The 115343-nt window shown below is 62.0% G+C and carries 105 protein-coding genes and 1 other RNA gene (2 of these 106 running past the window's edge); 48 read left to right on the top strand and 58 right to left on the bottom strand.

The features are described 5' to 3' along the window. Positions 1-404, top strand: partial view of a ferredoxin--NADP reductase gene (locus C5L13_RS04775; RefSeq protein WP_105382137.1) — the 3' end only. Its footprint begins 409 nt before the window's first position; the window shows 404 of its 813 coding nt (coding positions 410-813); its start codon lies off the left edge, out of view; its stop codon occupies positions 402-404. Positions 405-540: 136 nt separating this feature from the next. Here the strand turns inward: C5L13_RS04775 and C5L13_RS04780 are convergent, their stop codons facing one another. The 3 genes from C5L13_RS04780 to C5L13_RS04790 form a co-directional block, all read right to left on the bottom strand. Further along, positions 541-939 carry a hypothetical protein gene (locus C5L13_RS04780; RefSeq protein WP_105382138.1) on the bottom strand — a complete coding sequence of 133 codons (399 nt, stop codon included), beginning with the start codon at positions 937-939 and terminating at the stop codon, positions 541-543. 730 nt (positions 940-1669) lie between these two features. Next, positions 1670-2134 carry a DUF3828 domain-containing protein gene (locus C5L13_RS04785; protein WP_105382139.1) on the bottom strand — a complete coding sequence of 155 codons (465 nt, stop codon included), beginning with the start codon at positions 2132-2134 and terminating at the stop codon, positions 1670-1672. Between the two features lie 319 nt (positions 2135-2453). Next, positions 2454-3518 (bottom strand): GTP pyrophosphokinase, encoded by a 1065-nt coding sequence (locus tag C5L13_RS04790; protein WP_105382140.1) that lies wholly within the window; start codon positions 3516-3518, stop codon positions 2454-2456. A gap of 214 nt (positions 3519-3732) precedes the next feature. Here C5L13_RS04790 and C5L13_RS04795 point away from each other — a divergent pair, with 214 nt between their 5' ends. Further along, positions 3733-4044 (top strand): putative quinol monooxygenase, encoded by a 312-nt coding sequence (locus tag C5L13_RS04795; RefSeq protein WP_105382141.1) that lies wholly within the window; start codon positions 3733-3735, stop codon positions 4042-4044. A gap of 150 nt (positions 4045-4194) precedes the next feature. On the opposite strand, the gene uvrB is transcribed toward C5L13_RS04795, so the two are convergent. From uvrB to C5L13_RS04820, 5 genes are all read right to left on the bottom strand, one after another. Continuing rightward, positions 4195-7305 carry an excinuclease ABC subunit UvrB gene (gene uvrB / locus C5L13_RS04800; protein WP_105382142.1) on the bottom strand — a complete coding sequence of 1037 codons (3111 nt, stop codon included), beginning with the start codon at positions 7303-7305 and terminating at the stop codon, positions 4195-4197. An 82-nt stretch (positions 7306-7387) separates the two neighbouring features. Then, positions 7388-9382 (bottom strand): putative bifunctional diguanylate cyclase/phosphodiesterase, encoded by a 1995-nt coding sequence (locus C5L13_RS04805; RefSeq protein ID WP_105382143.1) that lies wholly within the window; start codon positions 9380-9382, stop codon positions 7388-7390. Between the two features lie 236 nt (positions 9383-9618). Beyond that, positions 9619-9894 (bottom strand): hypothetical protein, encoded by a 276-nt coding sequence (locus tag C5L13_RS28650; RefSeq protein ID WP_158693386.1) that lies wholly within the window; start codon positions 9892-9894, stop codon positions 9619-9621. A gap of 307 nt (positions 9895-10201) precedes the next feature. After that, on the bottom strand, positions 10202-10405 hold the full coding sequence (locus tag C5L13_RS04815) for a hypothetical protein (RefSeq protein WP_105382145.1): 204 nt from the start codon (positions 10403-10405) through the stop codon (positions 10202-10204). Between the two features lie 36 nt (positions 10406-10441). Continuing rightward, on the bottom strand, positions 10442-11299 hold the full coding sequence (locus tag C5L13_RS04820) for a hypothetical protein (protein ID WP_158693387.1): 858 nt from the start codon (positions 11297-11299) through the stop codon (positions 10442-10444). 217 nt (positions 11300-11516) lie between these two features. On the opposite strand from C5L13_RS04820, the gene C5L13_RS04825 reads away from it, so the two are divergent. Both C5L13_RS04825 and C5L13_RS04830 read left to right on the top strand, forming a co-directional pair. After that, positions 11517-12983: a DUF1800 domain-containing protein gene (locus C5L13_RS04825; protein ID WP_105382147.1), complete on the top strand. Its 1467-nt coding sequence runs from the start codon at positions 11517-11519 to the stop codon at positions 12981-12983. Between the two features lie 2 nt (positions 12984-12985). Beyond that, positions 12986-14164: a DUF1501 domain-containing protein gene (locus C5L13_RS04830; RefSeq protein ID WP_105382148.1), complete on the top strand. Its 1179-nt coding sequence runs from the start codon at positions 12986-12988 to the stop codon at positions 14162-14164. Here C5L13_RS04830 and C5L13_RS04835 read toward each other — a convergent pair. The 3 genes from C5L13_RS04835 to C5L13_RS04845 are packed head-to-tail and all read right to left on the bottom strand — an operon-like array spanning position 14161 to position 15648. Beyond that, the gene (locus C5L13_RS04835; protein ID WP_105382149.1) at positions 14161-14655 is read right to left on the bottom strand and encodes a GNAT family N-acetyltransferase; all 495 of its coding nucleotides are present in this window, start codon (positions 14653-14655) and stop codon (positions 14161-14163) included. The two genes, C5L13_RS04830 and C5L13_RS04835, sit on opposite strands and share 4 nt — an antisense overlap. Positions 14656-14667: 12 nt before the next feature. Further along, on the bottom strand, positions 14668-15255 hold the full coding sequence (locus tag C5L13_RS04840; protein WP_105382150.1) for a hypothetical protein: 588 nt from the start codon (positions 15253-15255) through the stop codon (positions 14668-14670). A gap of 3 nt (positions 15256-15258) precedes the next feature. Beyond that, a complete protein-coding gene (locus C5L13_RS04845) occupies positions 15259-15648 on the bottom strand; it encodes an acyl-CoA thioesterase (protein ID WP_105382151.1) in 390 nt (129 codons plus the stop codon). Positions 15649-15845: 197 nt separating this feature from the next. Here C5L13_RS04845 and C5L13_RS04850 point away from each other — a divergent pair, with 197 nt between their 5' ends. Next, complete coding sequence (locus C5L13_RS04850) at positions 15846-17678, top strand: methyl-accepting chemotaxis protein (protein WP_105382611.1); 1833 nt, start codon at positions 15846-15848, stop codon at positions 17676-17678. Positions 17679-17780: 102 nt separating this feature from the next. Here C5L13_RS04850 and C5L13_RS04855 read toward each other — a convergent pair whose 3' ends face one another. Further along, positions 17781-18209, bottom strand: a complete 429-nt coding sequence (locus tag C5L13_RS04855; protein ID WP_105382152.1) for a DUF1801 domain-containing protein — start codon at positions 18207-18209, stop codon at positions 17781-17783. After that, positions 18206-19066, bottom strand: a complete 861-nt coding sequence (locus C5L13_RS04860) for an AraC family transcriptional regulator (protein ID WP_245423250.1) — start codon at positions 19064-19066, stop codon at positions 18206-18208. Before C5L13_RS04860 ends, C5L13_RS04855 begins: the two co-directional genes overlap by 4 nt. A gap of 237 nt (positions 19067-19303) precedes the next feature. Here C5L13_RS04860 and C5L13_RS04865 point away from each other — a divergent pair, with 237 nt between their 5' ends. The 6 genes from C5L13_RS04865 (at position 19304) to C5L13_RS04890 (ending at position 24554) form a co-directional block, all read left to right on the top strand. Further along, positions 19304-20737, top strand: a complete 1434-nt coding sequence (locus tag C5L13_RS04865; protein ID WP_105382153.1) for an extensin-like domain-containing protein — start codon at positions 19304-19306, stop codon at positions 20735-20737. A gap of 8 nt (positions 20738-20745) precedes the next feature. After that, complete coding sequence (locus C5L13_RS04870; RefSeq protein WP_105382154.1) at positions 20746-21069, top strand: MmcQ/YjbR family DNA-binding protein; 324 nt, start codon at positions 20746-20748, stop codon at positions 21067-21069. A gap of 341 nt (positions 21070-21410) precedes the next feature. Next, positions 21411-21671 carry a hypothetical protein gene (locus C5L13_RS04875; protein ID WP_105382155.1) on the top strand — a complete coding sequence of 87 codons (261 nt, stop codon included), beginning with the start codon at positions 21411-21413 and terminating at the stop codon, positions 21669-21671. 96 nt (positions 21672-21767) lie between these two features. Further along, positions 21768-22418 carry a glutathione S-transferase family protein gene (locus tag C5L13_RS04880; protein ID WP_105382156.1) on the top strand — a complete coding sequence of 217 codons (651 nt, stop codon included), beginning with the start codon at positions 21768-21770 and terminating at the stop codon, positions 22416-22418. A 451-nt stretch (positions 22419-22869) separates the two neighbouring features. Beyond that, the gene (locus C5L13_RS04885) at positions 22870-23796 is read left to right on the top strand and encodes an ABC transporter ATP-binding protein (RefSeq protein ID WP_105382613.1); all 927 of its coding nucleotides are present in this window, start codon (positions 22870-22872) and stop codon (positions 23794-23796) included. Next, on the top strand, positions 23793-24554 hold the full coding sequence (locus C5L13_RS04890) for an ABC transporter permease (protein WP_105382157.1): 762 nt from the start codon (positions 23793-23795) through the stop codon (positions 24552-24554). Before C5L13_RS04885 ends, C5L13_RS04890 begins: the two co-directional genes overlap by 4 nt. A gap of 24 nt (positions 24555-24578) precedes the next feature. Here C5L13_RS04890 and C5L13_RS04895 read toward each other — a convergent pair whose 3' ends face one another. Beyond that, the gene (locus C5L13_RS04895; RefSeq protein ID WP_105382158.1) at positions 24579-25796 is read right to left on the bottom strand and encodes an MFS transporter; all 1218 of its coding nucleotides are present in this window, start codon (positions 25794-25796) and stop codon (positions 24579-24581) included. Positions 25797-25932: 136 nt separating this feature from the next. Between C5L13_RS04895 and C5L13_RS04900 the strand changes: the two genes are divergently transcribed. After that, the gene (locus tag C5L13_RS04900) at positions 25933-26919 is read left to right on the top strand and encodes an AraC family transcriptional regulator (RefSeq protein WP_105382614.1); all 987 of its coding nucleotides are present in this window, start codon (positions 25933-25935) and stop codon (positions 26917-26919) included. Between the two features lie 78 nt (positions 26920-26997). On the opposite strand, the gene C5L13_RS04905 is transcribed toward C5L13_RS04900, so the two are convergent. The 4 genes from C5L13_RS04905 to C5L13_RS04920 all read right to left on the bottom strand — a co-directional run bounded on the left by C5L13_RS04905 (position 26998) and on the right by C5L13_RS04920 (position 30214). Then, entirely contained in the window at positions 26998-28269 is a 1272-nt protein-coding gene (locus tag C5L13_RS04905) for a D-alanyl-D-alanine carboxypeptidase family protein (protein ID WP_105382159.1), read from the bottom strand. A gap of 226 nt (positions 28270-28495) precedes the next feature. Beyond that, on the bottom strand, positions 28496-29200 hold the full coding sequence (locus tag C5L13_RS04910; RefSeq protein ID WP_105382160.1) for a TIGR02281 family clan AA aspartic protease: 705 nt from the start codon (positions 29198-29200) through the stop codon (positions 28496-28498). Further along, positions 29197-29418 carry a DUF1289 domain-containing protein gene (locus C5L13_RS04915; protein ID WP_105382161.1) on the bottom strand — a complete coding sequence of 74 codons (222 nt, stop codon included), beginning with the start codon at positions 29416-29418 and terminating at the stop codon, positions 29197-29199. The genes C5L13_RS04910 and C5L13_RS04915 overlap by 4 nt, the downstream gene beginning before the upstream one ends. A gap of 19 nt (positions 29419-29437) precedes the next feature. After that, complete coding sequence (locus tag C5L13_RS04920) at positions 29438-30214, bottom strand: adenosylcobinamide-GDP ribazoletransferase (RefSeq protein ID WP_105382615.1); 777 nt, start codon at positions 30212-30214, stop codon at positions 29438-29440. A gap of 98 nt (positions 30215-30312) precedes the next feature. Here C5L13_RS04920 and cobT point away from each other — a divergent pair, with 98 nt between their 5' ends. Continuing rightward, a complete protein-coding gene (gene cobT / locus C5L13_RS04925) occupies positions 30313-31332 on the top strand; it encodes a nicotinate-nucleotide--dimethylbenzimidazole phosphoribosyltransferase (RefSeq protein ID WP_105382162.1) in 1020 nt (339 codons plus the stop codon). 5 nt (positions 31333-31337) lie between these two features. Then, positions 31338-31730, top strand: coding sequence for a diacylglycerol kinase (locus tag C5L13_RS04930; RefSeq protein ID WP_105382163.1), 393 nt, complete (start codon positions 31338-31340; stop codon positions 31728-31730). An 84-nt stretch (positions 31731-31814) separates the two neighbouring features. Here C5L13_RS04930 and C5L13_RS04935 read toward each other — a convergent pair whose 3' ends face one another. Further along, the gene (locus C5L13_RS04935; protein WP_105382164.1) at positions 31815-33350 is read right to left on the bottom strand and encodes a sensor histidine kinase; all 1536 of its coding nucleotides are present in this window, start codon (positions 33348-33350) and stop codon (positions 31815-31817) included. A 136-nt stretch (positions 33351-33486) separates the two neighbouring features. On the opposite strand from C5L13_RS04935, the gene C5L13_RS04940 reads away from it, so the two are divergent. The 5 genes from C5L13_RS04940 (at position 33487) to C5L13_RS04960 (ending at position 36522) form a co-directional block, all read left to right on the top strand. After that, on the top strand, positions 33487-34062 hold the full coding sequence (locus C5L13_RS04940; protein WP_245423251.1) for a thermonuclease family protein: 576 nt from the start codon (positions 33487-33489) through the stop codon (positions 34060-34062). After that, positions 34049-34684 (top strand): uracil-DNA glycosylase family protein, encoded by a 636-nt coding sequence (locus tag C5L13_RS04945; RefSeq protein ID WP_105382166.1) that lies wholly within the window; start codon positions 34049-34051, stop codon positions 34682-34684. The genes C5L13_RS04940 and C5L13_RS04945 overlap by 14 nt, the downstream gene beginning before the upstream one ends. 65 nt (positions 34685-34749) lie before the next feature. Then, entirely contained in the window at positions 34750-35238 is a 489-nt protein-coding gene (locus tag C5L13_RS04950; protein WP_007771498.1) for an Lrp/AsnC family transcriptional regulator, read from the top strand. A gap of 100 nt (positions 35239-35338) precedes the next feature. Then, on the top strand, positions 35339-35755 hold the full coding sequence (locus C5L13_RS04955; RefSeq protein ID WP_105382167.1) for an ester cyclase: 417 nt from the start codon (positions 35339-35341) through the stop codon (positions 35753-35755). After that, positions 35752-36522: a helix-turn-helix transcriptional regulator gene (locus tag C5L13_RS04960; protein WP_105382168.1), complete on the top strand. Its 771-nt coding sequence runs from the start codon at positions 35752-35754 to the stop codon at positions 36520-36522. The genes C5L13_RS04955 and C5L13_RS04960 overlap by 4 nt, the downstream gene beginning before the upstream one ends. On the opposite strand, the gene C5L13_RS04965 is transcribed toward C5L13_RS04960, so the two are convergent. The 3 genes from C5L13_RS04965 to C5L13_RS04975 form a co-directional block, all read right to left on the bottom strand. Then, positions 36519-37208, bottom strand: coding sequence for a DNA alkylation repair protein (locus C5L13_RS04965; RefSeq protein ID WP_105382169.1), 690 nt, complete (start codon positions 37206-37208; stop codon positions 36519-36521). The two genes, C5L13_RS04960 and C5L13_RS04965, sit on opposite strands and share 4 nt — an antisense overlap. Positions 37209-37218: 10 nt before the next feature. Continuing rightward, a complete protein-coding gene (locus C5L13_RS04970; protein WP_407070409.1) occupies positions 37219-38136 on the bottom strand; it encodes an NAD(P)-dependent oxidoreductase in 918 nt (305 codons plus the stop codon). A 79-nt stretch (positions 38137-38215) separates the two neighbouring features. Further along, positions 38216-38488, bottom strand: a complete 273-nt coding sequence (locus C5L13_RS04975) for a helix-turn-helix transcriptional regulator (RefSeq protein WP_105382171.1) — start codon at positions 38486-38488, stop codon at positions 38216-38218. A gap of 77 nt (positions 38489-38565) precedes the next feature. Here C5L13_RS04975 and C5L13_RS04980 point away from each other — a divergent pair, with 77 nt between their 5' ends. After that, a complete protein-coding gene (locus tag C5L13_RS04980; RefSeq protein WP_105382172.1) occupies positions 38566-40518 on the top strand; it encodes a cation:proton antiporter domain-containing protein in 1953 nt (650 codons plus the stop codon). Positions 40519-40524: 6 nt separating this feature from the next. Here C5L13_RS04980 and C5L13_RS04985 read toward each other — a convergent pair whose 3' ends face one another. The 4 genes from C5L13_RS04985 to C5L13_RS05000 are packed head-to-tail and all read right to left on the bottom strand — an operon-like array spanning position 40525 to position 42868. Continuing rightward, positions 40525-41055 (bottom strand): GNAT family N-acetyltransferase, encoded by a 531-nt coding sequence (locus C5L13_RS04985; protein ID WP_105382173.1) that lies wholly within the window; start codon positions 41053-41055, stop codon positions 40525-40527. A 7-nt stretch (positions 41056-41062) separates the two neighbouring features. Beyond that, positions 41063-41473, bottom strand: a complete 411-nt coding sequence (locus tag C5L13_RS04990; protein ID WP_105382174.1) for a CopD family protein — start codon at positions 41471-41473, stop codon at positions 41063-41065. A 5-nt stretch (positions 41474-41478) separates the two neighbouring features. Then, the gene (locus C5L13_RS04995; protein WP_105382175.1) at positions 41479-42033 is read right to left on the bottom strand and encodes a DinB family protein; all 555 of its coding nucleotides are present in this window, start codon (positions 42031-42033) and stop codon (positions 41479-41481) included. A 25-nt stretch (positions 42034-42058) separates the two neighbouring features. After that, positions 42059-42868, bottom strand: a complete 810-nt coding sequence (locus C5L13_RS05000) for a methyltransferase (protein WP_105382176.1) — start codon at positions 42866-42868, stop codon at positions 42059-42061. A gap of 132 nt (positions 42869-43000) precedes the next feature. On the opposite strand from C5L13_RS05000, the gene C5L13_RS05005 reads away from it, so the two are divergent. Continuing rightward, the gene (locus C5L13_RS05005) at positions 43001-43723 is read left to right on the top strand and encodes a DUF2270 domain-containing protein (RefSeq protein ID WP_105382177.1); all 723 of its coding nucleotides are present in this window, start codon (positions 43001-43003) and stop codon (positions 43721-43723) included. 9 nt (positions 43724-43732) lie between these two features. On the opposite strand, the gene C5L13_RS05010 is transcribed toward C5L13_RS05005, so the two are convergent. The 4 genes from C5L13_RS05010 to C5L13_RS05025 all read right to left on the bottom strand — a co-directional run bounded on the left by C5L13_RS05010 (position 43733) and on the right by C5L13_RS05025 (position 46673). After that, complete coding sequence (locus C5L13_RS05010; RefSeq protein ID WP_105382178.1) at positions 43733-43996, bottom strand: usg protein; 264 nt, start codon at positions 43994-43996, stop codon at positions 43733-43735. Between the two features lie 153 nt (positions 43997-44149). Further along, the gene (locus tag C5L13_RS05015; RefSeq protein ID WP_105382179.1) at positions 44150-44980 is read right to left on the bottom strand and encodes an ABC transporter permease; all 831 of its coding nucleotides are present in this window, start codon (positions 44978-44980) and stop codon (positions 44150-44152) included. Beyond that, positions 44977-45759 carry an ABC transporter permease gene (locus C5L13_RS05020; protein WP_105382180.1) on the bottom strand — a complete coding sequence of 261 codons (783 nt, stop codon included), beginning with the start codon at positions 45757-45759 and terminating at the stop codon, positions 44977-44979. Before C5L13_RS05020 ends, C5L13_RS05015 begins: the two co-directional genes overlap by 4 nt. Positions 45760-45890: 131 nt before the next feature. Next, positions 45891-46673 (bottom strand): ABC transporter substrate-binding protein, encoded by a 783-nt coding sequence (locus C5L13_RS05025; protein ID WP_105382181.1) that lies wholly within the window; start codon positions 46671-46673, stop codon positions 45891-45893. A 299-nt stretch (positions 46674-46972) separates the two neighbouring features. Between C5L13_RS05025 and C5L13_RS05030 the strand changes: the two genes are divergently transcribed. Then, positions 46973-49189, top strand: coding sequence for an OmpA family protein (locus C5L13_RS05030; protein ID WP_105382616.1), 2217 nt, complete (start codon positions 46973-46975; stop codon positions 49187-49189). 48 nt (positions 49190-49237) lie between these two features. Here the strand turns inward: C5L13_RS05030 and mobB are convergent, their stop codons facing one another. Genes mobB through C5L13_RS05050 form a run of 4 tightly spaced genes read right to left on the bottom strand, consistent with a single transcriptional unit; the run spans position 49238 to position 52539 of the window. After that, the gene (mobB, locus tag C5L13_RS05035; RefSeq protein WP_105382182.1) at positions 49238-49753 is read right to left on the bottom strand and encodes a molybdopterin-guanine dinucleotide biosynthesis protein B; all 516 of its coding nucleotides are present in this window, start codon (positions 49751-49753) and stop codon (positions 49238-49240) included. Continuing rightward, entirely contained in the window at positions 49750-50376 is a 627-nt protein-coding gene (mobA, locus tag C5L13_RS05040; protein ID WP_105382183.1) for a molybdenum cofactor guanylyltransferase MobA, read from the bottom strand. The genes mobB and mobA overlap by 4 nt, the downstream gene beginning before the upstream one ends. Next, a complete protein-coding gene (locus C5L13_RS05045) occupies positions 50373-51602 on the bottom strand; it encodes a multidrug effflux MFS transporter (protein WP_105382184.1) in 1230 nt (409 codons plus the stop codon). Before C5L13_RS05045 ends, mobA begins: the two co-directional genes overlap by 4 nt. Before the next feature lie 31 nt (positions 51603-51633). After that, a complete protein-coding gene (locus C5L13_RS05050; RefSeq protein ID WP_105382185.1) occupies positions 51634-52539 on the bottom strand; it encodes a DMT family transporter in 906 nt (301 codons plus the stop codon). 283 nt (positions 52540-52822) lie between these two features. On the opposite strand from C5L13_RS05050, the gene C5L13_RS05055 reads away from it, so the two are divergent. Next, positions 52823-55387 (top strand): methyl-accepting chemotaxis protein, encoded by a 2565-nt coding sequence (locus C5L13_RS05055; protein WP_105382186.1) that lies wholly within the window; start codon positions 52823-52825, stop codon positions 55385-55387. Positions 55388-55471: 84 nt separating this feature from the next. Here the strand turns inward: C5L13_RS05055 and moaA are convergent, their stop codons facing one another. Beyond that, complete coding sequence (moaA, locus tag C5L13_RS05060; RefSeq protein ID WP_407070410.1) at positions 55472-56461, bottom strand: GTP 3',8-cyclase MoaA; 990 nt, start codon at positions 56459-56461, stop codon at positions 55472-55474. A gap of 219 nt (positions 56462-56680) precedes the next feature. Here moaA and C5L13_RS05065 point away from each other — a divergent pair, with 219 nt between their 5' ends. Next, positions 56681-57055 (top strand): gamma-butyrobetaine hydroxylase-like domain-containing protein, encoded by a 375-nt coding sequence (locus C5L13_RS05065; protein ID WP_105382188.1) that lies wholly within the window; start codon positions 56681-56683, stop codon positions 57053-57055. A 7-nt stretch (positions 57056-57062) separates the two neighbouring features. Here the strand turns inward: C5L13_RS05065 and C5L13_RS05070 are convergent, their stop codons facing one another. Then, on the bottom strand, positions 57063-57539 hold the full coding sequence (locus C5L13_RS05070; protein ID WP_105382189.1) for a MarR family winged helix-turn-helix transcriptional regulator: 477 nt from the start codon (positions 57537-57539) through the stop codon (positions 57063-57065). A gap of 47 nt (positions 57540-57586) precedes the next feature. Between C5L13_RS05070 and C5L13_RS05075 the strand changes: the two genes are divergently transcribed. Then, positions 57587-58513: an alpha/beta fold hydrolase gene (locus C5L13_RS05075; protein ID WP_105382190.1), complete on the top strand. Its 927-nt coding sequence runs from the start codon at positions 57587-57589 to the stop codon at positions 58511-58513. 67 nt (positions 58514-58580) lie between these two features. Next, complete coding sequence (locus C5L13_RS05080; RefSeq protein WP_105382191.1) at positions 58581-59189, top strand: pyridoxamine 5'-phosphate oxidase family protein; 609 nt, start codon at positions 58581-58583, stop codon at positions 59187-59189. Positions 59190-59210: 21 nt separating this feature from the next. Here C5L13_RS05080 and C5L13_RS05085 read toward each other — a convergent pair whose 3' ends face one another. Together C5L13_RS05085 and fumC are read right to left on the bottom strand one after the other, a co-directional pair. Continuing rightward, complete coding sequence (locus tag C5L13_RS05085) at positions 59211-60281, bottom strand: GGDEF domain-containing protein (protein ID WP_105382192.1); 1071 nt, start codon at positions 60279-60281, stop codon at positions 59211-59213. A 288-nt stretch (positions 60282-60569) separates the two neighbouring features. Further along, positions 60570-61961 carry a class II fumarate hydratase gene (gene fumC / locus C5L13_RS05090; RefSeq protein ID WP_105382193.1) on the bottom strand — a complete coding sequence of 464 codons (1392 nt, stop codon included), beginning with the start codon at positions 61959-61961 and terminating at the stop codon, positions 60570-60572. A 381-nt stretch (positions 61962-62342) separates the two neighbouring features. Between fumC and C5L13_RS05095 the strand changes: the two genes are divergently transcribed. Continuing rightward, positions 62343-64277: a L,D-transpeptidase family protein gene (locus C5L13_RS05095; RefSeq protein WP_105382194.1), complete on the top strand. Its 1935-nt coding sequence runs from the start codon at positions 62343-62345 to the stop codon at positions 64275-64277. Between the two features lie 47 nt (positions 64278-64324). Here the strand turns inward: C5L13_RS05095 and C5L13_RS05100 are convergent, their stop codons facing one another. Then, complete coding sequence (locus C5L13_RS05100; protein WP_105382195.1) at positions 64325-65038, bottom strand: HAD family hydrolase; 714 nt, start codon at positions 65036-65038, stop codon at positions 64325-64327. Positions 65039-65218: 180 nt separating this feature from the next. Between C5L13_RS05100 and rpiA the strand changes: the two genes are divergently transcribed. The 6 genes from rpiA (at position 65219) to C5L13_RS05130 (ending at position 72228) form a co-directional block, all read left to right on the top strand. Beyond that, the gene (gene rpiA, locus C5L13_RS05105; protein WP_105382196.1) at positions 65219-65914 is read left to right on the top strand and encodes a ribose-5-phosphate isomerase RpiA; all 696 of its coding nucleotides are present in this window, start codon (positions 65219-65221) and stop codon (positions 65912-65914) included. Between the two features lie 18 nt (positions 65915-65932). Continuing rightward, a complete protein-coding gene (locus C5L13_RS05110) occupies positions 65933-66637 on the top strand; it encodes a DUF2059 domain-containing protein (protein WP_105382197.1) in 705 nt (234 codons plus the stop codon). Between the two features lie 109 nt (positions 66638-66746). Next, complete coding sequence (gene gor / locus C5L13_RS05115; RefSeq protein ID WP_105382617.1) at positions 66747-68135, top strand: glutathione-disulfide reductase; 1389 nt, start codon at positions 66747-66749, stop codon at positions 68133-68135. Positions 68136-68336: 201 nt separating this feature from the next. After that, positions 68337-69710: a class II 3-deoxy-7-phosphoheptulonate synthase gene (locus C5L13_RS05120; protein WP_105382198.1), complete on the top strand. Its 1374-nt coding sequence runs from the start codon at positions 68337-68339 to the stop codon at positions 69708-69710. Between the two features lie 202 nt (positions 69711-69912). Beyond that, positions 69913-70539, top strand: a complete 627-nt coding sequence (locus C5L13_RS05125; protein WP_105382199.1) for a cysteine hydrolase family protein — start codon at positions 69913-69915, stop codon at positions 70537-70539. Between the two features lie 309 nt (positions 70540-70848). Beyond that, the gene (locus C5L13_RS05130; RefSeq protein WP_245423252.1) at positions 70849-72228 is read left to right on the top strand and encodes a DUF2778 domain-containing protein; all 1380 of its coding nucleotides are present in this window, start codon (positions 70849-70851) and stop codon (positions 72226-72228) included. Between the two features lie 171 nt (positions 72229-72399). Here the strand turns inward: C5L13_RS05130 and C5L13_RS05135 are convergent, their stop codons facing one another. Further along, positions 72400-73545: an amidohydrolase gene (locus tag C5L13_RS05135; RefSeq protein WP_105382200.1), complete on the bottom strand. Its 1146-nt coding sequence runs from the start codon at positions 73543-73545 to the stop codon at positions 72400-72402. 115 nt (positions 73546-73660) lie between these two features. On the opposite strand from C5L13_RS05135, the gene C5L13_RS05140 reads away from it, so the two are divergent. Beyond that, entirely contained in the window at positions 73661-74527 is an 867-nt protein-coding gene (locus C5L13_RS05140; RefSeq protein ID WP_105382201.1) for an NmrA family NAD(P)-binding protein, read from the top strand. 697 nt (positions 74528-75224) lie between these two features. On the opposite strand, the gene C5L13_RS05145 is transcribed toward C5L13_RS05140, so the two are convergent. Next, positions 75225-77705, bottom strand: a complete 2481-nt coding sequence (locus tag C5L13_RS05145) for an ATP-dependent helicase (protein WP_105382202.1) — start codon at positions 77703-77705, stop codon at positions 75225-75227. Positions 77706-77982: 277 nt separating this feature from the next. Between C5L13_RS05145 and C5L13_RS05150 the strand changes: the two genes are divergently transcribed. The 4 genes from C5L13_RS05150 (at position 77983) to C5L13_RS05165 (ending at position 88436) form a co-directional block, all read left to right on the top strand. Further along, positions 77983-79206: an efflux RND transporter periplasmic adaptor subunit gene (locus tag C5L13_RS05150; RefSeq protein ID WP_105382203.1), complete on the top strand. Its 1224-nt coding sequence runs from the start codon at positions 77983-77985 to the stop codon at positions 79204-79206. Continuing rightward, a complete protein-coding gene (locus C5L13_RS05155; protein ID WP_245423254.1) occupies positions 79203-82433 on the top strand; it encodes an efflux RND transporter permease subunit in 3231 nt (1076 codons plus the stop codon). Before C5L13_RS05150 ends, C5L13_RS05155 begins: the two co-directional genes overlap by 4 nt. Before the next feature lie 823 nt (positions 82434-83256). After that, positions 83257-84672, top strand: coding sequence for an FAD-binding oxidoreductase (locus C5L13_RS05160; protein WP_105382204.1), 1416 nt, complete (start codon positions 83257-83259; stop codon positions 84670-84672). A gap of 74 nt (positions 84673-84746) precedes the next feature. After that, positions 84747-88436 (top strand): AsmA family protein, encoded by a 3690-nt coding sequence (locus C5L13_RS05165; protein WP_105382205.1) that lies wholly within the window; start codon positions 84747-84749, stop codon positions 88434-88436. A 72-nt stretch (positions 88437-88508) separates the two neighbouring features. On the opposite strand, the gene C5L13_RS05170 is transcribed toward C5L13_RS05165, so the two are convergent. The 10 genes from C5L13_RS05170 to C5L13_RS05215 all read right to left on the bottom strand — a co-directional run bounded on the left by C5L13_RS05170 (position 88509) and on the right by C5L13_RS05215 (position 94560). Beyond that, the gene (locus C5L13_RS05170) at positions 88509-88724 is read right to left on the bottom strand and encodes a ribbon-helix-helix domain-containing protein (protein WP_105382206.1); all 216 of its coding nucleotides are present in this window, start codon (positions 88722-88724) and stop codon (positions 88509-88511) included. A 112-nt stretch (positions 88725-88836) separates the two neighbouring features. After that, positions 88837-89034, bottom strand: a complete 198-nt coding sequence (locus tag C5L13_RS05175) for a DUF4169 family protein (protein ID WP_105382207.1) — start codon at positions 89032-89034, stop codon at positions 88837-88839. A 16-nt stretch (positions 89035-89050) separates the two neighbouring features. After that, entirely contained in the window at positions 89051-89569 is a 519-nt protein-coding gene (locus tag C5L13_RS05180) for an SspB family protein (RefSeq protein ID WP_105382208.1), read from the bottom strand. Positions 89570-89690: 121 nt separating this feature from the next. Beyond that, positions 89691-90072: a transfer-messenger RNA gene (gene ssrA, locus C5L13_RS05185) on the bottom strand. Between the two features lie 155 nt (positions 90073-90227). Further along, a complete protein-coding gene (locus tag C5L13_RS05190) occupies positions 90228-90512 on the bottom strand; it encodes a copper-binding protein (protein WP_105382209.1) in 285 nt (94 codons plus the stop codon). A gap of 20 nt (positions 90513-90532) precedes the next feature. Beyond that, a complete protein-coding gene (locus C5L13_RS05195; protein WP_105382210.1) occupies positions 90533-91009 on the bottom strand; it encodes a cupredoxin domain-containing protein in 477 nt (158 codons plus the stop codon). 33 nt (positions 91010-91042) lie between these two features. Beyond that, positions 91043-92404, bottom strand: coding sequence for a multicopper oxidase family protein (locus C5L13_RS05200; protein WP_105382211.1), 1362 nt, complete (start codon positions 92402-92404; stop codon positions 91043-91045). A 14-nt stretch (positions 92405-92418) separates the two neighbouring features. Next, positions 92419-93879 (bottom strand): TolC family protein, encoded by a 1461-nt coding sequence (locus tag C5L13_RS05205; RefSeq protein ID WP_105382212.1) that lies wholly within the window; start codon positions 93877-93879, stop codon positions 92419-92421. After that, on the bottom strand, positions 93879-94100 hold the full coding sequence (locus tag C5L13_RS05210) for a hypothetical protein (RefSeq protein WP_105382213.1): 222 nt from the start codon (positions 94098-94100) through the stop codon (positions 93879-93881). Before C5L13_RS05210 ends, C5L13_RS05205 begins: the two co-directional genes overlap by 1 nt. A gap of 88 nt (positions 94101-94188) precedes the next feature. Next, positions 94189-94560, bottom strand: coding sequence for a hypothetical protein (locus C5L13_RS05215; protein WP_245423255.1), 372 nt, complete (start codon positions 94558-94560; stop codon positions 94189-94191). Positions 94561-94938: 378 nt separating this feature from the next. On the opposite strand from C5L13_RS05215, the gene C5L13_RS05220 reads away from it, so the two are divergent. From C5L13_RS05220 to thyA, 3 genes are all read left to right on the top strand, one after another. Next, a complete protein-coding gene (locus C5L13_RS05220) occupies positions 94939-95358 on the top strand; it encodes a DUF305 domain-containing protein (protein WP_105382215.1) in 420 nt (139 codons plus the stop codon). A gap of 211 nt (positions 95359-95569) precedes the next feature. Further along, positions 95570-96463 (top strand): NAD-dependent epimerase/dehydratase family protein, encoded by an 894-nt coding sequence (locus C5L13_RS05225; RefSeq protein ID WP_105382216.1) that lies wholly within the window; start codon positions 95570-95572, stop codon positions 96461-96463. Positions 96464-96621: 158 nt separating this feature from the next. Next, positions 96622-97539: a thymidylate synthase gene (thyA, locus tag C5L13_RS05230; protein ID WP_105382217.1), complete on the top strand. Its 918-nt coding sequence runs from the start codon at positions 96622-96624 to the stop codon at positions 97537-97539. A gap of 50 nt (positions 97540-97589) precedes the next feature. On the opposite strand, the gene C5L13_RS05235 is transcribed toward thyA, so the two are convergent. The 4 genes from C5L13_RS05235 to C5L13_RS05250 all read right to left on the bottom strand — a co-directional run bounded on the left by C5L13_RS05235 (position 97590) and on the right by C5L13_RS05250 (position 104489). Further along, positions 97590-98069 carry an NUDIX domain-containing protein gene (locus C5L13_RS05235; RefSeq protein ID WP_105382218.1) on the bottom strand — a complete coding sequence of 160 codons (480 nt, stop codon included), beginning with the start codon at positions 98067-98069 and terminating at the stop codon, positions 97590-97592. A gap of 28 nt (positions 98070-98097) precedes the next feature. After that, positions 98098-100764, bottom strand: a complete 2667-nt coding sequence (locus C5L13_RS05240; protein WP_105382219.1) for a cation-translocating P-type ATPase — start codon at positions 100762-100764, stop codon at positions 98098-98100. Between the two features lie 120 nt (positions 100765-100884). After that, positions 100885-103269 (bottom strand): phosphoketolase family protein, encoded by a 2385-nt coding sequence (locus C5L13_RS05245; RefSeq protein WP_105382220.1) that lies wholly within the window; start codon positions 103267-103269, stop codon positions 100885-100887. A gap of 23 nt (positions 103270-103292) precedes the next feature. After that, positions 103293-104489 carry an acetate/propionate family kinase gene (locus tag C5L13_RS05250; RefSeq protein ID WP_105382221.1) on the bottom strand — a complete coding sequence of 399 codons (1197 nt, stop codon included), beginning with the start codon at positions 104487-104489 and terminating at the stop codon, positions 103293-103295. A 414-nt stretch (positions 104490-104903) separates the two neighbouring features. Between C5L13_RS05250 and C5L13_RS05255 the strand changes: the two genes are divergently transcribed. The 5 genes from C5L13_RS05255 to C5L13_RS05275 all read left to right on the top strand — a co-directional run bounded on the left by C5L13_RS05255 (position 104904) and on the right by C5L13_RS05275 (position 110104). Continuing rightward, positions 104904-105353: a hypothetical protein gene (locus C5L13_RS05255; protein WP_158693388.1), complete on the top strand. Its 450-nt coding sequence runs from the start codon at positions 104904-104906 to the stop codon at positions 105351-105353. A gap of 189 nt (positions 105354-105542) precedes the next feature. Then, positions 105543-106073, top strand: coding sequence for a dihydrofolate reductase (locus C5L13_RS05260; RefSeq protein ID WP_105382223.1), 531 nt, complete (start codon positions 105543-105545; stop codon positions 106071-106073). A gap of 136 nt (positions 106074-106209) precedes the next feature. Beyond that, positions 106210-107310, top strand: coding sequence for an FtsH protease activity modulator HflK (gene hflK / locus C5L13_RS05265; protein ID WP_105382224.1), 1101 nt, complete (start codon positions 106210-106212; stop codon positions 107308-107310). Next, positions 107307-108245: a protease modulator HflC gene (hflC, locus tag C5L13_RS05270; RefSeq protein WP_105382225.1), complete on the top strand. Its 939-nt coding sequence runs from the start codon at positions 107307-107309 to the stop codon at positions 108243-108245. Before hflK ends, hflC begins: the two co-directional genes overlap by 4 nt. A 227-nt stretch (positions 108246-108472) precedes the next feature. Continuing rightward, on the top strand, positions 108473-110104 hold the full coding sequence (locus C5L13_RS05275; RefSeq protein WP_105382226.1) for a Do family serine endopeptidase: 1632 nt from the start codon (positions 108473-108475) through the stop codon (positions 110102-110104). A gap of 4 nt (positions 110105-110108) precedes the next feature. Here C5L13_RS05275 and C5L13_RS05280 read toward each other — a convergent pair whose 3' ends face one another. Then, positions 110109-110702 carry a GNAT family N-acetyltransferase gene (locus tag C5L13_RS05280; protein ID WP_105382227.1) on the bottom strand — a complete coding sequence of 198 codons (594 nt, stop codon included), beginning with the start codon at positions 110700-110702 and terminating at the stop codon, positions 110109-110111. Next, positions 110699-111589 (bottom strand): phosphoserine phosphatase SerB, encoded by an 891-nt coding sequence (gene serB, locus C5L13_RS05285; protein WP_105382228.1) that lies wholly within the window; start codon positions 111587-111589, stop codon positions 110699-110701. The genes C5L13_RS05280 and serB overlap by 4 nt, the downstream gene beginning before the upstream one ends. Here serB and miaA point away from each other — a divergent pair, their 5' ends adjacent. Then, a complete protein-coding gene (gene miaA, locus C5L13_RS05290; protein WP_105382229.1) occupies positions 111590-112480 on the top strand; it encodes a tRNA (adenosine(37)-N6)-dimethylallyltransferase MiaA in 891 nt (296 codons plus the stop codon). Here the strand turns inward: miaA and C5L13_RS05295 are convergent, their stop codons facing one another. Continuing rightward, complete coding sequence (locus tag C5L13_RS05295; protein ID WP_105382230.1) at positions 112481-114574, bottom strand: ATP-binding protein; 2094 nt, start codon at positions 114572-114574, stop codon at positions 112481-112483. It abuts the gene before it with no gap. A gap of 395 nt (positions 114575-114969) precedes the next feature. Here C5L13_RS05295 and C5L13_RS05300 point away from each other — a divergent pair, with 395 nt between their 5' ends. Continuing rightward, on the top strand, positions 114970-115343 hold the start of the coding sequence (locus tag C5L13_RS05300; RefSeq protein ID WP_105382231.1) for an acetolactate synthase 3 large subunit. Its footprint extends 1420 nt past the window's final position; 374 of the gene's 1794 nt are visible here — the first part of the coding sequence; its start codon is at positions 114970-114972; its stop codon lies off the right edge, out of view.

The raw sequence follows: 115343 nt of genomic DNA on the forward strand, positions 1-115343 counted from the left end.
CGAGCCTCATCCGCGACCCCGAGACCTACGAAAAGTTCGACGAGGTGATCCTCACCCATACCTGCCGCGAGGTGGCCGAGCTGAAATACGGCTTCGACCTCGTGGAGGAGATCCGCAACCACGAATTCCTCTCGGAGATCGTCGGGACCAAGCTCAAGCATTACCCGACCGTCACCCGCGAGGACTTTTCCCATACGGGCCGCATCACCGACCTGATGGAGAACGGCAAGCTGTTCGCCGACCTCGGCGTGCCGCCGCTCGACCCGCAAACCGACCGCGGCATGATCTGCGGTTCGTCGGAGATGCTGAAGGACACCAAGGCCCTGCTCGAAAAGGCAGGGCTGACCGAAGGCGCCAACAGCAAACCCGCCGAATTCGTCATCGAACGGGCTTTCGTGGGGTGAGGAACGGTCGGGCGCAGCCCGAGCAATCGATCCAGTGAATCGATTGCAGTGACGAACGCCCTGAGCCCTAGCGAAGGGCCGGGGGGCGGGTCGTCATACGCGACCCCCTACGCCCTTTCCACCTCTTCGACATCGTCTATTGCCTGCCCTCCGCCGGCGGCAGCTTCTTCTCCCGCCTGCGCCTCGCCGCATCCCAGATCTCGGATGTCCAGCGATTGGGCGACATGCGGGCGATCTCGATCGCCACGTCGTCGAGCATTCGCTGCTCACCGTGACGGGCCTCGAAAAGATAGCTGTCGGAGCCGAGAAAGCTTTGCGCGAGACGCGCCCAGTCATAAATCGCATCGAACACCTCGCGCTGCTCGGCGGAGAGGTTCTGCAGGCAGCAGGGTTCGTTGTCGGACTTGAAATGCCAGTGGCAGCTATTCCGGCGGCGGCAGTCGCGCTGGCGGCAGACCATATGGGGCAGGGCGAGCATTTCGGCGGTGCGGGCGGCGAGCCAGGTATCGATGCGGCGCGGCTTGTCTTTGGACATGGTAATCCCTTGGCGATCCTCGGGTCTCACTTCGTTCGCCCGAGAAGGACGATTGTTGCTTCTAGTCATCCTCGGGTTAAACCCGAGGACGAGGATCGGACGGGGCGCTGGGAGCTGCCTCTTATGTTTAGTTTATAGGTGACACCTCTCAGCGCCCCGTTCGGCGGTTTTTATCCGCGACTGCGGTCCCTCTGCCTTGGCCTTTCGCGATGGTGTTCGTCTGGCTCCTGATACCCGTCCGGATCCTCGGGTTTAACCCGAGGACCAACCGGCAAGGGCAACCAGAAACCGCCGCCGGACTTTCCGCTTGAGGCGGACGGACTTCAAAGAGCCCGGCGAAACCATCCTTCGGGCCACCCTGTGTGCCGCACAGGCACATCCGGCGCGCGCTTTCGGGCATCAAGAGACGAGGGCCGGTCCGCAACCCTTCATCTCTCCCCGTGTCGCCGGAGGGAGACCATTTTCCGCGGACCCCTGATGCAAGGACTTACGTCGTTTCCTGGCACCCGGCGCCGGTCCCGCCTCGCCGGAACGCCTTCCGGTGTATCCGATGCGGGACGGGGTAAGTGTAGGCATGGGGTGAGGGGGCGGGGATGAAAAATAAAGCGTCCACGGCCGCCCGATCCCGGGAGGGCATGGGAAATCATCGGCTTAGTGGAAGATTTTGGTGCCGGAGTTTCCGGCGCGGGGGATCGTTCGTCCCCGCAGCGGAAACGAGGCTTCGACCGCTCTATTGCTCCAGAAGCTCGCGCAGGCTCCAGGGATACTCGCCCTCCTGGTTGGCGATGTCGTCCACTTTCCAGCCGCCCTGTTCGCGCACCAGCGTGTAATAGAGCGTCACGGCCTCGCTGCCGTTCCGGAACGAGACTTCCAGCTCGGCCCGGTCATCCATGATGATCGGCGGGCTGAGGCTGACGTTTTTCGCCTCGCCGTCCTGACCTGATATCACCGGATCGAAATCCACCGCCCCGACCTCGCCCTCCGGCGTTGCCTCGCGGTCCGCCTGGAACAGCCGGTTCAGCCCGTGGGAGAAGAAGGGGCTATAGGGCGAGGGCGCGTCCTCGGCGCTTTCGGCAGTGTCATGGGCATAAAGCGCCTTGACCAGCGCCTGCGGCGTTTTGAAGGTCTCGGCGCTGGCGGAAAGGGCGGAGAGGGCAAGCAGGGTGAAGGCGAGGATGACGGCTGGCAGGCGCATGGTGTGGTTTTCCCGAGCTGCGATGGGAGATGGTTACGCGAGGATTCGGCGAAAGGATAGGGGGAGGATCGAGAGGCGCGGGTTGGACGGATGTCGCCGGAGGGAGACCATCTTCCGCGGATCCGAATGCAGGGACTTGCGTCGTTCCTTGCATCCGGCGCCGGCCCCGCCGAAACAGAGCTCTATATCCGCGCACTAGTGACGGCTTAAATGGTGCAGATAAACTTTTGCCGGACTACGTCAACGTACCCGGCGGTTATTCAGCATGGAGCGTTGAGCCCATGTAGAACTGCCAGACCATTTAGCAAACGTTGGTTGCTTAAAAGTTGTGCTCCTCGTCATCCTCCATGTCGTATTTTTCTGCTTCAGCGTAAGTTAATATAGCGTCATAATTCTCTGGGGTGGAGAAGTATTTATATATTTCATATTCCTCTTCGGATGAATCTGGATCATAAAGTGTCCAATTAACTCGAATCTCTTCTTTTAACTTTTTAATATCTTTTATAATTAACCAACCTCTGATTAACCCATATATATTTGTGTAGTAGGCAAGCTCTTTGCTTTTTTTTGCATAGTTTTCAGGTATTATTTTAATAATGTCGGCTATCTTTGTTGCGCCGAAGGCCTTAAGCTCGTCAATTAAGTTTTGGAAATGGGTTTCGTCCTTTATTGTTTCTAACGGATAATCATTACTTCTTGCCCAATCTTCGATAAAGTTCCTGAGGGTTATGGAATTTATCTCTAAGTCTAAATTGCCAATGCGGTAATCTTCTATTACTTCCGCTGTATAGGCGTCGATTTCTCTTGAAATGTCGCTAAAGCCTTTGTCGGCGATTTCTAACAGACCGGCGTGAAGATACAATCGTCGCTGAATATCTTTTGGGAGCACAGATCTAAATTTATAGGATCTGTCATGAGCCAGCTCTGCCCAAGCATGCTGCAGCACTGTACGGATTTGAAATTCAAATTTCAAATCGCACAGACCCTCGAATTCTGGAAGTTCCGCGCGCTTGGGTCCCAAATCACATACGAAGTGAACCGAACGATAACCGACCTGATCGGAGGATAAGCCATCGTCTTTATTACTGCTATTTTTCATATCAACATTGAAAGATTGATTTATGATGTCAGAGACATTCTGAATCTCTGACTCGATGAAAACAATTATTCTAATGCCGGAAATATCAGTCACCTGGGATTGCGGATCTTTGTATTTCTTTCGCTTGACCTTCTCGTGAATACTGTTTGCATCTTTAGTACGTCCAGAAATGGACAGGTACTCAACGCCACGCGTTTCCAGCAGGCTTTTTGCTATGGATAATATAGATTCAGTTAGTCGCACATGCTTCGGAAGGCACTCCTCAATCCATGCGTCGATATCCATAACCTACCCCGTTTCCGATTCCTACCTTCAAGCTTGTCAGCAATAGGCATGGTTCGTAAAGCATTTGGGTAGCAAGCCCAGCTTAAAATCCGTAGCTCACCGTCGTCCGCAAGTTCCCGTTGCGCGGTTCGACCTTTGAGAGTCGCGTTAGACGTCTTGCCTCCGTCTACCACCCGCTCCACCTTTCTCCCGGTCAACCCCAGGGAGCACCGCCATGAAAATCATAATCGGGTTCTTCACCACCAAGCCCGGGAAGCGGGCGGAATATCTGGAGGCGGCGCGGGAGCATCTGGAGAAGAGCCGGCTCGATCCGGACTGTTTCTACATCGAGCTCGTGCCCATGCCTGATAATCCGGACAAGCTGCTGCTTGCCGAAGCCTTTACCAGCGAGGAGGCGCATCGGCGTCATGAGGATACCGACCATATGCGCGCGCTCTGGGCGGTCGGTCCGACACTGCTCTCGCATGTGGTGATCGACAACGTGATCTCGGCCGAGGTGCAGCATACCGACGAAAGGTTCGAGTGAGGGCAGGGACGTCGTCGCCCCCTGCCGGCATCTTAGCCGGCCCTTCGCTTTGGCTCAGGGCGTTCGTCGCTCGAAACGATTCACTGGATCGTTTCGTCGGCTGCGCCGAACACGTCTCACCCCCGCAGGCGGGGAGAAGAGACTTGGCGGTTACCGTCCCGGCCGGCCGGTCTTGCCCTTGGTGCGGCTCTTGCGCTTCTGCTCGCCGGGGTCTTCGTAGGAACCTGCGCCGACCTTGCCGCGGACGAGCGGACGCACGCCGTCGTCGCGCTCCGGCTGGCCTTCGAGCAGGGGCGAGAAGCGCTTGCCGGGTTCGTCGGCCGGCTTCGGCGGCAGCTTGCCTTCTTCTGACCCCTGTCGCGCCTCCGGCGCTCCACGCCTCTTGTCGACCGGCTTTTCCGTGCGGCCGACGGTCATTTCGTCGAGCGTGTTCTTGCGGAAGAGGGATGCTTTCGCAGGTTCGGCGATGTCGCGGCCCATGTCGTCGAGGGTGGGTTTGGCGAAGAGGGAGGTGCGGTCTCCCGATCTCCCCCCTCGAGGGGGAGATGCCCCGGCAGGGGCAGAGGGGGGTATCGCCGTGGGGTCGGAGGGTGAGGCACCCCCCTCTGGGCTGCCGCCCATCTCCCCCTCAAGGGGGGAGATCGACTCGCGGCGGCCTCTTGCTCCGCCTTTGCCGCCTTCCTGGCTGCGTGCCTCGTCCCGCGCAATCGGATCGTCCATGACCGAAAGCTCGGCGGCCTTGAGGCGTTTGATTTCGTCGCGCAGGCGCGCGGCTTTTTCGAAGTCGAGGTCGGCGGCGGCGTCGCGCATCGATTTTTCGAGCGCGTTGAGATGGGCCTGCAGGTTGTTGCCGACCAGATGGCCGCCATCGGCAAAGCCCTTGCCGGAGACGCCGGAAATGTCGGCGCGGACGTGGTCGCGCTCGTAGACGGAATCGAGGATGTCGGAAATCTTCGCCTTCACCGATTCCGGCGTGATGCCGTTGGCCTCGTTGTAGGTCATCTGCTTTTCGCGGCGGCGCGAGGTCTCGTCCATCGCCCGCTGCATCGAGCCGGTCACCTTGTCGGCATAGAGGATGACCTTGCCGTCGACGTTTCGCGCGGCGCGGCCGATCGTCTGGATGAGCGAGGTTTCGGAGCGCAGGAAGCCTTCCTTGTCGGCGTCGAGAATGGCGACGAAGCCGCATTCGGGAATGTCGAGGCCTTCGCGCAAGAGGTTGATGCCGACAAGCACGTCGAAGGCGCCGAGGCGCAGATCCCGGATGATCTCGATGCGCTCCAGCGTGTCGATGTCGGAATGCATGTAGCGGACGCGCACGCCCTGTTCGTGCAGGTATTCGGTGAGGTCTTCCGCCATGCGCTTGGTGAGCACGGTGCAGAGCGTGCGATACCCCTTGGCGGCGGTCTCGCGGATCTCGCCGAGCACGTCGTCCACCTGGCTGCGGGCCGGGCGGACCTCGACGGGCGGATCGATGAGGCCGGTCGGGCGGATCACCTGTTCGGCGAAGACGCCGCCGGCCTGCTCCATCTCCCAGCCGCCGGGGGTGGCGGAGACGGCGACGGTCGGCGGGCGCATCGCGTCCCATTCCTCGAAGCGCAGCGGCCGGTTGTCCATGCAGGACGGCAGGCGGAAACCGTATTCGGCAAGCGTCGCCTTGCGGCGGAAGTCGCCGCGATACATGCCGCCGATCTGCGGGATGGTGACATGGCTTTCGTCGATGAAGATCAACGCATTGTCCGGGATGTATTCGAACAGCGTCGGCGGCGGCTCGCCGGGGCGGCGGCCGGTGAGGTAGCGCGAGTAGTTCTCGATGCCGGCGCAGGAGCCGGTCGCCTCCATCATCTCGACGTCGTAGCGGGTGCGCTGTTCCAGCCGCTGGGCTTCGAGCAGGCGGCCGGCGGCTTCCAGCTCGGCGAGCCGGTGCTTCAGCTCCTCCTTGATCGACTTGATCGCGGCGTTGAGGGTGGGGCGCGGGGTGACGTAGTGCGAATTGGCGTAGATTTTTACCGATTTCAGGTCACCGGTCTTCTGGCCGGTGAGCGGGTCGAATTCGGTGATCGCGTCGATCTCGTCGCCGAACATCGAGATGCGCCAGGCCGCATCCTCCAGGTGGGCCGGGAAGATCTCGATCGTATCACCGCGGACGCGGAACGAGCCGCGCTGGAAATCCATGTCGCGGCGCTTGTATTGCTGGGCGACCAGGTCGGCGAGTAACTGGCGCTGGTCGAGCCGGTCGCCGACCGACATCTGGAAGGTCATCGCCGTATAGGTCTCGACCGAACCGATACCGTAGATGCAGGAGACCGAGGCGACGATGATGCAGTCGTCGCGCTCCAGGATGGCGCGGGTGGCGGCGTGGCGCATCCGGTCGATCTGTTCGTTGATCGACGATTCCTTCTCGATATAGGTGTCGGAGCGGGGCACATAGGCCTCCGGCTGGTAGTAGTCGTAATAGGAGACGAAATATTCCACCGCATTGTCGGGGAAGAAGTTCTTGAACTCCGAATAGAGCTGGGCTGCGAGCGTCTTGTTGGGCGCGAGGATGACGGCGGGGCGCTGGGTCTCCTCGATCACCTTGGCCATGGTGAAGGTCTTGCCCGAACCGGTGACGCCGAGCAGCACCTGGCTGCGCTCGCCCGACGATATGCCCTCGACGAGATCGCGGATGGCGGTCGGCTGGTCGCCGGCGGGCTGGTATTCGGAGGTCATCCGGATGGCGATGCCGCCCTCCGACTTTTCCGGCCGCGCCGGTCGGTGCGGCGTCCACATCTTGCCGTCCTTGAACAGCGGATTGCCGCTCTCGATCAGCTTCGACAGCGCCTCCACCGTGGCGGTGACGGCGCCCGGCGCCAAAGATGACGCCATATTCTTGGCCTCTTCGAGCGACACGTCGAGGCCGGCGACCGGGTTGAGGCCGGCTCTGGCCCGGGTCTTCGGATCCGACGAGGCGCCGATCGACACGCCGCGGGCGGTCTTCGAGGCGGTGGTGTTCTTCGCCGTCTTGGGCGCTTCCTTGGCGGCCTGCCGGACGGCCTCCTCGCGGGCCGCGATCTCGATCTTCTTGCGGTGCTTGCCGGCCTTGGAGGCGATCTCGCGCTGGGTCTCGACGGAGGAGGCTTCCGCCTCCGCCTCGAGCTGCTTCACCCAGTCGGAAACGCTGCCGGACAGCGGCGCGCCTTCGAAGGACGATTGCGGGGCTTCCTCGAAACCTGCGTTGTTTTCACGGGGCGAGGCGGGCGATTTTTTCGGGGATTTGGCCATGCGGCGAATATGGAGAGGAATCGCGCCGAAGAAAAGGGGGGCGCGGCCACAAAACGAGTACAAAAGGGAAACGGTGCGGCCTTCAGGCGACGGCGCGGTTGCCGAGCGCGCGCCGTCTTTCGATCCAGCCGGCGAGCCGGTCGGCGGGCATCGGTCGGCCGAAGAAATAGCCCTGGGCGCAGGAACAGTCGAGGCATTTCAAGGCATTTGCCTCCTCCTCGCTTTCGACCCCCTCGATCACCACTTCCATGGAAAGCGCCCGGCCGAGCCCGACCATGGCGCCGACGATCTCCTGGTTCTGGCGGCTCTGGTGAATGCCGGTGACGAAGCGGCGGTCGAGCTTCAGCCGGTCGACCTTGAGCTGCACCAGATAGGCGAGCGAGGAATGGCCGGCGCCGAAGTCGTCGACCGCCAGCTTGTAGCCGGAGCGCTCGATCCGCTTCAATTGCTCGCCGGCGACCAGCGTGTCGAGAATGGCCTCCTCGGTGATCTCGATCTCGAACAGGGTCGGATCGATGCGATGCGCGGTGGTGATGCGGTCGAGCACGTCAGCGACGCTGTAGAGGTCGAATTCGCGCGGCGAGACGTTGATCGCCACGGTGGCTTTCGGCAGGCCGAGCGCCGGCAGGCTGTTCAGCAGCCGGCAGGCCGCTTCCGCGACCGTGGCGGTCAGCTTGTCAGAAAGGTTGGTGGCCTGCGCCGCATGAACGATCTCCGGCGGCGCGATCGGCCCGAGATAGGGATGGTGCCAGCGCACCAGCGCCTCGAAACCGGTAATCTCCTCGGACGCGAGATTGACCTGCGGCTGGAACCAGGCGTGGACGTCGCCGCTCGCCAGCGCTTCGCCGAGTTCCTGTTCGATCTGATGCTGGCGGTCGGCCTGGGAACGGAAGGTGGGTTCGAATTCGCGCCACTGACGGCGGCCCCCGTCCTTCGCCCGGTAGAGGGCCATGTCGGCGCAGATGAACAGATCCTCGGCCGTGCCTCCATGGTCGGGGAAGACGGCGAGGCCGATCGAGGTGCCGACAACGGTTGCCTGCCCGTCGAGCATAACGGGCTGACGGCTGCGCTCCAGAATGCGCTCCGCCTGGACGCGCGCCATGGCGGCTGCGTCGGCGCCGCCGAAAATCATCGCAAATTCGTCGCCGCCGAGCCGCGCGATGATGCCTTTGCCGTCGGCTGTCGAACGCAGCCGGTCGCTGACCTCCACAAGCAGCGCATCGCCGGCGCTGTGGCCGAGTGTATCGTTGATGGACTTGAACCGATCGAGATCAAGGATGAGGAGGGCGAGCTGCGTGCCGCTTTCGGTCGCCGCGGCGATTCCGGTGGTGAGGGCCGCATTGAAGGCGGCGCGATTGGCAAGACCGGTGAGAGGGTCGCAATTGGCCAGCACCTCGAGCCGGTAATTGGCGCGCAGGATGTCCGAATTGGCGGATGAGAGGGAATCGGCGAGGGCGGTCGCCTTCAGCTTGCCCCGCACGTTGTCGACGAAGGTAGCCTGGCTCATGCGGCTGCTGCGGAACAGGACCAAGGTCAGCGCCAGCACGTTGAGCGCAACCAGCCAGCCGCTCGCATCGCCCCCCGCGGCGAGCGAAACCACCACGGCGGCAAGCGGAGGCAAGGCGAACGCGAGCGAAATCGGACTATATCCCATGCCCATCATGATCGCCCCGGTCGCCATGCCGCACATGATGAGATAGAGCCCGCTATCTCCGCCCACAGGATTGAAGTCGGGTACAGAGAGCGGAAGCATGGCCCAGGTGGTTCCGCTGGTCAGCGCACCCACCGTCAGGACATCGAGCGCCTGCTGGGGATCGTGCTCGGCCGTCTGCCAGCGTTTCAGGATCGTTCCGAGGAATGCTCGCAGCAGGAGACCGCCGATAACGGAGGCGAACCATACGCTGGTCGAAAACGCCAGACCGTGACTGAGGGTCGAGACAAACAGAGCGGACGCGGAGATCACAGCATTGGTGATGAGCGTCGAGCGCAGGCGATCGAGCATCGTAAAGGCCTGGGCACGCCGGACGTCCATGTCAAGCGACCGGTCGGCCTTGTCGGTTTTCGGATCCTTCTCCATAAGCTCCGTCGGATAGTGGCTGGCAACATCGCAACATGACCGATCCCCTATAAAATTCCTTTAAAGGCGATCCGTAACCCCCAACCCGATCAAACTTATCAGTGTTCCCGCATTTAAAAAAGGAATCTCCCGCATGCCCGGCATATCCGTGCGATCCGAGCGACGAACTCGGAGGCTTTTGCGGAGTTCGATAGCGGTACCGCCGGCCGAAGATAGTTCGTAGCTGAATCGCGCCATTAGCGGTCATTGAAACTGATGCTAGTGAAGTCATCGGCTTTGCCGTTCCAAGTGCCGGATGCAAAGGCGGTTACCGAATGCCCTGTGGGCGGACCTTCATCCAGACGGCCCACCGTTAAGCCGAGCTTGTCGAACAGTATGATCCCAACAGAAATCGCGGCTCCCCCGTTTAGCTCTTCCAATGCGCGGAGTACCTTTAATCCGTTCGTTCCGAAAACAGATATCCCTCGAAACATAACTACCCCAATATCGTAGAAGGCTTCGATCTCGCTCACGCGATTTTCTCGATAGCGTACGACTGGCGCTTTGGTACCGCGATGCTCACTGAACGTATCAGGCCGAAGGCCGCGTCTCGACCGGTCTGGTGCTCCAATGTGTGTGGCGACATCCTCTGGAGTCATGTCAAATCTTATAGGCCCAATTCCTGAGAAAGAGTCGATGAGCCATGTCATGTCAGTCTTCTCCAAACTCTTTGGAGAGATTAAGGGATGCGTAAATTTGAGCAACCCCAGTGACCGCTTCGGGCCGGAATGCGTCATAGGCCGAACTCTTCGCCGAGTCATCCTCCCGGTAGCGGACAGGTTATCTCTTCACCGTTCTGGCTCCGGCTTCCCGGCGAGGTGACCCTGTGGGATTGGATGGGGTCTTAGCTGCTTCTGGGCCGTAGATGATGGTGTAGGTGCCGTCCGTCACTTTCTCGATCGATGTGACGGTCAATCCATCGATCGAAATGCTGCGGAGAACATTGGGCAACTCCCGTTCGGGCACACCTGTGATCGTTATCATCTGATCTCCTCCCATGGAGCCTGCCGAGGTTTATATTCAAGATGCGGGAAGCCTCAGCCCGTATTCGCGGACGAACTGACGGCGCGCCGCCGCAAAGCGAGCATCGTTCAGGAAATCCGTCAGCCTAGCTATGTTGTGTCGGGCAAGCCAGTTCTTGAGCGTCTGAGGGGCGTCGGGGTTGCGGTCGATATAGCTGTTGATGAGTGCGCTCGCGTCGTCTGCCGAATAGGGGTAGACGACCTCGGTCCTGGTGGCCTCGGTCAGAGCCAGAACCTGCGAAGTCTGTTCGTCGATACCGATCAAACCCGCGGTGACCGTGCCTGCCGAGGCGTATTCATTGACATCCATCAGGGCCAGTTCCAGCGGATAGGCCGTGGTATCCAGCGGCAGTTTGTCGATGATCGACGAGCGCACCCGGTTCCGGTTGGCGCGCATCTGCTTCTGCAGGAACTGGATCGTCTTCTCCGAGAGAATGCTCTTGTCGTAGGCGGCATGCGCGCCTTTGACGCCGGTATCCACCGCAGCCAGCGCGGTCTTGGTGGCCTTTGCTGCGGCGAGCGTCCCCGCACCGCTCAGTGACAGACTGGCAAGCGTCGCGACGAAGGGAACGCCCTGGCTTTCCTGCGTCAGTTGGGAAGCGAAGCGCGCATACTCCACATCGATCGAACCCATGGCGCTGAGGACGATCGAATTGCGAAGCGCCTTTTTGTCGAAATCACCAGCGGAATGATAGGCCGCCAGACGCGACGGCGCGTAGCCGCCGGCAAAATAAGTTGCGGTCACACTGTTGTATTGAGCGAGGTTTGGGCCTCCGGCGATCGATGGAGTGCAGCCGGTAAGCGCAACCGTTGCTGCAGCCACGATCATGGCTGCACGACAAGTTCTTTGTATCATTCAAGTTCCCCCAGGAAATACATAAGGCCACAGGTATTTCCGATTGAAAACGTATCGTATGCAACCAAAGGGGGAGTTTGGGGTTGTAGCTGTTTGGACGGCGGCCTGCCGTCTTCAGCATTACAAATTCTCCATGTCGCGAAATGGCCGCAATTTATGAACCTTTCCACCACAATTGTCGGGGACCCTGATCATGGTCCAAAGAGGAAATGATCGAATGAATCCATCTATCCCGACCTTGGCCGCCATCCGCTTCGGTTATGGTCTTCGCCCGGGGGAAGAGCCGCCCGGCGATGCCGATGCGCTGCTGGCACAGATCGAGGAGGGCGTTGCGGAAAAGCCGCGTTTTCCCCGCGAGGGGCTGACGGGACGGATCGAGACCGCAACCCGGGTGCTTTCGGTCAGGGCGGCGGAGGCGAAGGCGGCCCGAGCGGGCAATCCGAACGCGGATCTGCGCAAGGAAACGCAGCGCCAGGCTCAGCGCATCTATCGCCAGGATGCCATGGGCCGCATCGCCCAGGCCATTCATTCCCCACTCGGGTTTTATGAAAGGCTGGCGACCTTCTGGGCCGATCACTTCTCCACGAGCGTCCTGAAGTCGCTGCCGATGCGCATGATCGTGCCGCTTTACGAGGCGCAGTCGATCCGCCCGAATATCGGCGGTTCCTTCTCAAAACTCCTGCAGGCCGCGATCCTGCATCCGGCGATGCTGATCTATCTCGACCAGAACCAGAGCGTCGGGCCGGATTCGGTTGCCGGCCGCAAGAACAGCCGCGGGCTCAACGAGAACCTCGGGCGCGAGCTGCTCGAACTGCACACGCTCGGCGCCGGCAGCGGCTATACCCAGGACGATGTCCGCGCCGCCTCGCTGATCCTCACCGGTCTTTCGGTCGACAACCGGGCTCTGGAAGTGGTCTATCGTCCGCGGCTGGCGGAAGCCGGGCCCATTTCGCTGCTCGGCCGCTCCTACGAAGACGACGAAGGCGCCGGTCAGGATCATATCCTGATGCTCGAAGACCTGGCGGCGAACCCGAACACCGCTCGGCACGTCTCTCGCAAGCTTGCGCGCCACTTCATAGCCGACACGCCGCCGGAGGAGGTCGTTCAGGCGATGGTGGACGCCTGGACGAAGAGCCAGGGCAACCTGACCGAAGTCTATCGCGCCATGCTGACCCATCCGCGCGCCTGGTCGGACCCGGGACAGAAGATCAAGCAGCCCTTCGAGTTCATCGTGTCGGGCTTCCGCGCTTTCGATCTGCCGGAAAAGAACTTTGCCGAACTTCTGCGCGACATCGAGGGCGAGGACGAGGGGCCGGTCGGAAAGGCCATGGAAATGGCGGGGGTGAGGGCGAAGGAGGATGCGAAGCAAAAAGCAGGACGGGCAAACGCGCTGACATTCGGCGCGCTGCAGCGCATGGGCCAGCCGGTCTGGCAACCGCCGAGCCCGGCCGGCTTCGCCGACGAGGCCGGCGTATGGCTGTCTCCAAGCCAGCTCAGCGAGCGGATCGCCTGGTCGCGCATGGTTGCCCGCATCCTCGGGCAGAAGATGGAGCCGTCCGAATTTCTCGCTGCCGCCTTGGCCGATGCTGCCCGTCCCGAAACCCAGAGGATCATCTCGCAGGCGCCGAACAAGGTGCATGGCATCACCATGGTTCTCGCTTCACCCGAATTCAACAGGAGATGAACATGACCTTGCAGCAGAGCCTCCTGTTGTCGCGCCGCGGGTTTCTCGCAGGCGCCTGCTGTGCCGCCGCCGCGCCGATCCTGACCCCGGTTACCCTGGCCGCCGCGCCCGGCGACAACCGGTTCGTGACGATCGTCCTGCGCGGCGCGATGGACGGGCTCGATCTCGTGCAGCCCTATGGCGATCCCGCTTTTGCAGCGCTGCGACCGAAGCTCGGCCTGACGCCGCAGACGGGCCTTCTCGATCTCGACGGCTTCTTCGGCCTCAACCCGGCCGCCTCGGCGCTGATGCCGCTTTGGCAGGCGGGGGAACTGTCTTTCATTCACGCGGTCTCGACGCCCTATCGCGATCAGCGCAGCCATTTCGACGGTCAGGACATGCTGGAGACCGGCGGCGGTGACAAGGCCGAGCGGACCGGCTGGCTGAACCGCGCGCTTGCCGCCATTCCCCGTTCCGACGCCCGCAAGGCGATCGACATCAACGCTGCGAGGGAGCTCATCCTCAGCGGTCCGAACGACGTGGACTCCTGGTCGACCCAGAGCAATTTCACGCTTGCGGAAGACGAGATCGCCTTTCTCGATCGCCTCTATGCCGGTGACGAGGCCTTTGCCAGGGCGATGGAGGAGGCAAAGAAGACCGATATGTCGGCGGACGCTCTTTACGGCGACGCCAAGCGCGGGGCGGGGATTGCCGAAATGGCGGGGCTCGCCGGCGGCATGCTTCGCGAGGAATACCGGATCGCCAGCTTCTCGATCAACGGCTGGGATACCCACGTGGGCCAAAAGGCGCAGTTCAGGAAAGCCGTCGGCGACCTGTCGACCGCCATCGTCACGCTGAAGGCCTCCCTGGGCGACGAGGCATGGGGAAAGACGGTCGTGCTGGCGATCACCGAGTTCGGCCGCACGGCACGCGAAAACGGTACCGGCGGCACCGACCACGGCACCGGCGGGCTTGCCGTGCTCGCCGGCGGCGCCATCCCCGGCGGCAAGGTACTCGGCCAGTGGCCGGGGCTCGGCGACGACCAGCTGCTCGATCGGCGCGACCTGATGCCGACCGGCGACGTGCGCGAAATTGCGGCCGCCATGCTTTACAGGCAGTTCGGCATTGACCCGGACAATCTGACCGGCAAGGTCTTTCCGGGACTGAGTTTCGATAAGTCCTCGGCCTATCTGAAGGGTTAGCGGGATGGAGGGTGCCGGAACATCAGGTCGACGGGATCTCGACGCGGTGCCGCGGCATCCAGCCGTTCGGCGAGCTTGCGGGAACGGCTGTTATCGGGGTGGACGTAGCTCACCAGGGTCTCGATACGACGGGTTTTGAAGGCCCATTCCCGCAATGCGGCGGCGGCTTCATACGCGTAGCCTTTTCCCTCAGCCTCGGGATAGACGAACCAGCCCAGTTCATGTTCGGGAAAGAGCGGACCGTGATTGATGCCGACTTGTCCGAGACACAGACCGGTTGCGCGTTCCTCCATCATCAATGCGCCGTGTCCCATCAGCGCCCACTGCGCGATGTCGCCGCAGAACAGGCCCCAGGCCGCATCCTCCGAAAACGGACCTCCCATAAAGGCGGCGCGCGAGGAAAACATCAGCTCGGCAAAGTCGGGCCAGTCCTCCATCGTCTGGGGACGCAAGAGCAGCCGCTGGGTTTCGAGAGTGGGTATCGATGGCATGTGTACCCCGGCCTATGTCAGGATGTCGTAGACGCGAAAGATCCAATAGAGCTGATAGGCAAGCGCGAAGATGACAAACCCGGCGTGATAGCGCCGGTTGGCGGTCGTCGCGGCGACGAGGCTCAGCACGATATAGATCATGGTGCGGGCCGGATATTCGAAGCCCAGCGACAGGAAATAGTCGCGGCCTTTGATCATGGTGTCGATGATATCGGTGATCAGCAATCCGGCGAGGAAACCGAAGAACCATGTCCGCCGCGACAGAAAATAGTCCTCGTAGCTGTCATAATCCTGCATCGAGGTGGGGAAGAGCAGCGCGCAGAGGAAGAAGAACAGCGCGCAGAAGCCGATGAGGAACAGATAGGCCGCAAAGCCGAGGACGGGCAGGGCGTGCAGCCGGTGTTCCCACCACCAGAAATGAACCAGAAAGAGGAACATGAACGCCACCCATCCGAGATGGACAAGGTAGACGCGGGCGGCTTTCGGATGTTGCACGATACCGGCGAGACCGTTCAAAAGCCGTGCCAGGCCAAGGCTGACCACCATGCCCATCACCACACGGATATGCGTGAAGGTTTCGGTGGCGGTCACGGGGTCCATGGCTTACTCCTCGTCGGGCACCGGCGTCGGTTTGCCGTCTTCGTCGAGCGCCACCATGATGAAGGTGCCGGCCGTCACCTTTTCCAGGAACCGGTAGCGCGCCCTGTGTGCCCAGGCCTCGACGTTGAGCGTGATCGAGGTGCGTCCGACGCGGGTGATCTCGGTGTAGACATTGAGCGTGTCGCCGATCTTCACCGGCAGCTGGAAAGCCATTTCCTTCACCGCCGCCGTCACGACCCGGCCGCGGGCACGCTCGGCGGCGCGGATGCCGCTCGCAAGGTCCATCTGCGCCATGACCCAGCCGCCGAAGATATCTCCGGCCGCATTGGCGTCCGCAGGCATGGCGAGTGTGCGGAGCGTCAGCTCCCCCGTGGGTCTCGCATTGTCGGTCATGGCTCTTGTTCCCTTTCTTGTCTGTCCTGATTCCTCCCATCCGAGATTAGGGCGGATGCGGTCGAAAGCCTATCCGGTTTTCCAAATGGTTGCATGTGCGGAAGTCATCTTTCGCGCGTACGGCGAGGTTTCCCCTTTCACGCCATAGTAACCATCCGTCATTAGAATGTGACAAACTTCAAATGGAGGGGGACCTCGTGCAACGTCTTACAATTTCCTGGCGGCTTTACTGTCTTGTGCTTTTGTCGCTTGTCATTCTCGGTGGCGCGATGACGTTCAGTCTGTTCCAGAGCTATGCCTCGTCGGAACGGGAGCGCAAGGCTGGCCTTGCGCAGATGAACGACGCCGCGCTCACCGTGCTTAAGAAATATCAGGGTCTGGAGGCCGCCGGCACCATGACCCGCGAGCAGGCCCAGACGGAAGCGAAAGCCATCATTGCCGGCATGCGTTACGGCGAGGGGACCGGCTATTTCTGGATCAACGACATGACGCCGCGCATGGTCATGCATCCGATCAAGCCGGAAATGAACGGCAAGGATCTTAACGGTGACAAGGACCCGAACGGCAAGTTCCTGTTCGTCGAGTTCGTCAACACGGTGAAGGCCCAGGGCAAGGGCTTCGTGGACTATCACTGGCCGAAGCCGGGCTTCGAGCAGCCGCAGGAGAAATATTCGCACGTGGCCGGCTTCGCGCCCTGGGGCTGGGTCATCGGCACCGGCGTCTACGTCGACGACCTGCACGCCATGTTCCGGCGCGACGCGATCAACTTCGGCGCGATCTTCGCCGTTGGCGCGCTGGTCCTGGTCGGTGGTGCCGCCTTCGTCGTCAGAAGCGTCACGGGACCGATCGGCAAGGTCAAACAGGTGTTGCAGGCGATTGCCGCCGGCGAGGTGGGTGTCTCCGTTCCCTGCACGGACGAGAAGAACGAGATCGGCGACATCGCCCGCGCCGTCGTGGTTCTGAGAAACTCGGTCGAGGAACGCAGCCAGCTTCAGGCCCGCGAGGCGGATCAGAGCCGCGCGCTTGCCGAAGAGCGTTCCGGAAGGGAACGTGTGCTTTCGGCTTCGGCCGAGCGTCAGGCCCGCGCCATGGGCGAACTCGGCCGCGCGCTGGAGAGCCTGGCAGGTGGAGATCTTTCCGTATCGCTCGGCGATATCGGCGAGGACTACGCCAAGCTGCGCGACGATTTCAACGCCGCCGTCGGCTCGCTGCATCGGGCGATCGATGCCATCACCGAGACGAGCCTCGTGGTTCGCGACAGCGCTGCCGATATCTCGAGCGCCACCGGCAATCTCTCCAAGCGCACCGAACAGCAGGCCGCAGCCCTCGAGGAAACCGCCGCCGCGCTCGACGAGATCACTGCAACGGTCCGCACCGCATCGGACCGGGCGCACGAGGCGCGCGAGATGGTGAGCGAGACGAAGGAGAGCGCCGGCCGGTCCGGTCAGATCGTCCGCAACGCGATCGATGCCATGGGCCGCATCGAGGAGTCCTCGAACCGCATCAACCAGATCATCTCCGTCATCGACGAGATCGCCTTCCAGACCAACCTCCTGGCGCTCAATGCAGGCGTCGAGGCGGCGCGAGCCGGCGAGGCGGGCAGGGGCTTTGCAGTCGTTGCACAGGAAGTGCGCGAACTTGCCCAGCGTTCCGCCAATGCGGCCAAGGAGATCAAGACGCTGATCAGCAATTCCGCCCGCGAAGTCGAAGGCGGTGTTTCGCTGGTGCGCTCCACCGGCGACGCGCTGGTCGAGATCGCGACGCTGGTCGAACGGGTCAACGCGCATGTGGACACGATCGCCACCGCCGCGCGCGAACAGGCAACCGGGCTGCAGGAGATCAACTCCTCCGTCAACCAGATGGACCAGATGACCCAGCAGAATGCGGCCATGGTGGAAGAGACCACAGCTGCGAGCCAGACGCTTGCGGACCAGAGCCTGCACCTGCAGGATCTGCTTGCGGCCTTCACGCTGGACAATGCCGGCCGGGGTGCTGCCTACGGCTCGACGACCCGTTACCGCGCCGCCTGACAGCCGCGCTATATCATCAACAGAGCCGCCGGATGAAAGTCCGGCGGCTTTTTGACTTCGGTGCCCGTCGTGTTCGGCATGATCGCGGTGCCAGGTGACACTTCAACGGCGATAAAGCCCACTTGCCCGACGATGATAGGTCAGCGCCGCGCGAATGCAGAATGCCAGCGGCTCATGGGGCAAAGGTCCGGCGACCGGGACGATGAGCGCGCGATTGCCCTCGAATGCAAAATCTTCGGCAAAACGGGTTCGCAAGGTCCGGATAAGTGTAGTCCGACAGTTGAACAGCACGGCGCAGTCCCGGGGCGCCGTTTTCGTGGTGCCGATCCTGATGGTTGTCCCGCTTCCGCTTGCCTCCGTCAGATAGGCCGGTTCCCCCCATTTGAGCGTTTCGGTGAGCGCGCCGACGCCTTCGGTTCCGGCTGCGACCGCAAAGATCACCTCGCGGATCTCAAGAAGACGCGCCCGCACCGGTTCAGGGTAGCGCGACAACGCTTCGCCGACGAGCGCTGCGACGGGCGGGCTTGTCATGGCGCGGCCTTGAGGGGCAGGTGGATATCGGTACGCAGTTCATGTTGTGGCACTTCGCGCGGATCGTCGAGATAGGCCTCGAAGATGGGAGCGTCATCCGGTTCGTGACCGGAAGCCGGCAGCCATACGCCTAGAAACCAGCGATAGGCGCTGCGCATACCCGCATACGGGCCTGTGTAGTTCAGCTTCGCATGCAGCCCGCCGCGCAGCACTGTCGTTTCAAGCGGAGCTTCGATCACCACGGACCTTGCCAGCGGCAGGCAGGCGCGCGAACGCAATTCCGCTTCAGGCACGAGATCGGGATCGTTGAAGAACACGCCGATCATGGCGGGTTGCGGCGGCAGGATCCGGCGCGCTGCGAGTTCGGTGAAGAGACGGCTCATGGCATGGTCGATGGTTATATAGGAGCCGGTGTGGCCGATGCTGGCGCAGTGCCGTTCCGGCACGGTTTCCACCGTCACCGGAAAGCCGTGCGTATCGCTTGCCGCACTGGCGGCCTTGAAGGAAACGTGCGAGCCCTTCGCCCGATAGGCGGCGGGACTTACGCCGAAAGCCTCCCGGAAGGCTCGCCCAAATGTGTCGGTCGAACTGTAGCGGGCATGTGCGGCGACAAGTCCTATTTCAAGATCGGAATTGGCCAGCCGGTCGGCGGCGCGCTGAAGCCTTAGCCTGCGGATCGTCGCGACGATGGTCTCTCCGCGCATGGCCGAGTAGATCCGGCTCCAATGATAGGGGGACAGGCAGGCGACCTCGGCCAATCGATCGAAGGAGATATCGTCCTCAAGATGCGCATAAACGTAATCATGGACCCGGTTCAGGCGGGCAAGATAATCTTCGTGGGTCTGCACCTTGAGCATGGAGTCCTCCATCGAAATCGTAACGAGATTTGCACGATGCGGACAGGCAAATCCTGCGGAAATGGCGTGCCGAGCAAACGCTTTAGGGGTCTTCCAGCTTTGGGCCGATAAGAGGCCCTTGCCTCGATCCGGCACCATAACGCCCCGAAAAGGCCTTGATTTCTCAAAGGTTCATTTACCGCCTCTGCTTAAACTGGAAACCTGTGTCATTTCGGCACCGGAAGAGTGGCAACTGGTATGGCGTATGCTTCCCTTTCCCGGCGGGTCATAGCCCCGCTGATGATTTCGTCGATGCTGGTCGCCTGTTCCTCGGGGGATCTGGTGCCGCCGGCGTCGATCGACAGCGGTACGCGCGTCGGCGCAATCGAGCCGATGCGATCCCTGCCGCCCGAGCCGATGTCGCAGCAGGCCTATCAGATGAGCCGGGCACCGGTTTCGCAGGCCAGTTCCGTCGACTACGGATATTCCCGCAATGCTTCGGGACCGGGGGATGCCTATGTCGGTGACAGCGGTCACTACCTGCGGGTGCCCGAGCAGGTGCAATCTGCGCCCCTCAACGCCGCGTCCTCTCAGCAGGGTAATCCGAGAGAGCCAGCGCCCACGCCGCGCCAGGGCCGGCTGCCGATGATCGACAGCGACGAGGCTTTGCAGCAGGCATCTGCCGGGCAGAACAGCTACCCGCCCGGCGGCTCCACCGCCATTCCGGAAGAAGGCGTCAACATGGACGCCGAGCTAGGGTTCGGGCCTGACGAAAGCGATATTACCGGTCTTGCCGAAGAACAGGATACCGACATCGCGGAAGGCGTCGGCGATCAGCCCGTGGTCGACGGTATCGGCACCGACGAGCCGGTGGCGCTGCAGCCGCGCCGCCAGCCGATCTCCGAACCGATATCCGACGATCGTGTCGTCGTGCCACCGAAGCGCCGGGGTGCCGGACTGCAGAGAGATGGTGCAAACGGCGGCATGGTCTGGGGCGATGGATCCCGTGTCGTTTCGCCAAGCCGCACGCCTGCCGCTGATACCCAGGAGGTGGCGATGCTGCGCCCCAACAACCCGATGAACGACAGCGGACCGATGAGTCAGCGCGATCAGCCATGGCTCAGAGGCGCCATGCCCCAGTCGGAAGTAAGCTGCCGGTCGGAACTGCGCCGCCTCGGTGTGGAATTCAACGATCTGCCGCGCATTTCCAACGGCCCGAGCTGCGGCATCAACTACCCCGTCAAGCTCGCCGGGCTGTCCGGCAACATCGACGTGAAGCCCGCCGTTACCTTAAACTGCCAGACGACGCTTGCCTTTGCGAAATGGGTGAAGAACGAGCTCGCCGTTTCGGCCCGCACCCGCTATCTGACGGGCGTTCGCAAAATCGTGCCGATGGGGGGCTATTCCTGCCGCCGGATGAACAACAGCCGCCAGCGCTACAACCCGATGTCGGAACATGCGCGCGGCAACGCCATCGACATCGGCCAGATCGTGCTCAAGAACGGCCACGAAATCGATGTGCGGAAGAAAGGGCTTTTCTCCTTCCGCGAGGGCGGGTTGCTGAAATCGGTACGTAGCGACAGCTGCAAATATTTCAGCACGGTTCTCGGTCCGGGCAGCAATGCCGAACACTGGAACCATTTCCACTTCGACCTGCGCTCCCGCAAGAGCGGCCGGCGCTTCTGCAGCTGAGAGCGCCGATGGCAAACGCCGAATTGCTCCGCCGCCTTGCCCTTTCCCTCGACGGAACCGTCGAGGCGCCGCATTTTGACAGGGCGGCCTTCAAGGTCGCACGCATCTACGTGACGCTCGCAGGGGACGGCCTGACGGCGAACTTCAAGTTCAAGCCCGACGAACAAAGCCTCAAATGCGCGGTCCTGCCGACCGCCTTTTCCCCCGTCGACAATGCCTGGGGACGGCAGGGCTGGACGACGGCCATTCTTTCCGAGTTGAACGAGACCGATCTTCGCAACGCGCTGGAGACGGCTTGGAAACATGCACTTCCGGTAAAGCGCAGGTCTTAGGGCCACCGGTCGGGATTGCGTTCCGTCTCGAAGGACGGGGGGCTCGCGCTGGTCCGCCGAGGCGCGAGTCCCCCACCAGACGCAAGACCAGCCGGCCTGAAACGAGAAGAGATCGAATCTCGTCGAATCCGAGCCAGTCTCCTCCTGCCGCGACAGGAGGTCATCGGGGAGATTGCAAGTCAACTAAATCAAAGGGTTTAGGGGCCAAGGCCTCGTGCGGCGACCCGAGGCTTTCTCCCGGCAAAATACCTCATCCGAAAGGATGCGGGCCTGCAAATTGTGCCCATGCCGCGAGAAGGGATAGAGTTGTATCGGGAGAGGTGCTTCCAGTTGGGGGCGTGATGACGTTGGAACGGTTGGAGAGCGAATTCTATTTCGAGATGGGGAGGGGGATCCTGAAACACATCCACCTTCTGCACAGTCGTGGTCACTTGACGGTGACCACGAAACACCTGGCGGACGCCGTGCTCGACGAAAAGGTGCAGCAGTTCGACAAGGTGGACAAACTCACGCTCGCGATCGATGAATTCGGCGTGGATCTGCACATCGACCAAGAGGGCCGATCTCGTCTGTTCGGTGCGGCCATGAACGTGCGCCTCTGATCCACCGCCTTCCATTCGTGGCTCTATCCCAACACCTGATGTCGGAACCTCGCTTAGCCGGTCGTCTTCAAGACAGACAGGCTATGGAGAGCAATAATGACCATCACTATTACCGCCTTCGAACGGTCGCCCGACAGAGGCAAGGGTCTGGCGCGTGACATGCGCGTTCGCTGGGCGCTCGAAGAAGTGGGCCAGCCTTACGACGTTCGTCTTCTTTCATTCAAATCGCTGAAGGAACCAGCGCATCTGGCACTTCATCCCTTCGGGCAGATTCCGACCTATGAGGAAGGCGATCTCGCCCTGTTCGAATCGGGGGCGATCGTCTTCCATATCGCCGAGCGCCATGCGGGCCTGCTGCCGGACGATGCGAATGCTCGGGCGCGTGCGATCGCTTGGATGTTTGCCGCGCTCAACACGGTAGAGCCGCCGATCTTCGACCGCGCTCTCGCGCGAATCCTCGAGCATGATGAGCCTTGGTACGAGCAGCGCTTGCGTGTCCTCGAGGAAAACATCCGGATGCGGGTCAGCGGCCTTTCCAGCCGCCTCGGCAATGCCGACTGGCTCGATGGCGCCTTCAGCGCCGGCGACCTGCTGATGGTCTCGGTGCTGCTCAGGCTGAAGGGATCGGGTCTGCTGGAGGAATATCCAAACCTCTCCGCCTACGTCGCCCGCGGCGAAGCGCGGCCCGCATACAAGCGGGCCTTCGATGCTCAATTGGCTGTCTTCACCGCCCTATCGACCGGCTGACGAGGTTCGCTCTCGAAGCCTGCGAAAAAAAAGAAGCCGGCACTGGGGCCGGCCAGGGCGGAGATCGACTTGCGGGGAGCAGCCATGCCTCCGAAATGAACTCTCTTACGCAATATCAGAACCAATCCGGCAAGCGAAAAACAAACATCTGAAACATGCCGGTCACGCAAGGGGTGAGTGCGGCGGGAAAAGCGGGACCGTTGCTTGCCTGGCGGGACAATGCTGCATGAACGTCACGGGAAAATGACAACCTTTGCAAGAAATGCTGCCGACGCGTTCTCGTGCGCATCTTCGGCACAAGCTTGCCGATTGTCTTTTGCGGCGATGACCTCCACGGCGATTGGTCAAGAAAAGCGAACGCAATATTCGCCCAGGTGGGGATGGTTTCAAGGAAAGGGCTGCCTATATTGGCGGCACTTCTCGCAAATCGAATCCGCAAAGACCCGTTCGCATGGCTTCCGTCGTTTCCATCCAAAATCTGACCAAAACCTACGGTAACGGTTTTGAAGCGCTGAAAGGCATCGACCTCGAGATCGAGGAAGGCGAGATCCTTGCTTTGCTCGGGCCGAACGGCGCCGGCAAGACGACCCTGATCTCGATCGTCTGCGGGCTGGTTAATCCCTCGGGCGGCAAGGTGCTGGTCGGCGGCTACGACGTGGTGCGGGATTTCCGCCAGACACGGGCGATGATCGGGCTGGTGCCGCAGGAACTGACGACCGACATGTTCGAGACGGTGTGGAACACGGTCAGTTTTTCCCGCGGCGTGCACGGCAAGAAGCCGAACCCTGAACTCGTCGAAAGCGTCCTCAAGGACCTGTCGCTGTGGGCCAAGAAGGACAATATGCTGCGCGAGCTTTCGGGCGGCATGAAGCGGCGCGTTCTGATCGCCAAGGCGCTGGCGCACGAACCCCAGATATTGTTTCTCGACGAGCCGACCGCCGGCGTCGACGTTAACCTGCGCCGCGAAATGTGGCAGGTGGTCGAAAGGCTGAGGGAAAACGGCGTCACCATCATCCTCACCACCCATTATATCGAGGAAGCGGAGGAGATCGCCGACCGGGTCGGCGTCATCAACGGCGGCAAGCTGCTGTTGATCGAGGAGAAAACGGCTCTGATGAAGAAGCTCGGACGCAAGCAGCTTCGGTTGGAGCTTGCCGAGCCGCTGAAGATCCTTCCGGACAGCCTTTCACCGTACAATTTGACGCTTTCGGAAGACGGCGCGGCGCTGCTTCACGAATACAAGGGCGAGGAGGGGGACGGCAGTATCGCCTCGCTCCTTTCAATGCTGCAGGCAGAGAACATTCATTTCCGCGATCTTTCCACGCGGCAGAGTTCGCTAGAGGACATTTTTGTCGCGCTGGTGGGAGAACAGGCATGAACGTCGAGGCAATCAAGTCGATCTATTTCTTCGAGATGGCCCGCATGCGGCGGACGCTGCTGCAGAGCGTCATATCGCCGGTCATCACCACCTCCCTCTATTTCATCGTCTTCGGTACGGCGATCGGCTCCCGCATCCAGTCGATCGAGGGCGTCTCCTACGGCTCCTTCATCACGCCGGGGCTGATCATGCTGACGCTCTTGACGCAATGCATCGGCAACGGCTCGATCGGCATCTATTTCCCGAAATTCACCGGCACGATCTACGAAATCCTGTCGGCACCCGTCGCCATGACGGAGATCCTGATCGGTTATGTGGGGGCGGCGGCCAGCAAAGGGCTGATCATCGGCTTGATCATTCTGGCGACGGCGTCCTTCTTCGTCGACATTTCGATCGCCCACCCGTTCGTGATGGCGGTCTTCCTGGTGCTGACGGCCGTCACGTTCAGCCTGTTCGGCTTCATCATCGGCATCTGGGCCAAAAATTTCGAGCAGCTCAACATCGTGCCGATGCTGGTCGTACCGCCGCTGACCTTCCTGGGGGGCAGCTTCTACTCGATCGACATGCTGCCGCCCTTCTGGCAGGCGGTCAGCCATTTCAATCCTGTGCTCTATCTGGTCAGCGGCTTCCGCTGGAGTTTTTACGAGATCGCCGACGTCAATCCGCTGCTCAGCCTCGGCATGGTGGGTCTGTTCCTGGCCATCTGCCTTTCCATTCTCGGCTGGATCTTCCACACCGGCTACCGGCTGCGGAGCTGACCGCAGCCGGTAGGTCGATCCGGTTCAGCCCTCGCTGAGCTGGAGCTGGCGTCCGCCACGCGCAACCATGACAGACGCGCCCAGGATGGATGCGATGCCGAGGAAGGTCATCACGCCGAGCGGGCCCTGGACGTCGATCAGCAGCCCGCCGAGCACGGCGCCGCTGGAGATGGCGACCTGGAAGGTCGTCAGCAGCAGGGCGCCGGCGCTTTCCGCCTCGTCGGGTGCCGCCCGGGTAATGTAGCTCTGGATGCTGACCGGCAGCGCCCCGAAGGCAAAACCCCACAAGGTGACCGCGACGGCGGACGCCGTGAACGAAACTCCGGCGGAAACGAGGATCACGGCGGTGAGCGCGATAAGCCCGGAGGCGAAGACGACGCCGAGCGTCGCGCTGCGTTCGGTGATCATGCCGCCGACGATATTGCCGAAGAAGCCGCCGATGCCGAAGGCGAGCAGGACGAGCGAGATCATCTCGACGTCAAGCCGCGGAACCTCTTCCAGATAGGGGCGGATATAGGTGAAGCCCGCGAAATGGCCGGCGACGATGAGCAGCGTTGCCAAGAGCCCGATGCGGATCTTCGGCCGCTTCAGGACGGCCGCAAGCGTGCCGAGCCCGGCATGTCCGGCAGGCGGCAGCGCGGGCATGGTGACGGCCTGCACGATGAGCGCCAGCACGCCCACCGCGGCGGCCAGCACGAAGGCGGCCCGCCAGCCGAGGGTGGAGCCGATATAGGCGCCGAGCGGTGCGGCGGCAACCGTCGCCACGGATACGCCGGTAAAGATCATCGCCATGGCGCGCGGCAGGTGGTCGAGCGGAACGAGCCGCATGGCAAGCGCGCCCGACATGGCCCAGAAACCGCCAAGCCCGATCCCGAGCAGGACGCGCGACACGAGAAGCAGGGGCAGACCGCTGGCAAGCGCGGCCAATATGCAGGAGATAATGAGGAGGGCGCTCAGCCCGAACAGGGTCCAGCGCCGGTCGAGACTGCGCGTGCCGATGACGACGCCGGGGCCGGCGAACGCTGCGACGACGGCCGTCACGGTCACCGTCTGGCCGGCGGTGCCGGAACTGATGCCGAGATCGGCGGAGATGGGGGTGAGCAGGCTTGCCGGCAGGAATTCCGCCGTCACGAGCCCGAAGACGCCGAGGGCGAGCGAGATGACCGCATCCCACCGGGCCTTGGTGTCGGAGCCGGACGTATCGCCCACGCGATCATCCTCTTCGAAAGTGCTGTCTGTCATGGTTCATGTTCCTGTGTTTGGGAGGTGGCACAGTTCCCCGTCGGGGGTTGGACCAGACTTAGGCGTGACAGTCTGTACTTTCTATGCTAGGAAATCCGACATGCTTGACCGTTCGTCCAAAATGGAACCCGTAGACGTGACCGATCCGCTGACCGAGATGTTGCGCGGGCTGCGGCTCGACGGCGTCGAATATGGCCGCTGCAGGCTGGCCGAGCCCTGGGCGACGTCGTTTCCGGCCCAGGAGGCGGCGCGGTTCCATTTCATCTCGTCGGGCTCCGCATGGCTGCAGACGCCTTCCGGGGAGTGGCTGGCGTTGCGGCCGGGCGATGCAGCGCTTCTGCCGCGCGGCGATGCGCATGTGCTGGCGAGCGAACCCGGCATTCCGGCGCTGCCCTTCGACCGGTTCGGCCGCAAGGAAGTCTGCCAGGGGGTATTCGACGTGCAATGCGCGCATGCCTGCGGCGGTACGGTGGCGCTGACCGCCTCGATGCGCTTCAATATCGACAAGCTTCATCCGCTGCTGCAGCTCATGCCCGAAGTGATGCTGACCAGCGATCTTGCCAAGAACGAGCCGTCGATCCCCCATCTTCTCGATGCGATGGCTCGGGAGGTGGAGATGGACCGTGTGGGCGCCGGCGGAATTCTGGCGCGCCTTGCGGACGTTCTGACAGCCACCCTGATCCGCACCTGGGTCGAACACGGTTGCGGTGACACGACGGGCTGGATCGCGGCGGTGCGCAATCCCGAGGTCGGCCGCGTGCTGGCGGCCATTCACCTGCAGCCGGAACGGGACTGGAGCGTGGCAGCCTTGGCGCGGATCATGGGCGTATCCCGCTCCGGATTTGCCGAACGGTTTCTCCGGGTGGTGGGCGAAACGCCTGCGCGTTACGTGGCGCGGGTGCGCATGCACCAGGCGCGCCAATGGCTCGGTAAGGGGATGCGGGTTTCCGTCGTCGCCGAGCGTTTGGGCTACGACGCGGAAGCCTCGTTCAGCCGCGCCTTCAAGCGCATCATAGGCGCCTCGCCAAGCCAGTTCCGCAAAAAGGGCGATGGCGACGAAGCGGTTCGGGATTTGGCTGACCTCGGTCCAATGGGTATGGCCATGTATCCCGCCTCGCGATGATCGGATTTCCTCTTCGATTTGCCTCTCGCCGCGCGGTCGGGTCTCCGCCGGTGCGACGGGTGCGCAACGAACTCAATGCTACCGCAGGCTGACCTCCTTCAGAACGGCGCAAGCGTCGCCGAACCATTGTGCGGCACGGTCCAGATGATTGCCGTGGCTGCGCAGATGCCACGCGTTGGTGTCGGTTTCATACAGGCCGCCGGCGTTGAAGGCCGCCGCAACGAGGATGGGGTCGGCCCCCGTCAGACCAAAGCGTTGCTTGATCTCAGCCGTGCCGATCTCGATATTGGTCGTCGCGTCGTAGAGAGGATGGCTTGCCGGCGGAGGCGAAGGCCGCAGCGGATAGACGGGTGCCACCTGAAACTTGTGATAGGGAAGCGATTGCGCGTCGATCACCCACCGCGCCGTGGTGGCGAGCGTCTGCATCGGACCGGCGCTGTAGTCCCCCTGCACCGGAGGGTTCACATCCCTGTTCCAGACATGCGCCTCCCAGCGGAAAGTCGAAGGCCCGGTGAAACCTTGGGCACGATAGGCCGCAGCTTCCGCGGCGATGGTCATGATGATGATTTCGGGAGGAATGCGGAAGCGGCGGGCCATCAGGTCGATCTGCACGCTGAACGCATCCCATATGGCGCGGCAGGTCAACGGAGCGCCCGAACTGCGCAAGGGCTTCTGGCCTCCGGCATAATCACGAATATAGACGCCGTCCTCGTCAAAGCGCCATTCGATGCCGTTGAACTTGCGATGCCAGCCTTGCTGGCCGACTTCGGGCAGCGGATTGGACTGGGTAAAGGTTTCGGTGGCGACGAGGGCTTCCATCGGCAACGGCGGGCGGCTTGGTATCTCGTCCGGTACCCTCGGCGCGGCGGGCGTGCCGGACCAGCCGGCAATCGCCGCTTCCAGGTTTTCGGCCCAGCTCTCGTCGCCGCCTGGCGGGTATTGGCCATTCGCCAGATCGCCGCTATCCAGCCCGGCCATCTGCAGATGCGGCAGCTCCCAGGACAGTGCTTCGAGGCCGTGGCTCTCACCGATATGGTGCATTCTTTTCCAGGCGTCGCGATATTCGCCGCTGGTCTTCCAGCTCCATTGCCCGTTCACGAACAGTACCAGATCGATTGCCAGTCCATACTGATGGTAGGATCTCCACGGTCTCGCCTTTGTCACGATCGGACCTGGACGCGTCCGACCCTGCGCATAGAGAAATTCCTGTCGCTGGGGAGAGCGAAAACCCTCGAATATCCGGAAGGGAAAGCCTTCGTCATTGAGTTTCTCGACGACCAGCCGCGCCGCCTTCCTGACCACGAGATGAAGATGAGCAATATCCACGTCTCGCTGGTGCGGCGACGACATAGGTTGTCCTCCCACTTTTAAAGGAACGATGAGAAAATACTGAAGATGGTCTTGGTGATGCTTTCAGAATGCTTTCGCGCGAAGGCGATGAACTATAATCGCCATAATTGCGGCGAGAGTCAACCTGAGGATATAATTAATAATTATTAAGCGTAAAAGTTGTAGATGGATGTAAGGGAAGGGGCGTATGGCTGCGAGGCGTCACCGAGGAACCTTTGAACGGCCGTCAGTCTCTCAGCCGGAGCTCGTCGGTCCGCATCTGCAGGGAACCGAGGGTGGAGAGGAAGCTCATGCCGAGCAGGCTTTCGTCAAGCCGCCCTTCCTCTGCGACCATTGCGCGGATGTTCTTTCGGGCAATGGGTCCTATGGCGATCTCGTCGAGGCGAACGGGCGCGGCCATGGCGCGGCCGTTGGCCGTCATGACGCTGACTGAAAAGTCGAGAGCCTGCGGATTGAGACCGATCGCCCGGGCGTCTTCATAGGAGAGCACCACGGTGCTGGCTCCGGTATCGACGAGCATCGGCAGCACCTTGCCGTCGACGCGGACATTGGTCTGGAAATGGCTGCCGCGCGTCTTGTGGATGATCACCTCGTTGCCGCCCTCGCTGGTGGTCACCGACACTGCCGTGCCGGGCAGCAAGCCTGCGGTCATGCGGGCACCGAAACTGCGGGCGTCGTCGCGGTAGAGATAGGCGGCAACCAGTCCGAGGACGATCAGCAGCCAGATGGCGATGTTTCGTAGCACTTCGCTGGATTTGCCGCGGCGACCGGAGAGGATGCCGACCGACAGCAGGCCGGCGATCGGCAGCAGATAGATGATCTGGCCGAAATCGTCATTGGCGATGCCGAAGGTCTGACCCGCGTCATGATTGAAGATCAGCAATGCCAGTCCGGCGCCGAGGACGAGGAGGATGAGCGTGAGGGCGTTCATGCGTCGTAGCGCTCCCTGGCCAAACGCTGGCGTTTCGTTTCCCGGCGAGGCTTCCGTTCGACGGTCTCGAGCCGTGCGGGCAGTGTTTCCATCAGTGCGAGCCGTTCGGCGTCCGTGTAGTCCATCCAGGCGGCGATTTCCTCGCGCGTGCGCCCGCAGCCGAAGCAGTAGCCGGTCTTGATGTCGATGGAGCAGACGAGGATGCAGGGTGAAATCATGTCAATCTATATCGTGAGTTCAGATGACGAGAGCAAGAGTGGCAAGCATGCCGATCTCGCAGAGTTGTTGACTGGCCCCGATCGTATCGCCCGTATGCCCTTCGAGCTTGCCGCGCACATAACGGGTAAAAGCGAAGCAGAGGGCGCCGGCGACGATCAGCGACAGAAGAACCTTGGGCAGCCCCAGAAGGGGTACCAGGAGGACAAAGGCCAGGACGGCGCCACTGAAGAGCGCGACATTACGTGCGGCTGTCCCGGGCAGACCGGCGCTGGCGGCCACTCCTGCCTCCCGGGCGGACGGCAGCGCGTGCCAGTGCGCGACCATGAGCGCCCGGCTGGCGGCCGCAGCGGCGAGTACGGCAAGAGCGCCGGCCGCCGGCTCGTAACGCGAAAGGACGGCAAGCGCGCTCGCGCGCAGCCCGAAAGATAGGATAAGCGCGATCACGCCGTAGCTGCCGATGCGGCTATCCTTCATGATGACAAGCGCATGTTCCTTGTCCCGCCCGCCGCCGAGACCATCGGCCGCATCGGCGAGGCCGTCTTCGTGGAGCGCTCCCGTCAGAAGCGCCAGAAGCGCGAGGGCGATCAGGCTTGCGGTCAGGGCATCGCCGGGAGCGAAGAGGAAAAGGACGAGCGCGGGGAGAGCCGCGATGGCCAACCCGGCCGCCGGAAAGGCTCGTACGGCGCGCGAGATCGAGCCGTCCTGGCCCTTGAAGAAACGGTCCGGTACCGGCAGACGGCTCAGGAAACCGATCGAGCGTGCAAGGTCTGCGACGAATTCGCTTGTGTTTGGCAGTTGTCCCACCGTGAGTCCCCGACTATGAGAAACGCAAAGAAGCGCGATTTGCCGGGAAAGACAAGCCGACCCGGACGACCAGAGCAAGAGAGATCTCCATGAGCGTGAGTGGCCTGCCTTTCGACGATTTCCGCACCTTGCTAGCCAATCTTCCGGGACCGGATTCTCGGGCGCTCGTGGCGGCGCGCGAACGGGACGCCCAGCTCACCAAACCTCCAGGCGCGCTCGGCCGGCTGGAGGAGATCGCCTTCTGGCTTGCCGCCTGGACCGGCAGAGCGCCGGCGGTCAACCGCCCTCTGGTGGCGATCTTTGCCGGCAATCATGGGGTTACCAGGCACGGCATCACGCCCTATCCCTCCTCGGTGACACAGCAGATGGTCGAAAATTTCGCCGCCGGCGGTGCCGCGATCAACCAGATCTGCGTGACCCACGATCTCGGTCTCAAGATCTTCGACCTCGCGCTCGATTATCCGACCGGCGACATCGCGACCGAGGCCGCGCTTTCCGAGCGCGATTGCGCGGCGACCATGGCCTTCGGCATGGAAGCGATTGCCGGCGGCACCGATCTCCTGTGCATCGGCGAGATGGGGATCGGCAATACGACGGTCGCCGCAGCGATCAATCTGGCGCTTTACGGCGGCACGGCGGAAGACTGGGTCGGCCCCGGCACCGGCTCGCACGGCGAGTTGCTGGAGCGCAAGATCGCCGTGGTGAAGCAGGCGGTGGAATTCCACAGGGACCATCTCTCCGATCCGCTGGAAGTGCTGCGTCGTCTGGGCGGCCGCGAGATTGCGGCGATCGCCGGCGCGATCCTGGCAGCTCGCGTCGAGAAAATTCCGGTGCTGCTCGACGGCTATGTGGTGACGGCCGCGGCCTCTATCCTGAAGGCCGCCAATCCTTCCGCACTCGACCACTGCCTGGTCGGCCACGTCTCAGGGGAACCCGGACATCTGCGCGCCATCGAGAAGCTCGGCAAGACGCCGTTGCTGGCGCTCGGCATGCGGCTCGGCGAGGGGACGGGCGCCGCACTCGCGGCCGGTATCGTCAAGGCCGCTGCGGCCTGTCATTCCGGCATGGCGACGTTCGACCAGGCCGGCGTCAGCAACAAGAGCAACTGATCCAGATGGAAAAGACGCCGCTCGACAGCAATATCGAAAAGGCGAGCGGCATCCGCCGGGTCATCGCCGCCACGCGTTATTCGATGCAAGGGTTGAGGCGTCTGTGGCGGGAGGAGGCCTTCCGCCACGAGGTGATAGCCTTCGCCGCCGGCCTCGTGCTCTTCGCACTGGTCGGCGCGTCGCCGCTTGATTATTTCGTCTTCCTCATCCTGATGCTGGTGCTGTTCTCGGTCGAATCCCTCAACACCGCGATCGAGGAACTGGTCGACCGCATTTCCCCTGAAATCTCGACCGTCGGCCGGCATGCCAAGGATCTCGGCTCGTTCGCGGTGTTTTGCCTGCTCTGCGCCAACGGGTTCTTCGCGCTTTATGTGGCGGTCCGTAGCGTGTGGTTTTGATTGATTGATCAGTCGTGATCCGGCATGGACGAGGGGTCTCTGGCGGCATGACGTATACCCACCACGATAATCTCCTGGGGGCCGCTACGCAAAGCTCTTGCGGCGGCGTTCGATGGCTGGTGCATCGGCAACGGCGGGCACGCTCTGCAGCACGCGGGTCGCGGGCAGGATGGCGATTGCCTCGGTGCCCTCGCGCAGCTTCGAGCGCAGGATGAACTGGCCGTCGTGCTTGGCAAGGATCGCCTGTACGATCGGCAGGCCGAGGCCGGTGCCCTGTTCAGCGCTCTTGATGGCGATCGATCCCTGACCGAAGGCCGAGAGAACGATGGGGATTTCCTCCTCCGGAATGCCGGGGCCGTTGTCCTTGATGGCCACATACTGGCCGCCGCCGGCCGTCCACCCGACCTTGACCATCACCTCGCCGCCCTGGGGCGTAAACTTCACCGCATTCGACAAGAGGTTCAGCAATACCTGCCGCATGGCCTTTTCGTCGGCCCATACCTGCGGCAGATCCGGCTCGAACTGCTCGCGGATCGAGATGTTCTTGGCTCGGGCCCGCAGCTGAACCATCCCGATGCAATCCTCGGCGATTTCGAGGAGCGAGAGCGCTTCTTCGCTGAGATCGTAGCGGCCCGCCTCGATGCGCGACAGGTCGAGGATTTCGTTGATGAGGTTCAGGAGGTGGTGGCCGGAACGGTGGATATCTCCGGCATATTCCCGATAGGTGGGATTGGCGAGCGGGCCGAGGACTTCCGAACTCATCACTTCGGAAAAGCCGAGGATGGCGTTGAGCGGCGTGCGCAGTTCATGGGACATGGAGGCGAGAAAGCGCGATTTCGCCAGATTGGCTTCCTCGGCGCGGCGGCGGGCCTCGTCCGACATGGATTTCGCCACTTCCAGTTCGGCGATCAGATCGTCCTTTTCCGACTGGTAGGACATCAGCGTGAGATTGGAGCGGTAGAGCCGGTCGGCGATATAATGGAAAAAGACGACGGCGATGGCGCACATCGCGGTCATGCCGATATCGAGCACCTGCCGCGAGAAAAACGACATCGCGAACAAGACGGCGACCGCCGGCAGGAAGCCGCAAAGCACCCCGAGCCGCAGCATGAAGGTGCTCATCGCCATGATGGAGATTGCAAAGAGCAGAACCGCGCCCTTGTAGAAATAGTAGCCGTCGCCCGAGCAGGCGCTGCAGTCCTGGATCGCGAAAAGGGCCCACCCGAAGCCGAGCAGCACCTGTGCGGCAAGCAATCTGCTACGCCATTTCCGCGTCTCGATTGCGGCAATTTCCTTGCGGCTCGCCCGCCGCGCCAGGAGCACGTTGATGGCATGCAGGCTGAGCATCAGCAGCGCCCAGCCGAGCAGGTTGGCGCTCGGATTGATATAGACGCCGATCGCCGTTACCAGCACGACGAAGAGCGGCATGATCGAGGCGCCCTGCAGCACGGCGCTCGCATGCATGGCCAGCATGTCGCGGTCGAAGACCTGATTGCCCTTGGAGCTGGATTGCAGTCGCTCACGGGTAGCACGAACGGCTTTGGAGACAGCCTTGTTGCGGTGGCTGCGCGATCGATCCACGATGATCTTGTCGGTCGAAGTGCTGACGCCGTTACTCATGACCACTGAACTGCTTACCCGGGTGGTTGAGAGACTAGGGTCAAAACCTTAAGAGAGTCCTGCCGGGAAAGGTTTTGTTTGCCATTTCTCTGAAGCTTCCGTTTTCCAATAAGGCGCGATTGTGGCGATGAGGTTCATGACTTTCAGGGATGGCGTGGTGCTGGTTGCCATGTTCGTCCTTCTTACGCTTATCGTTGCCAGGCTGAACGAGGCGTCCGACGACGTAGTGGGCGGACCTTTTCATGCCGTCGACGGCGATACGCTTTCGGCGGGCGGCGAGAGGCTGCGACTGGAGGGCATCGATGCGCCGGAGCTCGATCAGACCTGCGAGGACGGCGGCGGACGGAGATGGGCGTGTGGCGCGGAAGCAAGGCGACATCTGGCGCGTTTGGTGTCGACGGATGAAACCGAGTGTCGGGGGCACGAGCGCGACCGCTACGACCGGCTTCTGGTTCGCTGTCATGTGGGTGCGGTGAATGTCAACGGCACGATGGTTCGCCAGGGTCTTGCGATCGCCTATGGGCTCTATCTGCAGGAGCAGAACACGGCGCGTCGCGAGCGGCTGCGGCTCTGGGCCGGTCGCTTCGAAGATCCGCGCGATTGGCGCGCCAGCCGGGGCACGATGGATGGCTCAGGCTTTCTGGAGGTGATTCTGGATTGGTTCGCAAGACTGATCGGTTGGAACGGAAATGACATGCATGGTCAATCTTGAGGCGGAGATCGAGGCGCTGCGACGGGCGATATCCGTCTGCCGCATCTGTCGGGATACGCCGGTGCGAGGAGAGGGCGACCGCCTGGCCCACGAGCCGCGGCCGGTTGCCGTGCTGTCGTGGACGGCCCGCATCCTGATTGCCGGACAGGCGCCGGGCCTGCGCGTGCATGAAAGCGGACTTCCCTTCAACGATGCCTCCGGCAACCGCCTGCGCGACTGGATGGCGGTGAGCCGGGAAGAGTTCTATGATCCGGACCGCTTTGCGATCGTGCCGATGGGTTTCTGCTTTCCGGGCTATGACGCAAAGGGAAGCGACCTGCCGCCGAGGCGGGAATGCGCGCCGCTCTGGCGCTCCCGGGTGATATCGGCAATGCCGCAGATCGAGCTGGTTCTGGCTGTCGGCGGTTATGCCCATGCCTGGCATCTCGGAGCGCGCCGCAAGAAGGGGATGACAGAAACGGTGCAGAACTGGCGGGAGTATTTTTTCGCCAATGAAGGGCCGCGCATCCTGCCGCTGCCGCATCCGAGCTGGCGCAATACCGGCTGGCTGAGGAAAAATCCCTGGTTCGAGACTGAGATACTGCCTGTCCTGCGACAGAATGTGGATAGCCTCATCCGTTGAAACAAAATTCGGTTAACTGCTATGATTTACGTGTATAACGAAAAATGATTTCGAAAGGGAACTGAATGGACCGCCTCGACCGCAAGATCCTGCGCATTCTGCAGGAAGATTCAACTCTGGCCGTCGCAGATCTTGCGAAGAAGGTAGGGCTTTCAACGACGCCGTGCTGGCGGCGCATCCAGAAGATGGAAGAAGACGGCGTCATTCGCCGCCGCGTGGCGCTGCTCGATCCCGTCAAGGTCAATACCAAGGTCACCGTCTTCGTGTCGATTCGCACCGCCAGCCATTCGATCGAGTGGCTGAAGCGGTTTTCCGAAGTGGTCGTGGATTTCCCCGAAGTTGTGGAATTCTATCGCATGAGCGGCGATGTCGACTATCTTCTGCGGGTCGTGGTGCCGGATATCGGCGCCTATGACGCCTTCTACAAGCGGCTGATCGCCAAGATCGAAATCCGCGACGTCTCCTCGGTCTTCGCCATGGAGCAGATCAAATACACGACCGAACTGCCGCTCGACTACATGATGCTCGACAACCAGAAATCGGGCGAGGAATAAACCGCAAATCGGCAGAACGGAACTACTTTCTGGCAGAATGGGCAGAGTTCGGCCGGCCCGCTTCAGGTTATCTGGACTCCATTCATGATGGAGCCCAGACATGCATAACCAAGCAGAGGCGCACAAGACGATCGCCGGCCGATACATTGAAGAAATCTGGAACCAGGGCCGCATCGAGCGGTTTGGCGAGTTCTTTGCGCCGGACTATGAAGAACTCAACTATGCGCCCGCAAATGCCGCGGGGCATTGCGGCATGGTCGTGAAGCTGAAGCAGATCATGCCGGATGCGGTATGGACTATCGAGCGGATGACCGCGGACGATGATTGCGTCGTCTGCGAACTAACGTTGCGCGGCACGCACCAAGCGGAGTTCAGGGGGATTGTACCCGCCGGAAACGCCATTGCTGTTCGGGGCTATCGCACCCTCGTCTTTATGGAAAACAAGGTCGTGCGGCATTCTGCCTTGCTGGACACCGCCGAACTGCTAAGGCAGATGCAGGAACAAAAGGCGGCTTGAACGAACCGGCAGCGATGGCGATAATCTCTCATGCCTATCATCGGGTCTTCGACGAGCCTTTCGAGATCGAGCGGGCTTTCGACGCCGACTACCTCCTCTACGCCTCCTCCGGAGCCTTTGTGCTGGATGTCGCTGACCGTCGATGGGTTCTGCCGCCGCAACGCGCGGCGCTGCTCGCGCGGGGAACGTTGATCAGGGTGCGAAGCAAGGGGCCGGCGACCGCTTCGTCTGTTCTTTTCGCAACCGGCGAATTCGCAGAGCCCCTGCAACCCTGCAGGGTTTTCGGTCTTTCCGAACTTGCGCGACATATGATCTTGCATGTCATGCGCTGGGGCGCGGGACGGCGTGTGGAAGATCCGATGGCGGATACGTTTTTCAGGACGCTTGCTTCTATTGCCATGGAACTTTCCGCGGACGAGGACGAAACGTGGCTGCCAAGACCGCAATCGGCCTCGATGGCCGTTGCGGTCGACCGGCTGCTCGAGAATTTGGAGAGCGATACGGATTTCGCCACGATCGCAGAGACTGCGCATCTGTCCGAACGGACGCTCGCGCGGCGTTTCGAGGCCGAACTCGGCATGAGCTTCCGGGATTTTCGGCATCGAGCGCGGATGGTGAAAGGAAAGGAACTGCTGCTTTCAGGCGGCAATGCCGTCACGGAGGTCGGGCTAGCCTGTGGTTTCGAAAGCACAAGTTCCTTCATAAAGGCGTTCCGCACGTTTACCGGAATGACGCCGCGGCAATATCGCGTCCGGAAGTGCGGCTAACCCTTCAGTCGCTTCAGCACTCTCTCGCCGTTCAGTTCCTTAACCGCATCCTTGCCGATCCACCGGGCGGTCTTGTCGGTTGAGGCCGCAAGCGTTTCGGCGAGCGCAAGAGCCGGCGCGTGGCAGGTGCGGCTGCGCTTGCCGATATTGCGCAGCGCCCAGTTGACCGCTTTTCTGACGAAATTGCGCGGATCTTCGGCATGTCGTTCGATCAGAGGCAGATAGCTGATGAACGTCGCGTCCGGTTCCTGTTTGTTGTGAACGACCGCGCCGGCAATCATCGCAAACGCGGCGCGGCGCACGAATTCGCGTTCGTCTTTTGTGAACTCTTCAATCAGATCCTGCCAGAACGCCGTTTCGGTCAGGATGTCGGCGGCCGCGTCGACGATTTCCCAGGACGCGAAATCGTCCGCCCAGGCCCGCACCTCGGCCAGGGTCAGCGAGGCGGGCTCCGCCGTGTAGATCGCCAGCATGCGCGCCTCGCGAATGCCGGTGCGCCAGAGGTCGAGCGCACGAGCATGGTCGCGTCCGACGAGGCGGGCGATCTTCTGCATCTCCGGATTGGAAATCCCCATGGCCTTGTCGGTGACGATGCCGTAGCGCGCCATGCCGGCAAGGTTCTCCTCCGATCGCAGCGTCTGAAGATGGGCGACGATGTCTGCGACGCCGGAGGAGGGGCCGATCACCGGAAGACGCTCATTTCTTGTCGAGACGGGCCAGCAGCGAGGACGTATCCCAGCGGTTGCCCCCGATCGCCTGGACGTCGCCGTAGAACTGGTCGACAAGCGCCGTCACCGGAAGCTTCGCGCCATTGCGGCGGGCTTCGGTCAGCACGATGTCGAGATCCTTCCGCATCCAGTCGACGGCAAAGCCGAAGTCATATTTGCCGGCGTTCATGGTCTTGTAGCGGTTTTCCATCTGCCAGGAGCCTGCAGCCCCCTTGGAGATGACTTCGATGACCTTCTCGATGTCGAGGCCCGCCTGTTTGCCGAAATGGATCGCCTCGGCAAGCCCCTGCACGAGGCCGGCGATGCAGATCTGGTTCATCATCTTGGTGAGCTGGCCGCTGCCGACCGGACCCATCAGGCCGACCATACGGGCATAGGCGTCGATGACGGGCTTTGCCTTGTCGAAGATTGCCTGGTCGCCGCCGCACATGACGGTCAGCACGCCGTTTTCGGCACCCGCCTGGCCGCCGGAGACAGGTGCGTCGATGAAGCCGATGCCTTTCGTCTTCGCGGCTGCTTCGAGTTCCCGGGCGACTTCGGCGCTGGCGGTCGTGTTGTCGATCAGGATGGCGCCCGACTTCATGCCGGCGAGCACGCCGGTATCGCCCAACGTCACCGAGCGGAGATCGTTGTCATTGCCGACGCAGGTGAAGACGAAATCGGCATCCTTGGCAGCCTCTGCCGGGGTGGAGCCGGTCTTGCCGCCGTACTTCCCGGCCCAGTCGGCCGCCTTTGAAGCCGTACGGTTGTAGACGGTGACGTCATGGCCACCCTTTTCCTTCAGATGCCCCGCCATCGGAAAACCCATCACTCCGAGACCGATGAATGCCACCTTCGCCATGCTTTGCCTCCTGCATTTCCTGTCCTGAGGATTAGAGCAAAGCAGGGATCGGGAAAAGGCGGATCCTGCGAAAAGCGATGGTTTCGCTGACAAGGGCAAACTGAGGGTTTTGAAGTCCGTCGCTTCAGGCAGGCGGCGAGGCCGGGCTGCTTTTCTGGCAGACACCCATGCCGCAGCCTTCCACTTCCATGAAAACCACGCCGCCCTCTTCGAAGGCGCGGCGGATCTGGGCGGCCGTCGCGCGGTGAACGTCGTGGCGGCTGCCTTCGTAGTCGCGTATAGTGCTGCGCGAAACGTCCGAACGCTCCGCAAGGTCGCTCTGCGTCCAATCGAGGAGACCGCGTGCCGCCCGGCACAAAGCCGGTGTCAAAATCATCTGTCTGGCGACTTGACCCATCTGTCAAAGTTACCCATATTGGTCAATATAAGCCATATATGGCATATTTTTTAAAGGATTTCCAGAGGGAGGCGCGGATGCCGCACGATACGCCATTGATTTCGACCATCGTCGGCGGTCTTGTGCTCGCGTTCATATTCGGCGCCATCGCCAACCGGTTCCGCCTCCCGCCGCTGGTCGGCTATCTCTTCGCCGGCATCCTCGTCGGCCCTCATACCCCGGGCTACGTGGCCGACCAGAGCCTTGCGCCGGAGCTTGCCGAGATCGGCGTCATCCTGCTGATGTTCGGCGTCGGCCTGCATTTCTCGCTCAAGGATCTTCTGTCTGTCCGCGGCGTCGCCGTACCCGGCGCCATTGTCCAGATCGGCTTCGCGACGCTGCTCGGCTGGGGCATGGGTTCGCTGATGGGCTGGCCGCTTGGCGGCAGTCTCGTTTTCGGCCTGGCGCTGTCGGTCGCTTCCACCGTCGTGCTGCTCAAGGCGCTGCAGGAGCGGCGACTTGTCGAAACCGTGCGCGGCAAGATCGCGGTCGGCTGGCTGATCGTCGAGGATCTCGCCATGGTGCTGGCGCTGGTGCTGATCCCGGCCTTGGCGAGCATCGGTGGCGGCGAGGCGGCCCATCCCGATCCGGTCGCGATCATCGTCGCGGACCTTTTCGACATCGAGCTCGGCATTGCCGGCATCATCGGTATCACGCTGTTGAAGGTCGTGGCCTTTCTCGGGGTCATGCTGGTGATCGGCCGGCGCGTCATTCCCTGGATATTGCACCGCATCGCCCATAGCGGCTCGCGCGAGCTTTTCCGGCTCGGCGTCCTGGCGATCGCGCTCGGGGTCGCTTTCGGCGCGGCAAAACTTTTCGGCGTATCGCTGGCGCTCGGCGCCTTCTTCGCCGGCATGATTCTTTCGGAAAGCGAGCTGTCGCACCGCGCGGCGCAGGAGAGCCTGCCGCTGCGGGACGCTTTCGCCGTGTTGTTCTTCGTCTCGGTCGGCATGCTCTTCGACCCGAACGTCATCCTGTCGAACCCGCTGCCGGTGCTTGCGACCGTCTTCATCATCCTGATCGGCAAATCGGTGGCAGCCTTCCTGATCGTGCTCGCGTTCCGCATGACGGTGCCGACTGCGCTGACCATCTCGGCCAGTCTGGCGCAGATCGGCGAGTTCTCCTTCATCCTCGCCGAGCTCGGTGTGGGGTTGAACCTGCTGCCGCAGGAGGGCCGCGACCTGATCCTTGCCGGCGCGATCATTTCGATCATCCTCAATCCGGCGATGTTCTATCTCGGCGACAAGCTGATCCCGCGGCTGGAGGCCCGGCTGATCCGTGCGCCGGAAGGCGAAGGCGAGGCGGCGATCGCCACGCGGACCGGCGCCCACAGCGACGACGGGGTGCCCGGCCAGGAGGTCCCGACGCCGAGGGAAACCGAACCGGTGCTGACCACTGCGGGTGAGGAAGGCGAGGTGGCGGTGAGCCGTCTCACCGATCATGCGGTGGTGGTGGGCTACGGCCGGGTCGGCAGCATCGTCGTCGCAAACCTCAAGTCCTCCGGCATCCCGTTCCTGGTGATCGAGGACTCCGAAAACCGGGTAGAGGAGCTGTTGAAGCAGGGGATCGAAGTCATCGTCGGCAATGCTGCTTCGCCCAAGGTGCTGGAGCTTTCCAATCTGGGAGCGGCAAAGAGCCTGGTGGTGGCGATCCCGAACGCCTTCGAGGCCGGTAATGTGGTAATGCAGGCGCGCGAGGTGAACCCGGCGCTGCTGATCCTGTGCCGCGCCCATTCCGACGCCGAGATCGAGCATCTGGAAAAGCTCGGCGCCGACAAGACGATCATGGGCGAACGGGAAATCGCCTTCGGAATGCTCGACGGCCTCGATCAGGTGCATTACCGAACCGAGCCGGTGGAAGAGATGGACGAAGAGCCAAGGCCTCGGGCTCCTGCGCCCACCGGGGTAGCGGAGGCTCGGCCGGTGACGCCCCACGACGAGCCGGCGGCCCCGTCTGACGTCGAGCCACCTGCGGAGCCGGTGAAGGGGTAGTTCCCGTCAGCGGGCCGACATGAGCGCGTACCGGCATTGTTGGATGTTTTCGCCACGGGAACGGGAGAACAGCTCGATCGTGCCGGCCGGGGTGAAGCCCAGCTTGGTGAGGATCCGTCCGGAAGCCGGATTGTCTGCCGCATGTCCGGATTTCAGTGTCGAAAGACCGACGTTCTCCAGAGCGAAACCGACCACGGCCTGCGCGGCTTCGAATGCATATCCATGTCCCCAGGCCGCCTTCTCGAACCAATAGCCAAGATCACCCTCGCTGCCCGCGATCTCGTCGATATCGACAAGACCTGCCATGCGGCCCTCGACCTCCACCGCAAAACGATAGGCTTCGCCCGCGCACCATTCCCGCTGATGGTCGCCGAACCAGTCGCAGATCGCTTGCCGGTCCGGCGGAAAAGAAGCCATGCGCAACATGCGCGTGACTTCCCAATCGGATTGGATTTCGAGCGCACGGCCCACATCCGCGCCTGAAGTCGGGCGCAGGACGAGACGATTTGTCGTTATAGCGGTGCGGGCAAGTGACATTGCATGATCAGAACGGCTTGATCACCGCAAGCAGGACGACGAGAACGACGGAACCGAGGATGATCGGCATGCCGGCGCGCACGAAGGCGGGCGGGTCGAGCTTCGGATCGGCCTGCATGCGGCGCATCCAGCCCTGCTGCATGCCGTGCAGGGCGGAAAGCAGGACCACCAGGACCAGCTTGGCATGCAGCCAGCCGTCGGAAAAGCCGACATAGCCGAAGATGAGCCAGAGGCCGAAGATCCAGGCGCCTCCGAGCGCTGCGGTCGTGACCGTCCGGTCGTATTTCCGGAGTGCCGAAATGACGCCGACGCGGATCGTGGGAGGCACCATGCCGATGACGAAGGCATTGATCAACATGCCGCCGATCAGAAGAAAGTCGGAGAGGATGTGCAGTGCCTTGATGACGAAATACAGCATGGGGGTCAGCTCCAGATCATGGCTTCGGTAAAATTGAGTTCGGCGAAATCCTGCTTGCGCAATTTTTCTTCGTCGGCTGCGAAAAATTCATCGAGCTGCGGCGGTGCGACGGAGGTTCCTGACAGCATCGCGTGAACTTGGCCGCGATGATGGATCTGGTGCTGGAAGAGGTGCAGCAGTACCCGATCGGCGGTCTCCACCTGCACATGGTCCGCGCGGGGAATGCGGACCTCCTGCATGGCGGTTTCAGCAACCATCTGGCGACAGTGGTCGATGAGGCGCCGGTCGGCGGCATGCTGTTCGCGGTTGAGATCGGCAAAGATCCGGAAGGGAATTTCCGGCTCGAATGCCGCCGCGCCGATGCAATTGCCCTCCAGGGCGCTGATATACAGCCAGTCGACGGTCAGGATGTGGTTCAGCGTATGGATGATCGACGGAAAGAAGCTGGTGCGCGGCGCAGCCAGTTCCTCCGGCGAAAGTTCGCCGCACGCCCTCAGAAGCCGATGATTGGCCCAGGCATTGTTATAGGCCTGGGCGAGAAGATAGCGCTGTGGGGTCATCGAATCCTCCGTTGCGGAGGCGAAACTAGCCTTTCAGCCGCGCGATGACCAGATGGCCGGGCGAGGGATGTCCATCCTGCATGCGCACATTGATTTCGGACATTTCCAGCACCTCGAAACCGGTGTCGGCAAGCCGAGAACGGACATATGCTTCGGTATGCAGAAAACGCTGATGCGGGCCGACTGCATAGGTCCGGCCGTCGGCATCGGACAGGCTTTCGGACGAGAAGGCGAAAATGCCGCCGGCCAGCATGTTTTCCGCCACACCGAAGAACAGCGGTTCGAGCGCGCCGAGATAGGGAAGCACGTCTGTGGCCGTGACCAGATCGAACGGCTCGTCGTCATTGTCTTCGAGAAAGTCTTCGACTTCCGCTACGTAAAGCGTTTCGTAGAGATCTTTTTCGTGTGCGATTTCAACCATGTTCTCGGAGATGTCGATACCGGTGATATCGTCCGCCATGTCGCGTAACGTGCCGCCCGTCAGCCCCGTGCCGCAGCCGAGATCGAGCATCCGCTGGAAGGGACCGAGCTTCAGTTCCTGGAATCGCTGGCGCACGAGCACGGGTACGGCGTAGCCGAGCTGCTCGACGAGGATGTCCTCGAAACTTTCGGCATGCTGGTCGAACAGGGTTTCGACATAGGCATCCGGTGCCTTGGGCGGCGTTTCGCCGCGGCCCATGGCGGCGATCCGGACGGCGGCGCCGCCGTGATCTTCGGGATCGAGCGTCAGCACTTCCTCGTATGCCTTGACGGCCGCATCGATCTCGCCGGCCTTCTCCAGCGCCAGCGCGCGATTGTAGGCTTCCGCCAACGCTTCCTCGTCGATCTTCTTCATCACTTTGTCCTTTGTTTCGAGGCGGCTTTAAGCCGACGGCGCCTGTTTGTCCATCACCGGGGCCATCACCGGGGAACGTGTGGGGCGCTTGCCCGTTGAGCCTAAGAGCAGAAAGAGCCTGGAGAAAGGGTCATGGCCGGCGATCAGGGGCCGAACGTGCTGGAGCAGAATATCGAACGGCGGGCACCGTCGCTACCGATTACCTCCAGCGAGAAGGCCAACATGATCATTCATTATTACCGCGGCGAGATGGGCCGGATGGCGAGTTGGCGGGACCGCATCGACCGCACGTCCAACTGGGCGATCACCATGGTTGCCGGTCTTCTGTCGGTGTCGCTTTCGACGTCCTCGTCGCACCACGGCGTCGTGCTATTTGCCATGCTGCTGATCTCGCTGATGCTGCTGATCGAGGCGCGGCGCTACCGCTTCTTTGATGTCTATCGCGCCAGAGTGCGCAAGCTGGAGCGGCATTATTTCGCCCAGGCGCTGGACCCGCAAGCCGATCTCAAGCCCGACTGGGCTGCCGGCATCGCCAAAAGTCTGCGCAATCCCTGCTTCCTCATCAGTTATCGCGAGGCGCTGTTCAGGCGCATCCGGCGCAATTACGTCTGGATGTACGTCATCCTGCTGTTCGCCTGGCTGCTGAAGATATCAACGCCGAAACTGCTTCCCAACGAGCCCAAGACGGATGTCGTCTTCTCGGTGAGCGAAGCCGTGAACAATGCGGCCCTCGGTCCGGCGCCGGGATGGAGCGTGATCGCGGTGATAGCCTTCTTCTATGCCGCAATCCTGTATGCTGCCATCCATCGGGAGCCCGATGACGGCGAATTCGCCCACGGCGAGGTGCATGTCTGACAGGCGTCCTCAGTGCAGGATGATTTCTCCCTTGACCGCACGCCATTCGCTTGCCGAGATCAGCTTCCGATGAACATATCGGACGGAATGCAGCGGGCCGTCGAGTTTTTCCTGCCAGAATTTCAGGAAGCCCTTCATTTCCGGAAACTCGGGAGCAAGGTCGTAGTTCTGCCAGATATAGCTCTGCAGGAGGGCCGGATGATCGGGCAGGCGATAAAAGATCTGCGCCGTTGTCAGTCCGTACCCTTTCAGCATCATTTCCATTTCGGACATCGGTAGTTCCCACTTGTTGTTTTTAAGGATGACGCATTGACGTCACCCCAACATGGGAGCATGCCACGGTTAACCGAAGCTTTACAATTGGCCTTTAGAGGAGGCTTTCATCAATTTATTCAGTATGTTAGCAGCAAGTTTAGGCGAGTGCTGCTATCGCTTCAGGTGTCGGGTCAGGCGGGCTTCCAGGAATGCCCACACATGCCGCAGCGTTTCGACGATGGCGAGATAGAAGATCGCCGCCCAGAGATAAGCCTGGTAGTCGAATGTGCGTGAAAAGGCGTAGCGGGTTTCTCCCATCAGATCGTAGACGGTCACGATGGCGACGACGGCCGAGCCCTTGATCATCAACACGAGCTCGTTGCCATAGGGCCGGAGCGCGACGATCAGCGCCTGCGGCAGGATGATCTTGCCGAAGGCGACGCGCTTGGAAAGGCCGAGTGCTGCGGCGCCCTCGTGCTGGCCGCGGGGAACGCTTTCGATTGCGCCCCGCAGGATTTCCGCCTGGTAGGCGGCGGTATTGAGGACGAAGGACAGGAGGCCGCAATACCAGGCCTCCCTGAAGAACCACCAGAGGCCGACGCTTTCCAGCTGCGGCTTGAAGCTGCCGAGGCCGTAATAGATCAGGAAGAGCTGAGCGAGCAGCGGCGTGCTGCGGAACACATAGACATAAGCATAGGCGATGCCGTTCAATGCGCGGTTTTGCGACATCCGCGCGAAGGCGATCGGCAGCGACAGCAGCGCACCGAACACCACGGCGAGACAGACCAGAGAGATCGTCGTCCAAAGGCCGTTGAGGTAACGGGGGCCGTAGCGCAGAAATTTGTCCTGATCCCAGCCGCCGACGACCATGGCAACGAGCCCCGCCGCGAAAAGTGCCCAGAGGATCAGGATCGCAATGGCGGCGATCCGGGCTCCGGTGACGGGGCGTGCGGGCGCAAGCGGAGCCGGCTGCGGCGCGATGAGTTCCCTCACGTAGGTCATCGGGCCGTCTCCGCGCGTTTTGCCCAGCGCTCGACAAATCCGAGGCCGAAGGACGAGATCATCGCGAGGATCAGGTAAAGAAGGGAGGCGATGAAATAGAAGAAGAAGGCCTCCTTGCTGACTCTCGCGGCGATACCGGTCTGGCGCAGGATATCGGCAAGACCGATGACCGAGACGTAAGAGGTATCCTTCAAGAGGATCAGCCAGAGATTTGTAAGGCCCGGCAGCGCGATCCGGATGAGCTGCGGCAGGACGATCAGCCGCATGGTACGTCCGCGATGCAGGCCGAGCGCATCGCCGGCTTCGTATTGCCCGCGCGGGATTGCACGGAAGGCCGAGAGCAACACTTCGGAGGAATAGGAGGAGAACACCACCGCGAGCGCCACCATGCCGGCGAGGAAGGCGTTGATTTCCACGCGTCCTTCGTAACCGAGGGAAGCAAGCACGGACTGGATCAGGATCTGCAGTCCGTAATAGACGATGAAGAGCGTCAGAAGCTCGGGCAGGCCGCGGAAGATCGTGGTGTAGATGCCGGTTGCGCGCCTCAGCAGCTTTTCCTCCGATTGCGCGGCGAGCGCGATCAGGAAGCCGAGGAAAAGCCCGACAGGCAGTGTCGCAAGCGCCAGCGAGATCGTGATTCCGACGCCGAAGGCAATCTCGTCGCCCCAGCCGGCCTCTCCGCAGGCAACGAGGGTGCCGGAGCCGAAAAGCGAAAAAAGGCCGACAGGACCGCAAAGCGGATCAAGCGCGCTGAAGAGGGCGGAAAAGAATCCGCTCATAAGGTCGTTTTCCCCTGCGGCTTCTGTCGCGCCGCTTGTCGTTTGAGCACCTTGGATGCTCCTGCCTCATTAAAAAGAAAAACGGCGGAAGGGCAAGCCTTCCGCCGGGGTTCTGACGGACGATCCGGCGATTAGTTGCCGCCGTAGACGTCGAAATCGAAATACTTGTCCTGGATCTGCTTGTATTTGCCGTTGGCGCGGATCGCAGCAATGGCGGCGGTGAACTTGTCGGCCAGCGCCTGGTCGCCCTTGCGCACGGCAATGCCGGCGCCTTCGCCGTTGATTTCCACGTCGACCGGAAGAGGCGCGAGAATCTTGCAGCACTTGCCGGCGTCGGACTTCAACCATTCCGACAGCACGACGATGTCGTCCACCACGCCGTCGATGCGGCCGTTGGAAATGTCGAGCTTGTATTCGTCGGCAGTCGGATAAAGCTTCAGTTCCGAATCGGGCATATGTTTTTCGGTATAGTTGGAATGGGTCGTCGAGCCCTGGGCGCCGAGCGTCTTGCCCTTCAGCGACGCCGCCGAGGCGTCCTTGATCGGCGAATCCTTCGGCACGGCGATGGCCGGCGGCGTGTTGTAATACTTCTTGGAGAAGGTGACCTGTTCCTTGCGCTCCGGCGTGATCGACATGGAGGCGACGATCGCATCGAATTTCTTCGACTGCAGAGCCGGAATGATACCCTCCCAGTCATTGGTGACGAAAGTGCAGGTGACCTTCATCTCCTCGCAGAGAGCCTTGGCGATATCGACGTCGAAGCCGGTGAGCTGGCCGTTGGCTTCGAGGTTGTTGAAGGGCGGATAGGCGCCTTCCGTGCCGATCACGAGCTTTTCCTGAGCCATGGCCGAGCCGGCGAAAAGCGACAGCGCGGCGATCGAGGCGGCGGCGAAGAACCGGGTGGAGATATTCATTGTGATCCTCTCTGTTGGCGGCCCGACGGCGTGTTCATTTTTCTCGCCGCCAGGAAGCAGGGTGCAAGCCCTGTCTCGACTTTTTAGATACCGGCTCGCGGGAAATTGCAACGGCATATTGGCGCTCGCCACAAGCTGTCGCGGTGGATGAACGACATATTCACGCGACGTTCAGGTGGGCCGCGACACCCTCGGGGAACCATTTCGACTGGAGAACATTCAGTCGCCGCGTAAGTCCGCCTGAGCCGGCAATAAAGGACGCGCACGAAAGGGATGATACCCGAGAAGAGGAAATGTTCATGTCACAGAAATTCAGACTGTTCGCCAGCGTTGCGGTGCCGTTCGTGTCGCTGCCGCTGATGATCCAGCCGGTCGCTGCCTTGCCGCTCACCCCCACGGTGGACACAGGCCCTATGCCTAGTTTGGTCCAGGTCCAGCAAGAGGACCCGTTGGTACCGAGGAAGCGGAAGGCGCAGGAAGAAGAGGGCGGCGCAGAACAGCAGAAGCAGGGCGGCGGCGAACGCAAACAGGCTCCGCAGGCCCAGCAGGAGGAACAGCCGAGACGCCAGCGTCAGGCAGACCAGGACCAGGGCGGCAGCCAGCAGCCTCAGCGCCGCCAGCAGCAGGCCGATCAGGATCAGGGTGAAGGCGTGCGTCCACGTCGCCAGCAGCAGGCAGACCAGGACCAGGGCGGCAGCCAGCAGCCGCAGCGCCGCCAGCAGCAGGCCGATCAGGATCAAGGTGAAGGCGTGCGTCCGCGCCGTCAGCAGCAGGCAGACCAGGACCAGGGCGGCAGCCAGCAGCCGCAGCGCCGCCAGCAACAGGCCGATCAGGATCAGGGCGAGGGCGTGCGTCCACCACGTCGCCAGCAGCAGGCTGCTCCGGAAACCAAATCGCCGGCCACGCAGGAGACAGAGCAGCTTCGTCCGCCGGTAGCGCCGGAAGGCGGCGAGCGTCCGCGTCGCAATGCGCAGGACAAGAACGCGGCTCCGGCGGAGAATCAGGCCGAAACGCCGAAACCGCCGCGCGCCAATGATCGCGCCGCGACCCCGCAAACCCAGCCCGAGCGTCCACCGCGTGGGAATGCTCAAGGCCAGGCGCCGGCCCCGGACGACGGTACGGCACAGGGCATCCGCCCGCCCCAACCGGCTACGGACAGCCCGGCTACGGGAACCCGGCAGGCCCAGGACCCGCAGCTTCGCAGGCAGCAGCCGGCGGAAGGCCAGCAGACGGCGCCTTCCCAGGAGCAGCCGGCTCAGCAACAGGCCCAGCCGGAGCAGCCGCGGACACCCGAACAGGTCGATCGCGCCCGTCAGATCGCCCGCGATCCGGCGTCAGCCCGCGAAGGCGAGCAGGTGGTGCTGCCGGTCGAGAATGGTGCTGCGGTGCTCGACAGTGCCAAGGAGCGGCCGGAACGTCCGCGCCGCGATGGCGAACGCCCGCGCCGTCAGCCGGCACAGGAGGCCGAACAGCAGCAGCTTGCTCCGCCGAAATCCGACGCCGAAGCGCAGACCCGCTCCACGTTCACCCGTGAGCAGGAACAGCAGGTGCGCACGATGATCGAAGAGCGTGGTGAGCGGCTCGACAGTCGCCCGCAGTTCGAGCGGCCGCAGGGATGGCGGTTCGGCGAGGAGGTCTCGCGCAGCAGAGATCGCGAGCGGGATCGCGACGGCGCCCGTGTGATCATCTCGATCGACGATCAGAACTTTGTCCGCCACGACGACAGCCGCCGGTTCTACGACCGGGACGGGCGCCAGCCGGAATATGAACGGCTTCGTGACGGTCAGGTGCGCGAGGTCATCGTACGCGATGACGGAACGCGAATCGTCACCGTGCGAAACCGTTATGGCGAAATCGTCCGGCGGACCCGTGTCGTGAGGGGTGGCGCCGAATACGTCCTGTACTATGCGCCGGAACTGGTGGAGGCCCGCCGTGGCCCCGACTATGTCTGGCGTGACCCGGGCGAGGATCTGCCGCCGATGCGGTTGACGGTACCGATCGACGACTACATCATCGACACATCGAGCGAACCGGACCGGGACTACTATGAGTTCCTGGAGCAGCCGCCGGTCGAACGTGTCGAGCGCGTCTACACGCTGGACGAGGTGCGCTACTCCGCCCGCATCCGTGACAAGGTGCCGCGTATCGACCTCGATACGATCACCTTCGCCACGGGCAGCGCCGAAATCCCGATGAATCAGGCAAGCTCTCTGCGCAAGGTCGCCGACGCCATCAACAAGGTGCTCGAGAAGGATCCGGCCGAGACCTTCCTGATCGAAGGCCATACGGATGCCGTCGGTCCCGATCAGGACAACTTGATCCTCTCCGACGAACGTGCCGAAAGCGTCGCCCGCGTCCTGACCGATGCCTTCGCTATCCCGCCGGAAAACCTGACGACCCAGGGGTACGGAGAGCAGTATCTGAAGGTGCGCACGGAAGGCCCGAACCAGGAAAACCGCCGAGTCACGGTCCGCCGCATCACGCCGCTGGTGAAGCCGGTCGCGTCCAAGCAATAGTCGATCGGCAAGTCCGAACCGAGCCGCCGGAGCGATCCGGCGGCTTTTTCATTCGGCGGTAAGTCCGGTTGTTTGCAGAATGAAGTCGGCTATGGCTTCAGTATCGGACAGATCGAAAACCGGCAGCGTCTTGTCGGCTACGGGATGGTCCGCCGCAATGGCGACGATGTGCGGATCGCTGGGAGAAAGCGGTTCCCGGCTTTTCGCCTCGAGACGCCGCAGTTCGATTTTCGGCACGGGCTCGCGTTTGTAACCCTCGATCAGCACCAGATCGCAAGGCCCGAGACGACCAAGTATCTCCTCAAGGTTCGGTTCGCTCTCGTCGCGGAGTTCATGCATGATGGCGAAACGCTTGCCCGAGACGATCGCCACTTCGTGCGCACCCGCCTCCCGGTGACGGAAGGAATCGGCGCCCGGCTTGTCGATGTCGAAGTCGTGATGGGCGTGCTTGACCGTTGAAATCCTGTAGCCCCGTCGGGTCAGTTCCTGAACCAGGCGCTCGGTCAGGCCCGTTTTGCCGGAATTCTTCCAGCCCGAAATACCGAAGACGCGGTGAGGGGTCATGCGAGCATTCCCGCAAAGCGGCGGGCCTCGGCGAGGTCCTCCGGCGTATTGATGTTGAAAAAGGGATCGAACGGACCTGAGGCCGTCTCGATCATCGGGAACTTCACCGTCACCTGCCGGTGACGGTGGAGAAAAGTCTTGATCCGCCGGTTTTCCGGGTTTGAAAGCCAGGTTTCGAGGTCATCGGCGATGGCAAGCGGCCACAGCCCGAATACCGGATGATCGCGCTCTCCCGAGGCGGGGATGACGATCGTCCTCGCATCATCTGTTCCCGCCTCCAGACGGGTGACGAGATCGGTCGGAAAGAATGGAGTATCGGAGGGCACCGTCAGGAGATGCGTCGCCGGCAGGCCGCGGGCGATGATGTCGCGGAGCCCGGACAGGACACCGGCAAGCGGACCCACCTGGTTGCCCATCCGGTCGGGCACGAGGCGCAGACCAACCGGATTTGGAAAGCCCTCCGGGGCATTGAGGGCGATCTCGCGAACCTGGGGTCCGAGACGCCGGACCGTATGGCCGAGGATGGTGTCGCCCCCGATCTCCAGAAGTGCCTTGTCGGTTCCCATGCGGCTCGACTTGCCGCCTGCCAGAATCAGGCCGGGAGGTGTACCGAAACCGCTCATCGATCACCGTCTCCGGTTGGCGTGTCCCCTGCGCGGCGATCCACCTGCCGGACATATTCCGTCGCGGCGAGCGCCAGGAGCGTGGAGATGCCCATGACGGCGAGCAGCGGCATGGTGCCGTCGGACTGTTTCAGGACGGCGGCCGCAAGTGTCGACATTGCGGCACCGCCGCCAACGGTGATCGCGCCGCCGAGGCCCGAAGCGGAACCGGCAAGACGCGGACGTACGCTGACGACCCCCGCATTGGAACTCGGCAAGGTCAGCCCGTTACCGACACCGGTCAGCGCCAGTGGAGCGAAAAAGGCGGTGGCGGACGCCACGTCGCCCTGTTGCAAAGCCGCGGCAATGCCGATGCCGACCAGGCTGACGACGCTACCCGAGAACATCATGGTCATGGTGCCGAAGCGGCGCGTGTAGCGGCCGGAGATGAAGTTGCCGACCATGTAGCCGGCCGCGATCAGGAAGAACTGCATGCCGAGCATGGTGGGCGTCAGGTGATAGATCGCCGTGCCGATAAACGGCGCTCCGCCGAGGAAGGCGAAGAAGACCCCGGAGGAAAAGGTCGACGTCAGCGTGTAGCCCCAGAAGCGGCGCGACCGTAACAGGTCCGGCCAGCTGCGGAACTGCGCCGTAAAGCTCTCTGCCGGCGTCATGTTGGTTTCTCCGAGATCGGCGGAAACCAGCATGAGCGTCAGCAGCCCGAGCCCCAGCATCAGTATGAAATTGGATTCCCAGCCGAACAGGTCGTTGAGCGTGCCGCCCACCGTGGGGGCGACCATCGGTATCAGCGACATGCCCATGGTGACGTAAGCGATCATCGACGCGGCGCTCTCCATCGGCACGGTGTCGCGGATGATGGCGCGAGGCAGCACGAAGCCTGCGACGACGGTCGTCTGCAGCAGCCGGCCGATCATGAAGACGGTGATGGTCTGGGCAAAAAGACAGATCAGCGTGCCGATCAGCAGGATGAGGATGCTGCCGATCATCACCCGCCGGCGGCCGAAGATGTCGGAAAGCGGACCTAGCACCAGCTGCAGGAGCGCCGTCCCGGCGATGTAGCCAGAGACGGCAAACTGCATGACGGCATAATCGGTACCGAAATGCCCCGCCATGGCGGGAAGCGAGGGAAGGATGATGTTCAGCGACAGGGCGCCCAGTCCGGCGCAGACGACCAATGTCGTGATATGCGGCGGGGTCCGTCTGTCCAGAAACCGGCTTTCCTGCACGTCGTATCCTCTCCTGGCATTCCCGCTTTCGTCAGGCCGGCGGCGCCGCGCTGGCCTTTTCGGCCACCGAAGTTTGCCGCTTTCGTTCCCGATAGAATGTATAGAGGCCTGAGCCGATAACGATGACCGCCCCTGTGAGCATATAGATGTTGGGCCGCTCCCCGAAAAAGAAGATCCCGATGAGAAGGGCCCATAGCAGGCCGGTGTAGCGGAAGGGAGCCACGAATGAAATCTCGCCGCTGCGCATCGATTTGATGACCGTCTGATAGCCGGCAAAGACGAGAATCGAGGCGAGGGCCAGATAGCCGAAGGCGCCGGCGCTCACCGGTTGCCAGCCGCCCATCGGCACGATCAGCAGAGCCCCGATGACAGTGTTGGCGAAGGACGTGAAGAGCGTCACGCTGATTGTCGGTATGTCGGCCTGGAGCCGCCTCGTCGTCAGGTCACGGCTGGCGGTGAAGAAGACGGCCGCAACGGCAAGCAGTGCTGCCGGCGTAAAACCTTCCGGACCAGGGCGGATGATGATGAGGACGCCGAGAAAACCGACGGCAATGGCTGTCCAGCGTCTCCAGCCGACGGGTTCGCCGAAAAACAACGCGGCGCCTAACGTAACGGCAAGCGGCAGGGACTGTAGGATCGAGGAGGCGGCGGCGAATTCGATATGGGCGAGCGCCGAAAGGAAGGTGAGGGTAGCACCGAGTTCGAAGGCGGTCCGCAGCAGGACCAGCGGATGAGTGACGACCTTGAAGGAAATCGTCACGCCGAGATAGCGGGCGATTCCGTAGACGAGCAGTGTCGTCATCACCCCGCGCACAGCCATGATCTGGGGAATGCTGAGTTCGGAAGTGACGGCTTTGACCAGGGCGTCGTTGAAGGTGAAGGCCGCCATTGCGAGCGTCATGAAGAGCGCGCCTCGCGAATTTTCCGACGATGCCATTGCCGATTCCTTCCGTAACCACGGTCTCTTAAAGCAATGGCTTACCCCTCGCCAGCCCGAACGCGCCCCGCGCGGTACTGTTTTGCCCGGTGCGGGAAAGCCCGCTTGAAATGTGTCCAGATGTGGCAAAAGAGAGATATCGGGGTTGTGAATTAACGCTTGCTCAACTGAAAAGTCCGACTGTAGCGGCAATCATTCCCGCATGAGGCTGGAATCGTGCCGTTGCCGTTTCGCGAATGCCATTGACCCGCGAACCCGGTACCTGATTGCAGTTGGGGAAAACATGTCTTTCATCGATCGCCTTCTTCAGAGCCGCAGGATCGTCACCAAGGTTCTTCTGTTCGTCGTGCCGCTGGTACTGCTGATCGCCGGCGTCGGGCTCGCCGGCTATTACACCGCCAATATGCTCAACGGCCATATGACGGTCACGCGGGCGACGATCGAGAATATCGGCGATTTCGAAAACCTGCAGGCATCCTTGCAGGCCTTTACCGAAGCGCCGGACGAGGCGTCCCTGGCGGCCCTGCGGGCGAGCATCGACCGGCAGAGCAAGGGCGTTGCCAATCTCGAGACGCTCTTGACGAACGATGGCGACCGAAGCCGCGTCGCCGTCGTAGCCGCACTCGCCGGCAAGCTTTCCGCAAACACCGACGCGCTCTGGGCGGTGGAGCAGAAGCGCAAGCAGAATGTCGCTGCCATCAACGATATCCTGAATGGCGTGCGCGGCGCTGCAACGGCCGTCGACAAGCAGGTCGAGGTGATCCAGAAACAGTTCGACGGCAAGGAGCGTTTTGCAAAGAAGCTGCTTTTCGAGGCTTTCGCCTACAGGTCGATCGCCCGCCGGCTGGAAAACCTGCGCACGGCCGTAAGGGCTGCCGACAGCGATGAAGGTACGGTCAAGGCGGGTTCCCTCTATGCCGAGACGTTGAAGAACGAGTTCGGCAAGATCGAGAGCATGTTGTCGTCCAATGGACGCACGGCGATGCAGCCCATCCAGCAGGCGACGGACAGCTTCCTCACGATCGTCAACAGCAGCCAGACCGCAACCGAAAAGGCTCAGGCCATGCGGGTCGCCGCAAGCGCCTTCATGAAGCCGCAGGGCGATCTCAATGCCGATGTCACCAAGAAGTCCGGTGACGCATCCGAACGATTTGTCGAACTCGAAACCGAGATCGCCGCACTGAAGAGCGTCCTAGAACAGATCGACCAGTCGCTCCAGTTGGCCAACGCATTGCAGCTTCACACGGAGCGCTTCGTCACAAATCCCGGCAAGGAGCCCCGCGCCCTCATCGCTTCGGATATCGAAGGCCTCCGGTCGACGAGCGCCAAGGTTTCCGATCTCAATCCACGCAATGCCGCCACGCGGGATTTCGGCGCGACGCTCGACAAGCTGCTCGGGACGCTGGGGCAGCGCGCCGACGAGATGCTCGTGATCACTCAGGAATGGGCCGGCGCAAGAGCCGCCGCGACCGAAACGCTGACCACCGGCATGGCGGGCCTGAAGAACTTCGTCGCCCAGGCCCAGGAAGTCGGCAAGGAAGACAGCGAACGCTCCGCCCAGCTTTCCGTCATCGCCATGGTGGTCGGCACGGTGCTGGCGATTGCCGGCGGGCTGATGCTGGTCGAGACCCTGCGCGGGCCGCTGCGGCGCGTAACGGACATCATGAAACGGCTTGCCGACGGGGACCTCGAAGTAAAGATCGAAGGCCGTGAGCGGGGTGACGAAATCGGCGACATGGTCCGTTCGGTCACCGTCTTCCGCGACGCGGCGCTCGAAAACGTCCGGCTGGAACATGAGGCGGCGGCGGCACGTGATCTTTCGACTGCGGAAGCCGAACGTCGTGCCTCCGATCGAGCCCGCATCGCTGCCGAGCAGCGGCAGGCGCTGAGCGCGCTTTCGGACGTGCTGGGCAAGCTCGCCGAGGGCGATCTGGAGCGCAGCATGGACGAGAACCTGCCCGACGATTTCGTCGAGATGGCACGGACCTATAACCAGGCCGTCGAAGCCCTGCGCGCAACGCTGGCCGACGTTCGTTCGACCGCTGCGGAAATCGACGGCGGCACCGGCAACCTGGCCGCTTCTGCGGACGATCTCGCGCGCCGCACCGAACAGCAGGCCGCGGCACTCGAACAGAGCTCCCGCGCGCTTCGCCAGTTGAGCGACATCGTTCGTTCAACTGCGGACAGCGCGCGCAAGACCTCCGTGTCGGTCAACGAGACAGAGGAGTTCGCGGTGCGCTCCGGCGAGGTCGTGGCCCGCGCAGTCGATGCCATGGGCGAGATCAGCCGCTCGTCTGAAAAGATCGCCACGATCATCGGCGTCATCGACGAGATTGCCTTCCAGACCAATCTCCTGGCACTCAATGCAGGCGTCGAGGCGGCGCGGGCAGGCGAGGCGGGCCGAGGCTTTGCGGTCGTCGCTCAGGAGGTGCGTGAACTCGCCCAGCGTTGCGCCGGGGCTGCCCGCGAAATCAAGGGTCTGATCTCGGCAAGCTCCACGCAGGTCCAGAGCGGCGTGCATCTCGTCGAGGAAACCGGCACGGCGCTCACCGAAATCATCGCCCACGTCACGGATGTCCGCAAACTCGTCGCCCAGATTTCGGCGGCCACCGGCGAACAGTCGACGGGTATCAGCGAGGTGACCCGCGCCGTGCAGGAAGTGGAACTGATCACCCAGCGCAACGCCGCCATGGTCGAAGAAAACAATGCCGAGATCCATGGGCTTCGCCAGCGCGTCGAGACGCTGTCCGAGAAGATCGAGCGCTTCAAGACGGGAGATGCCGGTTCGACCTTTCATGCGGGCGCCCATCACCGCCGGGTGGACAATCGCCGCCGTGGCGCTGCCTGAACGCCTGCCGATCGCCTGATCAAAAAAGCCGGGGTGTCGCAACCCCGGCTTTTTGCTGTCCGGTGTTTGGGCAGAGAAAGGTGCTCAGCCGCCGGTAACGCTCATATGGCGGGCGACTGCGGGCCGGTTGTGCTGGCGGTCGATGATGAAGTCGTGGCCCTTGGGCTTGCGGGTGATGGCTTCGTCGATGGCGGCGGAGAGATAGTCGTCGCTTTCGGAGGCGCGCAGCGCCGTGCGCAGATCTGCCGCGTCGTTCTGGCCGAGGCACATGTAGAGCGTGCCGGTGCAGGTCAGCCGGACGCGATTGCAGCTCTCGCAGAAGTTATGCGTCATCGGCGTGATGAAGCCGAGGCGCCCGCCGGTCTCCTTGACCTCGACATATCGCGCAGGCCCGCCCGTCTTGTAGGGAATCTCGGTCAGCGTGAACTGTTCTTCGAGATCGGCGCGCAGCTTCGAGAGCGGCAGATAGCGGTCGGTACGGTCCTCGTCGATCTCGCCCATCGGCATGGTTTCGATGACCGTCAGGTCCATGCCGCGGCCATGCGCGAAGCGCAGCATGTCGGCGATTTCGAACTCGTTGAAATCCTTGAGCGCCACCGCGTTGAGCTTGATCTTCAGGCCGGCCTTCTGGGCGGCTTCGATACCCTCCATCACCTTGCCGAACTCGCCCCATCGGGTGACGGCCTTGAACTTGGCGGGGTCGAGGGTGTCGAGAGAGACGTTGATGCGCCGAACGCCGCAGTCGTACAATTCGTCTGCATATCGGGCGAGCTGCGAGCCGTTGGTGGTAAGCGTCAGCTCGTCCAGATTGCCCGCATGGACTTGAGCGCCGAGTTCGCGGACGAGGAACATGATATTCTTGCGCACCAGCGGCTCGCCGCCCGTCAGCCTGATCTTGCGCACGCCCTTGGCGATGAAGGCGGAACAGAGCCTGTTCAGCTCCTCCAGCGTCAGCAGGTCCTTCTTGGGCAGGAAGGTCATGTGCTCCGCCATGCAATAGGTGCAGCGGAAGTCGCAGCGGTCGGTGACGGAGACGCGCAGATAGGTGACCGCGCGGCCGAACGGATCGATCATCGGCGCCTTGTCGGCGACGACTGGCGCTGCGGTTCCAATCGGACCTGCGAAACTGTTCACGTGATATCTCCCTTATCCCGAAAATGGGGACATGGTGCCTTCCCGTCAAGTGTATGACACTCTTGCCTCCGAGAACAGATGGAGAGCCGAAAATCGCTTGCGGCAATCAGGCGAAACTCATAATCCTCGGCGCGATCGTGACGATGCGGAGGTTTCACCATGAGCGATATCTGGCCGACCGAGCTGAGGGTCTCCAAGGACCGCCGCACGCTCAACGTCGTGTTCAGCGATGGTGCGGCCTTTGCACTGGCTGCCGAGACCATGCGGGTTCTCTCGCCGTCCGCCGAGGTGCAGGGTCACGGCCCCGGTCAGAAGGTGACGGTCCCCGGCAAGCGCTATGTCGGAATAAAGTCGATCACGCCGACCGGCAACTACGCGGTGCGGATCGGTTTCGACGACGGCCACGACAGCGGCATCTTCACCTGGACCTACCTGCGCGAACTCGGGGAGCAAGGTGCCGCGCTCTTTGCCGACTATGAGCGGGAGCTTTCCGAAAAGGGACTGAGCCGCGACCCGGCGCAACGCTCACGCTGAACCCGGCTCACGCTGATTCGGTCTCGTCGGCCATTTCCGCATGCAAGGCGAGGATGATCTTTTCCATGGATTCGGCCATCGCATGGCATTGCTCGATCGGCGTCGAGGAGAGAGTCCGTTCGATCAGGCCGGTTTGAATGGCCATGGCCTCTTCGGCGACCGCCCGGCCTTCCTCCGTCAGGAAAAGCCGCAGTACGCGTTTGTCCTTGGTATCGCCGCGCCGCTCGACCAGCCCGCGCTTTTCCATCTGCGGCAGCGTCATGCTCATGTTCGAGCGCCCGACAAGCAGCTTGCGCGCCAGTTCCTGCTGCGAAATCCCCTCGAAACGATAGAGATTGACCAGAATGTCGAGATGCGGCGGCTTGATGTCGAGCTCTGAAAGTTCGCGCGTCAGAACGGTTTGCATCAGCTGGCAGGCGCGCGCCACGGCGATCCAGCTTCGAAAACGCGGATGATCCCAGACTAGGGCTTGATTTTTGTTCATTGTTGTACTTTATTGTTCAATATTGAACATTATTGGATTTTTTCACTATGGCACCCTTTGCGCTTCAGGTCATCCGTTTCGCCTTCACAGTCGGGGGAAACCTTTTTCCTCGTCCCGCCGCCAGGCTCGCATTTGCGTTGTTCTGTCGAACGCCGTCGCGGCGCCCGAAGGGCGAGAAGGCGCGGACTGCCCACGCGGAGGGGCGGCAAAGACTGGCGGTCGCGGAAAGCATGCCGTTTGCGGTCGGGAACTCCAAGGTCATGGCCTATCGCTTCGACGGCACCGGCAGATCGGCTGGACGCCGCTATCTCGTCGTGCACGGCTGGGGTTCCAGCGCGGCCTACATTTCGGCTCTGCCTGCAGGGCTTGCCGAGACGGGGGCAGAAGTCGTGGTGCTCGACTTTCCCGGCCATGGACAATCGGACGGCCGCAGTCTCAACATGCGCCAGGCTGTCGATGCCATCATAGAGGCGGAGCGCCGCTTCGGCCGCTTCGATGCGGCAATCGGTCACTCGTTCGGCGGCGCGGCATTGATGCTGGCGGCGGGCGGAGTGATGAAGGAGGCGGGATCGATTTCCCCCTGCAAGCTTGCCGTCATCGGCTCGCCGAGCCATATCCACTGGCTGTTCGACGGCTTCTCGCGCATGATCGGGCTGCCGCCGAGGGTCAAGGCGCTGCTGGTCAGCCATGCCGAGCAGGTGGCAGGCGCCTCGCTCGACGATTTCGACACGGTGGCAAGTGCGAGACGGCTCGCAAAACCGCTTCTGGTCGTCCATGCCGAAGAGGACAAGGAAGTCGCCGCCGACCATGCTCGCCGTTTCGAGGGCGTCGCGACGGCACGGCTTCACTGGGCGAACGGATTGGGGCACCGCCGTATCGTCAGCGACCCCGCCGTGATCGAGACGATCAAGTCCTTCCTTGCCGAAGATCACCGGCCGGCGCAGGCGAGCTCCGGTGAGGACGCGGCCGCTTGATCGGATAAACCTGTCATCCTAGTGTCGCCCTCGTTGGCTAAAGCCGGCGCTGCATCGGGGGCGGGACATGAGCATCATCACATCGGTCGAGGAACTGCAGGCCATCTATGACGGCGTTTCGGAGGCCTCCCTCGTCAAGGTCACGAAGGTTCTGACGCCCGAATACAGGCAGATGATCGAAGCGTCGCCCTTCATGGCGCTTGCGACCGTCGGGCCTGAAGGCCTCGATTGTTCGCCGCGCGGCGACCTCGGTGGAGTGGTGCGGATAAGGGACGATGCGACGCTGCTGCTGCCCGACTGGCGCGGCAACAACCGCATCGATTCGCTCCTCAACATCGTGCGCGATCCGCGCGTGGCGTTGATGTTCCTGGTGCCCGGGTCGAACACCGCCATGCGTATCAACGGTCGTGCGGTCATCTCCGTGGATCCGGAACTGCTCACGAGTTTCGAGATGGACGGCAGGCATCCCCGCAGCGTCACGGTGATCACCATTCATGAGGTCTATTTTCAGTGCGCCCGGGCGCTGATGCGGGCGCAATTGTGGAATCCGGAGCGCTTCGTGGATTCCAAGGACCTCCCGACGCCCGGAATCCTCCTGAAGGCCGCCAAGGCAGACTTCGACCAGGAAACCTATGACCGAGAATGGTCGGCGCGTGCCGCCAGGACGATGTGGTAGCAAGCCCGTTCCGGGCCAAGGCTACTTCTTGTAGATCAGCCAGTTCTTGCCGGTATAGTCCTTGTTCATGCCGTCCTCGAAGAAAACGGTGCGGTTCCGCCCGCCGTTCTTGGCATGATAAAGGGCCGTATCGGAATTGGCGTAGAGTTCGCCCGGATCGCCGGCCTGCGAGGCCATGGCAAAACCGACGGAAATCGTGACCGGCCCGTAGTCGACGCCGGAGCGCGAATTGCGGAAGGTGCGGGTCTCCAATGCCCGCCGAACCCGCTCGCAGATGGTCATGACCTCCTCGGCCGTATTTCCTTCCACGATCATGGCGAATTCCTCGCCGCCGGAACGGGCGACAAAGATGTCCTTGCGGACATTCGACCGGATGACCGAGGCGACGGTGGCGAGGATCTTGTCGCCAACCGGATGGCCGTAGCTGTCGTTGATCTTCTTGAAGTTGTCGATGTCGGCAAGCACAAGAGCGGTTACGGGAAGCACAGCCGAATTGTCGTAGGCCGATGCAAGGCGTTCGTCGAAGGCCCGGCGGTTGGCGATGCGCGTCAGCGAATCGGTATTGGCGATGCGCTTGTATTCGTCGAGTTCGCGCCGGACCTGCTCCATTTCCTGGGAACGCTGCGCGACGCCGCCGGCCGTCTTTTCCCCATGAGCCAAGGTCGTGCCTGTCGCCTCGTTGAGCAGAGCGATCGCGCTGGCCAGGATTTCGGCCGAAAGGTTGTTTTTCGAATTGATCCGCTGCGCGGTTTCGCCGAGCAGCTTGCTGTAGCTTTCCAGCGAGTGCTGCTCCTGACGCAGGAGCCGCAGGAGCGATTCCACTTCGCCGATAATCCTGTCGTGGGCGTTCTCGACCACGGTTGCCTGGTCGGTTCCCAGGTAACGGCGGGAGAGTTCATCCAGTTCTTCCTGGGTCGCGCGGCTTCCAAGCGCCGCAAGCTCCAGGGTCAATTCGGGGCTCGAGCCGATATAGGCTTCGTAGAAGAGTTGGTAGTTACGCGGAATCGGTGCGGCGCCCATGGAGCGTACCGCATAGATGATCTGGCTGACCAGATCGTTAGATTGCGCCTTCGGCGCCGTTGCCGTCGTCATCGACGATCCCCATACCCGCCCAGATTCGATAGATGAATAAGTATGCGAAAACTATTGGAAAAGAATTAAGGGGTTGTTGTCGAAAGGTTTGTTCTGAAATTCGTATTATCAGCTGGAAGTTGTTGATTTTCTTCAAGGAAGGCGCAAATTTACTTGATAGCACCCATAGCGGAACTCTTTGAAAAAAATGCAACACATCGTCAGCAAGTAACATTTCCGGCTGATTCGTAAATATAACCCCGCCGGCTTATGGGCGGGGTTTCTTGTTTTGGATCGTAGAAATAAAGGTTATTTCGGCCCGATCATGTTCTCCGGCCGGACATACTGATCGAATTCTTCGTTTGTCAGGTATCCGCCGCCGACTGCTTCTTCGCGCAGTGTCGTACCGTTCTTGTGGGCGGTCTTGGCGATCTTGGCGCAGATATCGTAGCCGAGCTTGGTGTTGAGCGCAGTTACCAGCATCAGCGAATTTTCGACGCCGCGCTTGATATTGTCCTCGCGGGCCTCGATGCCGACGACGCAGTTGTCCGTGAAGGAGACCGCGGCATCGCCGAGAAGCTGGACGGATTGGAGGAAATTGTAGGCCATCATCGGGTTGAAGACGTTCAGCTCGAAATGTCCCTGGCTGCCGGCAAAGGTGATTGCCGCATGATTGCCGAAGATATGGGCGCAGACCTGGGTCAGGGCCTCGGATTGCGTGGGGTTGACCTTGCCGGGCATGATCGACGAACCGGGTTCGTTTTCGGGAAGGGAAAGTTCGCCGAGGCCGGCACGGGGGCCGGAGCCCAGGAAGCGGATGTCGTTGGCGATCTTGAAAAGCGCCGCGGCGGCTGCGTTGACGGCGCCATGGGCGAAAACCATGGCGTCATGCGCTGCGAGCGCCTCGAACTTGTTCGGTGCCGTCACGAAGGGCAGGTCGGTGATCTTGGCGATCTCGTCCGCGACCTTTTCAGCAAAGCCGACAGGAGCATTGAGGCCGGTGCCGACAGCCGTCCCGCCCTGCGCCAGTTCGTAGAGGCCCGGAAGGGAAACCTCGATGCGCTTGATCGCCGAAGCGACCTGCGCGGCATAGCCGGAGAATTCCTGCCCGAGGGTCAGCGGGGTGGCGTCCTGGGTATGGGTGCGGCCGATCTTGATGATATGTGCAAAGGCCTTCACCTTCGCGTCCAGCGCAGCATGCAGATGCTTCAGGGAAGGGACCAGGTGGCGGACGATCTGTTCTGCGCAGGCAATATGCATGGCCGTCGGATAGGTGTCGTTCGACGACTGGCTCATGTTGACGTGGTCGTTCGGATGCACGGGCTTCTTCGAACCCATGACGCCGCCGAGCATTTCGATCGCCCGGTTTGAGATCACCTCATTGGCATTCATGTTGGACTGCGTGCCGGAACCCGTCTGCCAGACGACCAGGGGGAAATGCTCGTTGAGCTTTCCGTCGATCACTTCCTGCGCGGCTTCGACGATCACCTGGCCGATCGCGGCATCGAGACCGCCGAGCTGCATGTTGGCGCGGGCTGCCGCTTGCTTGACGATGCCGAGAGCGCGGACGACGGCGAGCGGCTGCTTTTCCCAGCCGATCTTGAAATTGCCCAGCGAACGTTGCGCCTGAGCGCCCCAATAACGGTCGCTTGCCACTTCGATCGGGCCAAACGTGTCGGTTTCGGTGCGTGTCGCTGCCATTTTCGCTGCCTCTGTTATTCGTGGTCCATCCCGGCACCGGGTGATCAACTACGCGTTATCGCGCGTCTAGCCGGACGGCCGGCATTACTATACGATTGCGTCGGGTCCGCAAGCGGGCGGGCCGGGCTTTTTGCTAGACTTTCGGCGTGCCTTTTATGACACGGGAGATGGAATTGTGAGGCCGATATAGTCTCTGGCACCGCTGGAAACCTCAAGTCGTCAGTAAAAAATTAACCAATAGTTTCTTAACCTTCTGCGTACGCGCTGGCGCTTTGTTTGGCGCCGGGGATCCCGCCGGACCGGTCCGGCGTTTCTTTCCATCCCTTACGCGATCGGCTAGATGGCGTGATATATATTCAAGGCCCGCAACCCAGGCGCGGGATGCACGTGACGGGGACGACATTGCAGCAAAGACACAAGAAGACTTCGATCGTACTGGCCCTCGCTTCGGGCATTTCGATCTTCGCAGGGATGACGGCCCCCGCTCACGCCCTGACCCTCATGGACATCCTGCGTGGCGGCCCCGGTGCGGGCAGGGCAGGCCAGTCCGACAACGGGTTGCCCGGCGTTGGTAGCGGACGCTCCGCCATGCCGAGCGAGAGATCGCTAGCCGATCCCGAGCCGCTGCCGAAGGTTTCGGGGCCTCGCTACTATACCTACAAGCCCGATGCCGAACGCGCCGTGAAGACGGCAGGCTTTGCGGCGTCCTCCGCGGCTGACGCGTCGCGTCTGCTTGCCGAGGCAAAAATCTCCGCGCCGGCCGATATCGCCGCAGCCTTGGAGGCTTTCTACGGCAAGACCGCCCAGCCGATCTGGGTGTCCGATGGCGATATCAACGAGAAGGCCAAGGGCGTTCTCGCGCTTTTCGAGCGGGCGGCGGACTACGGTCTGGAGACGACCGACTATCGTCTTTCCCCGCCGACCCTGACGACGGCGAGCGTCGCCGACCCGGCCGCTTCCGGTTCGCCGGTCGTGACCTCCGATGCGTCGCCCGCTTCGCCCGCCGATGGCCACGACCGGGCGCTGATGCAGTTCGAGCTGGCGCTGTCGGCGAAGGTGCTGACCTTCGCCCAGGACATGCTGCGCGGACGCATCGATCCCAACCGGATTTCCGGCTATCACGACTTCAAGCGCAAGGACGTCAATCTGTCGCTGGTCCTCCCCTTTGCGGAGAAGGGGACGGACGCTGCCGCCTATCTGGAGGGGCTCGCGCCGCAGAGCGCGCATTTCCAGGCCCTGAAGGCCGAGCTTGCGACACTGCGTGCAGAAGCCATCGACAATGGCCCGCAGGTCTCGCTGCCGGACAATCTTCTCCTGAAACCCGGCAAGAGCAGCCCGGACATGGCCGGCATCATCGCCGCCATTCAGCACACCGGCTCCGATGCGCTGAAGACCAAACATGCCGCGACGCTCGCTTCCTATCAGCAGACGCCTGACTACACGCCGGAGCTCGTCGAGGTCGTGAAGACCTTCCAGGCCGAGGTGGGGCTGAAGCCGGATGGCGTCATCGGCGCCGCCACCGTCCGCAAGATGATCGGCCATACGTCCAAGGACCGGATCGGCAAGGTGGTCGTTGCCATGGAACAGGCGCGCTGGCTGCCGAACGATCTCGGGCAGCGGTATGTCTTCATCAACCAGCCGGCCTTCCAGGTCTACTACCACGACCGCGGCGTCGAGCAGTTTTCCATGCGCGTGGTCGTCGGCTCCCGGTCCAACCAGACCTATTTCTTCCAGGACCAGATCGAGACGGTCGAATTCAACCCCTATTGGGGCGTGCCGCAGTCGATCATCATCAACGAGATGTTGCCGCATCTGCGCCAGGATCCGAACTACCTGGACCGGCTCGGCTACGAAGTCTCGGTCAATGGTCGGGCGGTTTCGTCGAGCAGCGTCGACTGGTACGGTTCCACCCAGAATGTCTCCGTGCGTCAGCCGCCGTCCAGCGACAATGCGCTCGGCGACCTGAAGATCCTGTTCCCGAACAGCCATGCGATCTACATGCATGACACGCCCTCGAAGAGCTTCTTCCAGCGCGACATGCGGGCGCTCAGCCATGGTTGCGTACGCCTTGCCGAACCGCGCAAGATGGCCGCTGCCGTGATGGGCACCACGATCGAGGATATCAATGCGCGGATCGCCGCCGGCCAGAACGTCGCCGCCAAGGTCCCCGCCAAGATCCCGGTCTACGTCTCCTATTTCACCGCCTGGCCGAACAAGGACGGCAAGGTGGAGTTCTTCGATGACGTCTATGGACGCGACGAGGCGATGTTGAAGGCATTTGCGGCAACCACCAAGGTTCGCGCAGCACAGATCTGACGCAGGGCGTTTTTTAAGGGATCAAGGGCGGCCGCAGGCCGCCCTTGTTATTTGGCCGCCTGTTTGGCCAAGGCCGCCCGCTTCGCCTCGAGGCCGATCAGCGTACGCACCACATCCGCGGTCAGATCGTCATAGGCGCTGATCACGTGATCCGGATTGAGGGTTTGGACGGGCACGTCCGAATAGCCGAAATCGACCGCGATTGAGGAAACGCCCGCATTCTGGGCCGCCATGATGTCGTTGACGCTATCGCCCACCATGACGCTCAGAGCAGGGTCGCCGCCCGCCCGCTCGATCGTCCCGAGGATATGGCGGCCGTCCGGCTTGCGGACCGAGAACGTATCGCCGCCCGTCATCGCCGCGAATCGCTTGGAAAGACCCAGCCTCTCCATCAGCGGAAACGCGAGCTGCTCGATTTTGTTCGTGCAGATCGCAAGCCGCATGCCGGCATCTGCCAGACGGTCGAGGCAGTCGATGATGCCCGGATAGGGGCGGCTCTTGCCCGGCAGGTGGTTCTTGTAGTGGTCGATGAAATAGGCAAACAGTCGGTCGGTTTCCCGCTCGTCGATCGGCGTTTTCCTCAGATCGAAGGCCCGCCGGATCATCACCCGTCCTCCCTGGCCGACAAGATGCGTCAGATCATCGAAAGTGACAGGAGCAAGTCCGGCCCCTGTGATCGTATGATTGAGGCTGTCGATCAGATCCGGCGCCGTATCGATCAGGGTGCCGTCGAGGTCGAAAATGACGAGTGGAGCGGTCAATGAAACCTCGCAAATTGTGTCGGGACATTGCCCGCCTTAAGGAATGCGACTGCGAAAAGCAAATATGCGAGATTCGCGCCCGCCTTAAAAGCCGGTCCAAAACCGGGAGAGGGGACTTTCGTTTGCGGGAGGAGGCGTGTAAACAGCGTTTCGGCGAAAACAGCGGGGAGCTTGTGGCGGATGGACGCCCGAGAAATGAAGGTCAAGGCGGCCGAGGCTGCACTGGCATATGTCGAGGACGGCATGAGGCTGGGCATCGGCACCGGTTCGACGGCCGAGGAATTCGTGAGGCTGCTGGCCGAAAAGGTCCATGAAGGCTTGAGGGTGGAAGGCGTTCCGACATCCGAACGCACGGCCAGGCTCTGCGTCGAGCTGGGGATCCCGCTGAAATCGCTCGAAGAGCTTCCGGAACTCGATCTGACGATCGATGGTGCCGACGAGGTTGATGAAAACCTGACCCTCATCAAGGGCGGCGGCGGAGCACTGCTGCGCGAGAAGATCGTCGCCGCAGCGTCGGGCCGCATGATCGTCATTGCCGACGAGAGCAAGCTCGTCGAGATGCTCGGCGCCTTTCCTCTGCCGATCGAAGTCAATCCCTTCGGCGAGGCTGCGACCCGTATCGCGATCGAAAAAGTGGCGGCAAAGCTTGGCCTCAGCGGCGAGTTGAAGCTCCGCAAATCGGGCGACGATACCTTCATGACGGACGGCGGCCACCATATTTTCGACGCATCTTTTGGCCGCATTCCTGATGCAGAGGCTCTCTCGAGGGAGCTGAATTCCATTCCCGGTGTCGTGGAACACGGGCTGTTCATCCATATGGCGTCCTTTGCGATCATTGCCGGTCCGGCAGGAGCGCGGACGCTTAAGGCGAAGTAAACTAGGAGCAACCAACTTATGATCAGATTCGCGGTTCTCGGCCGTGCCGCCGCATTGGCGGTTCTCTTCTCCGGCGCCCTTACGGTATCCGCCCGCGCTCAAGAAGTGTCGGAGGCCCAGCTTGCCGCTGCACGGGAAGCGATCGCTTCGCTGAACGTCACGGATCGTTACGACAATATCCTGCCGAACCTCGCTGAGCGGCTGAAGGCGCAGTATATCCAGGCCTCTCCGAACTTCCAGGAACAGATTGGCAGCGTGGTGGACGAACAGGCGCTGGCGCTTGCGCCGCGCCGTGCCGACCTCGAAAAGGAAGCCGCGACCATCTACGCAAAGAGCTTCTCGATCGACGAATTGAAGGCGATCGCTGCCTTCTTCAACACCGAAGGCGGCAAGAAGCTTCTCACCGCCCAGCCGCTCGTTTCCCGCGAAATGGGCAAGGCCGCCGAAATCTGGGCAAATGGCATTTCCCGCGATCTGACCAATCAGAGCACGGAAAAGCTGCGCGGCATCATCGACGCGACGCCGATCCAGGCACCGGTTGTCGATCCGGCGCAGCCTGAAGCGCAGGCGGCGGCACCCGTACCGGCAAAGCCTGCAGCCCCGGCCAAGCCTGCGGCTCCGGCGGCAGCACCCGCAAAGCCTGCCGCTCCGGCTGCGGCCCCGGCCAAGCCTGCTCCGCCACCCGCCGCCAAGCCGGCCCCGGCACCCGCTCCGAAGCCCTGAGGGCTTCTCGCGGATTGATGATTTTGTCGAAGCCCGGAGCGATCCGGGCTTTTGCTTTTCAGAGCGGGAACTTATATGAGGGCGACCCCGCCGCATGAAGGAGATTGCCATGGCCGCCTATGATTATGATCTGTTCGTGATCGGCGGCGGATCGGGCGGAGTGCGGGCCGGCCGCGTGGCCGCGTCGCTCGGCAAGAGGGTGGCGATCGCGGAGGAATACCGCTTCGGCGGCACCTGCGTCATCCGCGGATGTGTGCCGAAAAAGCTGTTCGTCTACGCCTCGCAATATCATGAACATTTCGAGGATGCCGCGGGCTACGGCTGGGAAGTCGGGACGAGTACCTTCGATTGGAAGAAGCTCATCGCTGCCAAGGACAAGGAAATCGCTCGCCTCGAGGGCCTCTATCGTCGCGGCCTCGAAAACAACGGCGCCGAGATCCTCGAAACCCGCGCCGAAATGGTCGATGCCCATACGGTGCGGCTGGTGAAAACCGGCACGACGGTGACGGCGGAAAAGATCGTCATCGCGACCGGCGGAGCGCCCAATCCGCATGTGGCGCTGCCTGGACACGAACTCTGCATCTCCTCGAACGAGGCCTTCCATCTGCCTGAACTGCCGCGCTCGATCCTGATTGCGGGCGGCGGCTACATCGCAGTCGAATTCGCCAACATCTTCCATGGCCTCGGCGTCGACACCACACTCATCTATCGCGGCAAGGAGATCCTGTCGCGTTTCGACCAGGACATGCGCCAGAGCCTGCACAAGGCGATGGTCGAAAAAGGCATTCGCATCGTGCTGACGGATGTCATCGAAGAGGTGACCAAGGCGCCCGCCGGGGGCCTCGTGGCAAGGACGCTTTGCGGCGAAACCATCGCGGTCGATACCGTGATGCTGGCGCTCGGCCGAGATCCGAACACCACCGGCCTTGGGCTGGAAGCGGCGGGCGTGGAGGTGAACGAGCGTGGGGCGATCGTCGTCGACGAATATTCCCGCACGAGCGTCCCGCATATCTATGCGCTCGGCGATGTCACCGATCGGGTACAGCTGACGCCGGTGGCGATCCACGAAGCCATGTGCTTCATCGAGACGGCCTTCAGGGACAATCCGACGGCCCCTGATCACGACCTGATCGCGACCGCCGTCTTCTCGCAGCCGGAGATCGGCACCGTCGGTCTGTCGGAAGAGGCGGCAGCCAAGCGCTATCCGGAACTGGAAGTCTATCGTGCCGAGTTTCGCCCGATGAAGGCGGCGCTTTCCGGGCGGGCGGAGAAGATGATCATGAAACTGGTGGTCGACGCGGCAAGCCGCAAGGTCGTCGGCGCCCATGTGCTCGGGCATGATGCAGGCGAGATGGCCCAGCTTCTCGGTATCTCCCTGAAGGCGGGCGTGACCAAGGACGATTTCGATCGTACAATGGCCGTCCATCCGACGGCAGCGGAAGAACTCGTCACGATGTATAATCCGAGCTATCGGGTCAGAGACGGCGAGCGTATCTAGAGCAATTCCTGGAAAAGCGCGAAGCGGTTTTCCGTCCGGAATTGCGTCAAAACGAAAAGACAGAGCACCTCCGTGACTCGCAGAAAGACGGAAATGCTCTAGGGCCTCGGGCGGCTATGCAAACCCTCTATTAAGGTTTATAAGCCGCCCCTATTTTAAGGGCGATCGCCCGGCTCGGCCGGGCCGTAACAGGTGAGTGAGATGGCACAGAATTGGACCCCGAGCAGTTGGCGGCAGAAACCGATCCAGCAGGTCCCGGAATATCCCGACGAGGCGGCGCTGGCGGCGACGGAAACTCAGCTCGCGACCTTTCCGCCGCTCGTCTTTGCCGGTGAAGCTCGCCGCCTGAAGAAGCAGCTCGCCAATGTCGCGGAAGGCAATGCCTTCCTCCTGCAGGGCGGCGACTGCGCCGAAAGCTTCGCCGAACACGGCGCCGACAATATCCGCGACTTCTTCCGGTCCTTCCTGCAGATGGCCGTAGTGCTGACCTTCGGCGCACAGTTGCCGGTGGTGAAGGTCGGCCGCATCGCCGGACAGTTCGCCAAGCCCCGCTCGTCGAACATCGAGAAGCAGGGCGATGTGGAACTGCCGTCCTACCGGGGCGACATCATCAACGGCATCGAGTTCACCAAGGACGCCCGCACGCCGAGCCCGGAGCGCCAGCTTGACGCCTACCGCCAGTCGGCCGCGACCCTGAACCTCTTGCGCGCTTTCGCGATGGGCGGCTACGCAAACCTCGAAAACGTCCACAAGTGGATGCTGGGCTTCGTAAAGGACAGCCCGCAGGGCGAGCGCTATCGCAAGCTCGCCGATCGCATCAGCGAAACCATGGACTTCATGCAGGCGATCGGGATCAGCTCGGAGAACAATCCGAGCCTGCGCGAAACGGACTTCTTCACCAGCCACGAAGCGCTGCTGCTTGGTTATGAAGAAGCGCTGACCCGCGTCGATTCGACCTCCGGCGACTGGTACGCCACGTCGGGCCACATGATCTGGATCGGTGACCGCACGCGCCAGCTCGATCATGCGCATGTGGAATATTTCCGGGGCATCAAGAACCCGATCGGCCTCAAATGCGGCCCGTCGCTTCAGCCCGACAACCTGATCGAGCTGATCGACGCGCTCAATCCGACCAACGAGGCGGGCCGGCTGACGCTCATCTGCCGTTTTGGCTACGACAAGGTGGCCGACAGCCTGCCGAAGCTCATCCGCGCCGTCGAGCGGGAAGGCAAGAAGGTCGTCTGGTCCTGCGATCCGATGCATGGCAACACGATCACCTTGAACAACTACAAGACGCGGCCTTTCGAGCGCGTCCTGTCGGAAGTAGAAAGCTTCTTCCAGATCCATCGCGCAGAAGGCACCCATCCGGGCGGCATCCACGTCGAGATGACCGGCAAGGACGTGACCGAATGCACCGGCGGCGCCCGCGCCGTCACCGCCGAGGACCTGCACGACCGCTATCACACCCACTGCGACCCGCGCCTCAACGCGGACCAGGCGCTCGAACTCGCCTTCCTGCTCGCCGAGCGGATGAAGAGCGGCCGCGACGAGAAGCGCATGGTCGTCAACGGCTGAGCGAACCACCTTTTCCGGCGGCCCGGAACGTTTCCTCGACGGTCCGGGCCGTCGGTTCGATTGCGGATCGGGGACGGCTTCGCGCCGATTCCTCTTTCGTCCTGCGTCGCAGATGCAGGAACACCGGTCGTGCGGTAGCCTATCGCGCCGCTTCCGTTTCTTTGCTATTGAGCCATCCGGAACAAAAACGGGAGGGTGGTCGATGGCGCGGAATATTGGCAGGACGCTTCAGGATTTCTGTCGCCCGGACCGGATGGCGCTCGTCGTCTACGACATGCAGGTCGGCATCCTGCGCCAGCTCAAGGAGGGCGCGGTCATCACGGCGAAGGTGAAGACCGTTTTGGACGCGGCGCGCGCGGCCGGTTTCCCGGTCATCTTTCTTCGTCACCTGTCGATGCCCAAGCCGCTGATGGGGCAGTTCCAGATGCGCCAGGCGATGGCCTGGCAGCGGACCGAGGATCCCGATGCCGTGCATCCGTGGTTCCTGCGCGATTCGCCGGGCTTTGCCATCGCCCCGGAACTGGAGCCGACCGCCGACGAGGCGGTTCTCGACAAGATCACCTTTTCCGCCTTCGAAGGCACGCCGCTTGCTATCATCCTGCGTGATCTCGGCCTGAGCTCCTTTGCGATCTGCGGCGTGGCGACCGAAATCGGCATCGATCCGACCGTCCGCCACGGATGCGATCTGGGGCTCGTCCCGATCGTCATCCGCGACGCCTGCGGAGCGGGGCACGCTGAAGCCGCGGAGCGGGCCATGGAAAATATTGGGTTTATGGGGGACGCGATCATGTCCGATGTGGCACAGATTGTCGGCTCAATGCGGCAATAAGGCAACACTTGCTGGGGATTCCCGCCCTCGCGCGGCTGCCCAAGTATTGACTGTCACAGTTTCGCATACCACAAACACCTTAACGCCATATTTCGGCTAAACTTCTGGCGGCATGCGCTTTTATGTGCACCACCGAAACCAAATCGGGGCGGGCGTAAAGACATTGGTTACCATAATCGTTCATTCTCACCGGCAGTCCTCAGGCAGTGACCGGTACACATCTTCTTCAGCTGTGTCCTGCCTCGGTTGTAACGGCGGCGACGCGCAAGTGTTCTCCGCCTGTGTGGGTAACGGTTCGGGTAACAAGTGATGGTGCGTACGGTCCAGGCTTCCGCGAATGGCAAACAGGCACGCAAGGCGCCACAGCGCCGCAAGAAATCCCGCTCTCTCCTGACGAATGTCGCAGTCGGCATCGGGCTGACGATGGTAACGCTTGTCGGCGCCTCCGTGGTCACCATGGCGACTGCGGTCAAATCCACCACCGACGTCAAGTTCGAGATCGCCCTGGCGCAGCCGGTGGCTTTGGCTGCGGCGCCGGCCGTCCCCGCCGAGCGCGAGATCGACGTTTCCAAATTTTCCCGCCTTTCCGACGGCTCTCCGGCCAGCCCGAAAAGCGGTCGCCTCGCCGGTGCCGATGTCGCGGCGCTCGAAGCGCTGAAGCCGGATCGTTCGAGCGCCCGGCAGATGCTCGGGGCGGTGCTCGCCAAGGCCAACCGTCACGCCGAGAGCGAAAAGCAGTTTGCAGCCCTTGCAACGCGCCGCCCCGGCGTGGAAGCCATCCGTGCCGCACTCGCGCCTGCCATGCAGAGCCTCGTGGTCGTGGCGCCGCGTGGCGATGACGCCATGCCGGATCTCATTCAGGATGTCGCGCCCGCCACCTCCGTTGCGCAACTGAAGGACATGAAGCCGGTCGAGATGGCCGCGCTCGAGGAAACGGCTGTCGAAGACAATGCCGACGCCTTGGAAGAGGCTGCCGTCGAGGTGACCGAAGAACCGGCGCCCGCCGAAGCCCAGGCGCTTCCGAAGGCCGGCCCGCTTCCGGTCATCCGCCCGTCGACCGCCCTGGCGGGCAAGCCGGCCAAGCCGAATGCGCTCGCCGCGATTGCCGCCGTCGCGCCGCAGAAGCCGGCCCAGCCTACCGAAGACGACAAGCCGACGGCGCTTGCCTTTGCCAAGCCGGACAATCCGATGCGCGACACGCCTGCGCGTCCGGGTCCTGCACCGAAATGGCCGGGAATCGGCACCAAGGTCGCGATCTACGACATCAGCAACGCCGTCGTTCACATGCCGAACGGCACCAAGCTCGAGGCCCATTCCGGCATCGGCAGCATGCGCGACAACCCGAAATTCACGCATGTGAAGATGCGCGGACCGACGCCTGCCGGCACCTACAAGCTGTCCATGCGCGAAAAGCTGTTCCACGGGGTGGCCGCGATCCGCCTGACTTCGGTCGACGGCAGGCATCCGCAGAACCGCACCGGGCTTTTGGCGCACAGCTTTCTGCTGCGGGTGCGCGGCGACTCGCACGGCTGCGTGGCCTTTGCCGACTACGACCGCTTCCTGAAAGCCTTCCAGCGCGGCGAAATCACCCATATGGTGATCGTGCCCAAGTGGGACGGCAAGCGCCCGGGCAGCGGTGGCGGCGGCGACAACTTCATCGCCAAGCTCTTCAGCGGCAGCGACGCCTGATCCGGTCCGGCGACCCGACGTAGAAGCTGCCGTTTCGACTGAAGCCAGAAGCATCCGTCGCCTGTTTCCATCTGGATCTTCGGGTCTGACCCGGGGATCGGCATCCATGAACAGGCAATGCGCCGCTGAATGACCTGACCGGTCGCCGAAGACCGGCCGGCTCCCGTTTCTTCAGCCTAGAATGTCGCGTGCAACGCGCATGAAAATCCTCGCTCCGATCGGGATCAGGTCGTCCGGAAAATCGTAGTTAGGATTGTGAAGCGCGGGGGAGTTCTCGCCGGCGCCGAGGAAGAACATCGCGGATTTCGAAGCCTGGCCGAAGCGGCCGAAATCCTCCGAAGCGCGCAGCGCCTCGCCGGGTTCGTGCGACACACCTTCCGAATCCATCGCAGCCCTCAGCAGGGCAACGGCCTCCGGGGCGTTGTCGCAATGGCTGAAGATGTCGTGATATTCCAGCATGTATTGCAGCCCGCTTTCCGCTGCGGCTTCATGCACCAGGCTCTCTGCGGCCTGCGTCAACGCCTCCATGCGGTCGTCGGTCATCGTTCGGAGTGTGACCCAGACTTCGGCATGACCGGGCGCAATGCCGAAGGCGGGTTCGCCCACCGAGGCATGCGTTACGGTTGCCAGAACCAGGTCTTCCGTCCCGATCGTGCCTTTGCTGAGCGCCGCCAGCGCGGGCATCAGTTTCGCCACCGCCGGCACGGGCGAAATGCCGGTTTCCGGCATGGAGGCATGCGCGGTGCGGCCCGAAAAGCTGATCTTCAGCCCCCGGGAGGCGCAATTGGCGATGCCGTCCTTCAGCCAGACGTGCCCGAGCGGCAGGCCCGGCATGTTGTGGAGCGAAAAGCTGTAGTCGGGCGAAAGCTCGGCGAACCGCGCGTCGGCAATCACCGCAGCCGCACCCGCACCCGTCTCCTCGGCCGGCTGGAAGAGCAGGATGACCCGCCCGCGCGCCGGGCGCTCCCGGCCGAATTGGCGTCCGAGTGCTGCAAGCGTCGCCATATGGCCGTCATGGCCGCACATATGGCCCTTGCCGGGCAGTCGCGAGCGGTGCACTGGCGTGCCCGTCTCCTCGATCGGCAAAGCGTCGAGTTCGGCACGGAAGAGCAGCGTCGGCCCGGGCGCGCCGCTGTCGTAGATCACCGCCACGCCCGTGCCGCCGAGGCCGGAGATCACCCGGTCCGGGTTCGTCCCGGCAAGAAAAGCCTGCACTTCGGCAGCCGTCGCGATCTCGTGGCCGGACACCTCCGGCATCGCATGCAGCTTCTGCCGCCATGCGGTGAGCTCGATCAGGTCGTGATTGGTAAGATACATGCTGCCTCCTCGATGCCGTGCTGAAAGAGAGGTAGCCGGGCAGAGGCAAAGCCGCAAGCCGTGGGGAACAAGGAGGAGCTCAAGCGATTTTCATCGCAAACCTCAGGAGGCAGTGATGCACATCATTCTCGGCGGAACGGGGCACGTGGGTTCGGCGGCGGCAAAAGCACTTCTTGCGCGCGGCGAAGCGGTCACCGTCGTTGCGCGCAATGCCGACAGGGCGGAAAGGCTGCGGCAGCTCGGCGCCGAAGTGGCGGTCGCCGATATCCACGACACCGGAGCGCTCCGCCGCATCTTCCGGCGCGGCCGGCGCCTCTACGCCATCAATCCTCCCGCAGCACCGAATACCGACACCGATGCCGAGGAAAAGAAGACCATCGCCTCGATCCTCGCGGCGATCGAAGGCTCAGGTCTCGAAAAGATCGTCGGCCATTCCACCTATGGCGCCCGCAAGGGTGAGAAGATCGGCGACCTCGGCACACTCTACGAGCTGGAGGAAGGCCTGAAACGCCAGCCGATCCCGGCAAGCATCCTGCGTGCCGCCTATTACATGACCAACTGGGACATGAGCCTTGAAACGGCGCGGGAGAAGGGCGTGCTCAACACGCTCTTTCCGGCGGATTTCCGCCTGCCGATGGTGGCGCCTGAGGATCTGGGAGAGGCCGCCGCCGACCTGATGACCGAGCCCGCCGGCGAGACCCGCTTGCTCTACGTCGAAGGCCCCGAGCGCTACACCCCGGCCGATGTCGCGGCCGCCCTTTCGGACCGGTTCGAAAGGTCCGTCAAGGTCATCACCACGCCGCCCGAGAGATGGGAAAAAACCTACCGCTCCCTCGGCTTCTCCGCCAAAGCCGCCAAATCCTATACCGGCATGACGGCCCTCGCGATGGACACCCCCGTGCCGCCGATCAGCAAGGTGCGGAGGGGGAGGGTGGGGCTCACGAGATATCTGGAGATGTCACCAAAATATCTTCGTGACTGAAATCGGCCCAGTCAATTTTTCCGGAGAAATCGGCTAGGCAATCTGGATCAAAGTCTAAATGAATATCTTCGCGCAGGAGTTTTTCATGTTTTATTATTGTCGGGCATTCATGTTGATCTGTGTTGCCCATATTTACGAATAGTATATTTCCGTTAATAAGTATCGCATGCTGCCAGAAGCGGTTCCACATCCATTGATGGTCAACCCGCATAGATTGAAGAACAGTATATACTGTCGAGGGGGCATCATTTCGATCGGGAATTTGTCCGAACAAGGAAAATTCATGCAGAATTTTATGAGTCTGCTCGTGAATCAGCTCGATTCTCGATATGTCCTCTAACGTCGTTTCCGAGATCTAGGTTCCAGCACTCTGTACTATCGTCAGCATTCGGTTGTTGAGTCAGTCGTGCATGTCGAGGAAAGTGAAGCTTATTACCTGTGGCTAGGGATCTAAGAACAGCACCGACCTGATATCCCTTTAATGACTTTGGGATCGCACCCGTTTCCAAACCTGACGCTGCGAGGCACATATATGAAATCATTTCGCAGATCTTGCGAAACTGAAGGGCTGCATTCTCAATATGAATTAAAGACGCTTCTTGCGCCCATAGTTGTCGGCGAGAGCTCATGAGACGTATTTTTAGGAACCAGGCCCCGAGAACGTAACGCTCAATAAGCTCCTTTTGACCTAGTTGCCTCACACCCGCTCCACAAACCCCTCAAGCACCCGCTTCTGCCCGGCGCGATCGAATTCGATCGTCAGCTTGTTGCCTTCGATGGCCGAGATGTTCCCATTCCCGAACTTGATGTGGAAGACGCGGTCGCCGACGGAGAATTGGGACGGGGTGTCGGCGACGGATTTGGCCACCAGTTCGCCTTCGATCATCCGGCCGCGCGGGCCGCTTTCGCCGTAGCCGATGCGTTCGACGGCATGGCCGGAGCGGGTGCCCCAGTTGTCGCGGGTGGCGTCGGTCTTGTTCTGCTGGGCGCGTTTCCAGCCGGGCGTCGAATAGGAATTGGCGAAGGGATCGGCCTTGTCGAAGCGCGACTGGCCGTAACCTCCACGGCCGCCATAGCCGCCGTAATTGCTGTCGGCGACCGCGACGTCCACATGCGTCTGCGGCAGTTCGTCGAGGAAGCGTGACGGCATGGTCGATTGCCACAGGCCATGGATGCGGCGGTTCGAGACGAACCAGATATGGCAGCGATGTTTGGCGCGGGTAATGCCCACATAGGCGAGGCGGCGTTCCTCCTCGAGCCCCGAGCGGCCGCCTTCGTCGAGCGCCCGCTGGTGCGGAAAAAGCCCTTCTTCCCAGCCGGGCAGGAAGACGGTGTCGAATTCGAGCCCCTTGGCCGAATGCAGCGTCATGATCGAGACCGCATCCATGTTCTCGTTCTGCTCGGCGTCCATGACCAGCGAGACGTGCTCAAGGAAGCCGCGCATCGACTCGAAGGCTTCCATCGAGCGGACCAGTTCCTTGAGGTTTTCGAGCCGGCCCGGCGCTTCCGCCGATTTGTCGTTCTTCCACATGTCCGTATAGCCGGACTCTTCGAGGATCTGTTCGGCAAGCTCGATATGCGGCGTTGTCTCCAGCCGCGTCTGCCAGTTCCTGAAGCTCTGCACCACGTCGAACAGCGCCTTGCGGGCTTTCGGTTTCAGCTCGTCCGTCTCGATGATGTCGGTGGAGGCTGCCAGCATCGGTATGTCGCGGGCGCGGGCATAGTCGTGCAGGTAGCGCACGGTCGTGTCGCCCAGGCCGCGTTTGGGGGTGTTGATGATCCGCTCGAAGGCGAGGTCGTCGGCCGGCTGGCAGACGAGCCGGAAATAGGCCATGGCGTCGCGGATTTCGAGCCGCTCGTAAAAGCGCGGACCGCCGATGACCCGGTAGTTGAGGCCGAGCGTCACGAACCGGTCTTCGAACTCGCGCATCTGGAAGGAGGCGCGCACGAGGATCGCCATGTCGTTCAGCGCATGTTTCTTGCCGTCCGCGTCGCCGCGCTGCAGGCGTTCGATCTCCTCGCCGACGGCGCGCGCCTCTTCCTCCGAATCCCAGGCCGCATGCACCATCACCTTCTCGTCGTCCGGGTTCACCCGGTCGGTGAAGAGCGTCTTGCCGAGGCGGCCTTCGTTGTGGGCGATGAGATGCGCGGCGGCGCCCAGAATATGTTCGGTGGAGCGGTAGTTGCGCTCCAGCTTGATGACCTTGGCGCCCGGAAAATCCTTCTCGAAGCGAAGGATATTGTCCACTTCCGCGCCGCGCCAGCCATAGATCGACTGGTCGTCGTCGCCGACGCAGCAGACGTTCTGGGGTATGCCCTTCGGCCGCTGGGCAAGCAGCCGCAGCCACATATACTGCGCCGTATTGGTATCCTGATACTCGTCGACGAGTATATAGCGGAACTTGTTGTGATAGTCCTTCAGGATATCCGGGTTCTGCCGGAAAAGCGCGATCGGATGCAGCAGCAGATCGCCGAAGTCGCAGGCGTTCAGCGTCTTCAGCCGCGCCTGATAGGCGGCGTAGAGTTCGCGGCCCTTGCCGTTGGCAAAGGCGCGGGCGTCGCCTTCGGGAATATCGGCCGGCAGCAGGCCCTTGTTCTTCCAGGTGTCGATCATGCCGGCGAACTGGCGGGCCGGCCAGCGCTTGTCGTCCAGCCCCTCGGCCTGGATGAGCTGCTTGATCAGCCGGATCACGTCGTCGGTATCGAGAATGGTGAAGTCGGAGCGAAGGCCGGCGAGTTCCGCGTGCCGACGCAGAAGCTTGACGCCGATCGAGTGGAACGTGCCGAGCCAGGGCATGCCCTCGACCGCCCCGCCGACCAGCACGCCGATGCGCTCCTTCATCTCGCGCGCCGCCTTGTTGGTGAAGGTGACGGCAAGGATCTGGCTGGGGAAGGCGCGGCCGGTCGCAAGGATATGGGCGATGCGGGTGGTCAGCACGCGGGTCTTGCCGGTGCCGGCGCCGGCGAGCACCAGAACCGGGCCGTCGATGGTCTCCACCGCCTCGCGCTGCTCGGGATTGAGGCCGGAGAGATAGTCGGGTGCCGCGCGGGACTGGTCGCGGGCCGCCATGGCGCGGGCGGCGATGCCGAGCCCGGCGTTGTTCTCCTGAGGAGCAGCCGCTTTGCGCGGCGCCGGCTCCTCGTCGAAGAACGGAATGTCGTCGAAACTGTTACTCATGCGGCCAATGTAATGATTCGGACCCGAAAGACCAGAAAATGTTCCTCTTTTATTCCCAGTGTCCGCGCGGGAGAGGGCCAAATTGTGGACAAGCGGAGGACGGTGTCCTGCATGGGGGCCGAATCCCGCAATGCATGTATGCATCCGAATTAACAAAACCGTGAAATCCCGTGAGGTTACATTTCCGTAAGGTCGGCATTCTTCCATTGCTTGTGCACACGCAAAAAAGGATACTTGGCCAACGACTTGCATCTGGCCTGCCTGCTTGGAGTATTGAATGCGGATTTGGAAACAACTCCTTCTGTGTCTTTGTGTCATCGTCCTTGCTCTCGGCCTGTGGGTCTTCATGGTTCCGAGCGCCGGCGAGACGCTGGCAAAATACGGCGTGCCCGAACAGGTGGTTGCAGCGATCCGTCCGCAGGCGGCAGGTCAGACGACGGCAAACGATGCCGCAGGCGGCAATCGCCCGGCGGGACAGCAGCAGGGCCAGTCGGGCCAGGGTTCCGGCGGTCAGCGCGGTCAAGGCGGGCAGGGCGGCGGCAATCGCGGCACGCTGGTCAACGCACAGCCGGTGACCACGGGCACGGTCAACGACCGGCTTTCGGCGATCGGCAGCGGTGAGGCAATCCAGTCGGTCGTGGTGATGCCGCAGGCGACCGGCACCGTCAACGAGATCAGGGTCACCTCGGGGCAGAAGGTCGTGAAGGGCCAGGTTCTCGCCCGGCTCGATGACGACGAGCAGGTGATCGAGCGCGACAAGGCGCAGGTGGCCTTGCGGAGCGCCCAGGAAAAATCCGCCTCCTACCGGAACCTGCAGTCGGTGTCGCGCCTCGACGTGCTGGATGCGCAGATCGCGGAGGAGGCGGCCAAGCTTGCGCTCTCCACCGCCGAACTCAATCTGAAGCGCCGCGATATCGTCGCCCCCATCGATGGGATCGCCGGCATCGTGGCGGTCAATATCGGCGACAACGTCACCACCCAGACCAGCGTCGTGACGATCGACGACCGGTCGGCGATCCTCGTCGACTTCTGGGCTCCCGAACGCTTCGCCGTCGCGATAGAGCCCGGCCAGCCGGTCGAGGCGACGTCGATCGCCCGCCCAGGCCAGGTCTTCACCGGCAAGGTGGAGGCGATCGACAACCGTGTCGATCCGGCAAGCCGCACCATGCGCATTCGCGCCCGGGTCGAAAATCCGGGCGATGTGCTGCGCGCCGGCATGGCCTTCGGCGTCGGCATGCGCTTTGCCGGCGAGCGTTTTCCGGCCGTCGACCCGCTCGCCGTCCAGTGGGATGGCGAAGGCTCCTACGTCTGGCAGATCAAGGACAACAAGTCAGTCAAGACCCGCGTGCGCGTGGTTCAGCGCAATCCCGATACGGTGCTTGTCGAATCCGGGCTGAAGGAAGGCGACCGGGTGATCACGGAAGGCCTGCAGCGCGTGAGGGAAGGGGCGCCGGTCCGCGTCCTCGGAGCTCCGGAAACGGCAGAGGTGGCGCGCCAATGAAGATGGAATTCCCAAGCTTTGGCCATGGCAGCCCGGAAAAGGACAGCTCGGAACAGAGCCGCGCCGAACATCACACCGCCGAAAAGGCGGGCGAATCCTTCACCGCGCTTTTCATCCGCAGGCCGATCCTCGCCGCAGTTCTGAATACGCTGCTCGTCGTCGCCGGCCTTGCAGCGCTCGCAGGCGTGGAAGTCCGCGAGCTGCCTGATGTCGACCAGCCGGTCATCACGGTCCGCACCGACTATGACGGCGCTTCGCCGCAGACCATGGACCAGGAGGTCACCCAGGTCATCGAAGGCGCGGTCGCCCGCGTCAGCGGCTTGAAGGCGCTCTCCTCGCAGTCGCAGTTCGGCTCCAGCCGCGTCACCATGGAATTTTCCGATTCCGTCGATCTTTCCGACGCCGCAAACGATGTCCGCGATGCGGTCGGCCGCGTCGTCAACCAGTTGCCCGATGACGCCGACGAGCCGCGCATCGTCAAGGCGGACGCCGATTCCGAGGCGATCATGCGGCTCGCCGTCACCTCGTCGAAGCTTTCGATGGATGACCTCACCCAGCTCGTCGACAACGAGATCGTCGACCGATTGGCGGCCGTCGAGGGCGTCGCCGACGTGGAACTCTACGGCGACCAGGACAAGGTGTTCCGCGTCGACGTGGACCAGGCCGCCCTGGCCGGCCGGGGTCTGACCGTCGCCGACGTCTCCAAGGCGCTGGACAGCGCGGCACTCGACGTGCCCGCGGGCTCGATCGAAAGCACGACCCAGGATATCGTCGTGCGGGCAACCGCAAACCTCACGACGCCGCGGGATTTCGAAAACGTCCTGATTGCGCCGAACGTGCGGATCCGGGATGTCGCGACCGTCTCGCTCGGCCCCGATGACGGCACCACGGTGCTGCGTTCGAACGGAGTGCAGGGCGTTGGCCTCGGCATCATCCGCCAGGCGCAGTCGAACACCCTCAACATCTCCGAAGGCGTCAAGAATGCCGTCGCGGAAATGCAGAAGACCTTGCCGGAAGGCACGCGGGTCGCCGTCACCAGCGACGACGCGACCTTCATCAAGGGCGCGCTGCACGAGGTGGAGATCGCGCTGATCCTGTCGGCGGCGGTCGTCGTGGTGGTCATCTTCCTGTTCCTGCAGGACTGGCGGGCGACGCTCATACCGGCGCTCACCATGCCGGTGGCGCTGATCGGCACGCTGGTGGCGATCTATCTCGTCGGCTTTTCCATCAACATTCTGACGCTGCTTGCCGTCGTGCTGGCGACCGGTCTCGTGGTCGATGACGCCATCGTGGTTCTGGAAAATATCGTCCGGCGGCGGGCCGAGGGCATGGGTCCGCGGGCCGCTGCCGTACTCGGCACCCAGGAGGTCTTCTTCGCGGTCATCGCGACGACTGCGACGCTCGCAGCCGTGTTCATTCCGCTCTCCTTCCTGCCGGGTCAGATCGGCGGCCTGTTCAAGGAATTCGGCTTCGTGCTCGCCTTCTCGGTCGCGCTCTCCTCGGTTACCGCCCTGACGCTTTGCCCGATGCTTGCGTCGCGCATGCTGACGAAGCCGATCAAGGAGCATAACGGGCTTCTCGGCAAGTTCGGCAATCTGTTTGCCAGCGTCTATGCCCGGGCGCTCCGCTCATGCCTCAACGCGCCGCTGGTCGTCATCGTCTTTTCGGTGATCTTCGCGGTTGCCGCCTACAATGTCTTCGGCCTCGTCAAGAGCGAGCTGACGCCGCGCGAAGACCGCGCTTCCGTCATGTTGCGCGTCACGGCTCCGCAGGGCGTCAGTCTCGATTTTACCCGTGACCAGATGCAGCGGATCGAAGAAAATCTGCAGCCGCTACGCGAGTCCGGCGAAATCACCAATATCTTCTCGATTTCCGGCTTCGGCAGCAACACCAACAGCGGCTTCATGGTTCTGACGCTTGCCCCCTGGGCCGAACGCGAGCGAAGCCAGGACGAGATCGCGTCCGACATCAACGCCGCGGCGCAACGGGTTCCGGCGCTGCGCGGTTTCGCCATGCAATCGAACAGCCTGAAGATCCGCGGCGCCGGCAACGGCTTGCAGATGGCGCTGGTCGGCAATGACTACACCGTCCTGACATCCACTGCCCAGAAGCTCGTGTCTCAGATGGAGCAGAGCCGGCTGTTCGATACGCCGCGTCTCACCAATGAGCCGACCCAGGCACAGCTGTCGGTCTCGATCGACCGCGAGCGTGCCTCCGATCTCGGCATCGATATCACCGGTCTGTCGACTGCCATGCAGGCGCTGCTCGAGGGACGCTCGGTGGTGGATGTCTTCGTGGGGGGCGACGCTCTGCCGGTCAAGCTGACCTCGACCACCCGACCCGTCGACGATCCGACGGATCTCGAAAACATCTTCCTGAAGACCGGCGACGGCAAGATCGTTCCGATGTCGACCATTGCGACTCTGAAGGAAGGGGCTGTCGCGCCTCAGCTCAACCGCGAACAGCAGCTCGCCTCCGTCTCGATCTCGTCGAATCTGGCCAATGGGGTAGCCCTCGGCGATGCCGTGAAAGAGGTGACGGCGCTTGCCCAGCCGCTGCTGCCCGCCGGCGTGCGGCTTATCCCGATGGCCGAGGCCAAGACGCTGGGCGAAAACTCCAATGCGATGCTGCTGACCTTCGGTTTTGCGATCGCCATCATCTTCCTGGTACTCGCCGCCCAGTTCGAAAGCGTCCTGTCGTCGGTCATCATCATGTCGACGGTGCCGCTGGGCTTGGCTTGTGCGGCGATTGCACTCGTGCTGACCGGATCTAGCCTCAACGTCTATAGCCAGATCGGCCTCGTCCTGCTGGTCGGCGTCATGGCCAAGAACGGCATCCTGATCGTGGAGTTCGCCAACCAGCTTCGCGATCGCGGAGTGGGTGTCCGCGAGGCTATCGAGCAAGCCTGCGCTACGCGACTGCGTCCGGTGATGATGACGATGATCGCCACGATTATCGGCGGCGTGCCGCTGGTCGTGGCGCAGGGTGCCGGCGCCGAAGCGCGTATCGCGCTCGGCTGGGTCATCGTCGGCGGTCTCGGCCTCGCCACCGCCGTCACGCTGTTCATCACCCCCGTCGCCTATCTCCTCGTCGCACGCTTCGCCAAGCCGCATGTCCAGGAGGAACAGCGGTTCCACCAGGAACTGGCGCATGCGGTCCGGCACAAGGAAGAAATGGCCAACGAGGACGAACAGAAGAAGGAAGAGCCGCTGCTCGCCGCCGAATAGGAGGAGCGCTGCACTCTGCGCCCCTATCGCTCGGTGTGAATCCGCGATGGCCCGGTATCACGATCAAATCCTTGTTTGCCTCTGTTGATTTGGGCAGAGTTCCGGCCCCATCCCATCTCTCCCCCTTGAGGGGAGATGCCCGGCGGGGCAGAGGGGGGTGCGGTGAGGTAAATTAAAGCCTTGGCGGAAACCGAAGGAAAAATCACCCTTGTTTTTCCCCGCCCCCTCAACCCATGCCTACACTCCCCCCGTCCCGCATCGGATACACCGGAAGGCGTTCCGGCGAGGCGGGGCCGGCGCCGGGTGCAAGGAAACGACGTAAGTCCTTGCATTCGGGGTTCGCGGAAAATGGTCTCCCTCCGGCGACACGGGGAGAGATGAAGGGTTGCGGACCGGCCCTCATCTCTTGATGCCCGAAAGCGCGCGCCGGATGTGCCTGTGCGGCACACAGGGTGGCCCGAAGGATGGTTTCGCCGGGCTCTTTGAAGTCCGTCCGCCTCAAGCGGAAAGTCCGGCGGCGGTTCCTGTTCACCCTTGCCGGTAAGTTGGTCCGGACGGGTATCAGGAACCAGACGAACACCATCCGGAAAGGCCAAGGCAGAGGGACCGCAGTTGCGGATAAAAACCGCCGAACGGGGCGCTGAGAGGTGTCACCTATAAACTAAACATAAGAGGCAGCTCCCAGCGCCCCGTCCGACAAAAAATACCGAGGATCGCCAAGGGACGACTCCGTCGTTCATGGGCCTGATCGTGGTTGCTATTCTTCTGGACAAAGCAGGACCCGTCGCCTAACCAATCTCTCTGAAATCGGTGGGAGTTGAGCATGGCGGTCAAGGACGTGAAGGCGGGCCTTCACAACGAGGAAGGCATCAACACCGTCCTCGGCATCCTGAAACAGTCCCTCGGCGAGCGTTTCCAGACCGGCCAGTCCTTTCGGGAACAACACGCCCACACAACCACCTATCTTCCGGCCCAATTGCCGGACGGCGTCGTCTTCGCGGAAAGTGTCGAGGACGTAAAGGCGGTCGTGAAGGCCTGCGCGGCGCATCGCGTGCCGGTTATCCCCTTCGGCATCGGTTCTTCGCTGGAAGGCCAGATCAATGCTCCTTCAGGCGGAATTTCGATTGATTTCAGCCGCATGAACAAGGTGCTTCGCGTCAGCGCGGCCGACCTTGACGTAACGGTAGAGCCTGGCATCACGCGCGAAGAGTTGAACCGGGAACTTCGCGACACCGGCCTGTTCTTTCCGATCGATCCCGGCGCCAATGCCACCATCGGCGGCATGACGGCGACACGGGCTTCCGGCACGAATGCGGTTCGCTACGGCACCATGAAGGACAACGTTCTTTCTCTCACGGTCGTGACCGCCGATGGCGAAGAGATCCGCACCGCTCAGCGCGCCAGGAAGTCTTCGGCGGGCTACGATCTTACACGGCTTTTCGTCGGGTCGGAGGGCACGCTCGGCGTCATCACGTCCGTGACGCTGCGCCTGCAGGGCATTCCCGAAAAGATCGGCGGCGGAGTCTGCGCCTTTCCCACCGTCAAGGCAGCCTGCGATGCGGTCATCATGACCATTCAGATGGGCATCCCCGTTGCCCGCATCGAACTGCTCGACGACGTCCAGATGCGCGCCTGCAATGCCTATTCGAAACTCTCCTATCCGGAAAAACCGACGCTCTTCCTCGAATTTCATGGCACGGAAGAAACGGTCGCCCTGCAATCGGAACAGTTTTCCGAAATCGCGGCCGAATGCGGCGGCGACGAATTTCGCTGGACCGCCAATGCGGAGGAGCGTGCAAAACTCTGGAACGCCCGCCACAACGCCTATTGGGCGAGCCGGGCGCTGGCGCCGGAACTCGATGGTCTGTCGACCGATGTCTGCGTGCCGATCTCAAGGCTTGCCGAATGCGTTGCCGAAACCCAGGCGGACATTGCCGAACAGGGGCTGCTGGCCCCGATCGTCGGCCATGCGGGCGACGGCAATTTCCATGTGCTGGTGCTCTTCGACGGCAAGAAGCCGGCGTCCGTCGAAAAGGTGGAAGCCTTCATCGAGCGTCTCAACCGCCGGGCGCTCGCCATGGACGGTACCTGCACCGGTGAACACGGCATTGGCCAGGGAAAGATGGCCTTCCTGGAGGAGGAACTGGGAAGTGCCGTTGGTCTCATGCGCTCCATCAAAAAGAGCCTCGACCCCGATAACATCTTCAATCCCGGCAAGATCTTCCGGAATGGCGAATGAGCTGCTCCCTGAAGCTTGACTTGCTTAAGGACCCGATGGAACTACTCTTTTAGTCGAGATCACGGAGATACCTGTTGCTCGGTCGCATCTTTTTGGCATTCGGCGGATTGGTGGTGGTGGCGCTGTTCACGGCGTTGCTCGCGCCGTTCTTTGTCGACTGGTCCAGCTTCCGCGTCCGTTTCGAGGAACAGGCAAGCCGCATCCTCGGGAAAAAAGTTTCCGTCCACGGCGCCGTCGATGCGACTATATTGCCGTTTCCGTCCGTCACCCTTCATGACGTGCGGGTAGGTGCGGATACGGACGGCCAGCCGCTGGTGCAGGTGGCGCGGTTTTCCATGGATATGGAGCTTGCGCCGTTCCTCTCCGGCGAGGCCAGGATCTTCGACATGCGTATCGAAGAGCCCAAGGCCCGGATCCGGTTGCTGCAGGACGGCACGCTCGACTGGATGCGTGGCAGCCGTGCATCCATCCCGGCGCGAAACGTCGTGATCGAAGACGTGCATGTGACGGGCGGCGAGATCGATCTGATCGATGAACAGTCCGGCCGGTCGCGGCGAATAACCGGCCTCTCAGCCGATCTCTCCGCAGCGTCGCTTCAAGGCCCCTGGCGGGGCGAGGGTAACGCCGCTCTCGATGGTTACGAGGCGCGGTTCAATCTCTCCAGCGGCACCGCGGATGCCGCGGCGAACCGGATGCCGCTGCGCCTGCGTCTGTGGCCCGAGGGGCAGCCGGTCGAAGTCAATCTCGATGGCGAGCTGACACTTGCAGGCAACAAGCCGGCCTACAACGGCAATTTCACCCTCGATGTCCTGCAGGAGGAAGATGAGACCGAACCCGTTGCGCCGCCGCCGCCCGGACCGCGGGTGAAGGGTGGCTTCGAGCTTACCAATGATCGCATCCGCATTCCGCAATACCGGCTGGAGGTGGGCGCCCTCGACAATCCCTACGTCGTCACCGGCGAAGCGACGCTCGATACCGGCCAGAAGCCGGAATTCCTGCTGACGGCCGACGGCCAGCAGATCGACGTGAACCGGCTCGGCGAGGGCGTAAGGGCAAAGACTGGCCGCGACCCGGCGGCTTCCGCACAGCGCCGCATCAACAACTTCATCCGCATGGCCGCATCGATCCCGATCCCCCAGGTGCCCGGCCGGGCGAGCCTGAGGCTGCCGGCGATCGTTGCGAACGATACGACCATCCGCGATATCAAGCTCGATATCCGTCCGGCCGGCCGAGGCTGGACGGTCGACAATGTGGTGGCGACGCTGCCCGGCCGCACGCAGCTCGAAGCGAAGGGCAATCTTCTCCTGCGTGATCGGATTTCCTTTGTCGGGAACATGCTCGTCGCCTCCAATCAGCCGTCCGGGCTTGCGGACTGGCTGTCGGGCAATGTCGCACCGGAAATCCGCCAGCTCCGCTCGACGGGTTTTTCGGCGGCGGTCAACCTGACGCCCGAGCTGCAGCGCTTCGACAATCTTGAGCTCGCCATCGGCCCGGCAACGCTGAAGGGTCGGCTGGAACGCCAGTCGCCCGATGGCCAGACGCCGAACCTTTCCGTCAGCCTTGCCGGCAACGAGATCGATATCGATGCCATGCGTGCGCTTGCCTCGCTGGTGACGGGCGAGGATGCAGGACGGGACGTGCTTGACCACAAGGTTGCGGCGACGCTCAAAGCGGATCGGTTTACTGCGTTTGGCGTTCCGGCAAACAATGTCGACACCGCTTTTACGGTCGCAGGCGGAGTGCTTTCACTGGAGCGGCTGACGGTCGGCAATCTCGAAGGTGCGACGATCTCGGCCAGGGGCCGGATGGAAGGCTCGCTGCTCTCCTATGCCGGCAACGGCAGCTTGAATGTCCGTTCCGCGGATCCGGCGGCGTTCCTTGCCATGCTGCGCGACCGGCTGCCGCCGCATCCCGTTTTGCAGCGGCTTGCCCAGAATGCAGCGTGGTTCGCCGACACGAATTTGGCTGCAAATCTCACGGTCGGCGGCGATACCGGCGGCGTGGACGTCAGCGTCAGCGGAACATCGAACGGCAGTGCGGTGGCGGGAGCCCTGGCGCTTTCCGGCCTCTTCGACCTGACCGGCAACACGACCGTGACGCTCAATGCATCGCTCGAAAATGCCGAACCGATGGTGCTTTTCGGGCAGGCTGGGCTGGATCCTCTACCCTTCGACGGCGACGGACCGGGACGGCTTTCGCTCGATCTCAGGCAGGGGCCCGAGGGGCTTGCGAAAGCGGATCTCGCCTTCGAAACCGGCAAGACCTCCCTCTATCTCAACGGTGACGTCGACATCCTGGATCAGACCTTCGGCGAAGGCCGCGGCCATGTGACGTTGAAAAGCGTCGATCTGGAACCCTACCTCCTGATGAACGGCATCGGGCTGCCGCAGTTCGGGACCGGTTTGCCGGTCACCCTGGACGCGGATATCAGCATGACACCGGGGGCCGTGGAAGTCGCGGCAATCAGAGGCGACGTGGACGGCAACGCGGTGAACGGCGGCATCAGCGTGGATCGCAAGGCGCCGGGGATGCCCGCGACGGGCACGCTTCAAGTCGATACGCTCGATCTTGCCTGGTTGGGCGAGGCGATCTTTGGCCCGCTCGGCAATCCGCAGACCGGAAAGCTTTCGTCAAAACCTTTTGCGCGGCCTATCTTCGGCGATCTGGATATCGCCCTCGATGTGAAGGCCGGCGCGCTCCGGGCCGATGTTCTCGGCGATATCGCAGATTTTTCCGGCCGGATCACCCATCGCAGCGGCGGCATCGTCGTGGAGAATGCGGCGGGCGCCTGGCAGGGAGGCAGGCTCGCCGGTCGCCTGATGATGTCTACGGGAGACGGCACGGGGCTTTTGCAGTCCCGGCTATCGGCGGAAAATGCCGATCTCGCGCCGCTTGTCTGGATGGCTGACGGAAAGCCGGTTGCGACGGGAAGACTGGATTTCGCTCTTTCTGCGGAATCGACCGGCAGGAACTTCGCCGAATTGCTCGGCGGGGTGAGCGGTTCGGCCGAATTGAGGCTTCGCGACTTGACGATTGCCGGTCTCAATCCCGACGCGATGAAACCCCTGATGGCGGAGGTGGACAAGCTCGGCGGAGAGGTCACCGAGGAGAAGGTTCGGCCTATCGTGACCAAGCTGTTGCATCAGGGAAGCGCCAGGATCGGTAACCTCACCATTCCGATGACGATCTCGGCGGGCGAGGCGAGGGCCCAGAACGTGGCCGCAGCCGTCGGTGCGACGAAGCTTGCGGGCGAGGGCCGTTTCGACCTTCTGGAAGACAGCATATCGGCCGACCTCGCCGTCACCTATGATGCCGGCGAAGAGGCACTTGCCGGCGGCGACCCGACCGTCCGGCTCGATTATTCCGGCGAATTGACGCGGCCGACCAAACGGATCGACGTCACCGCGATCGGCAATTTCCTCTCTCAGCGCGCCTTTGAGCAGGAGCGGCGGCGCGTCGAGACACTGCAGGCGAGCGTCCTGGAGAAACAACGGCTTCGCCGTGAGGTGTCGCTTTATAACTTCCAGGCCGCAGAACGGCAGCTGGCGCGCGAAAAGGCGGCGGCCGAGGAGCGGCAACAGGCAGCCGAAGCGGAGCGTCAGCGACAGGCTACCGAATCCGCGGCCCGCGCCGCCGAGGAAGAGCGACAGCGGCAGATCGACCGCACGCCGTTCATCGTGTCGCCCACCGAAGACATGCTCCGGCAAAACCTGCCCGCAATGCCGCCGACCGATTTGCCGGGCCTGCCCGGCGTTCAACAATAACTCGTAAGGAACTGCTTTCGGACTCGGGCGGTTTCGGCTCCGAATTTGCGCGCCTGATTGGACCGGACGGCGCTAACGTCGGGGCGTCTTCAGCCACTTCAATACGTGCAGCCGCAAGGCCGAGGAGAGGTTGCTTTCGGGTGAGCGCTGGTCGTCGATTTCGGCGATCAGGCTGGCGAGGCTGATGCGGCGTTGTGCTGCGATCGCCTTCAATTCCAGCCAGAATTCGTCTTCAAGGGAGAAGCTGGTGCGATGACCGTGAAGCGTCGCGGAATGTTTGCGAATCACGAAGCTCTCCGGGATAGGCGGAACAAGGTTCCGCCTATACAGACTGCGACGCTTGCACCGTCAAGCAGATGGGATGGGCGTTGGTTAGCGGGAGGTTAATTTATCCCGAAGGTCATTCATCGTCGTGGGACGGCTTGTCCAGCCGACCCTGATCGAGTGCCTTTTCGGCCTTCTCGTTCCGCGCCTTGGTGAGCGATTTTTCCGCCTTGGCGCGACCGAATGTAAGGCGGTTCTGCTCCGCCTTCTTCTCTTTTTCGAGCCTCGCCTTGTCCTTGCGGAACTGGCGCAGATTGACGATGTCGGCGCTCATGGACAGCGCCTCCCTGCTACTGCTTCTTGCGGAATGAATCGAGCGAGACGACGGAACCCGGCTTCTTTTCCTCGTCCGTCTTCGACTTGGCCGCGGCGTCTCCTTCGGCGGGCTTCGAAACAGCCTCGACCGGGATCGCGGTGATCTCTGCGGAGGTGTCGTCGTCTTCGTCGGCGAGCGGTACCTCGAATTCCAGTTCGAAATTCACGGAGGGGTCGTAGAAGCCGCGGATGGCATTGAAAGGCACGACGAGACGTTCCGGGGTGTCGGAAAAGGAGAGGCCGATCTCGAACTGCGTATCCGAGACCTTGAGATCCCAGAACTGGTGCTGGACCACGATGGTCATCTGTTCGGGGTATTTCGACTTCAGATGCTGCGAAATCCGCACGCCCGACGCGCCGGTCAAGAAGGTGATGAAGAAGTGATGATCACCCGGCAACCGACTGGTTGCCGCAACCTCGGACAAAACCTTGCGGATGACGCCGCGCAAAGCGTCCTGCGCCAGAATGTCGTAACGGATGTGATCCTGCCCCATACGGTCCTGTCTTTCCATTTGTCTCGTCTGTTAGTCAGACGTGTTATGCCATCTCGGCCGGTTGCGGAAAAGCCCCGCCCAATATCCGAGTCAGATCTATAGTATTCGACTGAGGCGTGAAGGTGAAGGCTTCTGTTGCCAGGTGCCTTCGGACCCCGCCTTAAAGTGCTACCTCTAAGGACTTAGTTCGGATTTCCCGCACCGCCATTAGGCAGCGAGAGCATAACCCTTAGCGTTGTTGTCGTTTGCAACTACACTTTTTGACCCGATAACGGTGGTATCATGCCGAGCAAAAGTTCGATCTTTACGCCCTTGTCGATCCTATTTCGCCCCCATCAAAAGCCGGTCTCCAAGGTTTCCCAATGCGACCAACCGGTTTTTGGTGGAGGCGCCGGGTACCGCCCCCGGGTCCAATAGGTTTATTACACCGACCGTTTATTGCCATAGCCGAACCGAAATCCGGCAATTGTCATATAGGCGCTTCCTCCTCCGGTGAAAAGGGGTAGCCGACGTTAAAGGCTTCCATAAGTTGACGCATCGATGATTTTTACGGCACGTCCATTGGAGAGTAGGAAGCGGCGGGGCGTCGCCGATCCCGCTCTTGTTCCAATGCCGGTCGCGGTGGCCGCGCCTCGCTGAGGAAGCGCGGCCTTCGCTGTCACTTCACCTGGGTGACGGTCAGCTTGCCGTTGACGCGTGCCGCCACGAACTGGATGTTCGCGCCTTGCTTGAGTTTTGCCAGCAATGCGTCGTCGCCGATCTGAAAAACCATGGTCATGGCGGGCATCTCAAGGCTCTTCAGTTCCTCGTGGACGAGCGTGACCTTTTTGGCCTTGGCATCGATCTTCTTGACCGTGCCCTTGGTGAATTCCTGGGCGAACGCCCCGGCGGCCGAGGTCAGGATGAGCCCTGTGACGAGGGCAAGTTTGAAAAGGGTTTTCATGGGATACTCCTTCCTTCCAGCTACTTGTTGGCGACTGTGACGTCGCCGTGCATACCGGCGTCGTAGTGGCCGGGAACGAGGCAGGCGATCTTGAAGACGCCGTCATTCGTAAACTTCCAGACGATCTCGCCTGATTTGCCCGGCTTGAGGCGGACCGCGTTCGGATCGTCATGTTCCATGTCCGGGAACTTCTCCATCACGGCCTTGTGCTCCATCACCTTGTCTTCCTGGTCGAGGACGAATTCGTGATCGAGCTCGCCCTCGTTCTTGATAATGAAGCGGACGGTCTGCGCCTTGCGGACTTTGAAGTCGTTCGGCGTGAAGATCATCTTGCCGTCCGGCGTCTCTTTCATGCTGACGCGGATGGTCTGGGTGACCTTCGACTTGTCGCCCGGTTCGCCGACAGCCATTTCGCCGTGACCTCCAGCGTGGCTGCCGGATGCGAGTGCGGGCGTTGCGAGGGTGGCCAGAAGCAGGCCCAGGATTGCAATTCTCATGATCAGGTCCTTTGGTTCTTGGGGTGAGTGTGATCAGCCGTGGTTCGAATGTTTCGAAGGTGAGGGCTGTGTCTTTGAGTCTTTGGCCTTCGGCGCGTCGGGAAGGCTTCCCGTCCACTCCCAGGCCTGTGTGCCGGGTGGGTTTTCGTACCAACCCGGATCGGTGTAATCGCCCGCCGAGATTCCCTCGCGGACCTTCACCACGGAGAACATGCCGCCCATCTCGATCGGGCCATGAGGACCCCAGCCGGTCATCATGGGAACGGTGTTTTCCGGAATTTCCATCGACATTTCGCCCATATCGGCCATGCCGGCGGTACCCATCGGCATATATTCGGGACGGAACTGCCGGATTTTCTTGGCGACCTCCTTCTTGTCGACGCCGATGAAAGTCGGGATGTCGTGACCCATGGCGTTCATGGTGTGGTGCGACTTGTGGCAATGGATCGCCCAGTCGCCGACATGCTTGGCGTCGAACTCATAGGTCCGCATCGCGCCGACGGGAATGTCGATGCTGACCTCCGGCCAGCGGGCCTCGGGTCGAACCCAGCCGCCGTCGGTGCAGGTCACTTCGAAATCGTAGCCATGCATGTGGATCGGGTGGTTGGTCATGGTCAGGTTGCCGACGCGGACGCGAACCCTGTCGTTTTTCGAGACGACCAGCGGATCGATGCCGGGGAAGACGCGGCTGTTCCAGGTCCAGAGATTGAAGTCCGTCATCTCCATGACGCGCGGCACGTAGGTGCCGGGATCGATGTCATAGGCGCTGAGCAGGAAAACGAAGTCGCGGTCCACCGGCATGAACTTCGGGTCCTTGGGATGGACGACGAAGAAGCCCATCATGCCCATCGCCATCTGGACCATCTCGTCCGAATGCGGGTGGTACATGAAGGTGCCGGACTTCACGAGGTCGAACTCGTAGACGAAGGTCTTGCCGACGGGGATGTGTGGCTGCGACAGGCCGCCGACGCCGTCCATGCCCGACGGCAGGATCATGCCGTGCCAGTGGACGGTCGTGTGCTCCGGCAGCTTGTTGGTGACGAAGATGCGGACCCGATCGCCTTCGACCGCTTCGATGGTCGGGCCTGGCGACTGGCCGTTATAGCCCCAGAGATAGGCGGTCATGCCCTCCGCCATCTCGCGTTCGACGGGTTCGGCAACCAGATGGAATTCCTTGACGCCGTTGTTCATCCGGAAGGGCAGGGCCCACCCGTTCAGCGTCACGACCGGATTGTAATCCGGCCCGACGGATGGTCGGGCCGGCGTCTGCGTCGCGGCCGTGTCCATGACGGCTGCCTCCGGCAGTCCCATGTTCGAGGTCTGGCTCCAGCTTTGCGAGGAAACGAGTGCGGCACTAGCGGCACCTGCTCCAAGCAGTTGTCTTCTACTGAACATTCTCGTTTCCTTTCTCAGTGACCGCCGCTTGTCGCTTCTTCAGCCGACGCGACCTCGGTTTCTGCCGAGGCTGAACCTGTACCGCCGCCGTAGACGACGGGGGCGAGGTTTGCTTCGGCGAGCCAGAAATCGCGTTTGGCGTTGACGGCGAGGATGGTGGAGTCGATCTTTTCGCGGGTATCGGCGATCAGTTCGAAGGTGCTGGTGATCATGCCGTTGTAGGTAAGGAGCGACTGCTCCTCGATGGCGTTTCGCAGCGGCAGGACATTGTTCCGGTAGTGGCGCGCGATGTCGTAATTCGACTTGTAGGCGAGATAGGCGGAGCGGGCCTCGGAACGGATGTTGACCGCAAGCTCCGCCAGTTGGTTGGCGGCCCGCATATAGGCAAGTTCGCCCTTTCGCAGGCGCGCCTGGCCGGAATCGAAGATCGGTATCGTGAACTCAAGTCCTGCCGTCTTCGAGATGTCCGACAGGATCCTGCCGTCCTCCCGCTCTCGTTCCTTCTCCCAGGTACCGGCAAGCTCGATGTCGGTCACGATGCGAGTGACGTCTTCGAGTTTGTAGGACTGCGCGGTGGCCTGAAGCTCCAGGCGCGAGACCTGCAGGTCCATGCGCTTGTGGATGGCTTCCGCTTCAATGTCGTCGCGCTTGATCAATGCCTTCGGCAGGGAGGGGAGGCGGTTCGGAATCTGGAAATCGATCTCCGATCCGGAAAGGCCCATCAGCCGGATCAGTTCCTCCTTGGCGAGCTTTGCCTCCAGCCGTGCCTTGGCCGTCTCGCCGGTCAGTTCGGCATAGAAGAAGTGTTCCCGGGCTTGATCGGCCTTTGTCATCGACCCCGCTTCGCCGATCTTCTTGGCAAGTTCGGAGGCGGAATCGGCCGTGGCTTTCGCCTGGTTGAGATAGGCGACATTCTCCCAGGCGGCGACGGCGCTTATCCACGCCCGGCGTGTTTCTGCAGCAAGCGAAATGGTCTTCAGTGCGGCCTTGAGTTGGGCCTGCCGGAAACGGGTGTCGGCAAGCCTGATGTTTTTGTCGTAGGTCGCAAGCGCCAGTATGTTGGCGGCGATCGCCCCTTCAAGGACCCGGTAGGCCTCCAGACCCGGCGTCCCGATGCCGGTCAGGCCGACGGAGAAGGTCGGGAACACTGATAGTTGCGTCTGCCATGCGTCTGCCGCGCTGTCCCCGAGATCGGCGTAAGCCGCCTGCAGACCCTTGTTGTTGAGGAGCGCCACTTGGACAGCGGTCTCGACGTCGATGGTCTTCCTGGCCATCAGCGCCTTCACGCGGTCCCGAACCGCCTGCGCCTGCTCTTGGTTTTGCACCCAGACGGTTTGCTTGCCGGTCGCTTCGCCGCTCTTCAACGAAGCGGTCACGAACCCGGCATCCTTGGCCGAATAGTCGGCCGTGACGCAGCCCGTCGTAACCAGCGGAAGCACCATGAATGAGATCAGCCTGATCGTCCGAAACACCATCATGCGCCTCCCTTCGGAGCTTGCGCGTCGTTGAGGCCGCGCCAGGGCTTCGGATCGACGGGCGTGCGATGGGTGTAGGCGCCGATGGGGTTTTGATAGCGGACGGGCCTGATACCCGTGACGGAATCAGGATGGTCCGTGGAGGCGACGACCTCCGGAAGGGAGGCGGCGCATCCGCTGACGAGCAGCGGCAGTGCGACCACCAGAAACAGGTGCTTCATAATGAAATTCCGAGAATGAACGCATGATCGTGCTATCGGCCGACGAGGCTCGCAGCACGGCTATGCCCGCAGGAGCGGGTGTCCGTTCTCAGATGTTGGGCGGTCGATGAAGGCTCGGCGGCTGGCCGTGGGGATCCGTGTCGTCGTTGAACTCGCGAATGGATGAATGCGTGAGGACTTCGGGCGCGTCATAGCCGGATGGGAGAGCCATGCTGAAGCAAAAATCCTGGCAGCAATCCTTTTTCGCGAGCTTCCCGACCGCATCCTTGCCTGACTGATGATGGGAGGCATCCGACTCATCCGGCATCGCGTCGTGGGCATGCGAACCGTGATCGTGATGATCCGCCTCGACCGCAACGACCGCCAGGTCGCCGTAGGCGCTTCCATGCATCGCCGCATTCGCATTGGGCAGCGTATAGCCGACCAGCGACACGACGATCGCCAGACGGAAGACAACCATGATCCTGCTCAACAGGTCGCGAAACACTATGCCCATACTCCAAGGACCGAGATCGATCCTGTCGCCGTTGAATCGCCGATTCGTGCGGCGGAATTACGATAAACGTGCCTGCGTGCAGCAGGCGCGTTCAGACCCTCCTAGAGGTTCCCCCAGTGGGAAGGTCAAGCACTATATTTTCAGCGCGAATTTCGGGATCGAGTCGCGCGACCGCAAAGACCATCCGATGGAACATTCCTGTTCGTCGTTCTGTTGTCACAGCGAAGGATCGGCAGGATACAGGTGGGCAACAGGCTCCGAACATCGTCCGGCCATCGATCCTCCTCCTCGAAACGAGAGCGTCTCAGAGGAACGAACGCAACCGATTCAATGGAGACAGAAATGAACAGCATCAGAAATCTGGCGATCCTTGCCGCCGCAATCGCCATGCCCGCCTTCGCCACGAATGCCGGAGCCGCCGACATGGCCTTTCCGGACAAATGCAAATCCGAGATGTCGTCGGGCGGTGACATGTCGATGCAGAGCAACCAGATGTCGGGCATGGCCGAATACCAGATGGAGACCATGGACGGCATGAAGGCCATGAACATGAACATGATGCAGGGGATGATGAAGAAGGACCCTGATTTGTCCTTCGTCTGCGGCATGATCGCTCACCACATGGGGGCCATCAGCATGGCCGAGGTCGAACTGAAGCACGGCGACAATGCGGAGGCCAAGGCGAAAGCCCAGAAGATCATCGAGGATCAGGGCAAGGAGATCAAAGAGCTGACAGCCTGGGTCGACAAGGAAGTGAAGTGAGGAGGCCATCCTCCCTCCATGTCCTCTCCTTGCCCGATGATGGAACCGGCTTTGGATGGGCAAGCGCTCAAAGCAGATTTCATGCCTTCGGCTTTTTCTCCTCCATGTCTGGCCACACGTTCGGTTCGGAGATAGTTAAGGTGAGGCGTTAGCGAGGGGCGCAGGCGCTGCCGGCGGGCTCTGCAGCGATAACCTTTGAGGAGGCGGTGTGATGGGGAAGCGGATCGTATTCACCGGGGGCAGCGGCAAGGCCGGGCGGCATGTGGTGCCTTACCTTCTCGGCGAGGGCCACGAGGTATTCAACCTGGATCTCGTGCCGCTCGATTGTCCTGGCGTCAACACGCTTGTCACAGATCTTACGGACAGCGGCGAGACCTTCAACGCGCTTTCCATGCATTTCGGCTTCGAGGGGCTTCAGACCGGGAAGGGGCCGGCGCCGGTTGATGCGGTGGTGCACTTCGCTGCCGTACCCCGGATCCTGATCAGGCCGGACAACGCGACGTTTGCCGCCAATACGATATCGACCTACAACGTCATCGAAGCGGCAATGAAGCTCGGTATCCGCAAGGTGATCATCGCCTCCAGCGAGACGACCTATGGCGTCTGCTTTGCCGAGGGAGACAAGGACTACCACTCGTTTCCGCTGACCGAGGACTATGACGTCGACCCGATGGACAGCTACGGGCTTTCCAAGGTGGTCAACGAGAAGACGGCACGCGCCTTTTCCATGCGTTACGGCGCGGATATCTATGCGCTGAGGATCGGCAACGTGATCTCTCCGGAAGACTATGCCCGGTTCCCCGCCTTCCTTGCGGATCCGCCCTCGCGCAAGCGCAATGCATGGAGCTATATCGACGCCCGTGATCTCGGCCAGATCGTCCATCTCTGCGTGCAGAAGGACGGGCTGGGCTTCCAGGTCTTCAATGCCGTCAACGACACGATCACCGCCTGGGAGCCGACGAGGCCATTTCTCGATCGATGGGCGGCCAATACGCCGATCACGCGGGAACTGGACGAGTTCGAGGCTCCGATCAGCAACCGCAAGATCCGTGAGGTTCTGAATTTCTCCGAGAAACACGACTGGCGAAATTACGTCTCCAGGTAGGTCATATGCTCCCGCCGAATACCGGGGAAAGCATCCTGACGAGATTGGCCCGGCCTTGGCGTGCTAGTATGTAAATCTCTGGCTAAAGAATCGGCGGTTCTCACCGGCCCTCGCGCGAATGAACGCAAGGCGGTGGATCATCGCGAAAGGACATCGCCTTGACGTTGAGACACCCGGAATACCAATATCTCGATGTATTGACCCATCTTCTGGAGAAGGGGGACAAGCGGATCGACCGTACGGGAGTAGGCACGCTCTCGATGTTCGGCGCGATGATGCGTTTCGACCTCTCGGACGGAACGTTTCCCGTCTATTCGACGAAAAAGGTGTTCTGGAAAACCGCGGTGAAGGAGATGCTGTGGTTTCTGACCGGGCAGACCAATATCCAGTCGCTTCTGAAGGAAAACGTGCGCATCTGGACGGACTGGCCGCTCGCCGCCTATCGCAAGGCGACCGGCTCCGACATTTCCCAAAAGGATTTCGAGGACAGAATTCTGGCCGATGATGCTTTTGCCGAAGAATGGGGTGATCTCGGCCCGGTCTACGGAAAACAGTGGCGTCGCTGGAAGGGCGCCGACGGCAAGGAATACGACCAGATCGCCGAGGTTATCGGGACACTGCGAAAGAATCCTTCAAGCCGCCGAATGCTGTTTCATGCCTGGAATGTCCCCGAGCTGAACGAGATGGCACTGCCACCGTGCCATATGACCTATCAGTTCTACGTCTCCAACATCGGCGACGGGGAGCGGCAGAAGGTCTCGCTTCTCGTTCTGCAGCGGTCGAGCGACATGGGACTTGGAAACCCGTTCAACGTCTGCCAGCAGGCGGCCCTGCTCGCAATGGTCGCGCAGCAGGCGGACATGGTACCCGGCGAGCTGGTCTGGGTCGGCGGCGACGTCCACCTCTATCTCGATCACATCGACCTTGCGAACACACTGCTTGAGCGGGAGCCGAGACCGTTTCCGAAGCTGCGCCTCCTGAGGCGTCCGGACAGCATCGACGGTTACCGGATCGAGGACTTCGAGGTAACCGGCTACGATCCTCATCCGGCCGTCGAGGCGCCGGTCGCGGTCTGAGATGCCGTGGCGGGGTCCCAGCCCCGCTATCCGTGGGACATAGATGCGGATCAATGTTGCGGAGCGGCTCCGACCCAAGCCGTGAAATCGTCGAGGATCGGCTCCTGTCCTTTCAGAATTTTCTGCCTTGCTTCGGCAATGGCGAACCAGCCGGCCCGGTCCACTTCCGGGAACTGTTTCGATAAGCCTGAACGTGGCGGCCATTCCAGAGAAAACAGGTTGCTGACCAGATGACCTTCATCGATCGGCGGATCGGCTTCGACCGCCCAGGCCAGAACCCTTTTGCCGCCGGGTTGCTTGTATTCCCCCAACCAGTCGAATGAGCCTTCGATGGTGGCTCCGATTTCCTCCGCAACCTCCCGGATGGCGGCGGCAAGTTCGTTCTCGCCTTCTTCCACCAGTCCCTTGGGAATGGACCATGCGCCGTCGTCCCGGTGGATCCAGAACGGCCCGCCCGGATGTACCAGGAGAACCTGCAGATCCTCATCCTGACGGCGAAATATCAGGAGGCCTGCGCTGCGCTTCGGCATGGGTCTGGCTCCCGAAAGATCACGATTCTCACGTTGCCTTCCGGCAACGCCACTTGTCCAGTTCGCTCACCAGCAGGATTGACGATGCGGCAAGCAGCATCAATGCCCATTCGGCAAGCGAGATCGGGGCGAGGTCGAGCGTATCCCGAAACCAGGGGATGTACATTGCCGAAATATGCAGGGCCTGTGCCGCGACAACGGTGAAGATCAGCAGCGGATTGCCGAAAAAGTTGAGCGAAAAAATAGAACGCCGTTCCGACCGGCTGGTGAAGGTCTGGACATTCTCGAACATGACGAAAAGCAGAAGCAGCATGTTCCGCGCTGCTGACACTTCGTATCCCTGTTCGAGAAGCCAATAGAAGGCGGCAAAACCACCGCCGCCGATCACAAGGGTCGACAGGAGGATGCGGCGGATCATCAGCCGGTCGAAGATCGGCTCCTTCGGGCGTCGCGGCGGCCGTGCCAGCTCGTCTCCCTCCGGCTTTTCGCCGGCAAGCGCGACGTCCTGGATGCCGTTGGTGACGAGATTGAGCCAGAGGAGCTGCACCGGCAGCAGCGGCATCGGCAGGCCGAGGGGGATCGCCAGCAGGAAGAGCAGTATCTCCGCCGCGCCCGTGGCGACCAGCATCAGGATGACCTTGCGGATGTTCGAATAGGCGGTGCGGCCCTCGCGGATCCCGCTGACGATGGAGGCGAAGTTGTCGTCCGTGACGACGATGTCGGCGCTCTCCTTGGCGACCTCCGTGCCCTTGCGGCCCATCGCCACGCCGACATGCGCATGCTTCAGCGCAGGCGCATCGTTGACGCCGTCGCCGGTGACGGCGACGAAGTGGCCATTGCGGGCAAGCGAGAGGACAATCGACAGCTTCTGGGCGGGAGCGACGCGGGCGTAGATCCGGGCGCGGCGGGTCAGATCGTCAAGTTCGTCCTGGCCCGCTGCTTCGGCCCTGGCCACGTCTTCGCCGGTCGTCACCTGATCCGGTTGGAACGACAAGCCGGCTTCGGCTGCAATCGCTGCCGCAGTCTTCGGATCGTCGCCTGTCACCATGGCGACCTGGACCCCGGCCGCGTGGCAGTCCGAGATCGCCTGCGGGACTTCCGGCCGGATCGGGTCCTGCATGCCGGCGAGCCCGAGGAAAACCAGATCGACGAGGTGATGGTATCCGAAAGCCTCGTCCGCGCCGCTTCGGATTTCCCCTTCCGCAAAGGCGAGTACGCGCAGGCCGCGCTCCGCCATTTCCTCCTTCTGCCGGAGAAGCGTTGCGCGATCGATCGGTACCGCGCTTTCGCCCGCGTCCATCCGGTCGGCCATGTCGATCAGGACTTCCGCCGAGCCCTTGACGAAGATGCGGACGCGTTCGCCGCTGCGATGGAAGGACGCCGCATATTTGAGGTCCGGCTCGTAAGGGATGCGGCCGATGACCGGATAGGTTTCCGTCATCGCGTCCGGTGTCAGGCCGCCTTTGCGAGCGGCCGCCAGCAGCGCCACATCGACCGTATCGCCGACACCTTTCCAGCCGTCGCCCTCGCGCGTGAGGGAGCCTTCGTTCGCAAGCATGGCCGCCTTCAGCAATCTGGCGGCCCGGTTGCGGGCTTCGGAGGGGCTCATATTCGAACCGCGGATATCGCAAGCATCCAGATCCTGCCCGGCGTCGAGCAGGAGGTCGGTGCCGTCGGGAAGGCGGATATCCGTCACCGTCAGTTCGTTCAGGGTCAATGTGCCGGTCTTGTCGGTCGCGATCATCGTGCAGGAGCCGAGCGACTCCACCGCCGGCATGCGCCGGACGATGACGTTTCGCTTCGCCATGCGCCGCATGCCGATCGCGAGTGCGATCGATATGGCGATCGGCAAACCCTCGGGAATGGCGCTGACGGCGAGGCCGACGGACATCAGGAACAGGTCGTTCCAGGCCATGCCGCGCAACAGGCCGACGGCGATGAGAACGATCGAGGCAATCCCGACCGTCCACGCGATGACATTCGAAAAACGGGCGAGCCGGATCATCAGCGGCGGCTTGGAGATGGATGCCTTGCCGATCTCGGAGGCGATCCGGCCGATCTCGGTGGAAAGTCCCGTCGCGGTGACAATGCCCTTGCCCCGACCGCGGGTAACCAGCGCTCCTGCGAATGCCATGGCCGCCTTCCGGTCCTCCGCAGACGTGCCCGGAAGGGGGATACTCTTGCGCACCGGCAGGGACTCGCCCGTCAGCAGCGACTCATCGCAGAGAAGATCGTTGGCCTCGATCAGCGACAGATCGGCCGGGACCCTCCCGCCGGCGTCGAGCTGTACAAGATCGCCGTGGACGAGAAGACGCGCTTCGATTTCCTGCACCTGGCCGTCTCGAACGACAACAGCATGCGGCTGTTCGAGCGCAGGAAGCGCCGCAGCGGCCTGGCCGGCGGAATATTCCTGGATGGTCCCGATCACGCCGTTCAGCAGGAGCACCGCGCCGATGAAGATGGCGTCTTCCGCTTCATTCGCCATCAGGGATACGGCGGCTGCCAGCAAGAGAATATAGATCAGCGGACTGCGGAACTGGCGCAGGAAGACGACCCACAGGGAGGGCACTTGCGGAGCCGGCAAAAGGTTGGGGCCGTGCTCGGCGAGCCGTACTTCCGCCTCCTCGGCCGACAATCCCCAGAAGTCGGCGTCACTGGAAGGAGGATCACGGAATCGCAGAGACGAGACGGGCATGGGCGGGCTCCAGCGAAAGACCGCCCTTCAGCCTGTGTCGTGGTCGACGGTCTTTCCTGAAGACGATATCCCGACGAAAGTCCTCTGCCATTGACATCCATCAATTCGGGCGCACGCCGCCTAACGTTTCCATCTCCAGTTCTGGATCTCCGGCAGGTCTTCGCCGTTTTCCCTGACATAGTGATGGTGATCCCGAAGTTTTGCCTGCAGGTCGTCCACGACGCGGCCTGCTTTCGCCTTGAGGCCGGGGACCCGTTCGATCGCCTCGATGGCCAGGTGATACCGGTCGAGTTCGTTCAGCACGGCCATGTCGAAGGGCGTGGTCGTGGCACCTTCCTCCACGAAGCCGCGGACGTGGATATTGCCGTGGTTGGTACGCTTATAGGTCATCCGGTGGATGAGATAGGGATAACCGTGATAGGCGAAGATCACCGGCCGGTCCGTGGTGAACAGGCGGTCGAACTCTTCGTCGGCTAGCCCGTGCGGATGATGTTCCTTCGATTGCAGCGCCATCAGGTCGACGACGTTGACCACGCGGATCTTCAGGTCCGGTATTGCTTCCCGTAAAAGGACGACGGCCGCGAGCGTCTCCATCGTCGGAACGTCGCCGGCGCATGCCATGACGACGTCGGGTGTATCTTCAGCATTGCCCGCCCAATCCCAGATGCCGATCCCGGCCTCGCAATGGGCGACGGCCTCGTCCATCGTCAGCCATTGCGGTTCCGGCTGCTTGCCGGCGACGATCACGTTGATGCGGTCCCAGGTCTTGAGGCAATGATCGCCGACCCACAGCAGGGTGTTGGCGTCCGGCGGCAGATAGATGCGCACGATATCGGCCTTCTTGTTGGCGACGAGATCGACGAACCCGGGGTCCTGATGGGAAAAGCCGTTATGGTCCTGGCGCCAGACATGCGAGGTGAGCAGGTAATTGAGCGACGAGACGGGTTTGCGCCATGCGAGCTCCCGCGACACCTTCAGCCATTTTGCGTGCTGGTTGAACATCGAATCGACGATGTGGATGAAGGCCTCGTAGCAGGAAAAGAAGCCGTGCCGGCCGGTGAGCAGGTAACCTTCCAGCCAGCCCTGGCAAAGATGTTCGGAGAGCACCTCCATCACCCGGCCGTCGCGCCCAAGGTGCACGTCATAAGGCTCGATCTTCTCCATCCAGACGCGATCGGTGACTTCGAAGACGGCGCCCAGCCGGTTGGACTCGGTTTCGTCGGGGCCGAAGATACGGAAGTTGGAGTGGGTATCGTTGAGCTTCAGGACGTCGCGCAGATATCTGCCGAGTACCTCCGTCGTCTGGACCATGAGCGCGCCGCGCTCGCTCACCGGCACCGCATAGTCGCGGATATCGGGCGCGACGAGTTCCTTGCGCAGGAGACCGCCATTGGCGTGCGGGTTGGCGCCCATCCGATGCAAGCCTTTCGGCGCCAGCGCCCGCAGCTCTTCTTTCAGCCGCCCGTCCGTTTCGAACAAATCGTCTGGATCATAGCTCCGCATCCAGTCTTCGAGGATCTTGCGGTGCCCGGCGTCCCCGCGGCAATTGGCGACCGGCACCTGATGGGCTCGCCAGAAATCTTCGACCTTCTTGCCGTCCACCTCCTTTGGTCCGGTCCAGCCCTTGGGACTGCGCAGCACGATCATCGGCCAGCGCGGGCATCGGTCGCCGGCATTGCCGTGGCGGGCGTCCCTCTGGATCGTCCTGATACGGTCGAATGCCTGATCGAGTACGGCCGCCATCTGCCGGTGCATCTTTTCCGGCTCGTGTCCTTCGACGAAGAAGGGCTCGTAGCCATGGCCGCGGAAGAGATGGTCGAGGTTTTCGTCGCTCACCCGCGCGAGCACCGTCGGATTGGCGATCTTGTAACCGTTGAGGTGCAGGATCGGCAGAACCGCTCCGTCGCGTGCCGGATTGATGAACTTGTTCGATTGCCAGCTTGCCGCAAGCGGTCCCGTCTCCGCTTCGCCGTCACCGACGACGCAGGCGACGACGAGATCGGGATTGTCGAATGCGGCGCCATAGGCATGCACCAGCGCGTAGCCGAGTTCGCCGCCCTCGTGGATGGAACCGGGGGTTTCCGGAGCCGCATGGCTTGGAATACCACCCGGAAACGAGAACTGCCTGAAGAGCTTCTTCATGCCCTCGGCGTCTTCACCGATATCCGGATGGATCTCGCTGTAGCTGCCTTCGAGATAGGTGCTGGCGACCATGCCCGGCCCGCCGTGTCCGGGTCCGCAGATATAGATCATGCTGATGTCGCGGTGACGGATGATGCGGTTGAGGTGGGTATAGATGAAGTTGAGCCCGGGCGTCGTGCCCCAGTGGCCGAGCAGGCGGGGCTTGATGTGTTCCGGCTTCAGCGGTTCGCGCAGAAGCGGGTTGTCGAGCAGGTAGATCTGCCCCACGGAGAGATAATTGGCGGCACGCCAATAGCGGTCCATCAGCGTCAGCTCTTGTGGGTCGATCTCGGACTGTGCGGGCGAGGGGACATTCGGCTGCATCGACTTCTCCTTGGGGTGAACCTTTAGGTTGGCCTGCGATCATTCGTTTTCAGGACCGAAAGGCATTCGTCGGCGATCATCTGTTCTTCGTCTGTGGGAATGACATGGACTGCGACGCGGCTCGTGGGGGTGCTGATCTTGATGGCATTCTTCCCGTTGGCCGCAGCATCGAGTTCGACACCCAGCCAGAGCAATCGTTCAGCGACGCGCTCGCGTATGATCGGCTGGTTTTCACCGATGCCGGCGGTGAACACGAGGCCGTCCAGTCCCCCGAGCGTCGACGCCAGCCGGCAGATTTCTCCGGCGATCCGGAGGGTGAAGAGATCAATCGCTTCTCTCGCTTCCTTCCCATGGTCCTTGAGGAGTTCGCGGGTATCGCCGCTGAAGCCGGAGACGCCGAAAAGACCGCAATGATGGTAGAGCATTTCCTCCACTTCCTTTACGGTCTTGCCGAGCGGTCCAAGGAAATGCAGCAGGACGCCCGGATCGAGCCAGCCCGGACGTGTCGCCATAGGAATGCCGTCGAGCGTCGAAAAGCCCATGCTGGAATCGCGGCTGCAACCGTTCTCGATGGCGCACAGGCTGGCGCCGCTGCCGAGATGGGCGATGACCACCTTGCCGTCAGCGATGTCGGGTGCTTTTCCGACGAGCGCGCCGGAGACGTAACGGTAGGAAAGTCCGTGGAACCCGTACCGCTTGATGCCCCAGTCATGATAGGCCCGTGGAATGGCCAGACGCCGGACGAGGTCCGGCTGGCTCGCGTGAAAGGTCGTATCGAAGGAGCCGGTCTGGAAGAGCGAGGGGCGAAGATGCCTCACAGCCCTGATAAGCCGGAGCGCCTGGGGCTGATGCAGAGGCGCAAGTTCCGTCAGCCTCCCGATGCTTTCGAGCGTTTCCGTTACCAATTCGACCGGTCCGTCGAATATATCGCCGCCGTGGACGATCCGGTGGCCGGCGGCTTCAACGGCATCGAGGTCGAAATGATTGCCCAGTTCCCGGAACACTTCGTCGATGAGTTCTGCTAGATCGTCGCCGGGCTCGCCCTTCAGGGGCAGTTCGAATTCATCCGGGCCTTTCTTGAGATGAAGCGTCGGAGGCTGGCTGGCAAAATCGACAACCGCCTTGCCGATACGCTCTGCCTGACGGCCGTCCAGTCTGAAGATGCCGATCTTCACCGTCGATGAACCCGCATTGAAAGTCAGCAGAAGTTTGTCGGCCATGGGATATCCGTTGTCTTGCGATGCCCGGTCATCAGGAGCTTGTCTGGAGCTGCCGACGCGGTGCGAACCTCGGCCGGAACGGTAGGGTTCGGCTTGTCAGGATGATAGGAGCGCGGACCGCGACGACCAGCCCCACCGTGTCGGCTCCGGCAAAATAGATGGTCGTTTGGCCAACATGGTTGATTGCGTCGGGCACAAGACAGAGCTGCCTGCTGATTCACCTCTTGGTTCCTGTCGAACGAGATACGGTTTCGGCGGCGATTGTCCTCAACTTTACTGCCGCTTCATTGATGCAGCGCAATGGAGAGAAGATTGCAGTCCATTGACGTTGATCAATGCCGAGGTGGCCGGATCTGCGAGGTTTTGAGTAACAGGCGAAGACTTGGTTTAAGGATTTTCGGCAGAATGGAGGGGATGAGGACAGTGTACGATGTGGGAGGGCTCGATGCGGCAGATGTCCATCGCGCCTATGCGGTCATTCAGCACGTAATGCCGGGTCTCGATCTGGAGGCATGGAAAACGCTGACGGCTACCGTCGACGCTCGTCACGACTGGCTGACCGTGATGGATGCCCACGGCTATATCCGCGGGCTTTGTTACGTCTTCACCCGGGAACATCCGGTACGCGGGTCCCAGATGGAAGTTCCGATCTTTGCGTCAGTCAGCCTCGTCGACAAGCGCGGTGTCGCCCGCGAGCTTTTCGAACTCGCCAAGTCTCGCGCGAGACAGGCAGGTGTGGAGACCATCCATTTCTGGTCCGCCGGCTCCGCGAACTGGGAGAGTCTAATGAAGCTCAGGGAGGCTGCACCGTGGGACGACGGCGTGATGTACGATCTCAGGACCGACCGGACGTTTCTTTGCTGAGGAGACGGGAGGGGCATCCCGCGGGCGGATAGCTAATGTCGGTTCTGTGATCCTGTGGGGATCGCAGATCGAGGGGCGTTTCCGGCCGCAAATGTGTTGCGCATTCGGACCGGCTCTAATACCGCTGAGGTCGTTGCCGTCGGTGTCCGATCTCACCGGCGCTCTGCTGCTCCTTTGAAAGCGATTGATGTGACCAAACCACGCCTCGTCATTATCGTTGCAGTCTCCCGCAACGGCGTCATCGGCCGTGACGGCGACATGCCGTGGAGGCTTTCCACCGATCTGAAGAGATTCAAGGCGCTAACGCTCGGCAAGCCCGTCGTCGTGGGTCGCAAGACTTTCGATTCGTTTGGCGGAAAGCCGCTTCCGGGACGCCCGCACGTGGTGGTAACCCGAAACGAGGGATTCCGCTACGACGGCGTGGCCGTTGCCTCGTCGTTCTCCGAGGGGCTGCGCATGGCCGAGGAGAAGGCGTCGGAGATGGGAGTCGCCGAGGTTTACGTGCTTGGCGGCGGCGAGATCTACAGGCAGGCCATCGAACTCGCGGAAAAGCTGTACGTTACCCATGTCGACGCAGACATTTCGGATGGTGACACCTTTTTTCCGGCCATCGACCCGGAGGTTTTCGAAAAGGTGGAAGAGGTCGCCGTTTCCGCCGGTGAGAAAGACAACTACGCGACGCATTTCGTGACCTATCGGCGTCGAAGCGCGGCAAACTGAAACATTTCGTTACCAAACACCGGGAAGTTATTGAAGCCGCGTTGAAAGCGGGGCTGCGGATACCTATAACGGCAAGGCCCGGCTGCCTCACACGGTATGGTCGCGGCAAGGGAGTGGTACGAACAAAGAGGTTTTGATGCCCTGGAGCAATCAGAATGGCGGCGGCGGCCCGTGGGGCGGCGGTGGCGGTAATAATCAAGGACCCTGGGGTCAGGGACCGAACCGCCCACGCGGCGGCGGTGGTAGCGGCAGCGGCGGTCCGCCTGATCTGGAGGACATCATCCGGCGCAGCCAGGATCGCCTGCGCGGCGTGATGCCCGGAGGTTTCAACGGCGGCGCCTTCGTGATCGTGCTCCTTGTCATCGTGGCGTTTCTTGCATTCCAGTCGGTTTACACCGTCCAGCCGGACGAGCGTGGCGTCGAGCTGCGTTTCGGCCGTCCGAAGGACGAAATCTCCATGCCGGGCCTGCATTTCCATCTCTGGCCGCTGGAGTCCGTCGAGATCGTCAAGGTCACGGAACAGCAGCAGAATATCGGGGCGGCGAGGGGGTCGAACTCCAATGCCGGCTGGATGCTGACCGGCGATTCCAACATCGTCAACGTGCAGTTTTCCGTGCTGTTCACCGTGACCGATCCCAAGGCCTATCTCTTTAACCTGGAAAGCCCTGCTTCGACGCTGCAGCAGGTCGCCGAAAGCGCCATGCGCGAAGTCGTCGGCCGCCGTCCCGCTCAGGACATCTTCCGCGACAACCGCGAAGACATCTCGACCGAGGTGCGAGGCATCATCCAGGGCACGATGGACACCTATGGTTCGGGTATCTCCATCAACGCCGTGCCGATCGAGGATGCGGCACCGCCGCGCGAGGTGGCCGACGCCTTCGAAGAAGTGCAGCGTGCCGAACAGGACGAAGACCGCTTCGTGGAAGAAGCGAACCAGTACGCCAACCAGAAGCTTGGCCAGGCCCGCGGTCAGGCCGCCCAGGTCCGTGAAGAGGCATCCGCCTACAAGGACCGGGTCGTGAATGAGGCTCAAGGTGAGGCGCAACGCTTTATCTCGATCCATCAGGAATATGCCAATGCGCCTGAGGTCACCCGTCAGCGCATCTTCCTGGAGACGATGGAAACGGTGCTGAAGGGCTCTGCCAAGATCATCCTGGAGAACAAGGAGGGCGTCATTCCTTACCTGCCGCTCAACGAAATCAACCGGCCCCAGGCCCAGCCGGGAGCTGCCCGATGAACTCCAACCGACTTCCGGCAATCCTGATCGGCCTCGCCGTCATTCTTTTCCTGCTCTATTCCTCTGTCTTCGTGGTCAACGAACGGGAACAGGCAATCGTGGTTCGGTTCGGCCAGATTCAGGACGTCAAGCGCGAGCCGGGCATCTATTTCAAGCTGCCGTTCGCCTTCATGGATGCGGATCGCGTTCAATATCTCGAAGACCGCGCGCTGCGTTTCGACCTCGACAATATCCGCGTCCAGGTGCGCGGCGGCGCCTTCTATGAGGTAGACGCCTTCGTCGTCTATTCGATCACCGATCCGCGCCGGTTCCGCGAGACGGTGTCGGGCGATCGGGAATCGGCGGAATCGCGACTGCGCACCCGCCTCGATGCAGCACTTCGTCGTGTCTACGGCTTGCGTAACTTCGATGCCGCCCTCTCCGACGAACGCTCCTCGATGATGCAGGAGGTTCATACCGACCTCAACGCCGCGGCCGAGACCTTGGGCCTCACCATCCGCGACGTGCGCATCCGCCGTACCGACCTCACGCAGGAAGTCTCGGCGCAGACCTTCCAGCGCATGAAGGCGGAGCGGCTTGCCGAAGCGGAACTCATCCGCGCTCGCGGTAATGAACAAGGGCAGCGTCGAAGGGCGATCGCCGATCGTCAGGTGGTCGAGCTGGTCTCCGAGGCACAAAGGGATTCGGAAATCCTGCGCGGTGAAGGTGACGCCGAACGCAACCGGATTTTCGGCGAAGCCTTCCAGCGCGACCCGGCCTTCTTCGAGTTCTATCGCTCGATGCGGGCCTACGTTGCTTCGCTTGCCGATACCGGCACGACCATGGTCCTCTCGCCGAATTCGGAGTTCCTCCGCTTCCTCAACTCTCCGGCCGGAACGCGGCCGGGGCAGGAGGCTCCGGCGGCACCTGCCGCGCCCGCGGCGCCTGCCAACTGACATCCTGCGCAAGAGGGGCGGTGACGAGCCGCCCCTCTTGTTTCGAGAGATGATCCACAGGCGAAACCCGCAAGGGGCAGGTGTCCTCACGAAAAGGTAATTTCCCCGGCATGCATTCCGCCTTATGCTCTGCCGAAACTCCGCCCGATTCAAAGGGTCCAATGACCTGCCCGGGTGAGTGTCGTTCGTCGGGAGCGATGCAACAAATCCAATAGCGAGGATGCCAGATGGCCCAGTCGGTTCGATCGTCCTTCATGCGCTTTGCCACGTTGACGGCTTCTCTTGCCGTGCTGGCGAGCCCTCTGCAGGCGGTTGCGCAGACGCCGGCACCTCCGGTACCCGAGCAAAATGGAAACGCGCCCGGCTCGATGCTTCCGGCTCCGCCGCCAGTGTCTCCGACGATCAATCCGCCGCCGGCACCCGGCCCGGTGGCCCCGGTTGGACCGGGTTCGATCGCCGATATGGCCGAAGGGCTGCTCGATGCGGTCGTCAACATCTCGACTTCGCAGAGCGTCAAGGATCAGGGTGCGGGTCCGCAGCCGCAAATCCAGGAGGGCTCGCCTTTCCAGGAGTTCTTTGAGGACTTCTTCGACAGCCCGGGCAACCAGGGCGGAAATCAGAAGGTCTCGTCGCTCGGTTCCGGTTTCGTGATCGATGCCAGCGGTTATGTGGTGACCAACAACCACGTCATCGAAGGCGCGGACGACATCGAAGTGATCTTCCCGAACGGCAGCAAGCTCAAAGCCAGATTGGTCGGAACCGATACCAAGACCGACCTGTCCGTCCTGAAGGTCGAGCCGAAGGCGCCGCTGAAGGCGGCGCGCTTCGGCGATTCCCGAAGGATGCGCATCGGCGATTGGGTCATGGCGATCGGCAACCCCTTCGGTCTCGGCGGTTCGGTGACGCTCGGCATCATTTCGGCGCGGGGCCGCAACATCAATGCCGGGCCATACGACAATTTCATCCAGACCGACGCGGCGATCAACAAGGGCAATTCCGGCGGTCCGCTGTTCAACATGAGCGGCGAGGTCATCGGCATCAACACCGCCATCATCTCTCCGTCCGGCGGTTCGATCGGCATCGGCTTTGCGGTGCCGACGGAACTTGCGGAAAATATCGTCCACCAGCTCATCGAATTCGGCGAAACACGCCGCGGCTGGCTCGGCGTGCGCATCCAGCCGTTAACCGACGACGTGGCGGCGAGCCTGGGGCTCGACCGGGCGCGCGGTGCCCTGGTTTCCGGCGTTGTCAGCGGTGGGCCAATCCAGAAGGGCGAGATCAAGGCGGGTGACGTGATCCTGACCTTCGACGGTCATCCGGTCAACGAGATGCGCGACCTGCCGCGCATCGTCGCCGAAAGCCCCGTTGCCAAGGAAGTCGACGTCGTGATCATGCGAGACGGCAAGGAGCAGACCGTCAAGGTGACGCTCGGACGTCTCGAAGACAGCGCGGAGCCTGAGGAGGATGCCGAGCAGCCGACGCTGCCCGAGGACCAAGGCAAGAGCGCGGAGCCCGACAACGGCGCGCCGGAGGATCAGAAGGGCGAGACGGACGCGAAACCTGCGGTGACCTTCGGGATGACGCTCGCAGCACTCGACGAGGAACGCCGCAAGACCTTCAGTATCGCCGAAAGCGTCGAGGGCGTGGTGATTACCGCTGTCGAACCCAATTCGCCCGCGGCACAAAAAGGCCTGAAGGTCGGCGAGGTTGTCGTGGAAGTGGGGCAGGACTTCGTGGAAAATCCGGCCGATGTCGTCAAGAGGATCAATGCGCTGAAGGCGGAAGGTCGTCGAAACGCCCATGTGATGATCGCAGATCCCGCCGGCAATCTCCGTTTTGTGGCCTTGCCGCTGGAATAGCTCGCTATCGCATTCTATCCGCGCGCTGTTTCTGGCGCAGCCACTCGTCCCGCGTCACGGCATAGACGATGTGGTGTTTCAGGTGCGGATGGGTATCGGGGACGCGCGGATGCTCGAAGTCGAGGCTTGCAACGCGATGCAGGCCAAGCCGCTTCATGACGGCGGTCGACCGGTGATTTTCGGCGACCGCGAAGGACACGACGGCGTCGAGATGCTTCTTGTCGAATGCGAAATCGAGCAGGGCACTAGCGGCTTCCGACACATAGCCTTTGCCCCAGAAACGTGTCGCAAGCCTCCAGCCGATTTCGACTGTTTCCGCTGGAAAGATCTCGGGCATGTTGGCGAGTGACAGGCCGCAAAAACCGATCGGCTCGCCGGTCGCCTTGAGTTCCAGGGCATAGAAGCCGAGGCCGGTTTCAATGATCGAGTCGTTTAGCCGTTTGAGCAGGGCATCCGCCTCCTCGTGGCTTCGCCGAAACGGAAAGAACTCCATGACCTTCGAATCGGCATTGATCTCGCGAAACAGGTCGCGGTCGCTGTCGATCCAGCTGCGGAGCCGGAGACGTTCCGTTTCGAGGATGACCCTTGCTTCTTTCACGGCCCTACGAAGTCCGTTTTGCGATAGCCCTGGATGTAGAGGAGGGCGGTGAGATCGCCATGGTCGATCCGCATCTTCGCCTGGGCCGCGACGGTCGGCTTGGCATGCAGCGCAACGCCCGAACCGGCGATGCCGAGCATGCCCAGGTCGTTTGCGCCGTCACCGACCGCCAGGGCTTCGTCCGGCGTAATGCCGAGTCTCTCGCTGATCGCCAGCAGCGCATCGATTTTGGCCTGTTTGCCGAGAATGGGTTCGGCGACTTCGCCGGTGAGAATGCCATCTGTTTCGATGAGGATATTCGCCTGATTTTCGTCAAAGCCCAATGTTTCCGCGATACGGCTGGTGAAGACGGTGAAGCCGCCGGAAACCAGTGCCGTATAGAACCCTTTGGCTTTCATCGTGGCGATCAGTTGCGGTCCGCCGGATGTGAGGGTGATGCGTTGTGCGATGACATCGTCCACCACTGTGATCGGCAAGCCCTTCAAAAGCGCGACGCGTTCCCGCAGTGCCGGTTCGAAGGCAATCTCGCCGTTCATGGCCCGGGCAGTGATCGCAGAGACCTTGTCCTTCAAGCCAACCACATCGGCGAGCTCATCGATACATTCCTGGCCGATCATGGTGGAATCCATGTCGGCAATCAGGAATTTCTTCCGCCGGGTCTCGGTCTCCTGCACGACGACGTCGATCGGTGCATCGGCGATCACGGCACGCAGATTTGCTTCGGCGGCGTGCGGATCGGCATCGTCACGAAGCGCGATATCGCAGGCGATACCGTCCGCGAGCCAGTACAGGCCGGAGGCTTTTGCCGCCTCGGCCGCCTGCTCTCCGAGCTTTGAGGTGAGAACAGGGTTTGACGGATGGGCAATGAGCGTGGCAACGAAAGCCATATGACCGACCTTATGGATGATTTGGACGCGATCCTGATAACCGGGCCGACGGCGAGCGGCAAGTCGGCCCTTGCTCTTCGGCTGGCGCGAGAGGCAAATGGTGTCGTCATCAATGCCGACAGCATGCAGGTCTACGATACGCTAAGGGTCCTGACGGCGCGGCCTTCGGAAGACGAGATGGAGGGCGTGCCGCATCTGCTTTACGGACATGTGCCGGCGACACGCGCCTATTCGACGGGCGAATGGCTGCGCGACGTAACGGCCCTTTTGCCGGAGCTGAGGGCCGACGGACGCTTGCCGGTCTTCGTGGGCGGCACCGGTCTTTATTTCAAGGCGCTGACGGGCGGCCTCTCCGATATGCCGGAAATTTCCCAGGACGTCCGTTGCCGGGTGCGGCTGCGGCTGAAGGACGAGGGACCGGAAGCGCTCCATACGGAACTTTCGCGCCGCGACGCGCCGGTTGCCGAAAGCCTCGAGCCGAGGGATGGCCAGCGGATCGTTCGGGCGCTGGAAGTGCTGGAAGAGACCGGGCGGTCGATTGCCGAGTTTCAGGGAAAACAGGGGCCGAAGGTGATCGATCCCGCGCGGGCGAAAAAGCTCGTGGTCCTGCCGGACCGCAAGCTGCTCCATGAACGGATCGGCAGGCGGTTCGAGAAGATGCTCGAGAGCGGCGCCGTCGACGAGGTGAGGGCACTGCTGGCGCTCCATCCCGCTCCGGACGCGCCGGTCATGAAGGCGATCGGCGTGGCACAGATCGCGGAGATGCTCGAAGGCCGGATGAGCCGGGAAGAGGCCATAGAGCGCGGCTCTGCCTTGACGCGCCAATATGCCAAGCGGCAGATGACGTGGTTCCGCAACCAGATGGACGAAAGCTGGGAGAGGATCGGCTGACTAGTCTTTGTCGTAGAGGCTGCTGAGCGGCTTCTTCAACAGGCTTTCGCGAAGTGAACCCTCGCGTCGGAGAGGCGGATTTGGACGCGGGTTTTCCGACGGGAGCGGGCGCTGGAATATCGGCTGCGGAGGTTCGCCGCCGCGTTCACGGCGCAGATCGGCGAAACGATCCGGGCGCGGCATCGGCGGTTCCGACAGTAGAGGGCGCGGCAGCATATCCGGCCTGTAAGGTTCGGGCTGCGGGTCGTCGAGAGGCGGCGTGCGGTTTACCACGACGTGGCCGTTTGCGCGGATTTCCTGCGCCCAACGTTCCATTTCGGCTTCATCTGCCGGCGGGAAGTCGGCATCCACGTCTTCGTCAGGTGACGACGCGTTGTCGGCGAACGCGGGGTTGGCGGCAGCATAGCTCTGCTGGAACGCGGCGATGTCCGGTCCGGTGACGGACCGCAGGCGCGCGACCACGGCGCGCAGGTCGACCGTATCCGGCGTGTCTTCGCAGCCCTTGTCGGCAACCCCGTTGGCCTTCGGCAGATATCTTTCTTCGACGCGCGCGAATTTCATGCGCATCGGCACGGCTATGGCCTCGCCGAAGGCGATCGCCTCGCCGTTTCCGATCGAGGAGAGGAAGCTGGTCGTCGAGATCGATGAGTTCGGAATGGCCGACCTGATGATTTCCTGGTCCCGGTCGTTGGAAAGGCGCATGGCGAACAAGGTCGAGCACTGCGAGAGGATCGTCTGATCCAGTTCGCCCGGCCGTTGGGTGATGATCCCGAGCGAAACGCCGTATTTCCGGCCTTCCTTGGCGATTCGGGAAATGGCTTGGCGGGTCGGAAAAAAGCCAAGCTCGCGATCGGCGGGCACATAGCGGTGCGCTTCTTCGCAGACGACCAGCATATGGATGGCGCCCTTACTCCAGAGTGCCAGTTCAAACGCCATGCGGCACAGGATCGAGGCGACCGAATTGACCACTTCGGAGGGAATGCCGGCAAGCTGGAAGGTGGAGATCGGCTTGTCTCCGCCGGGGATGCGGAAGATATGCGCGATCGTCTCCATGATCGTGTCGTTGATCGTGTTGTTGGAGAACATGAAGTGGTAGCGCGGGTCGTTGATGGCCGACATGACGCGCATCTTCAACGAACGCAGGTACGGTTTTTCGTTTCGGCCCTCCAGGCGGCCGATGCGCTCGTCTATCAACGCCAGAAGATCCGCCATGCGGTAAGGCACGGGGGTATCGGCGGTCACCGAGCTTTTTTCCGTCGTGCGCCGCATCAGCGACGAGTCGCTACCGCGGAAGGCCCGTTTGGCGTCCGGAATGAGGTCCCGGAGAATATCGAGTTCTTCAGGTACGGCGGGGCGGCCGCGGAAGACCACTTCGGAGAATTCTTCGAGCCGCATCAGCCAGAAGGGCAGGTCGAGCGTATCCGTGTCGATGACGACGGCGTGTTCAGGAAAGGCTGAGGCGAATTCGTTGTGTGGATCGAGAATCAGGACACGCAGCTTCGGGTCGACTTCGATCGCCTTGTGCAGGAGCAGCGAAACGGCCGTAGACTTGCCCACCCCCGTGGAGCCGACAATGGCGAAGTGTTTCGACAACATGGAGGGGATGTGGATCGCGGCGTCGATGCTCTCGTCCTGCGTCAGCTTGCCGACGGCGCAGGTGTCGTCCTTGCCGGTATCGTAGATGCGCAGGAGATCGGCAGCGCGGATGCGATGTGCTACGGCGCCGAGATAGGGATAACGGGAGATGCCGCGGGAGAACTCGTCGCGGCCGTTCGGGCCTTTGCGGACTTCGCCCAGCAATTCGGCTTCGATGTGGAACCCTGTGTCTTCCCCTTCGCGCCACCCACGGGCGCCCGTTTCCATGGCGTAGGCCAGCGCGACAACACGGTTTGCACCGACGCTGATCGAGATCAGCCGGCCCACCGACCAGAGTTCGGTAAGATCGGTTTCACCGCTTTCGGCCATCGCTGAAATGGTGGCATGAGCGCCGTTGCACGCAACCACACGACCCAGCAAGCGATTGCCTGGTTTTTGGATATCGCGACGATCCTGCTCTCCGGCGGAGGCGGAACGATGGAGATCATTGTTCAGCAAACGTAACCCCCTATCATTGGGGTGGCGGATCGGGTCATGGCTCATCCGTCGGTCGGGTCGCAACCCTCCAACAGGCGAAACATAAACGTTGCGGCTTAACAACTGGTGTAGGCAAATGCGGCCTCGGGCGTGCAACGACCAGCAAAATCAGGCGGATGGCGTTTTTTGGTGCAAGGTGGCGTTGACGAATGCTATTTATCTGGCTAACACTTCGCGCCATGAAAATATCGATCGCTCTTATTGTGGTGGGTACGCGCATGGGCAGGATGGTGTAACCATCCGGCGACAGCCACCCATGCGCGGAAAGACAGGCTCCTCAAGGGGCCTTTTTTTATGCCTTCAATCCGGCTCGGAGGAGCCGCCGGTAAAAATCCAGCAGCGAATGGACCAAGACAATGACGGACAGCAATAACCAGATGCCAGATAACCGGATGACGGGCGCGGAGATCGTGCTGAAAGCGCTGAAGGAAAACGGCGTCGAGCACCTTTTCGGATATCCGGGCGGCGCCGTTCTGCCGATCTATGACGAGATCTTCCAGCAGGACGAGATTCAGCACATTCTCGTGCGTCACGAGCAGGGCGCCGGTCACGCTGCCGAAGGTTATGCCCGCTCCACAGGCAAGGTCGGCGTCATGCTGGTGACGTCCGGCCCGGGTGCGACGAACGCCGTCACGCCGCTCCAGGATGCGCTGATGGATTCCGTCCCACTCGTCTGCCTCACCGGCCAGGTACCCACCACGCTCATCGGTTCGGATGCATTCCAGGAATG

The organism is Neorhizobium alkalisoli, assembly GCF_002968635.1.
GTDB classification, from domain to species: Bacteria; Pseudomonadota; Alphaproteobacteria; order Rhizobiales; family Rhizobiaceae; genus Neorhizobium; species Neorhizobium alkalisoli.

Coding starts and splice junctions, on each gene's coding strand:
- C5L13_RS04780 (WP_105382138.1), bottom strand. CDS start 939: ATGTCCAAAGACAAGCCGCGCCGCATCGATACCTGGCTCGCCGCCCGC.
- C5L13_RS04785 (WP_105382139.1), bottom strand. CDS start 2,134: ATGCGCCTGCCAGCCGTCATCCTCGCCTTCACCCTGCTTGCCCTCTCC.
- C5L13_RS04790 (WP_105382140.1), bottom strand. CDS start 3,518: ATGGATATCGACGCATGGATTGAGGAGTGCCTTCCGAAGCATGTGCGA.
- C5L13_RS04795 (WP_105382141.1), top strand. CDS start 3,733: ATGAAAATCATAATCGGGTTCTTCACCACCAAGCCCGGGAAGCGGGCG.
- uvrB (WP_105382142.1), bottom strand. CDS start 7,305: ATGGCCAAATCCCCGAAAAAATCGCCCGCCTCGCCCCGTGAAAACAAC.
- C5L13_RS04805 (WP_105382143.1), bottom strand. CDS start 9,382: ATGGAGAAGGATCCGAAAACCGACAAGGCCGACCGGTCGCTTGACATG.
- C5L13_RS04815 (WP_105382145.1), bottom strand. CDS start 10,405: ATGATAACGATCACAGGTGTGCCCGAACGGGAGTTGCCCAATGTTCTC.
- C5L13_RS04820 (WP_158693387.1), bottom strand. CDS start 11,299: ATGATACAAAGAACTTGTCGTGCAGCCATGATCGTGGCTGCAGCAACG.
- C5L13_RS04825 (WP_105382147.1), top strand. CDS start 11,517: ATGAATCCATCTATCCCGACCTTGGCCGCCATCCGCTTCGGTTATGGT.
- C5L13_RS04830 (WP_105382148.1), top strand. CDS start 12,986: ATGACCTTGCAGCAGAGCCTCCTGTTGTCGCGCCGCGGGTTTCTCGCA.
- C5L13_RS04835 (WP_105382149.1), bottom strand. CDS start 14,655: ATGCCATCGATACCCACTCTCGAAACCCAGCGGCTGCTCTTGCGTCCC.
- C5L13_RS04840 (WP_105382150.1), bottom strand. CDS start 15,255: ATGGACCCCGTGACCGCCACCGAAACCTTCACGCATATCCGTGTGGTG.
- C5L13_RS04845 (WP_105382151.1), bottom strand. CDS start 15,648: ATGACCGACAATGCGAGACCCACGGGGGAGCTGACGCTCCGCACACTC.
- C5L13_RS04855 (WP_105382152.1), bottom strand. CDS start 18,209: ATGACAAGCCCGCCCGTCGCAGCGCTCGTCGGCGAAGCGTTGTCGCGC.
- C5L13_RS04860 (WP_245423250.1), bottom strand. CDS start 19,066: ATGCTCAAGGTGCAGACCCACGAAGATTATCTTGCCCGCCTGAACCGG.
- C5L13_RS04865 (WP_105382153.1), top strand. CDS start 19,304: ATGGCGTATGCTTCCCTTTCCCGGCGGGTCATAGCCCCGCTGATGATT.
- C5L13_RS04870 (WP_105382154.1), top strand. CDS start 20,746: ATGGCAAACGCCGAATTGCTCCGCCGCCTTGCCCTTTCCCTCGACGGA.
- C5L13_RS04875 (WP_105382155.1), top strand. CDS start 21,411: ATGACGTTGGAACGGTTGGAGAGCGAATTCTATTTCGAGATGGGGAGG.
- C5L13_RS04880 (WP_105382156.1), top strand. CDS start 21,768: ATGACCATCACTATTACCGCCTTCGAACGGTCGCCCGACAGAGGCAAG.
- C5L13_RS04885 (WP_105382613.1), top strand. CDS start 22,870: ATGGCTTCCGTCGTTTCCATCCAAAATCTGACCAAAACCTACGGTAAC.
- C5L13_RS04890 (WP_105382157.1), top strand. CDS start 23,793: ATGAACGTCGAGGCAATCAAGTCGATCTATTTCTTCGAGATGGCCCGC.
- C5L13_RS04895 (WP_105382158.1), bottom strand. CDS start 25,796: ATGACAGACAGCACTTTCGAAGAGGATGATCGCGTGGGCGATACGTCC.
- C5L13_RS04905 (WP_105382159.1), bottom strand. CDS start 28,269: ATGTCGTCGCCGCACCAGCGAGACGTGGATATTGCTCATCTTCATCTC.
- C5L13_RS04910 (WP_105382160.1), bottom strand. CDS start 29,200: ATGAACGCCCTCACGCTCATCCTCCTCGTCCTCGGCGCCGGACTGGCA.
- C5L13_RS04915 (WP_105382161.1), bottom strand. CDS start 29,418: ATGATTTCACCCTGCATCCTCGTCTGCTCCATCGACATCAAGACCGGC.
- cobT (WP_105382162.1), top strand. CDS start 30,313: ATGAGCGTGAGTGGCCTGCCTTTCGACGATTTCCGCACCTTGCTAGCC.
- C5L13_RS04930 (WP_105382163.1), top strand. CDS start 31,338: ATGGAAAAGACGCCGCTCGACAGCAATATCGAAAAGGCGAGCGGCATC.
- C5L13_RS04935 (WP_105382164.1), bottom strand. CDS start 33,350: ATGAGTAACGGCGTCAGCACTTCGACCGACAAGATCATCGTGGATCGA.
- C5L13_RS04940 (WP_245423251.1), top strand. CDS start 33,487: ATGACTTTCAGGGATGGCGTGGTGCTGGTTGCCATGTTCGTCCTTCTT.
- C5L13_RS04945 (WP_105382166.1), top strand. CDS start 34,049: ATGGTCAATCTTGAGGCGGAGATCGAGGCGCTGCGACGGGCGATATCC.
- C5L13_RS04950 (WP_007771498.1), top strand. CDS start 34,750: ATGGACCGCCTCGACCGCAAGATCCTGCGCATTCTGCAGGAAGATTCA.
- C5L13_RS04955 (WP_105382167.1), top strand. CDS start 35,339: ATGCATAACCAAGCAGAGGCGCACAAGACGATCGCCGGCCGATACATT.
- C5L13_RS04975 (WP_105382171.1), bottom strand. CDS start 38,488: ATGGGTCAAGTCGCCAGACAGATGATTTTGACACCGGCTTTGTGCCGG.
- C5L13_RS04980 (WP_105382172.1), top strand. CDS start 38,566: ATGCCGCACGATACGCCATTGATTTCGACCATCGTCGGCGGTCTTGTG.
- C5L13_RS04985 (WP_105382173.1), bottom strand. CDS start 41,055: ATGTCACTTGCCCGCACCGCTATAACGACAAATCGTCTCGTCCTGCGC.
- C5L13_RS04990 (WP_105382174.1), bottom strand. CDS start 41,473: ATGCTGTATTTCGTCATCAAGGCACTGCACATCCTCTCCGACTTTCTT.
- C5L13_RS04995 (WP_105382175.1), bottom strand. CDS start 42,033: ATGACCCCACAGCGCTATCTTCTCGCCCAGGCCTATAACAATGCCTGG.
- C5L13_RS05000 (WP_105382176.1), bottom strand. CDS start 42,868: ATGAAGAAGATCGACGAGGAAGCGTTGGCGGAAGCCTACAATCGCGCG.
- C5L13_RS05005 (WP_105382177.1), top strand. CDS start 43,001: ATGGCCGGCGATCAGGGGCCGAACGTGCTGGAGCAGAATATCGAACGG.
- C5L13_RS05010 (WP_105382178.1), bottom strand. CDS start 43,996: ATGTCCGAAATGGAAATGATGCTGAAAGGGTACGGACTGACAACGGCG.
- C5L13_RS05015 (WP_105382179.1), bottom strand. CDS start 44,980: ATGACCTACGTGAGGGAACTCATCGCGCCGCAGCCGGCTCCGCTTGCG.
- C5L13_RS05020 (WP_105382180.1), bottom strand. CDS start 45,759: ATGAGCGGATTCTTTTCCGCCCTCTTCAGCGCGCTTGATCCGCTTTGC.
- C5L13_RS05025 (WP_105382181.1), bottom strand. CDS start 46,673: ATGAATATCTCCACCCGGTTCTTCGCCGCCGCCTCGATCGCCGCGCTG.
- C5L13_RS05030 (WP_105382616.1), top strand. CDS start 46,973: ATGTCACAGAAATTCAGACTGTTCGCCAGCGTTGCGGTGCCGTTCGTG.
- mobB (WP_105382182.1), bottom strand. CDS start 49,753: ATGACCCCTCACCGCGTCTTCGGTATTTCGGGCTGGAAGAATTCCGGC.
- mobA (WP_105382183.1), bottom strand. CDS start 50,376: ATGAGCGGTTTCGGTACACCTCCCGGCCTGATTCTGGCAGGCGGCAAG.
- C5L13_RS05050 (WP_105382185.1), bottom strand. CDS start 52,539: ATGGCATCGTCGGAAAATTCGCGAGGCGCGCTCTTCATGACGCTCGCA.
- C5L13_RS05055 (WP_105382186.1), top strand. CDS start 52,823: ATGTCTTTCATCGATCGCCTTCTTCAGAGCCGCAGGATCGTCACCAAG.
- moaA (WP_407070410.1), bottom strand. CDS start 56,461: ATGATCGATCCGTTCGGCCGCGCGGTCACCTATCTGCGCGTCTCCGTC.
- C5L13_RS05065 (WP_105382188.1), top strand. CDS start 56,681: ATGAGCGATATCTGGCCGACCGAGCTGAGGGTCTCCAAGGACCGCCGC.
- C5L13_RS05070 (WP_105382189.1), bottom strand. CDS start 57,539: ATGAACAAAAATCAAGCCCTAGTCTGGGATCATCCGCGTTTTCGAAGC.
- C5L13_RS05075 (WP_105382190.1), top strand. CDS start 57,587: ATGGCACCCTTTGCGCTTCAGGTCATCCGTTTCGCCTTCACAGTCGGG.
- C5L13_RS05080 (WP_105382191.1), top strand. CDS start 58,581: ATGAGCATCATCACATCGGTCGAGGAACTGCAGGCCATCTATGACGGC.
- C5L13_RS05085 (WP_105382192.1), bottom strand. CDS start 60,281: ATGACGACGGCAACGGCGCCGAAGGCGCAATCTAACGATCTGGTCAGC.
- fumC (WP_105382193.1), bottom strand. CDS start 61,961: ATGGCAGCGACACGCACCGAAACCGACACGTTTGGCCCGATCGAAGTG.
- C5L13_RS05095 (WP_105382194.1), top strand. CDS start 62,343: ATGCACGTGACGGGGACGACATTGCAGCAAAGACACAAGAAGACTTCG.
- rpiA (WP_105382196.1), top strand. CDS start 65,219: ATGGACGCCCGAGAAATGAAGGTCAAGGCGGCCGAGGCTGCACTGGCA.
- C5L13_RS05110 (WP_105382197.1), top strand. CDS start 65,933: ATGATCAGATTCGCGGTTCTCGGCCGTGCCGCCGCATTGGCGGTTCTC.
- gor (WP_105382617.1), top strand. CDS start 66,747: ATGGCCGCCTATGATTATGATCTGTTCGTGATCGGCGGCGGATCGGGC.
- C5L13_RS05120 (WP_105382198.1), top strand. CDS start 68,337: ATGGCACAGAATTGGACCCCGAGCAGTTGGCGGCAGAAACCGATCCAG.
- C5L13_RS05125 (WP_105382199.1), top strand. CDS start 69,913: ATGGCGCGGAATATTGGCAGGACGCTTCAGGATTTCTGTCGCCCGGAC.
- C5L13_RS05130 (WP_245423252.1), top strand. CDS start 70,849: ATGGTGCGTACGGTCCAGGCTTCCGCGAATGGCAAACAGGCACGCAAG.
- C5L13_RS05135 (WP_105382200.1), bottom strand. CDS start 73,545: ATGTATCTTACCAATCACGACCTGATCGAGCTCACCGCATGGCGGCAG.
- C5L13_RS05140 (WP_105382201.1), top strand. CDS start 73,661: ATGCACATCATTCTCGGCGGAACGGGGCACGTGGGTTCGGCGGCGGCA.
- C5L13_RS05145 (WP_105382202.1), bottom strand. CDS start 77,705: ATGAGTAACAGTTTCGACGACATTCCGTTCTTCGACGAGGAGCCGGCG.
- C5L13_RS05150 (WP_105382203.1), top strand. CDS start 77,983: ATGCGGATTTGGAAACAACTCCTTCTGTGTCTTTGTGTCATCGTCCTT.
- C5L13_RS05155 (WP_245423254.1), top strand. CDS start 79,203: ATGAAGATGGAATTCCCAAGCTTTGGCCATGGCAGCCCGGAAAAGGAC.
- C5L13_RS05160 (WP_105382204.1), top strand. CDS start 83,257: ATGGCGGTCAAGGACGTGAAGGCGGGCCTTCACAACGAGGAAGGCATC.
- C5L13_RS05175 (WP_105382207.1), bottom strand. CDS start 89,034: ATGAGCGCCGACATCGTCAATCTGCGCCAGTTCCGCAAGGACAAGGCG.
- C5L13_RS05180 (WP_105382208.1), bottom strand. CDS start 89,569: ATGGGGCAGGATCACATCCGTTACGACATTCTGGCGCAGGACGCTTTG.
- C5L13_RS05190 (WP_105382209.1), bottom strand. CDS start 90,512: ATGAAAACCCTTTTCAAACTTGCCCTCGTCACAGGGCTCATCCTGACC.
- C5L13_RS05195 (WP_105382210.1), bottom strand. CDS start 91,009: ATGAGAATTGCAATCCTGGGCCTGCTTCTGGCCACCCTCGCAACGCCC.
- C5L13_RS05200 (WP_105382211.1), bottom strand. CDS start 92,404: ATGTTCAGTAGAAGACAACTGCTTGGAGCAGGTGCCGCTAGTGCCGCA.
- C5L13_RS05205 (WP_105382212.1), bottom strand. CDS start 93,879: ATGGTGTTTCGGACGATCAGGCTGATCTCATTCATGGTGCTTCCGCTG.
- C5L13_RS05210 (WP_105382213.1), bottom strand. CDS start 94,100: ATGAAGCACCTGTTTCTGGTGGTCGCACTGCCGCTGCTCGTCAGCGGA.
- C5L13_RS05215 (WP_245423255.1), bottom strand. CDS start 94,560: ATGGTTGTCTTCCGTCTGGCGATCGTCGTGTCGCTGGTCGGCTATACG.
- C5L13_RS05220 (WP_105382215.1), top strand. CDS start 94,939: ATGAACAGCATCAGAAATCTGGCGATCCTTGCCGCCGCAATCGCCATG.
- C5L13_RS05225 (WP_105382216.1), top strand. CDS start 95,570: ATGGGGAAGCGGATCGTATTCACCGGGGGCAGCGGCAAGGCCGGGCGG.
- C5L13_RS05235 (WP_105382218.1), bottom strand. CDS start 98,069: ATGCCGAAGCGCAGCGCAGGCCTCCTGATATTTCGCCGTCAGGATGAG.
- C5L13_RS05240 (WP_105382219.1), bottom strand. CDS start 100,764: ATGCCCGTCTCGTCTCTGCGATTCCGTGATCCTCCTTCCAGTGACGCC.
- C5L13_RS05245 (WP_105382220.1), bottom strand. CDS start 103,269: ATGCAGCCGAATGTCCCCTCGCCCGCACAGTCCGAGATCGACCCACAA.
- C5L13_RS05250 (WP_105382221.1), bottom strand. CDS start 104,489: ATGGCCGACAAACTTCTGCTGACTTTCAATGCGGGTTCATCGACGGTG.
- C5L13_RS05255 (WP_158693388.1), top strand. CDS start 104,904: ATGAGGACAGTGTACGATGTGGGAGGGCTCGATGCGGCAGATGTCCAT.
- hflK (WP_105382224.1), top strand. CDS start 106,210: ATGCCCTGGAGCAATCAGAATGGCGGCGGCGGCCCGTGGGGCGGCGGT.
- hflC (WP_105382225.1), top strand. CDS start 107,307: ATGAACTCCAACCGACTTCCGGCAATCCTGATCGGCCTCGCCGTCATT.
- C5L13_RS05275 (WP_105382226.1), top strand. CDS start 108,473: ATGGCCCAGTCGGTTCGATCGTCCTTCATGCGCTTTGCCACGTTGACG.
- serB (WP_105382228.1), bottom strand. CDS start 111,589: ATGGCTTTCGTTGCCACGCTCATTGCCCATCCGTCAAACCCTGTTCTC.
- miaA (WP_105382229.1), top strand. CDS start 111,590: ATGACCGACCTTATGGATGATTTGGACGCGATCCTGATAACCGGGCCG.